Raw genomic sequence first — 114,603 nt, forward strand, 5'->3', positions numbered from 1 at the left:
ATTTCCGCGCGAGGATTACGAGCGCCTTATCGACGCGCAGGAACGGGCCGACCCCGCCGCAGTGGAAGAAGCTTCGCGTGCGCTCGAAGCGAGGATTCGCGCGGAGGCACGCGCCATCGCCGAAAAATACGTGTCGCCGCCGCACACCACCGATTTCGCGCTGCTCTATCTGCCCACCGAGGGTCTCTACGCCGAAGTGCTGCGTCGGCCGGGTTTGTCGGATCTGCTGCAACGCGATTACCGCGTGACGATTGCAGGCCCCACTACGCTGACCGCGTTGCTCAACAGTTTGCAGATGGGTTTTCGCACGCTTGCCATCGAGCGGCGCTCGAGTGAGGTGTGGCAGGTGCTCGGCGCGGTCAAGACGGAGTTCGGCAAGTTCGGCGACGTGCTGGCAAAGACCAAAGCGCAACTCGAAACAGTCACGCGCTCCATCGAGGCGGCCGAGACGCGCACCCGCGCGATGAATCGCAAGCTGCGCGATGTCGAGGCGCTGCCCGGCGAGGAGGCGAATGGTCTGATAGGCGGTGCGTTGCCGGGCGTCGACCCCGACGAACAATAAGGTGGTAAGGCTGGCGCCGCGCGTGAGCGTCAGCAGTCCGCGCCTGCCGTGTCCGCGGGCGCGGCGGCAGTGGCGCGGAGCGGCGCAGGCATCAGGCTTCTTCCGGTGCGTCGGTCAGCTGGATTTCAATGCCGCCGAATCGCGACGCAACCCAGTTGTATGCGTGGCATGCGATCCACAGCAGGATGAAGCCAAGAATCGCATTCAACAGCAGCGCACTGAACACGGTGCTCAGTTCGACGGAACCGTAGCGCACGAACGCGACGAGCACGCCGAGCAGCACGATCGGCACAGAGAACGTCAGATAGACGAGGATAAGCGCTTTGGCCGTCTGTCCCGGTGCAATGAACGAGATCTGTTTTTTCATGTAAGTCAAACCCGCATGTCGTAGTGGTAATGGGTAAAGCTGAATGTGACCGTGGATGAAAGCGCCGCGAGGCAGAAGCGTCAGATCAAGCCGTGGAACAGCATGATACTTACGCGTTCGCCCTCGCCAATGTCGCCTTCTTCATGGCCGAGCACGATAAAACAATTGGCCTCGCTCATCGAACTCAATACGCCGGAGCTTTGCGAGCCTGTCGGCGTGACTTGCCACTGGCCGTTCGCGGCCTGGCAGGCCATGCCGCGCTGGAACTCAGTGCGCCCGGCGCGTTTGCCGATTGGCTGCAAGCTCACCGCGTGAATCAGCGGCAGCGGCTGCGGCGCGGCGCCCGACATGAGCAGCAGCACTTCGCGCACGATCTGATAGAACGTCACCATCACGGCAACCGGATTGCCCGGCAGACCGAAGAATAACGCAGGTAGTCCAAGACCCGGCCGCTCGCCCGACCATATGCGGCCAAACGCGAGGGGGCGGCCCGGGCGCATGGCGAGACTCCAGAACGCGACGTCGCCGAATGTCTGCAACAGCTGCCTTGTGAAATCCGCCTCGCCGACTGAGACGCCGCCGGAGGTCAGCACCACGTCGGCACTCTCCGCGGCGCTGCGCAGCGCGGCTTCGAGGGCTGCGGGCTCGTCACGGATCACGCCGAGATCCAGCGCTTCCACATTCAGGCGCCGCAACATGGCAAAGAGCGTGTAGCGGTTGCTGTCGTAGACCGCGCCCGCGTCGAGCGGCTCGCCCAAGGAGCGCAGTTCGTCGCCGGTGGAAAAGAATGCGACGCGCAAGCGCCGTCGAACATTGATTTCGCCGATGCCGAGCGAAGCCAGCAGGCCAAGGTCGGATGCGCGGATCACACGGCCCGCATGCAATGCAACGTGACCGCGAGCGAGATCCTCGCCCGCAAGCCGCCGGTTCGCGCCGGCTTGCACCGCGTCGGCTGCAAACCTGATTGAAGAGGAGTCGGCACTGCGCTCGACCAGTTCCTGCGGCACCACTGTGTCGCAGCCTTCCGGAATGCATGCGCCTGTCATGACACGCACGCATTGCGCTGCTCCGACGGGGCCAGCAAACGGATGTCCCGCTAAAGCTTTGCCGACGATGGTCAGCTCGGCGAACGGCGCGCCGCCCGGCAATGCGGCGCCGTTGAACGCATAGCCGTCCATTGCGGAATTGTCGTGCGACGGCACGTCGATCGGCGAAACGATGTCTGCGGCCAGCACGCGGTCGAGTGCGTCGCGCAACGCCACGCGTTCGACGGCCGTAACCGGCTTCGCCCACTGGCGAGTAATCGCCTGAGCAGCCGAAACAGGTAGCGCATGAGGATCGTACTGCGCGACGCAGCGGGAAAATTCGTTATGCGTGGTCATGAAGAGCTGGACGTCGCGGCTGGCGGCCAGGATGGCGCTTGCCGTGCGGCGGAGCGGGATTCAGCCGGGGCCCCGATGACGCTCGAGGTCGGCGAGTTCTTGTAGCGAATTGATATTGTAAAACGCGCGCTCGTCGGTAAAGGCGACTTCCACGGTCTTGTGGCGCGCGTACCACGCGCGAACCTTGCGCTCGCCGGCGGCTAGAAAGGCGGCGAGGTCGTCGGCGAGACCGGTGCGCAGCAGCGCGAAAACCGGATGGAGCGATACATTGCCGTCGGCCTCAATGGTTGTGACGGTGGCGATGTCGGCCGCGTTTGCAGCAAGCGCCTGAGCAAGGCGGGCGGCGAGGTCGCCGGGGAGCCAGGGCGTGTCACACGGCGCGCTCAGCAGATATTCGTTGCGAGTGGCGCGCAGACCGGCCAGCAAACCGGCCAACGGTCCCGGAAATTCGGGTAGCGTGTCGGCGACAATCTCTGCGCCGAACGGCCCACCCAGTGCCGCGTAAATGTCCGGGTGGCGATTGGCGCTGATCAGCAGCGCGCCCGTCTGCGGCGCAAGGCGCTTCAGCACATGGGTGGCGAGCGGTTCGCCGTGCAATGTTTGCAAACCCTTGTCGGCGCCGCCCATGCGTGTACCGCGGCCGCCCGCGAGCAGCAGGCCCGTGATCTGTTCGCGCGTCGGCGCTGCGGCTTGCTCCATGCCAGCGATCAGCCGCCTATGTACGACATTTCGACGCGCCGCGCGTCCAGCTCGCGTGAGTCGGCCGCATGGCTGCCGCGCAATTGCGAATAGCGGTCGCTGCGGCCTTGCCAGATTTCGGCGACGGCGGTTGCGATTTCGGCGTCGCTTGCCCCGTTGCGCAGCAACGCGCGCAGATCGTGGCCCGCCGATGCGAACAGGCACAGGTACAACTTGCCCTCGGTCGAAAGGCGCGCACGGGTGCAACTCGCACAAAAAGCGCGGGTCACGCTCGAAATGACGCCGATTTCGCCGCTGCCGTCGGCATAAGCCCAGCGCTGCGCTGTTTCGGCTGCACTGTGCGCTTCGAGCGGCGCAAGCGGGAAATGCTCGGCGATGCGCGCGATGACGTCCGCGGACGGCAGCACTTCGGTCATGTTCCAACCGTTGGACGTGCCCACGTCCATGTATTCGATGAAGCGCAGCACGGCGTCCGAGCCTTTGAAATGGCGTGCCATCGGCACGATTTCGCTGTCGTTCGTGCCGCGCTTGACCACCATGTTGACCTTCACTGGCGCGAGGCCTACGGCATGCGCGGCGGCGATTCCGTCGAGAACGTCGGCCACCGCGAAGTCGGCGTCGTTCATGCGGCGAAACAGCATGTCGTCGAGCGCGTCTAGGCTGACGGTTACCCGGGTGAGGCCTGCGTCCTTGAGGCTGCGCGCCTTGCGGGCGAGCAGCGAGCCGTTCGTGGTGAGCGTCAGATCGAGCGGGCGGCCGGCCGGCGTAGTGAGCTGCGCAAGGCGCTCGATCAGAAATTCGAGGTTCTTGCGCAATAGCGGCTCGCCACCCGTCAGGCGAATTTTTTCGACACCATGTGCGACGAAGAGCCGCGCAAGCCGCTCGATTTCCTCGAAGCTCAACAACGCGCTGTGCGGCAGGAATGCGTAGTCCTTGTCGAACACGGCGCGCGGCATGCAGTAGACGCAGCGGAAATTGCAACGGTCCGTCACCGAGATGCGCAGGTCTCGCAACGGACGCGCGAGCGTATCGTGCAGCGCGCCGCTAGGCGTCTGCACTGGGCCGGCAATGACCGGCGCCGCGCTGAGGTCGGCAACAGGGATGATGCGTCGGGACATGAGTTGCTTGCGTTGTGCCAAACGGGGAAGGCGAGTTCTTCATTCTATCGGAAATGCCTTAAACGGCTGGGCGATGCCGACCCCTGTCGGGGTTTACGGGGAGGGCAGGGAGTTCGCGAGGGGGATGCGTTTCGCGTGCGCAAAAACAAAAAGCCCGCCGGTGAGGGCGGGCTCTTCGAAGCGAGGTCGCAAGCTTACTGCGGGTGCTTGTCCGTTTCCACTTGCTGCATCGGCGCAGTGTCGAGCGGCGGCAACGGCTTGCGCTCACGCACCACGCGCGGCGGTTTCACCGTTTGCGCGGCGGCTTCTTGTGCTGCGCGCAGCTTGTCGGCGTCTGTATTGACCCAGACGAGACCGGCTTGCTCCAGCACCGGCTTCAGAGCTTCAGCCGAGACGCCACCGTTGAACGATGCGCGCGACGCTGACGGCGCTTGCGATGCCTGCGCGGCTTCGGCGGCTTCGACGGCTTTGGCGGCTTGCTGCGGCGCGACGGCGACAGGCGCCGGCTCGACCGCTGCCGATTCCACAGCCGGCGCGACTGCTGCGACGACTGGTTTCGGCTCGACGATCTCCGGTTGCGGTGCGGGCTCCGCAACCGGCGCTACGATTACTTCCGCAGGAGCGGCGGCAACAGGTTCGACGGGAGCCTGCGCGACTTGCGCTTCGGCTGCCGGCGCAACGGCCGCTGCCTCTTCACGAACGACCGGTTCCACCAGCGACACCGTCTCCGACGCAGCCGGTGCAGCCTGCGCCGGTTCGACCGGCACCGTGGCTTGTGCAACCGGCGTTTGCGCGACCGGTTCAACGGCAGTCGGAGCAGCCGGCAGTTCGGCGACCGGCACGACCGTTTCCGTCTTCGCTGCCTTTTCGGCGGCGAGAGCCGGTGTTTCGGTTGCAGCGTGGAGTTCCGTGACGACAGCCGTCTCGGTTGCAACCGCGGCAACCACGACTTCCACCGGCGCCACTTCCTTCGCTTCCCGGACTTCGTTCACTTCCGGCTTCGATTCCACCGGCTGATGCGCGGTGCGCACCGGTGCATCGTCGCTGACGTTGACGTTGTCGCCTTCCGCTTCCGCGACGTCCGCAGCCAGGTTGCCGTTCACGTCTTCCTCACGCTCACGACGACCACCGCGACGGCCGCGACGGCGACGACGACGCTCTTCGCCCTCACGCGCCACTGCTTCCTGATCGACCGGCGCAGCGTTGTCAGTAACGGCGGGCTGGTTTTGCGCCAGAGCCAGTTCTTCCGCGGTTTGGGCCTCGGCCTGGGTCAACGCATCGGCGGTTTCTGTCTGCGGCTTGCGGCGCTCGCCACGCTCACCGCGTTCGCCACGTTCGCGGCGCTCGCCGCGTTCCTGGCGCTCGCCACGCGGTGCGCCTTCCACCGTTTCAGCCCGCTCGCCGCCGCGATTGTCGCGCTCGCGGCTTTCACGGCCTTCGCGCGGTTCGCGTGCTTCGCGCGGTTCGCGGCCTTCACGCGCTTCCCGGTTGCCGCGCGGTTCGCGTGCCTCGCGCGGCTCACGGCCTTCGCGTGCTTCGCGCACCTCGCGGCCTTCGCGCGGCTCGCGTTCCTCGCGACGCTGCGAAGGCTGCTGGCCCTGACGGCCGCCGTTCGTAGCTTCGCCACGGGGCGCCGCATCGCGGCCACCCGCGCCGCTACGGCGATTGCGGTTGCGGTCGCCGCCGCGTTCGCCGGTGCGCTCACCGCGCTCCGAACGCTCGCCACGTTGTTGCGGACGCGCTTGCTTTTCGGTAGCCGCAGGCGCAACGGGCGCCGGCGCCGCCGGCTGCATGCCGAACAGATTTTTCAGCCAGCCGATGAAGCCGCCGCTCGCCTGCGTGACCGCGACCGGAGCCGGCGCTGCGACCGGGCGAACCGGCGCGCTCGGCGCCGGCTTCTCGGGCGTGATGCCCTTGACCGCCGCTTCCTGCTTCGGTTTCACTTCTTCGGTGCGCTTGCTGTAGCCGGTTTCCGACTCCAGCTCGCGAGCCGCTTCTTCGGCCATCTTCCACGAAGCGCGCGGTTCGTCGAGGCGAGCATCGTCATGACGCAGGCGTTCGAGCTTGTAATGCGGCGTATCCAGGTGCTTGTTCGGCACCAACACGACGTTCACCTTGAAGCGCGATTCGATCTTGTTGATCTCCGAACGCTTTTCGTTCAGCAGGAAGGCGGTCACCTCGACCGGCACCTGGCAATGGATCGCCGCGGTGTTTTCCTTCATTGCTTCTTCCTGAATGATCCGCAGCACTTGCAGCGCGGACGATTCGGTATCGCGGATGTGGCCCGTGCCGTTGCAACGCGGGCAGGTCACGTGGCTGCCTTCCGACAGAGCCGGACGCAGACGCTGACGCGACAGTTCCATCAGGCCGAAGCGCGAAATTTTGCCCATCTGCACGCGCGCACGGTCGTGCTTGAGCGCGTCCTTCAGGCGTTGCTCGACTTCGCGCTGGCTCTTGGCCGACTCCATGTCGATGAAGTCGATCACGATCAGGCCGCCCAGGTCGCGCAGGCGCAACTGGCGCGCGACTTCGTCGGCGGCTTCGAGGTTGGTGCGCGCGGCCGTTTCCTCGATATCGGCGCCCTTGGTGGCGCGGGCCGAGTTCACGTCGATTGCGACCAGCGCTTCGGTGTGGTCGATCACGATGGCGCCGCCCGAGGGCAGCGGCACAGTGCGCGAGTACGCCGTTTCAATCTGATGTTCGATCTGGAAGCGCGAGAAAAGCGGCACATCGTCGTGATAGCGCTTGACCTTGCTGACGTTGTCCGGCATCACGATGTCCATGAAGGCGCGCGCCTGGTCATGAATTTCGGTGGTGTCGATCAGAATTTCGCCGATGTCCGGCTGGAAATAGTCGCGAATCGCGCGGATTACCAGGCTCGATTCGAGATAAATCAGCATCGGCTGGCCGGCCGAACCGCTTTGAGACGCGGCTTCGATCGCGCGCCACAGCTGCATCAGGTAGTTCAGGTCCCACTGCAACTCTTCGGCGCTGCGGCCAATACCAGCGGTGCGCGCGATGATGCTCATGCCTTCCGGCAATTGCAGCTGCGCCATGGTTTCGCGCAGTTCCTGACGGTCGTCGCCTTCGATCCGGCGCGACACGCCGCCGCCGCGCGGGTTGTTCGGCATCAGGACCAGATAGCGTCCGGCGAGCGAAATGAACGTGGTGAGGGCGGCGCCCTTGTTGCCGCGCTCTTCCTTTTCGACCTGGACGATCAGTTCCTGACCTTCCTTGAGCGCGTCCTGAATGCGCGCGGAGCGCATGTCGACGCCGTCGCGGAAATACTGGCGGGCGACTTCCTTGAACGGCAGAAAGCCGTGGCGGTCTTCGCCGTAGTTGACGAAACAGGCTTCGAGCGACGGCTCGATGCGGGTAATGATGCCCTTGTAAATATTGCCTTTGCGCTGTTCGCGCCCGGCGGTTTCGATGTCGATGTCGATGAGTTTTTGCCCATCGACGATGGCAACGCGCAGTTCTTCCTGCTGCGTCGCATTGAACAACATGCGTTTCATGGAACGGCTCCAGAGCGGCTCGGCCGGCGCGCGTCGCCTTCGCGGTTGTCAGTCGCGAGCGCGAAGCGGGCAGCGGCATGCCGCGCCTTATTGTGTTTTCACAAGCACGCTGGAGCAGGAAAAATGGCGGGAGAATTGCCTGAGAGGGCCCGGCTCCATAAAGAAGGAGCGCGGTGCCGCAGGGCACATGCGAACACGGCTTCAAATAACGACCCGACACGCCGCGGGTTCTGCCGGCAGACCTTCATGAGCCTTTCGTCCCCTCTCGCCGGTGCGCCAACTGGGCGCGTGACCGGAGGGTCGAAGGCTGCGGTCATGCCGCAACGGGAAGTTCGCGCAAGCGGCGCGTCTTTTCCTGCTGGGGGTGTCTCGCCTCATTTTGACGTCGCCAAGTCTTGTACTTTCTACAAGACGCCATGGGCGCACGCCGTATTTTCGCAACTCGCAGCTTCGTACAGCAGGGCGTAAGACGCCCGATACCGAAGCTGGAAGTTAAATTCTTTTTTACCAAAATTCCGTTACCGTCGAAGCCGACCTTGACCGAACGCGCCTGTGGGCGCCGTCCCTGCCGGGTACTGACCTCGTGCGTGCAACTTGTTGCATCTCATTTTCAGGGTGAGCAACCAGACCCCGGCGCAAGTAAAATAACGATTTACGCTTGCACCTGCGCAATCCGCCCGAATTCCGGACACTGCGCCGGCCGCCGCAGACTGCTGGGCAAATTATATTCAGAATGAAAGAGTTAGGCAAAATATCCCAGAAATCGGTAACAAGCGCGGTCGCGAGCGATCAGGTCTCAGTGATCGAGATCGACGACAGCGCGGCCGGACAGCGCATCGACAACTTTCTGTTGCGGGTCTGTAAAGGCGTCCCCAAGAGCCACATTTATCGCATCCTGCGTAGCGGGGAAGTGCGTGTGAACAAGGGCCGGATCGACGCGCAGTACCGGCTCGAACTCGGCGATCTCGTGCGCGTGCCGCCCATCCGCGTCGCGCAGCCTAACCAGGCGGCCGCCCACGCGCCGGTGCCCAGCGCGGAGTTCCGGACCATTTTCGAAGACGAACACCTGCTCGTCATCGACAAACCGGCGGGTGTCGCGGTGCACGGCGGCAGCGGCGTCGCGTTCGGAGTGATTGAGCAGATGCGCGAGGCGCGGCCGCAGGCGAAATTTCTCGAGCTGGTGCATCGGCTGGATCGCGAAACCTCCGGCATCCTCATGCTCGCCAAGAAGCGTTCGGCGCTCGTGAATCTTCACGACCAGATCCGCGAGAACAGGATGGATAAGCGCTACTATGCGTGCGTCCACGGCGAATGGGCGAGCGACTGGGGGCGCCGCCGCGCCGTCAAGGAGCCGCTGCACAAATACCTGACCGCGGACGGCGAGCGGCGCGTGCGCGTGCAGGCCGACGGTCTGGCGTCGCACACGGTCTTCAATCTGATCGACCGCTGGCCCGACTATGCGTTGCTCGAAGCGGAGCTGAAGACGGGCCGCACGCATCAGATCCGCGTTCATCTGCAGCATCTGGAACTGCCGATTGTCGGCGATGCCAAATACGGCGACTTCGCGCTGAACAAGGCGCTCGCTCGCGCGAATGCTAGACCCGGGCTCAAGCGCATGTTCCTGCACGCTTACCGGCTGAAGCTTACGCACCCGGCAACCGGCGCGCCGCTGCAACTGGAGGCGCCGTTGCCGGCCGAATGCCGGAATTTCATCGCGCAACTGAACGAATTACGAAATGGGTCACACCCGGAGACGGCACCGCATGGCTAGAGAGCAATTTGACCTGATCGTCTTCGACTGGGACGGAACGCTGATGGATTCGACCGCGCACATCACGCGCAGCATCCAGGCGGCGTGCCGTGATCTCGGTCTGCCGGTTCCAGCGGACGAAGCCGCGAGCTATGTCATCGGCCTCGGCTTGCGCGACGCGCTGCAAATCGCGGCGCCCACGCTCGATCCGAGCGACTATCCGCGGCTCGCCGAGCGCTACCGGTTTCACTATCTGGTGAAAGATCAGACCACCGAGTTATTCGTCGGCGTGCGCGAAATGCTGCAGGAGTTGCGCGATCAGGGTTATCTGCTGGCGGTGGCCACGGGCAAAAGCCGCGTTGGACTTAACCGCGCCCTCGATCAGGTGCGGCTGACCAGCCTGTTCGACGGCACCCGCTGCGCGGACGAGACATTTTCCAAGCCGCATCCGGCCATGTTGCACGAATTGACGCGCGAACTGGGACAGGACCCGGTGCGCACGGTGATGGTCGGTGATACGACACATGACCTGCAGATGGCGATCAACGCGGGAGTCGCCGGTGTCGGTGTTACCTACGGCGCGCATCCGGCCGGGTCGTTGAGCGCGCTGTCGCCGAAATACGTTGCGTCCAGTGTCAGTGCGCTGTCGAGCTGGTTGAGGGAAAACGCATGAGCACCGGCGTAAGCGCGGGCGGGGGCGAGGCTACCGTGCAGGCGGTGCGGGTGTGCGCATCGGGGGAACTCGTGGACGGCGGCACGGGCGTGCGGCGTGCTGCCAGAATCGGGGCCGACGAAGTCGTGGTGTTTTTCGTTCGCTACGAAGGCCGTGTCCACGGCTATCTCAACCGTTGCGCTCACGTTCCGATGGAGCTGGATTGGGCAGAGGGCCAGTTCTTCGAATCGTCCGGTTTATACTTGATGTGCGCCACACATGGGGCAATTTACGCGCCGGATACCGGCAAATGCGTAGGTGGTCCGTGCCGCGGCGCGAGGCTGCGGGCCCTGCAGGTAGACGAGCGCGATACACCCGAGGGCCGCGCTGTGTTCTGGCTTCCAGACGGAGAGTTGCAACCCGCCGCGTCCTGATCCGCGTTTTGATCTGTCTTCCTCAAAAATTCCACTGCACGCATGTCCGACAATTTGACGCCTGAAACGAAAGAACCGGCCATGAGCGGCCGCAGCCGCGTTTCCGCCGATGAGCCCGGCTGGGAACGCGCGGCGCTCGAGCGCATAGCGCTCGCTGCGATCAACGAACAACGCGCCGCGCGCCGCTGGAAAATCTTCTTCCGTCTGCTGTTCCTTGTCTTGCTGGGGCTGGTGATCTGGGTGGTGTTCATATTTTCGGGCGACAAGCTGGCGGCTACGGGCCGCCATACAGCGTTGATCGCACTTGATGGCGAGATCTCTGCCGATACGAACGCTAACGCCGAAGATGTCGGTGCGGCGCTCGAAAGTGCGTTCGGCGACGCGGGCACTGCGGGGGTGATTCTCCGCTGCAACAGCCCGGGCGGGAGCCCTGTGCAAGCAGGCATCATCTACGACGAAATCCGTCGATTGCGTGCAAAACATCCGTCAATTCCGCTGTATGTCGTCGTGGGTGACATGTGTGCGTCGGGCGGTTATTACGCGGCCGCTGCCGGCGACAAGATTTATGTGGACAAGGCGAGCATCGTGGGCTCCATTGGCGTGCTGATGGATGGCTTCGGTTTCACGGGTCTCATGGACAAGCTTGGGATCCAGCGCAGACTGCATACATCTGGCGAGAATAAAGGCTTTTACGACCCGTTCTCGCCTGAAACGCCGAAGATGGACCAGCATGCGCAAGAAATGCTCGACCAGATTCACGGGCAATTCATCGACGCAGTTCGACAAGGTCGCGGCAAGCGCCTGCACGAGACGCCCGACATGTTCTCCGGGCTCTTCTGGACCGGTCAGAAGAGCGTCGAACTGGGCCTCGCCGACGGTTTTGGCGATGCCAACTATGTGGCGCGCGAGATTATCAAGGCGCCGGACATCGTCGACTACACGGTGAAGGAAAGCATCACCGACCGCGTCGCGCGCAAATTCGGCGCGGCCGTCGGCAACGGCGCCGTGCACGCGATGGCGCTGGGCGGGAAGCTTAATTTGCGCTGATCGGAGCGAAGGCCGCCTATAACGGAAGCCCCGCACGGTCGTTCGGACCGGGCGGGGCTTTTTTGCGCGGAAATGGCTGGGAGTCCGTCTCGTTCAAGCCGCCAGTATCAGAAAAATCGCCGGCCGTTTATGCAGATCGAGTGCCGGTTTCTTCTTCCAGTCGGCCACCGTGTGGCTACGGATGGTTTCGGTATGCAGCGTCAGATCCACGGCGACACAAACAAGTGTCGACGGTGCGCAGGTTGCCAGCAGGGTGTCCAGCAGTGCGCGGTTGCGATACGGCGTCTCAATGAAGATCTGCGTCTGCTTGCCTTTGCGCGACGTCAGTTCGAGATCGCGCAGACGCTTGGCCCGTTCGGCCGCGTCGACGGGCAAATAGCCGTGGAAGGCAAAACTCTGGCCGTTGAGCCCGGACGCCATCAGCGCGAGCAGGATCGAGCTCGGCCCTACGAACGGGACGACCTTGACTCCGCGTTCGTGCGCCCGGCGCACCAGCAGCGCGCCCGGATCGGCTACCGCGGGGCAACCCGCTTCCGATACGAGGCCGGCGTCCGTGCCGGCCAGAACCGGCGCAAGGAGTTTGTCGATCTCGCCGGCCGGCGTGTTGACGTTCAGTTCGCGGATCTCGATTTCCTGGATGGGCTTCTCGGTGCCGACTTTCTTGAGAAATGCTCGCGTGGTCTTAGCGTTCTCGCCGATGTAGTACCGCAGCGCCGCCGCGCGAGCCCGCACCGGGGCGGGCAGGACGGCGTCGAGCGCGTCGGCGTCGCCTTCGCCCAAGGTGTTCGGAATCAGATAAAGCGTGCCGCTCATTGCGCCCCCAATAGCGGATAGCCCGCCGTCAGCAGCATGTCCGAGAGCGCTATCAGCGGCAGGCCGACGAGCGCAGTGGGATCGTCGGAATGGATAGCTTCGAGCAGCGCAATGCCGAGCCCTTCGGACTTGGCGCTGCCGGCGACGTCGTACGGCGTTTCGGCGAGGAGATAGGCTTCGAGCGCTGCATCGGGCAGTTCGCGGAATCGCACGCGGGTGATCACGTCGACGCTCTGAGCAGTTCGGGAGCGGCTGTCGAACAGACACAGTGCGCTATGAAACAACACCTCGCGGCCGCGCATCGCCTGCAATTGTGCGAGCGCCTTGTCGTGGGTGCCCGACTTGCCGATTTGCAGGCCGTCGTAAGTGGCGACCTGGTCGGAGCCGATTACGAGGACGGCTTCGTCGGCGGGAAGCCCGCTGGCCACCGCGCGAGCCTTCGCTTCGGCGAGCCGCAGAGCGGTGGCGTCGGGCGATTCGTCGGCGTGCGCGGATTCGTCGATCGCGGGCACCGCAACGTCGAATGGAATGCGAAGGCGTCCAAGCAACTCACGGCGATAGGGAGAACTCGACGCCAGAATCAGGCGTGGCGGGCTTTTTGGGGAGTCTGGCATGGTCGATCAACGGCTGAAAGGGCGGGACGTACGAGGTTGTGCGCAGATCGCGCTGGTACGAGCTTAAGTGTTTGACTCGAAAAGACAAAGCGGATATGATTTTGGGCTTTTCATCGGTATGCTTGCGTCAGGCGGGGCTCGGTGAGGGCCGAAAGTGTGGCTGCAGGCGGTTGCTGCGGTCGTGCAGTTTAGCGGCAACACAATCGTGCATCGCCCAAGTTTCGCGGGCCTTCTCGCGGACTGATTTACCCAGTGACTTACGGGTGTTTTACGGGTGTTTTAACCGGCGAAATCATTGCCGACGCAGGAGCGCACATGACTCAACATCCTGGCAAACCTGCAGGTCTGCCTGACCCGCATGAACTCGATCTGTTTGAATTTGCGCGGAGTGGACGGCAGGCCGCGGGTGTCGTGCGCGTCTCGCAACTGCCGCGCATGTTAAACGAAGTCCCGGCAGAAGCGCCAGAGCGCGACACCGCGTTCACGTGGCAAGCCGAAGGGGCGACGCAGCCGGAATTGCAGGACGACGGCACCGAGGGTCCTCAACCTTACTTGAGGTTGGCGATCCACGGCGCTGCATGGCTCGAATGTCAGCGGTGCATGACACCGTATTCGCAGGCGTTCAACGTCGACGCAACTTATCGGATCGTCAACACTGAGGCGGAAGCCGAAGAGTTTCCGCTCGACGAGGATGAAGTCGAAGTGATTGTGGGCTCACGCCAGTTCGATCTCATCGACTTGATCGAAGAAGAGTTGCTGCTTTCCTTGCCGCTCGTGCCCAAGCATGAGGTTTGTCCCGAGGTGCACGAGAGTCTCGTCTCGGGTGTGGCCGGTGCCGAAGGCGAGGGCGACGAAGCCCCGTTGGACGAAGCAGGTGAGGGCGGTGAGCCCGAGCGGCCGAATCCGTTCGCGGCGCTCGAAAGTCTCAAGCGCGGTGAGCCGGGCGACAAGAAGCATTGAACAGTTGCATAGGAGCGCGATGCGGGCGCATTGGCCATTCGGCCAATGGCGGACACCGGGTCGGGCTGTGTTAGAATTCGGAAAATTTTTAGGAGTTAGTCATGGCAGTTCAACAAAACAAGAAGTCGCCGTCGAAGCGCGGCATGCACCGTTCGCACGATTTCCTGACGGCAGCGCCGCTGGCCGTCGAGCCGAGCACGGGCGAAGTGCATCTGCGTCACCACGTTAGCCCGAACGGCTACTATCGCGGCAAGAAAGTCGTCAAGACGAAGAACGACTAATCGTTTCACTGCGTTACGCCAACCGGCGTTCCGCGTGGCGATCAGCTCGCTTGACATTTTCCCGGCTCGGCAAAAAGGCGGCATTCGTTTGCCGCTTTTTTGTGTCGATCGCAGTTGCAGCTTCAGCGCTTACTGCGATCTCATGCAGAGCGCCTGAAATTCGCCGCACTCCATGACAGTAAAGCTCACGATAGATTGCATGGGAGGCGACCACGGCCCGTCCGTGACCGTTCCCGCTGCCGTCAACTTCGTTCGTTCGCATCCCGACGCGCAATTGCTGCTCGTCGGCATTGAAAGTGCGATTCGTGCGCAGCTGAAGAAGTTGAAGGCTCAGGACCTGCCGGCGCTGACGGTCGTCTCCGCTACCGAGATCGTCGCGATGGACGACCCGGTCGAAGTCGCGCTGCGCAAGAAAAAAGATTCATCCATGCGCGTTGCGCTGAATCGCGTCAAGGAAGGCGAGGCGCAAGCCTGCGTTTCCGCCGGCAACACCGGCGCACTGATGGCGGTTTCGCGTTATGTGCTGAAAACGCTGTCGGGTATCGAGCGCCCGGCAATTGCGTCCGCCTTGCCGAACCCCAACGGCTACACCATGATGCTCGACCTGGGCGCCAACGTCGACTGCGAGCCGCAGCATTTGCTGCAATTCGCGGAGATGGGGCACGCGCTCGTGTCGGCGCTGGAAGGCCGCGAGCGGCCCACCATTGGGCTCCTGAACATCGGCGAAGAAGTCATCAAGGGCAATGACACGATTAAACGCGCCGGGGAGTTGCTGCGTGCGAGTACGCTCAATTTCCACGGCAACGTGGAAGGCAACGACATCTTCAAGGGCACGGTCGACGTGATCGTGTGCGATGGTTTCGTGGGCAACGTGGCGCTGAAGACCTCTGAAGGTCTCGCGCAAATGCTGTCGAACATCATCAAGGAAGAGTTCGGGCGTTCGTGGCTCACCAAAGTGATGGCCGTGCTCGCGTTGCCCGTGTTGATGCGCTTCAAGAAGCGTGTCGATCATCGGCAATATAATGGTGCAGCGCTGCTCGGCCTGCGCGGACTGGTGATCAAGAGCCACGGCTCAGCGGATGCCTACGCGTTTGAGTGGGCTATCAAACGCGGGTATGATGCCGTCAAAAACGGCGTGCTGGAGCGCCTTGCGCAAGCGATGGAAGAGAACGCGGGTTCTCTTGAACAGGCAGCGCGCGACGCAAGCGGTGCGGGTCACGCAAGCCCCATCGCAGGCCAGCCGGCCGAGCCCTACGCTGCGCAATCCTCGAAGGCATAATGGCTCAATCGACAATTTATTCCCGCGTCCTCGGCACCGGCAGCTATCTGCCGCCCGCGCGCGTCACCAATCAGGACCTCGCCGAGCGTCTGGCGAAGCAAGGCGTCGAAACGAGCGACGAGTGGATCGTAGCCCGCACGGGCATCCATGCACGTCACTTCGCGGATCCCGATGTCACGACCAGCGACCTAGCGAAGTTCGCGTCGCTGCGTGCGATCGAAGCGGCGGACATCGACCCGCAATCCATTGATCTGATCATTGTTGCCACTTCCACGCCTGACTTCGTGTTCCCGAGCACGGCGTGCCTGTTGCAAAACAAGCTCGGTATCAAGAATCACGGCGCGGCTTTCGACGTGCAGGCCGTCTGCTCCGGCTTTGCTTACGCGGTGGCTATGGCGGACAGTCTGATTCGCGGCGGCCAGCATCGCACGGCACTCGTGATCGGCGCGGAGACCTTTTCGCGCATTCTCGATTTCAATGACCGCACCACGTGCGTGCTGTTTGGCGACGGCGCCGGCGCGGTGATCCTGCAGGCGTCGGAAGAGCCGGGCGTACTTGCGAGCGCATTGCACGCAGACGGCAGTCACTCGAACATCCTGTGCACGCCGGGCAACGTGAACGGCGGCGTGATCGCCGGCAGCGCGTTCCTGCATATGGACGGGCAGGCGGTGTTCAAGCTGGCTGTCAACGTGCTGGAGAAGGTCGCGGTCGAGGCACTCGAAAAAGCGAATCTTTCCGCTGACCAGATCGACTGGCTGATTCCGCATCAGGCCAACATTCGCATCATGCAGAGCACTTGCCGCAAGCTCGGCTTGCCGCAGGAACGCATGGTCGTCACGGTGGGCGAGCACGGCAATACGTCGGCTGCGTCCATTCCGCTCGCACTCGACGTCGCGGTCCGCGACGGTCGCATCAAGCGCGGCCAGAACGTGCTGATCGAAGGCGTCGGCGGCGGCTTTACGTGGGGCGCGTCGGTCATTCGCTACTAAGCAGACCGACTTCAGGCAGGGCATTCACGCGCCCTTGCGCCGCGTGCTTTCCGGCCGCGCGCACCTCACATCTGACTAAATCGATTTTGAGGACGATATGAAATTTGCGTTCGTTTTTCCCGGACAGGGTTCGCAATCGGTCGGCATGCTCAACGCGTTCGCCGACCATGTGGTTGTGCGCGAGACAGTTCAGGAAGCGTCCGACGCGCTCAATCAGGACCTCGGCAAGCTGATCGCCGAAGGTCCGGCCGAAGATCTGAATCTCACTACGAACACACAGCCGGTCATGCTGACCGCGGCCTACGCGATCTATCGCGCGTGGCAGCAGGCGGGCGGCCCCGCGCCGGCAATCGTCGCGGGTCATAGTCTCGGCGAATACACGGCGCTGGTCGCGGCTGGCGCGATCGCGTTTCGCGATGCCGTGCCGCTCGTGCGTTTCCGCGCCCAGGCGATGCAAACGGCGGTGCCCGTCGGCGAAGGCGGCATGGCGGCGATTCTCGGTCTTGACGACGACACCGTGCGCGCTGTTTGCGCCGAAGCGGCGGCCACGGGCGTCGTCGAAGCGGTCAATTTCAACGCGCCTGCTCAGGTCGTGATCGCAGGCCACAAGGCAGCGGTCGAAAAGGCCTGTGAAGTGGCGAAGGCCAAGGGCGCGAAGCGCGCGTTGCCGCTGCCGGTATCGGCGCCGTTCCATTCGTCGCTGCTGAAGCCGGCGTCGGATCAATTGCGCGAGTACCTGGCGAGCGTGAACGTCCAGGTGCCGTCGATTCCGGTGATCAATAATGTCGACGTCGCCATCGTGAACGAGCCGGCGCAGATCAAAGACGCACTGGTGCGTCAGGCGGCTGGCGCGGTGCGCTGGGTTGAAAGCGTGCAAGCCATGGCGGCTCAAGGCGTTACGCACGTCGTCGAATGCGGGCCGGGCAAGGTCCTTGCGGGCCTCACGAAGCGTATCGACGGCAATCTGGTCGGCGCGTCCGTGTTCGATCCCGCTTCTCTCGAAGAAACGCTCAAGCTCGTAACGGCAGGCTGAGCGCTGCATCGCAAAGACAGCAACAGGCATCAGCAATCAATCAGCCCTCCGAAGGGCATTCGGACCGACAGATGGAAAAGAATCTCGACAAGCAGATCGCAATCGTAACGGGCGCCTCGCGCGGCATTGGCCGCGCCATCGCCATGGAGCTCGCGCGCCAGGGCGCAACGGTGATCGGCACGGCGACCAGCGAAAGCGGCGCGGCGGCGATCAGCGAAGCGTTCAACGCGGCCGGCGTGAGCGGGCGCGGCTCGGTGCTGGATGTAAACGACGCTGCTGCTGCCGAAGCGCTGATCGAAAGCACGGTGAAGGAATTCGGCGCGCTGCATGTGCTCGTGAACAATGCCGGCATCACGCAGGACCAACTGGCCATGCGTATGAAGGACGACGACTGGGACGCAGTGATCGACACCAATTTGAAGTCGGTGTTCCGTCTGTCGCGCGCGGTGCTGCGTCCCATGATGAAGGCGAAGGGCGGCCGTATCATCAACATCACGTCGGTGGTCGGTTCGGCGGGCAACCCTGGGCAGATCAACTACGCCGCGGCGAAAGCAGGCGTGGCCGGCATGACTCGCGCGCTTGCACGCGAGATCGGCAGCCGTGGCATTACCGTGAATTGCGTGGCGCCCGGTTTCATCGATACGGACATGACGCGCACGTTGCCAGAAGAGCAGCAAACGGCGCTGAAAACGCAGATTCCGCTGGGCCGTCTCGGCAGCCCGGAAGATATCGCACACGCTGTTGCATTCCTCGCGTCGCCGCAAGCAGGTTACATCACCGGCACGACGATGCATGTGAACGGCGGAATGTACATGTCGTAACCAAATTCGGTTACTATCCGCGCCTTGATGCGTTTGCAAACGCGTAAGGCGCATGCCTTGACAGCAACCTGATGCGCCGCTTTTTTGCCGGGTCAAACCTGATAAAATGCGCGCACCTGTATTTTTGAACTTCTTTCCCTTGGAGGGGTAATGGACAATATCGAACAGCGCGTCAAGAAGATCGTCGCAGAACAACTGGGCGTGGCCGAAGCGGAAATCAAGAACGAAGCTTCGTTCGTGAACGACCTCGGCGCCGACTCGCTGGACACGGTTGAACTCGTGATGGCCCTCGAAGACGAATTCGGCATGGAAATTCCGGATGAAGAAGCCGAGAAGATCACCACCGTTCAGCAAGCGATCGACTACGCTCGCGCGAACGTCAAGGCCTAAGGTCATTCGCGCCTGCGTTTATGCGTTAGCGGCGTATGACGCCCTGCCGTGTCGGTTGCCGACGCCAGCGGGGTTGCCATTTTTTGCTGCGAGGTGTGCCGTGCAGGAGCCAGCGATGTTGACAGCGCATTCTTCAGCGCGATTGCCGACTTAACAGCCACAGGGTACACGGGTCAGGTTCCTGTGGCCGCTGTGGTTTTTGTTTTTGTCATCTATGAAAAAGGGGTTACCGTGAGCCGCCGTCGTGTTGTTGTTACAGGCCTGGGGCTGATTTCGCCTGTTGGCAATAATGTTGCCGACGGCTGGGCCAATCTGGTCGCCGGCAAGTCGGGTATTGCCAATATTACGAAGTTCGACGCGTCGAACTTCTCGACTCGTTTCGCCGGCGAGGTGAAGGGCTTCAATATCGAGGACTACATCCCCGGTAAGGAAGCGCGCCACATGGACACGTTCATCCATTACGGCGTGGCCGCCGGCATCCAGGCGATGCAGGACAGCGGCCTGGAAGTCACCGACGAGAATTCGGAGCGTATCGGCGTCGTGGTCGGTTCGGGCATCGGCGGTCTGCCGATGATCGAGGTCACGCAAACCGAACTGCTCAATCGCGGCCCGCGCCGCATTTCTCCGTTCTTCGTGCCGGCGTCGATCATCAACATGATCTCCGGGCACCTGTCGATCAAGTTCGGCATCAAGGGTCCGAATCTCGCCATCGTCACCGCATGTACAACGGGTTTGCACTGTATCGGCGAGGCTTCGCGCCTGATCGAATACGGCGACGCAGACGTGATGATCGCCGGCGGTGCGGAATCGACGGTGTCGCCGCTCGGCATCGGCGGCTTTGCGGCGGCGCGCGCGCTGTCGCAACGCAATGACGACCCGGCGACGGCAAGCCGTCCGTGGGACAAGGATCGCGACGGTTTTGTGCTCGGCGAAGGCGCCGGCGTGATGGTGCTCGAAGAGTACGAGCATGCGAAGGCTCGCGGCGCGAAGATTTACGCCGAAGTCGGCGGCTATGGGATGAGCGGCGACGCCTATCACATGACCGCACCGCTCGAAGACGGCGACGGCGCGCGCCGCTGCATGCTTGCGGCCATGAAGAACGCGGGCATCAACGCCGATCAGGTCAACTACCTGAACGCGCACGGCACGTCCACGCCGCTCGGCGATCTGGCTGAGACAACCGGCATCAAGCGGGCGTTCGGCGACCATGCCAAAGACATCGTCGTGAATTCGACCAAGTCGATGACGGGTCACCTGCTCGGCGGCGCCGGCGGTCTCGAGTCGGTGTTCACCGTGCTGGCTGTTCACCATCAGGTGTCTCCGCCCACGATCAACATCTTCAACCAGGACCCCGAGTGCGATCTGGACTACTGTGCCAACACCGCACGGGAGATGAAGATCGACGTCGCGCTGAAGAACTCGTTCGGGTTCGGCGGCACGAACGGTACGCTCGTCTTCAAGCGCGCCTGATCCCTCGCAACGGGTGACGCGCCAGCCAACGGCGCCGGCTTTGCCGGCGCTTTTCCGTGATACGGCCATCTCCGAAGGAACGTCACAGCAAATCGTGCTGCGGCGTTCCTTCGCGATGCGCGTTGCGTTGGCTGCTTTCGTGGCGACGGCGTCGTGTGCGGTTTATAGCTGCATGGCGTCGTGGCTCACTGCATGGCAGGCGGTCCCGTTGACGCTTGCCGTGTTTGCGCTCCTCACGCTTTGCGCGGTGAGGCACGATCGGGCGCAGCCGGTGGCGCTGAGAATTGGGCGCGAGGGCATTTCTGTGTGGGGCCGGGCCGGAAAACTGCTCGTACACGGTCGAATCGCCGGCTGCGCGCACTGGAGCGACCGTTTGCTGGTGCTCGCAGTGACCCCGGACGAAGGCCGCCGCCAAACGCTTCTTGTCCCCGCCGACACTGTGTCGCCAGCCGTTTTCCGCGAATTGGCGGTGCGCGGGCGGCGCCGCGCCGGCGCGTGACTGTAACGACTGTAACCGCTGTTACCGGGCGCCATGACCTCCGTAACGTGCCTCGTCGACGGGAACGCTACAATGGTGCCCCCGTCATGCGCCCTATAGTTAACGGATTTATCAGGTGAGCGAAAAAGAAATTGATCAGGTGCTGGTCGAGCGCGTCCAGAAGGGCGACAAGGCCGCCTTCGAGCTTCTGGTCTCCAAATACCACCGCAAAATTCTCCGGCTGATCTCGCGCCTCGTGCGCGACCCCGCCGAAGTGGAAGACGTTGCGCAAGACGCTTTCATCAAGGCGTATCGGGCGTTGCCGCAATTTCGCGGGGAATCGGCTTTTTATACGTGGTTGTACCGGATTGCGGTCAACACGGCAAAGAACTACCTTGCGACCCAAGGCCGGCGTGCGCCGACTTCGACCGAAGCAGATGCTGAAGAAGCTGAAACTTTCTCGGACGCCGACCAACTAAGGGATATCAACACGCCTGAGTCGATGTTGATGAGCAAGCAGATCGCTGAGACGGTCAATGCTGCAATGGCGGTTTTACCGGAAGAGCTGCGTACCGCCATTACTCTTCGTGAAATTGAAGGTTTGAGTTACGAGGAAATCGCTGAGATGATGGGCTGCCCAATCGGCACCGTCAGATCGCGAATTTTCCGCGCTCGCGAAGCCATTGCGGCAAAATTGCGTCCGTTGCTTGACACACCTGAAGGCAAGCGCTGGTAAGTCACTAGCACGCTGAACGGGGCGCGGGTGCAATATCTGATTAGTGGTGTCACTACGGGGTCTTTGTAAGATGGGGAGCATCATGGGGTCAGTCTCGATGCAATCGCAAGCCAGCTCGCGCGGCGAGCGTCTGTCCGCTTTTGTCGACGGTGAGCTGTTCGGCGAAGAGCATCTGAATCTGGACAAGTTTCTGTCCGAGCTGGACGGCGAAGATCGCGCCGCGTGGTCCAGCTATCACCTGATCGGCGACGCGTTACGTTCCGACGATCTTGTGGTCGGTTCCGCGGCGAGCAGCGCATTCCTTAGCGGATTCGCCGCGCGCCTGGAAAGCGAGCCGCATTTGCTCGCGCCCGCAGCCATACCCGTCACGCGCCGTCTGCTGGCGCTGCGTCGCCGGGTGGTGCCGGCCTTCGCGGTGGCTGCCGCGGCAGCCACGCTAACGTGGATCGTCGTGCCGCAACTGCAGGGCGTACCCGGCGGGCCAGGCGCGACGCAGGTCGCCTCGGTTTCCTCGCACGGCGACGCGGTGCAGAAGGTTGCAATGGCGTCGGTGCCGGGCGCTAATGTCATGCCGGTCGCGCAAGACGCGAATATCATTCGCGACGCGGGTCTCGACCAGTATCTCGAAGCTCATCAGCAGTTCGCGCAGCAACCCGTCATGCCGGGCTCAATGCCGCTGATTCGCGCTGCTGCAGTCTCTACGCAAGGCCAATAGTTTGATGCAGACTCCGCGGTTGAATATAACGACTATCTGGGGGCGGCTGCCGGCATTTCTGTTCTGCGCAGCCGTGTTGTTGTCCGCTACACCGCGGGTTTTTGCACAAACCGACGATCCGCTCGTCGCCCGCCGCACCGCTGCCGATCTGCTGGATCGCATCCATCAGGCCGCGCAGCAACAGAACTACGAAGGCGCGTTCGTCTATCAGCGGGGCAATTTCGTCCAGACCTCGCGGATCGCGCACTATGCGACCAAGGCAGACGGCGAATTCGAGCAGCTGGAAAGCCTCGACGGCAAGCCGCGCAAAATGCTTCGTCATAACGACGAGCTTTATACGTTTGTGCCGGAACGGCATTTGTGCGTTGTCGAAAAGCGCCAGAACAAAGACTCGTTCCCCGCGCTGCTTGCCGTAAGCGGCGAGCAGGTGCTGTCGGTGTACGAGCCGAAACTACTCGGCGACGACCGCGTTGCCGGCATCGAAAGTCAGGTAATCGAGCTCGATCCGAAAGACGCCTACCGCTTTGCTTACAAACTGTGGGCCGACAAGAAAACCGGCCTGCTGCTGCGCGCACAAACGCTCGATCCGAACGGTCAGGTGCTCGAGCAACTGTCGTTCTCGCAGATTCGCATCGGAGTGCCCGTCGACAAGGCGGGCATTGTCAACGGTATTCGCAATACCGCTGGCTGGACAGTGGTGCATCCGCCGATCGAGCCGGTAGATATGGCCGCGCAAGGCTGGCAGTTCGGAGTGACGGTGCCGGGCTTTCGCAAGATCCGTGAACTGCGCCGTCCAATGGCGGCACGCGAAGCAGGCCAGCCGACCATTCCCGTGGATCAGGCCGTATTCTCCGACGGTCTCGCCGCGATCTCCGTGTTCATCGAGCCGGTCGAAAACAACACGCGCAAGGAAGGCGCGGGCAGTAGCGGCGCTACGCACGTACTAGTCAAGCGCCGCGGTGACTTCTGGATTACCCTGCTCGGAGAAGTGCCCCAGACCACGTTGCAGCAATTCGCGTCTGCCATAGAATACAAGGCTCCGAAGTAATCCTCCGAATCCTGAATCCCTCGGCTTCCTACGATATGACGACTTTCTCGGTGCGCAAATTCCTCGCGGCCGCGGTGGTGGCGGCATGTTTGCCGTTCGCACCGCATACGGCGTCAGCGGCCTCCGCAGCCAATCTGCCCGACTTCACCGACCTCGTCGACAAAGTCGGTCCGGCGGTCGTCAACATTCGCACGACCACGCGCGTGACGAACAGTGGCACACGCGGCGGCTTGCCGCCCGGCATGGACGACGGCGACATGTCGGAGTTCTTCCGGCGCTTTTTTGGCATTCCCATGCCGCAGTCGCCACAATCGCCCGGCGTGCCGCGCGGCGGCGACAATGGTGGCAATGGCGGAAGCGGCGGGAGTCAGGACACGCCGGACAGCAACGATCCCGAACAGAACAGCGGCGTCGGCTCGGGCTTCATCCTGTCGGCGGACGGCTACGTGATGACCAACGCGCACGTCATCGACGACGCGGACACCATTTACGTCACGCTCACGGACAAGCGCGAATTCAAGGCGAAGCTCATCGGCGTGGACGATCGCACGGACGTCGCGGTCGTGAAGATCAGCGCGGCGAATCTGCCGACCATCACCATCGGCGACTCGAACAAGGTTCGCGTGGGCGAGTGGGTGGTCGCAATCGGCTCGCCGTTCGGACTGGAAAACACGGTGACGGCCGGCATCGTCAGCGCTAAAGGGCGTGACACGGGCGACTATCTGCCGTTCATCCAGACCGACGTAGCCGTCAATCCAGGCAATTCGGGTGGACCGCTCATCAACATGCAGGGCGAAGTAATCGGCATCAACTCGCAGATCTACAGCCGCACCGGCGGCTTCATGGGTATTTCGTTCGCGATTCCGATCGACGAAGCAATGCGCGTGGCCGATCAGTTGAAGGCTTCGGGCAAGGTGGTACGCGGCCGGATCGCGGTGGCGATCGGCGAAGTGACCAAAGACGTCGCTGATTCGCTCGGCCTGCCGAAGTCGCAGGGCGCGCTCGTCAGCAGCGTCGAGCCGGGCGGTCCGGCGGACAAGGCAGGCGTGCAGCCAGGCGACATCATCCTGAAGTTCAACGGCCATTCGGTCGATACCGCGACCGACTTGCCGCGCATGGTCGGCGATACCAAGCCGGGCACGAAGGCGACCATTACAGTCTGGCGCAAGGGCCAAACGCGCGAGCTGCCGGTCACGATCGCCGAGATGCAGCCGGACAAGACCGCAAAGGCCGATCAGCGCAAGCCACAGGCGCCGAAGCAACGCGCCACGAACGCGCTCGGCCTGGCCGTCAGCGACATCCCGGCCGATCAACTGAAGGCGCTGAAACTGCGCAACGGTGTGCAGATCGACGCCGCGGACGGTCAGGCGGCACGCGTCGGCCTGCAAAAGGGCGACATCGTCCTGCGTGTGGGCGACACGGACATCACGAGCGCGAAGCAGTTCGACGAACTGACCTCGCATCTGGACTCGCAGAAGATGGTCGCGCTGCTGGTGCGTCGCGGCGAGAACACGCAGTTCGTGCCGATTCGCCCGCGCAGCGCGCAGAAATGACAACGGCGGCGCGGCTCACGCTCTATGCGCGCGTGTGGTGCCACTTGTGCGACGACATGCGCGCCGCGCTCGAGCCATTGCTGGCCGAGTTCGGCGCGCAAGTAGAAGTCGTTGACGTCGACAGCGATCCCTCGCTCGAAGCCCGCTACAACGAGCTGGTGCCCGTCCTGTTGTGCGACGGAATCGAGCTTTGTCACTACCATCTCGACGAATCGCGGGTGCGTGGCGCGTTAGCTGCCCGCACCGCCGCGGCTTCCTGAGCCGGTCGGCTTGCTGGAAATCGGCGCGAGTGCTTGTTGGCGCGAGTCGAAAGCGGGGTCAAAGATCGAGCCCTAAGGTCGAGCCTAAAGCTCTAGTCAAACGCGGAGTCAACCCGCGAGTCAAACGCGGAGTCAAACGGCGAGTCAGTGTCGGCTCAAACCCCGCGTCCCGGTCTTTCACGGGCCGTCTCAGGATCCAGGCCCTGCAAGATGCGCCGGGAGCCGGCCTTTTCGGCTAAAATAGATAAGTTTTTCACCTACTTACAAGGCGTGCTCCGCTATTGTCCGAGCGCGCCTTTTTTGCTTGATCGGTACTGAATGGATCATATTCGTAACTTTTCGATCATTGCGCACATCGACCATGGCAAGTCGACGCTTGCCGATCGCATCATCCAGATTTGCGGTGGCTTGTCCGACCGCGAGATGGAAGCCCAGGTGCTCGACTCGATGGATCTCGAGCGCGAGCGCGGCATCACTATCAAGGCACAGACTGCGGCCCTGACCTATCGCGCCCGCGACGGCCAGGTCTACAACCTTAACATGATCGACACGCCGGGCCACGTCGACTTCTCGTATGAAGTCAGCCGCTCGCTGTCCGCGTGCGAAGGCGCGCTGCTGGTTGTCGACGCAAGCCAGGGCGTGGAGGCGCAAACAGTCGCCAACTGCTATACGGCAATCGAACTCGGCGTCGACGTTATTCCGGTACTCAACAAGATCGATTTGCCCGCCGCGAACCCCGAGAACGCGATCGCCGAGATCGAAGACGTGATCGGTATCGACGCAACCGACGCCACGCATTGCAGCGCCAAGACGGGTCAAGGCGTGGAAGACGTGCTCGAAGCGTTGATCGCGAAAGTGCCGCCGCCGAAGGGCGATCCTGAAGCGCCGCTGCAGGCGCTCATCATCGACTCGTGGTTCGACAACTACGTCGGCGTCGTGATGCTCGTGCGTATCGTCAACGGCACGCTGCGTCCGAAGGACAAAATCCGCATGATGGCGACCGGCGCGCAGTATCCGGTCGAACACATCGGCGTGTTCACGCCGAAGTCGAAGAATCTGGAATCGTTGTCGGCCGGGCAGGTGGGTTTCATCATCGCCGGCATCAAGGAATTGGCCGCGGCGAAGGTGGGCGACACCGTCACGCTGGTGAACCGTCCGGCTGCCGAGCCATTGCCGGGCTTCAAGGAAGTGAAGCCGCAAGTGTTTGCCGGCCTCTATCCGGTTGAAGCAAACCAGTACGATGCGCTGCGCGACTCGCTTGAAAAGCTCAAGCTGAACGACGCGTCGCTGCAATACGAGCCCGAAGTTTCGCAGGCGCTCGGTTTCGGTTTCCGTTGCGGCTTCCTCGGTCTGCTGCATATGGAGATCGTGCAGGAACGTCTCGAACGCGAGTTCGACATGGACCTGATCACCACGGCGCCGACCGTCGTGTACGAAGTCCTGCAACGCGATGGCACAACCATCATGGTCGAAAATCCGGCCAAGATGCCGGAACCTTCGAAGATCGAAGAAGTGCGCGAGCCGATCGTCACCGTGAACCTATACATGCCGCAAGATTACGTCGGCTCGGTGATCACGCTGTGTACGCAAAAGCGCGGCAACCAGATCAACATGCAGTATCACGGCCGTCAGGTGCAGTTGACCTATGAGATCCCGATGGGCGAGGTCGTGCTCGATTTCTTCGATCGTCTGAAATCGATCTCGCGCGGTTACGCGTCGATGGATTACGAGTTCAAGGAATATCGCGCGTCCGACGTCGTGAAGGTCGACATGCTGATCAACGGCGACAAGGTGGACGCGCTGTCGGTCATCGTGCACCGTTCGCAGAGCCAATATCGCGGCCGCGAAGTAGCGGCGAAAATGCGCGAACTGATTCCGCGCCAGATGTACGACGTTGCGATTCAGGCCACGATTGGCTCGAATATCATCGCGCGCGAAAACATTAAAGCATTGCGTAAGAACGTGCTGGCAAAATGCTACGGCGGCGATATTTCACGTAAGAAAAAGCTGCTGGAAAAGCAGAAGGCAGGCAAGAAGCGAATGAAGCAAGTGGGGTCCGTCGAGATTCCGCAAGAGGCTTTCCTCGCCATCCTGCGTGTCGAAGACAAATAAGACGAACAACGGAACCCTATGAATTTTGCGCTAATTCTTTTTGTGCTCGTCGTTTTGACGGGCGTCGCATGGGTCGCAGACAAACTGGTGTTCATGCCGCAACGGCGGCGCGCGGCGGAAGCCGCGGTCGCCGAGTTCGACCGTCAGCAAGCACGCATCGGCGAGCGTTTCGCCGACGAAAACGCCGCGCAAACGCGCGCGCGTCTGCGTGACGACAAGCTGCGTCAACCGTGGTGGCTCGAGTATTCCGCGAGCTTTTTTCCGGTGATTCTGGTGGTTTTCGTGGTGCGCTCGTTTGTCGTCGAGCCGTTCAAGATTCCGTCCGGCTCAATGGTGCCAACGCTGCTGGTGGGCGACTTCATCCTCGTCAATAAATTCGATTACGGTATCCGTCTGCCGATCGTCAATACGAAAATCACAAAGGGCCGGCCGCTCGAGCGCGGCGACGTGGTGGTGTTCCGCTATCCGAAAGACGAGTCGGTCGACTACATCAAACGCGTGATCGGCTTGCCGGGCGACACGATTGCGTATCAGGACAAGCAACTGACCATCAACGGCAAGCCGGTGCCTGAAACGCCGCTGCCCGATTATCTCGACGAAGAGCGTCTTGGCTATGCGAAACAGTTCGAGGAAAATCTGGACGGCCGCAAGAACGCAATCTTGAACAATCCCGCGGTGCCGCCGTTTATCGTCGGCGCAGAAGATTATCCGTATCGCGACAACTGCACGTACAACGCGCGCGGCGTGATTTGCAAAGTGCCGCCGGGCAACTACTTCATGATGGGCGACAATCGCGATAACAGTGCGGACAGCCGTTACTGGGGTTTTGCGCCAGACAAGAATATCGTCGGCCGCGCGTTTTTCATCTGGATGAACTTCAGCAATCTCAAGCGCATCGGCTCATTCCAGTAAGTTTTGCGCCCACTGCATGACACGCTGCGAACGTGATCGCTTATCGAAGATCAGCGATCACGTGAACGACCCTGTGGGCGGCAGCGCGTTATCGCCACATTAAGAAACTCCGCTAACGTCGCTTCACCACGCTTTTTCCGTCGGGCCGGCCGCGTTTTCGCCCGGCCCGGCGCCCGCGTTATACTCTGCCCATGCCCTCATCTCCGTTGGAAAGCCGTCTGCGCTACGAATTTCGCAATGCGGAATTGCTGCGCCAGGCTTTAACACACCGCAGTCACAGTTCCACGCACAACGAACGGCTCGAATTTCTAGGCGATTCCGTTCTGAATTGCGCGGTGGCTGCGCTTTTGTTCCAACGTTTCGGAAAGCTGGACGAAGGCGACCTGTCTCGAGTCCGCGCCAATCTGGTCAAACAGCAATCGCTTTACGAAATCGCTCAGGCCCTGAATATCTCCGAAGGACTGCGGCTCGGCGAAGGCGAACTGCGCAGCGGCGGCTTCCGTAGACCGTCAATCCTTGCTGACACGCTTGAAGCGGTGCTGGGTGCAGTGTTTCTCGACGGCGGCTTCGAAGCCGCCCAGACGGTCATCAAGCGCCTGTACGTGCCAATCCTCGATCACATTGACCCGCGCACGCTCGGCAAAGATGCCAAGACGCTTTTGCAGGAATATCTGCAAGGTCACAAGATCGCGTTGCCCACTTACACCGTCGTGGCCACGCATGGTGCGGCGCACAATCAGCAATTCGAAGTCGAATGTACGGTACCGAAGCTGGACGTGAAGGTCTCTGGCTCTGGGGCCAGTCGGCGGGCGGCTGAGCAGGCCGCAGCCAAAAAAGCGCTCGATGAGGTTCTCGCCGCCGCGCCGGCAGTGGTCGGCAAGTCGAAGCGCTCAAAAGGCGCCCGCGCAGCTAAAAACGCCGAGCTCGAGATAGTCCCCGGCGTGACTGGCGTCCAAACCGCGCTCGACCTGCGCAGTCCGGATCGCAAGAACGAGCGCGGCGCGGCTAGAGGCGAACCGCGGCTAACGTCCGCGACAGAGCCCGCAGCGGAACGCAGCCCGTTGGCGGTCGCGGTTGCGGCTGCGCCGTTGGCGGTGATTCGCGCGGCGCACGTCGAGTACAGCGCACCGGAAAGAGTCGAACGCGCCGATAAGGGCGAGAGGCTGGAGAAAGCCGACAGGGCGGAAAAGTTCGAGAAACCGGACAAAGCCGCGGCACAGCCCGGCGACAAATCCGCGGAAAAATTGGCGGGGGACAAGCTGGCGGACAAGCTGGACGCGAAGTCGGCCGAAGCCAAGGCGGCCGAACCGAAAGCCGCCGAGCCGAAAGCAGCCGAACCTAAAGCCGTCGAGGCAAAACCCGTCAACTCCGGCCCCGCCGAGCCCAAGCCCGCTGAACCGAAGGCAGAGTCCGCCGCCCTCCGCGGCGTGGACAAACCGCACCGCACTCGCGAACCGGCGCCCGACGCGGTATCGCCCGCGACGAGCACTGCGGCCCCCACCGAAAACGAACCCGGCGTAGCCGACGCGGTACAAACGCGCGTCGCCGACGCGGGCCATTGATTGCCCCGGCGCGCCACCCGAGCGCGTCTATCCGAACCTGCCGTAGCCCAATATGAACGCTCCCACTCCCACTGGTTTCCGCTGCGGCATGGTCGCGATCGTCGGCCGCCCGAACGTCGGCAAATCCACGCTGATGAACGCGCTGGTCGGCCAGAAAGTCAGCATCACGTCGCGCAAGGCGCAGACTACGCGCCATCGCATCACCGGCATTCATACGCTCGAAGACGTCCAATACATTTTCGTCGACACGCCCGGTTTTCAGACCAAGCACAGCGGCGCGCTGAACCGTTCGCTGAACCGCGCGGTGACCTCCACGCTGACTTCCGTCGATACGATTCTGTTCGTAATCGAAGCCGGCCGTTTCGGCCCGGACGACCAGAAGGTGCTCGACCTGATTCCGCCTTCTGTGCCCACGCTGCTGATCGCAAACAAGCTTGATCGTGTGTCGGACAAAGACTCGCTATTTCCGTTCATGCAGCAGGTCAGCGCGCTGCGCCAGTTCAGCGAGATCGTGCCGCTGTCGGCCAAGAATCCGGACGACATCAAGCGTCTGATGGCCACCGTCAAGCCGTATCTACCGGAAGGCGCACCGATCTACGGCGAAGACGATCTCACCGATCGCAGCGAGCGCTTTCTCGCGGCCGAGATTCTGCGCGAGAAAGTTTTCCGCTGGACCGGCGACGAACTGCCGTACACGAGCACCGTGCTGATCGACAAATTCGAAACCGAAGGACGCCTGCGCCGCATCTTCGCGACGATCCTCGTCGAGCGCGACACGCACAAGGCCATGATCATCGGCCAGAAGGGTGCGAAGCTGAAGCAGATCAGCACCGAGGCGCGCCTCGACATGGAGAAGCTGTTCGACGGACCCATATATCTGGAAACCTTCATCAAGGTGAAGAGCGGTTGGGCCGACAACGAAGCGGGACTTCGTGCGTATGGGTACGAATGACGCGTGGGTCACGCTGAATTCCGACGCGGATCCGGACGACTCGGAGCCGGCCGCGCTGTCGCGCGAGCCGTCAAAGCCGGCTCGCGTTAGCCGCAAATCTTCCACTAAAAGCACGTCCGACACGGGTCCCGGTGACGCGCCGCGCAAGGCGCCGGCTCGCAGGCCCTCGCGCAGTTCCGCTTCGGCTTCCGAATACCGGATCGCCGAGCAGCCCGCCTTCGTTCTGCATAGCTATCCGTATCGCGAGACGAGTCTGATCATCGACGTGCTGTCGCGCGATCACGGTCGCCTCGCGCTCGTCGCCAAGGGCGCGAAGCGTCCGCACTCCGCGTTGCGCGGCGTGTTGCAGACGTTTCAGCCGCTCGCGTTGTCGTGGTCCGGCAGGGGCGAGGTGCGCACGCTGACCGGTGCAGAATGGGTTGGCGGCATGTTGCCTCTCACGGGCGACGCGCTGCTGTGCGGCTTCTACGTGAATGAACTCCTCGTGAAGTTCTGCGCGCGCGAAGATCCGCATCCGCAACTGTTCCATCACTATGTCGTCACCATGACGCGTCTCGCGCACGACGAGCCGCCGGTCCAGGTGCTGCGTTCGTTCGAGCGCGTTCTGCTGCGCGAAACCGGTTATGCGATGGCGCTCGATCGCACGGTCGCGCGCAAAGCGGTAGAGGCTGGCAGCCGTTACGTGTTCGATCCCGAGCGCGGCGTGCGCGAAGCGTCCGACGATCTGCCCGCGCAGTGGCCGGTGATCGCGGGTCAAACCTTGCTCGATATGGAAAAGGACGATTACCATCGGGCGCAGACCGTGGCGCAAAGCAAAACGCTGATGCGCTTTCTGCTCAACACTTACCTTGGCGGCACGCCGCTCGCGACGCGCCAGATCCTGATCGACTTGCAGAACTTATGAGCTTCTTTCTAACGTCGCCGAATGTGATTGATCTCGGCGTGAACATCGATCACGTCGCCACGCTGCGCAACGCGCGCGGCACCTCTTACCCCGACCCGATCCGCGCCGCGTTGATGGCCGAGGAGGCAGGCGCCGACGCCATCACGTTGCATTTGCGTGAAGATCGCCGCCATATCGTCGACGCCGACGTGCGCGCGCTGCGTCCGCTGCTCAAGACGCGGATGAACCTCGAATGCGCGGTCACGCAGGAGATGCTCGACATCGCCTGCGAAGTAAAGCCGCATGACGTTTGCCTCGTGCCGGAAAAGCGCCAGGAATTGACCACCGAAGGCGGTCTGGACGTCGCCGGTCAGTTCGAGGCCGTGCGCGCCGCGTGCCGGCAACTGGCCGACGCGAACTCGCGCGTGTCGCTCTTCATCGATCCGGACGAGACGCAGATCCGTGCAGCACACGAAGCCGGCGCGCCGGTAATCGAACTGCACACCGGACGTTATGCCGAGGCGCATGATCCAGCCGAACAACAGCGCGAATATGAGCGCGTGGTTCGCGCGGTCGACTTTGGCGCGACGCTCGGTATCAAGGTGAACGCCGGCCACGGCTTGCACTACACGAACGTCCAGCAGATCGCGGCGATCGACGGCATCGTCGAGCTGAATATCGGTCACGCGATCGTCGCGCATGCGATTTTCGCGGGCTGGGACAACGCGGTGCGCGAGATGAAGGCGATCATGGTCGCCGCGCGTCTCGGCGCACGTGCGTAACGGACCGGCCCCCATATGGCGATCTACGGAATCGGTACAGACATCGTTCAGGTGAGTCGCGTCGCGGCGGTCATGACGCGCACCAAAGGCCGCTTTGCCGAGAAGGTGCTCGGTCCCGACGAGCTGCGTGTCTATCACGCACGCAACGCTCGTTCGGCCGCGCGCGGGCTCGCGTTCCTCGCCACGAGATTCTCGGCGAAGGAGGCCTTTTCGAAGGCGATCGGTCTCGGCATGCACTGGCCCATGACATGGCGCGCGCTACAAACGCTCAACAAGCCGAGCGGCGAGCCCATGGTGGTCGCCTCCGGCGAGTTGGCCGAATGGCTCGAGGCGCGCGGCATCACGGCGCGCGTCACGATCACCGACGAGCGCGATTACGCGGTGTCGTTCGTGATTGCCGAAAGTGCGCAAGCAGAAGAGGCGAACGGCTCCAACCTGTGAGCTGCGGCTAGATAGAAATAATCGTGAATGCGGCCCGCGCGGTCGCGTCTCTCCTTGCTCCACGCAATCTTCAAGCGGAATTCAATGAAAACCAATCCCGGACCGGTGATGCTCGACGTCGTCGGCAAAACGCTGAACGACGACGACAAGCGTCGCCTCGCCCATCCGATGACCGGCGGCGTGATTCTGTTCGCGCGCCACTACGAGAGCCGGGCGCAACTGATTGCGCTGACCGACTCGATCCGCGCGATTCGAGAGGACCTGCTGATCGCGGTCGACCACGAAGGCGGACGCGTGCAGCGCTTCCGGACCGACGGCTTCACGGTGCTTCCGGCAATGGGCAAGCTCGGCGCGCTATGGGACAGCGACGTTCTGCATGCCACCAAGGTCACGACCGCGGTCGGCTATATCCTCGCTTCCGAGTTGCGCGCCTGCGACATCGACATGAGCTTTACGCCGGTGCTCGATCTGAACTACGGCCAGTCGCAGGTAATCGGCGATCGCGCGTTTCATAGCGATCCGCGCGTCGTGACGATGCTCGCGAAAAGCCTCAACCACGGTCTCGCGCTCGCCGGCATGAGCAATTGCGGCAAACACTTTCCGGGGCATGGTTTTGCGCACGCGGATTCGCACGTGGCGATGCCCGTCGACGAACGCTCGCTTGACGAGATTCTGCGCGAGGACGTCGCGCCGTATGACTGGCTTGGGCTGTCGCTCGGCTCGGTGATTCCCGCGCACGTGGTCTATCCGCGAGTCGACTCGAAGCCGGCGGGCTTTTCGCGCGTCTGGCTGCAGGAAATTCTGCGCGGCAAACTGCGCTTCGAGGGCGCCATTTTTAGCGACGACCTGTCGATGGAAGCCGCGCGCCAGGGCGGCACGCTCACCGAAGGCGCGACTGCGGCGCTGCAGGCCGGTTGCGACATGGTGCTGATCTGCAATCAGCCAGAACAGGCCGAAAAGGTGCTGGACGAACTGCGCTTCACGCCATCGAAGGAATCGCGGCAGCGGGTGAAGCGCATGCGCCCGCGCGACAAGGCGCTCAAGTGGAGCAAGCTGGTGGCGGAGCCGCGATATCTGCAAGCGCAGGCTTTGCTGCGCAGCGTGTTCGCCTGAGCGGCGCGCGTAGACAGTAGATAAAGCAACGGCGCCTCGCTTCAGGCGCCGTTGTTCATTGGTCATGCGCACGCGCGCACGTGCGCCTCCCCGGTCCGCTTTGCGAGCGCTTCGACGCGCAAAGCGGAAGAGGGAGCTTAGTTCAGCCGCATCCGTTGCAGCTTGTTGTACAGCGTCTTCGGGCTGATTCCCAGCAGCGACGCCGCCCGATGGCGTGTACCGCCTACCGCGTCGAGCGTCGCGCGAATCAGCATTTCTTCGACATCGGCGAGCGGGGTGCCGACCGTGACCTGAACGCGGCTGCCATTCAGATCGCGACCGTTGACCGAGCCGGCTTCGTCGGCGCGCAACGACTCGAGCACATCGCCCGACGCGTGGTACGCGCGCCGCACCCGGTCCTGCAACTCGCGCACGTTGCCGGGCCATTCGTACGTCAGACACTCGCGCAGGAAGTTGGGCCCGAGCTGCTTGGCGACATCGGACGCGCCGCGCGCGGCGGCGTCGTGATTCAGTTCGTCGACAATCGCCTGCGCGATCAGCGCCGGGTCTTCGCCGCGCTCGCGCAACGGCGGCAGCGTCACCGCTGCGGCTTCGAGACGCAGCGCGAGGTCTTCATGCAGACTGCCGTCCGCGACCGCAGCGCGCGGCGCCTTGCGCGTCGACGCGATCAACCGGAAGTCGGTCACCACCTGACTCGTGCCGCCGACCCGCATGAAGGTCTGCGAATCGAGCGCGCGCAGCAGTGCTTCCTGCTGCGCGCGGGGCAACTCGGCGATTTCGTCGATGAAAAGTGTCCCGCCGCTCGCCTGCTCGAAGAGGCCCGGCTCGCGCTGATCGGCGCCGCCGAACGCGCCGCGTTCGTGGCCGAACAGCACGCTATCCAGCGATTGCAGCTGCGTTGTGGCGGCCGCGCTCCGGCAATCGAGCGTGACGAACGGGCCTTTGCGGCGCCGGCTCATGTCGTGCATCGTCCGCGCCGCCACCTGCTTGCCGGTGCCGGCTTCGCCTGAAATCAGCACGGCTGCTTCGGTCGGCGCGATATGTTCAATCGTGTCGTAGACGTGCTGCATTGCGCCGCTGCGGCCGAGCACCGAGCCGAAGCGCCCAAGCTGACGCAACGATGCGCGCAGCGTCTGCACTTCTTCAGTCAACTCGTACGGACGCGGAATTCGCGCAAGCAGACTGCGCAGGCGCGGAATGTTGACCGGCTTCAGCAGATAGTCCCAGATGCCATGCCGCAAGCCCTCGATCGCGCTTTCCACGGTCGCGTTGCCGGTCATGACGATGACGGGCAGCGCGCCGCCTGGCGGTTGCGCGGGCAGATGCTGCAACAGATCGAGCCCGCTGCCGTCGGGGAGATTCAGGTCGACCAGAACGACGTCGGGGATGAAACGCGTCAGCGCGGCTCGCGCTTCGGCGATGGTCGTCGCGGTGTCGACTGAAAAGCCGTCCGCGGCAAGAATCGCGGATAGGCCCGACAGGCTATTGGGGTCGTCTTCAACAATCAGAGCGTGTGGCATGGCGAGCGCAACTTTTTAAATGGATGAAATAGCCGCTTCGCTGCGCCGGAACCGCGGCGCGGCGAAGCGGGCACGATGGCTGGCCGGTACTGTCGGTCGGATGCGTCGCCTCGCAAGTCAGCATCAGCCGGGTGGTGCAAAAGCGGCCCGGGTCGGCATGACCGCGGTACCCGGCATTCATGACACCGGGCGAAGCGGGCGGCGAGTCGACTCACGTAGTTCTGGTCCTTTGCTGTATCTGATCGGGCGATTCGCCGCGCGCTGGTTAGCGTTGCGGCCCGCCTGGTTCTGATCACCGGCATCCCTGCGGCCGCGATGCAACGCTGCAAGAGCGCCGGCACTTACTTCGCTTCTGCTGTCAGAGATCCCGATTGCTGTCGAAGAAGCGGCGTACTTCGCGCTCCGCGTCCTCGCGGCTTTTGCCATAGCGTTCCTGAATCAGGCCCGCGAGCCGGTCGGCGCGACCTTCGGCCTTGGTTAGTTCGTCGTCGGTCAGTTCGCCCCACGCAGCCTTCGCTTTACCAACCAGTTGCTTCCACTTGCCTTCAGCGATGTCGTTATTCATCTCGCATCTCCGAGTCGAAAGATATTGGGTATGGGGTGTCTAGCAGGACCTATGCCAACGCTGTTTGATCCGGCATATCAAGGGCTTACCTTTGGCGCAGACGGCAACATCGGGTAACGCGTCCGGAAATTTGGACAAAATTGCCGGTAAAGTTTTCCTCAACGATACTCGGCGGCACAAAAAAGAAAAAGCGCCCAATTGGGCGCTTTTCATTTTTTGCCAGCGCGCGTTGCGTCGCGCTGGCGGAACGGCTTGGCAGCGCTTATGCGCGGCTACGGTACTCGTGCGTACGCGTGTCGATTTCGATCTTGTCGCCGATGTTGCAGAAGAGCGGCACTTGCAGTTCGAAACCGGTGTTCAGCTTGGCATTCTTCAGCACCTTGCCCGACGACGTGTCGCCCTTGACAGCCGGTTCCGTGTAGATGATTTCGCGGACCAGCGTGGTCGGCAGTTCGACGGAGATGGCTTTCTCGTTGTAGAACACGACTTCGCAAGTCATGCCGTCTTCGAGGTAGTTCATCGCGTCGCCCATCATTTCGGCTTCGACTTCATACTGGTTGTAGTCGGCGTCCATGAACACGTACATCGGGTCGGCGAAGTACGAGTACGTCACTTCCTTGCGCTCGAGCACGACGACGTCGAACTTGTCGTCTGCCTTGTACACGCTTTCCATGCCTGCGCCGGTCAGCAGGTTCTTGAACTTCATCTTGACGACGGCGGAGTTGCGGCCCGATTTGTTGTATTCGGCCTTTTGCACGACCATTGCGTCTGCGCCGATCATCACGACGTTGCCGGTGCGGAGTTCCTGTGCGGTCTTCATAAAACTGTCCTGTACGAAATAAGTAGCTTCAACTTGTGCTCAACGGCATACGGCGCAAGCGGCTTCGACGTTTCCTGCGCTTTGCGCCGCGCCGCGATGAAACGGCCAGGCGATAAGCGATGCATGAAGCGTGGTTGGCTTGCTGCGAGGGTTCCAGTGGCGTAGCCGATGCGACGCGTTCCGCAATTCCCGCAAAATCCGTTACCTGCTTTTTACCCGATGCGGGCGTGTACACGAGTGGCGCCGGTCGGCAGCGTGTGTCCTGACGTGCATTTTTCTCCACCTCTGCACCATTCGCCGTGCGGCTCGCGTACAGCATCGCATTTGCATCTTTCGATGCCGGGGAAACGGGCTGGAAGGCGGAGATAAAAGCCAACTAAAACCAGGATTTTTTGCTGCGATCGGGCCGCGCTTGCGTCGTCGGCCGTTGGATAACCGCTTATTTTAACTGACTTTTTGTGAACAAGGCCAGATTTCCAGCGAGGTCTCCGACTTCCGCGAGTTCGCCGGCCCATTCGACCGCTCGCCGCTGCAGCGCCGGGTAGTGGTCGCGCATCGCCGCCCAGTCCGGCTCGCCGGCGCCATTCCAGGCGTGCCAGAAGCGCGCGAGCGCGGCGCGGGCGTCGACGGGAAGCGTGCGGCCGTAGTGCTCAAGCGCGGCGTCGAGCTTCGGCAGATGGGCGTCGTCGGCTTGCGGGTAGATGTGCCAGACGAAGGGCCTGGCGGCCCACTGCGCGCGAACGAACGAATCCTCGCCGCGCACGAAGTTGATGTCGCTTGCCCAGAGCAGCGCGTCGTAGCCGGATTGTTCGGTGAACGCGAGGCCGTGAGCGCTCAATCCGCCGCGCTCGGCATGGGTGCCGGCGGCGAACGCCGGCAGTCCGAAAAAGCGCGCAACCGCGCCGGAGATGCGGCCCTCCGGCACAAGCAGCACGACAGGTTCGGCACCATCGCGCCATTGCTTGAGCATGCTGTCGACTGCCGGGTTCTCATAGGCGAACAGTGAAACGACGGTCGCGCCAACAGGCGGCGTGCGTCCCACGGCTTGCCGCCACCACGCTTCTCGTGCAGCAAGCGACGCTTCGAACGCCGCCCGTGCGGCATCCAGATTCCGCTCTTTCAGCACGCCGCCCGTGCCCGGTCCGAGACCCGGAAAGAAGAACGTTTTGACGAGCGGATAGCGCGGATGCGGCGACGGCCGCAGGTGAAAGTCCGCCACCCAGTCCTCGGCGCTCAGATATTCGAGGTTGATCCACACAGGCGCGCGCTCGCGCTGCGCCATCGCAGCCACGTAGATGGGCGGCAGTTCGCAGGCGAACGCCTCGATCACCACGTCGGCCACTTCGAGCGTGTCGCCCGCATGCGCCGGCGCGTGCCAGTGTTCGACGACGATCCCGCCGATAGTCTGCCGCGCACGGTCGAGCGCGAGCGACGGACACAGTTTCTGGAACGCGTGCAGATCGTCGACGAAGACGCGCACTTGCCACCCGTGCTCGCTCGCAAGCTGACGCGCAAGACGCCAGCACACCCCGATGTCGCCGAAATTGTCGATCACCGCGCAGAAAATATCGCACGCGATCGCTGCGGACGGTTCGCCAGGCGGCGCGGCGGTTTGGTCGGCGGTTGCGTCGGCCGTTGGGGCAGCGGTTGGGTTGGAGGGCGGCGCGGTGGAGGGCATCGACGTAGCTCGGGCGGACGCGGAATGTTCTAAACTGGCGATTCTAAAGCACCCGTTCGATCTCCTCGCGCTGGACTTCTCGAGCGCGAAACCGATGGGGCCACACCTGGCCAGACGGGGCGACCGCCCGCGAGACAGTTCCACAAGCCGATCCTGCATGACCGAACCCGAAGCAAACATCGCTTTCGAGCCGAAAACAGTGCTCGCCCAGTTGCCGCATCTGCCCGGCGTCTATCGCTATTACGACACGCACGGCGCGGTGTTGTATGTCGGCAAGGCACGCGACCTCAAGAAGCGCGTGTCCAGCTATTTCACGAAGACGCAACTGTCGCCGCGCATCGCGATGATGGTGACGCGCATTGCGCGCATCGAGACGACTGTCACGCGCTCCGAGGCAGAAGCGCTGTTGCTGGAAAACAATCTGATCAAGGCGCTCGCGCCGCGCTACAACATTCTGTTTCGGGACGACAAGTCGTATCCGTATCTGAAGCTGACCGGCCACAAGTTTCCGCGGATGGCGTATTACCGCGGCTCGGTGGATCGCAAGAACCAGTACTTCGGTCCGTTTCCGAGCGCGTGGGCGGTGCGCGAGAGCATTCAGGTCCTGCAGCGCGTATTCCAGTTGCGTACCTGCGAAGACTCCGTTTTCAACAACCGCACGCGGCCGTGCCTGCTGCATCAGATCGGCCGTTGCACGGCGCCGTGCGTCGGGAACATCGGCGAAGAGGATTACGCACGCGACGTCGCGAATGCGTCGCGCTTTCTGCTCGGCCGCCAGGGCGAAGTGATGAAGGAACTCGAGCAGAAGATGCATGCGTTCGCGAGCGAGCTGAAGTTCGAGCAGGCTGCGGCCGTGCGCAATCAGATGAGTTCGCTGTCGACGGTGCTGCATCAGCAGGCCATTGAAGTCGGCAGCGATAGCGATGTCGATATTCTCGCGGTGGTCGCGCTGGGCGGCCGCGTCTGTGTGAATCTGGCGATGGTGCGCGGCGGCCGGCATCTCGGCGACAAGGCGTATTTCCCCGCGCATGTGGAAAGCGCGTTGACGGCGGAAGAGGGTGGTCTGGAAGAGGAAAGCGGCGACGACGTGTTGGTCGACGTCGCGTCGGATGCAGGCTCGGTCTCTGCGGAAGACGCGCTCAGCGATATGAGCGGTGAAACGCGATCGTCCGACACCGCGGATGCGCTTGCAATCGCACAAGAACTGCCGCCGGAAGATGACGACGACGTCGCGGACGACGCAAGCGACGCAGGCGCGCTCGATACCAACCCCGATTCTGATTCCGAACCGGCGAAGCCGCGCAAGGGCAGCGCGTCGGGCAGCATCGAATCGGAAGTGCTCGAGGCGTTCATCGCGCAGCATTATCTCGGCAATCGCGTACCGCCCGTGCTGGTGGTCAGCCATGCACCGGCCACGCGAGAACTCGTCGACGTGCTGATCGAGCAGGCCGGCCACAAGGTCACCGTGCTGCGTCAGCCTCAAGGGCAACGGCGCGCCTGGCTCGCGATGGCCGAGCAGAACGCACGGCTCGCGCTCGCACGACTGTTGTCGGAGCAAGGCTCGCAACAGGCGCGCACCCGCGCGCTTACCGACACGCTCGGCATGGAGTGCGACGACCTCGCGCATGTGCGCATCGAATGTTTCGACATCAGCCACACAATGGGCGAGGCGACGCAGGCGTCGTGCGTCGTGTATCACCATCACAAGATGCAGTCGTCTGAATATCGCCGCTACAACATTACGGGCATCACGCCCGGCGACGACTACGCGGCGATGCGCCAGGTGCTCACGCGTCGCTACGAGAAAATGGTCGCGCAGGCCGCCGCGAATGCCGCCGACCTGGCCGCCGATCTGCAAAGCGATGCGGCGGTCGACCCGTCGCTCACGCCCGAGGCCGCTGAACCGGTCGCGTCGGGTGCCATCTTGCCCTCCATCGTGTTGATCGACGGCGGCAAGGGCCAGGTCGAAATCGCGCGGCAGGTGTTCACCGAACTTGGGCTGGACACGGGCATGCTGGTCGGCGTCGCGAAAGGTGAGGGGCGCAAGGTCGGGCTCGAAACGCTGATTTTCGCCGACGGCCGCACGCCGCTCGAACTCGGCAAGGAAAGCGCCGCGCTGATGCTGGTCGCGCAGATCCGCGACGAGGCGCACCGTTTTGCGATCACCGGCATGCGCGCAAAACGCGGCAAGACGCGTCAGACGTCGCGGCTCGAGGAACTCGAGGGCGTGGGGGCGAAACGGCGTCAGCGGCTGCTGGCGCGCTTTGGCGGGCTGCGCGGCGTGGTCGCGGCGAGTGTCGAGGATCTCGCGAGCGTCGAAGGGATTTCCCAGGCGCTCGCCGAGCAGATCTACCGGCAATTGCACTGAACCGCGGTGCGTGGCTCACGTCGCGCATAGCTGGACGCGCCGGCAAACCCCGTGCCGCAGCAGCTTGCATGACGAGCCCGATGCGCTCGCCGACATCCGCGCCTGGCCTCGCTTCATGTGCCGGCCTCGCGCGAGGTGAGTCGCGCAAGCGGCGCGCGCCTCGCTGTCGGCGCCGCTTTGCTTGTGGCAGGCACTCCGACACGGCACAATTGCATCTCTCCCGTCAGACGCTGCGCCTGCCCATGCCGTTCAATTTCCCGATTTTCCTGACCTGGCTGCGGATCGTTCTGATCCCGCTGGTCGTCGGCGTGTTTTATTTGCCCGACATGATGATGAGCCCCGCGCACCGTAATCTCGCGGCGGCGACGATCTTCGTGCTGGCTGCGCTGACCGACTGGTTCGACGGCTATCTTGCCCGCAAGTGGAATCAGACGTCGGCGTTCGGCGCGTTTCTCGATCCGGTCGCGGACAAACTGATGGTGACCGCCGCCTTGCTCGTGCTCGTGCAACTCGCGCGAATCGACTCCGCTATTGCTCTCGTGATCGTCGGACGCGAGATTGCGATCTCGGCGCTGCGCGAATGGATGGCGCAGATCGGCGCGTCGAAGAGCGTGGCCGTGAATTCGCTCGGTAAATTCAAGACCGTTTGCCAGATGGTGGCGATTCCCATGCTGCTGTTCAACGGTCCGCTGTCGTTCGCCGGCGGCGTGACGATCGACACACGAACCTGGGGCCTGTGGCTCATCTATCTCGCGGCATTCCTGACCATCTGGTCCATGCTGTATTACATGAAGCTCGCATGGCCGCAAATTCGCGAGCGCGGCGGGGCTGTCTGAGCGCCGTGCGCGCCTGCATTGCGGCGATACGTGAGAACGTCATGAGTGAAATCTGTTCAGTTAAAGAGATTGGCAAAAGGGGTTGACACGTTTCGGTCGTTTCTCCATAATCTCGTTTCTCCGATGCACGCAGTTCGAAACGTCGGTTGCAGTAGAAGGAAGAAGGGCGTAGTAGGCCTTTCTAAGCAGCACGAAAGCAGTAATACGCGGGAGTAGCTCAGTTGGTAGAGCGCAACCTTGCCAAGGTTGAGGTCGCGAGTTCGAGCCTCGTCTCCCGCTCCAGATTTTTGAAGCAGCGCGTTGTTCAGTAAGGTAGTTTGGTGAAGTGCAAGGCGTTGCGAAGCAGTGCAATGCGGGAGTAGCTCAGTTGGTAGAGCGCAACCTTGCCAAGGTTGAGGTCGCGAGTTCGAGCCTCGTCTCCCGCTCCACACATCAGGGGAAGCAACGCTTCCCTTTTTGTTTGGTGGACTGACGGTTGTCCACGAGACAAATCAGCGAATCTGCAGCTAGATTCCCATCCGCTTGCGGCGCGATAGCAAAGCGGTTATGCAGCGGCCTGCAAAGCCGTTTAGGCCGGTTCGACTCCGGCTCGCGCCTCCAGTAGTTGAAGTACAGAAAAGCCCCGCCATGTCGGGGCTTTTCTTTTTTCGCGTCCGCAATCCAGTGTGGACGCGTCACCCACGACGCGCCCCGCTGCGCATGCGGCGCGCGGGCAATAATGGCGCACAATGCGTGTTTGTTCCTTGCCACCCAACGTGCATGTACCTACACATCACCGGCACCAATGTGCGCCTCCTTGGCTCCATGCATCTCTTTCCCGTATCGAGCCGCAGAACGCCGTCGTGGATCGAGCAGGCATATGACTGGGCCGAGACGCTGGTCTTCGAATCCGACCCGCCTACAATTCTGCCTTTCCTCAAAGCCGATCCGCAGTGTGGTGCGCAAAGCCTCGCGCCTCTCCTTTCCGTCGACGCCTGGACTCGTCTGCAAGCGGCGTGGCCCGCTGAGGGGCCGCTCGCGCCGCTCGCCGATCTGCGTCCGTGGGCTGCGCTGATCATTGCGCCGACGTTGTTCCAGCAGCTCGTCGGAGGCGTCGAGCCGCGCATGCTGCGGTGGGCGACAGGCGAGGGCAAAGCATATGAGTATCTGGAGACAGCGCACGAAGTCGCTCGCGCGCTCGAATCGATTCCGCTCGATACAGTCGCCGCCGCGCTCGCAGCGCTCATGGCCGACATCGGCGAGCCGCAACGCACGCTCGAGCGCATGCATGCAGCGTGGCTCGACGGAGATCTGTCAGCCGTGCATCGCATCGCCGTCGAGTCGCCGATGTTCAATCTGCCCGACATCCGTCGCGCGATCCTGGACGCGCGCAATCACATGTGGGCCGCGCGCATAAGCGAGTTGCTCGCGCGGCCTGAACGAACTCTGGTCGTGGTCGGCGCACTTCATCTGTGCGGACCGGGCAACCTCGTTGAATGCCTCGCGCGATCCGTCGAGCCGGTGTTTGCCGGCGAGTAGGAGTGGAGCTATGGGGAACCTACCCGCACGCGTAAAGCTGATTGGTCCGATGCCGCGACGCGCGGCATAATCGTGCATTCGCCGTCGTCGGTGACGGCGCGCCTCTTTCTAAAAGCCTGTTATGACCGAACCACAGCACACCGCTGCCGCGAGGCTTGCGCAACTCCAATGGCGCTGGAAGGCGTTCGACGAGCTCACGAGCGCCGAGGTCTACGCCATGCTCGCCGCGCGTAGCGCTGTCTTCGTGATCGAGCAGAACTGCCTGTATGGCGACATCGACGGTCTCGATCTCGAAGCCTGGCATCTGCTTGCATTTGGCGCGACGGGAGATGCAATCACGGGCACAGCGCGACCGCCGCTGGCCGGCTATTTACGCGTGCTTCTACCCGACGCCGACGACGGCGATATTCGCATCGGCCGCGTACTGACTACCGCGGAATTCCGCGGCATCGGTCTCGGCAATGCGATGCTTGACCGGGCAGTCGCGAATATCCGCAAGCAGTGGCCAGGCACGCCGATCCGCTTGCACGCGCAGGCGCATCTGCAACGCTTCTACGGCGCGTTTGGTTTTGCGCCAGTGTCCGAGATTCACGAAGAGGACGGCATTCCGCACGTGTGGATGCGTTCGACCTGAGCGTGCGAGGGCGTGTCTGAAGGGTATAGCCGGTGATCAGCCAAAGGCCAGCGAGACGTTAGCTGGAAATCAGCGACGCATCAGCGGCGAATGCCGACGGTCGACGAAGCCGTATTCGCAACATCAGCTTTCGTAGGGCTCGCCGCCATCGCGCGCCGTTCGCCGCGCACGCGTCCGCGCGCGGAGAGGCGCATCCAGTGACGCAACGCCACGAGCGCGCCGATCACGCTCATCATCGAACCTGGGATCCACAGAAGCAGGCCGCCGATCTGTTGATCGCGCATCGGGCTCAGCCAGGTGAACGCGCGCCCGCAGATCGAATAGATCGGATACAGCTCACGCGGCGAAAAAAAGATGAACGCCCCGAGGATGATCTGCGGCGGAATCGCGGCGATCACCACCAGCACGCGCTTGCCTGGCGACAAGCGCGCGGGTGGCGCGGGACGCGGATCGAGCACGAGCCACCAGAACAGCAGGCCGTCGACCACCATGCTCCAGTTCATCACGCGATAAAGCCGCCAGTCGAGCATCGCAACAAAATGGACCGGCGACATCAGCCAGAAGTAAATCAGGCCAACGAACAATGTCACCGCGACGACCGGATGCATGACGACGTCGAGCAGCTTGCGCACGAACGGCAGGGCGAGCGCGGGCCGCACGAAGCGCTGGCGCCAACGGAACGGGATGCCCGCACGCAATGCCGCGCCCGGATATGACAGCGCGATGAAGAAAGGTCCGAGATGATGCAGCACGAGGTGCTGCGCGCGATGCATGAAAAACTCGTGCTCGAAGAAATAATCGAGCCGCGTGTGCAACGCGACGTATAACGCCGCCAGCCCGAACCAGAAGGAAACGCGCCGCGCCGCCGACACCTTTGCCTTGCGAGCGCCACGCACGAACAGAATTGCGGGCAGCAGCAGGGCGATGACGACCGTCGGTGAGAATTCCCAAGGATCGAGCCAGTAGAGCAGGTTCATTGCCGCGGATTGCCGTGAATTGCCATGCTTACTTCGTCTGCGCGGGCGACTTCACCGCGAACGGTGTGTCGAGCGTTGCGCCGTCCGAAAACTTCAGCGTCAGATGTACCGTGTCGCCCGGCGCGATCTTGTGCTTCGCGTCTTCGAGCATCACGTGATAGCCGCCCGGTGCGATTGCAACTTGCCCGTGCGCAGGCACCGTCAGCTTGTCGACCATCACCATCTTCTGCGACGAACCATTCGAGACTGTCTGATGCAGCATCGCGTCGCCGTAGTCGGGGCTCGAAATATCGACGAGGTCCACGGGCTTGTCGCCTGAGTTCACGAGCGTCACGTAACCGGCCGCGGGCAGGTTGTTGGGCAGCCAGCGTACCCATGCATTCTTCGCGGTAATCGGCTGCGCGCCGGCGGCGTGGGCAGTCACGGCGAAAGCAAACGAAAGGGCAAGGGCGCCAGCCACGGCGGAGAGCGTACGGGTTCTGGACATTGGGATCTGTGTCATGGCTTGAGGTCAGGAGCGTTGATCGACGATGCGCCGCAGGTCCTGCGCGATCGCATCTGGCGTGTCGTGGTCGGTGGCGAGCAGGCGCGCGCGGCCTTGCGCGTCGAACACGTAGACGGCGGAACTATGGGTGACTTCGTAATTGCCGTTGGGGTCGCGCTTTTCCATCTGATACGCAACCCGGTAGCGCTTTGCGAGCGATTCGATCTGCCAGTCGGTGCCGGTCAGTCCCTCGGCATGCTTCGGATCGAACGCACCGACGTAATCGTGCAAGGCCTTCGGCGTGTCGCGCGCCGGATCGACGGTGATGAACAGGATGCGCACCTTCTGCGCATCGGGGCCGAGCTGCTCCAGCACCTGCATCAGCCGCCCCATGGTTTCGGGGCAGACGTCCGGGCAATGCGTGTAGCCGAAATAGACGAGCGAGGCGCGCCCCTTGAACGAATCGCCGCTGACGGGACGCCCGTCGTCGCCAGTCAGCGTGAAATCGAGGTCGGGCAAATGTCCGGTCACATTCGTCAAATGCCACGGCTCCACGCGATTCGTGCAGCCGGCAAGCGCGATCGTGGCAAAGAGCGCGCCGGCCGCGATCGTCGACCGGAACCGGCGCGCGCGGCTCTCGCGAGGCGACGACCCCGGGTCCGCTTGCAAGCGTTGCAGTGAGATGATCGGGAACAAAGCAGGTATCAATGACTCGATTGAAGAGGGGGGCATTGCGCCGCTCTCGCGTGCGCGCGCCCCGACTGCCGGCGAGCTGTTCGCGATAGTGGACAAAAATGGTCGTAACGCCAAAGTCTCGTTTGGCTGCGACTGTATCGCAAAATGACGGAAGGCGTCGCTCACGGCCCACGGGCGCACGGTTTAAGAGGCAATATGACGCACATGACTGAAAGGTGGTTGAAGCCGATCGTTTCCGATTTGAACGCAATCCCGGTGAGCGGGGCGCGACCTCGCTGCTGTGCTGTTCTATCCGGCTTGCGGCCCGGCTCTCTTTCTCGAAAAATTGATGGATGCGCGGTAAGATGCGCACACTTTTCCGGCTGCGAATGGCCGAAAGGCAAAACTACCCGATGCAAGCACTTCCGGCTTTCCTGTCTCCTGGCGAGACCGCGTTTTTCTTCGATTTCGACGGCACGCTCGTCGAACTCGCGCCCACGCCGGACGGCGTGCAGGTGCAACCTCGCGTCATCGAGCTACTCGCCGAGCTGCGACGCTTGACCAACGGAGCGGTCGCCGTGGTGTCCGGGCGCGGCATCGACAGCATCGACGCTTTTCTCGGCATGCCCGATTTGCCGATTGCCGGTCTGCATGGCGCCGAGCGGCGCGACGCGAACGGCGACACGCAACGCATCGGCTTCCACGACGAACGCCTTCTGCGCATGGAGCAGGTTTTGGCCGAGGTGGTCAACGCCAACCCCGGCATGCTGCTCGAGATCAAGGGCGCTGCGCTCGCGTTGCACTACCGCAATGCGCCCGATCGCGAGCCGGTGGCGCGCGAGGCGACCGGGCGGCTGGTCGCCGATTATCCGAACTCGTACGTGTTGCAGCCGGGCAAGATGGTCTATGAAATCAAACCAAAGGATGTCGATAAAGGCCGCGCCATGCGCGCGTTCCTCGACGAGCCGCCGTTCGTCGGACGCAAGCCGGTTTTTGCCGGCGACGACCTGACCGACGAAAAGGGCTTCGCCGTCGTGAACGAGCGCGACGGACTGTCGATCAAGGTCGGCGCGGGCGAGACGACAGCGCAAGCGCGCGTCGAGTCCGTGACCGCGCTGCTCGACTGGCTCGAGACAGTCGTTGCGGCGGCGCGTGCGGGATGACCGCCGCGATGTCCGGCGCACGACGTTCACAACGCACACAAGATAGTGCGACAACAAGGCATTACATCGGGGACAGCGTTTCATGAGCCGACTGATTATCGTTTCGAACCGGGTTGCGCCGATCTCGGAGGGCGGTCCGGCGGCGGGCGGTCTGGCGGTCGGTGTGTACGACGCGCTCAAGGAAACCGGCGGCATGTGGTTCGGCTGGAGCGGCGACGTGCTGAGCTCCGGCCAGCCGCAGATCAAGGTCGAAGAGCGCGGCCCCGTGACTTTCGCGACCATAGCGCTGATGCGCCGCGATTACGACCAGTACTATCGCGGCTTCTCGAACGCGACGCTATGGCCGGCTTTTCACTACCGCGCCGACCTGCTGCAGTACGACCGGCATGACTTCGAGGGTTATTGCCGCGTGAACGCGTGGCTCGCGCAGCAACTCGTGCCGCTGCTACGTGAAGACGATGTGATCTGGGTTCACGACTATCACCTGATTCCGTTCGCCGAGGCGCTGCGCGCGGCGGGCGTGAAGAATCGCATCGGTTTTTTCCTGCACATTCCGTTTCCCGCTTCGCAGGTGCTGCTGGCTGTGCCGCCGCATCGCGAACTGGTACAAGCGTTGTGTTCGTTCGATCTGCTCGGTTTCCAGACGGCTCCTGATCTGCGCGCCTTCTGCGACTACATCGTCAACGAGGCGAACGGCACAGTCGACGCCTCGCCCGCCGGGCCGCTCGCAGTTCATGCGTTTGGCCGCACATTGCGTGCAGCGGCTTACCCAATCGGCGTCTATCCGGACGAGATCGCTGAACTCGCCAAGGCGGGTGAGCGCGGCAAGCCGGTGCGCACGATGAAAGCAACGCTGCATTCGCGCAAGCTGATCATGAGCGTGGACCGTCTCGATTATTCGAAGGGACTGGTCGAGCGTTTTCGCGCGTTCGAGCGTCTGCTGGAACACGCCACGGCGCAACGCAACAAGGTGTCGTTCCTGCAGATCGCGCCGCCGACCCGCGCCGACATGCATGCCTATCAGGACATCCGTCTGCAACTGGAAGGGGAGTCGGGCCGCATCAACGGGCGCTTCGCGGAACTGGACTGGACGCCGATTCTGTACATCCACAAGCAATACGAACGCTCGGTGCTCGCTGCGCTCTTTCGCACCGCGCATGTCGGCTATGTCACGCCGCTGCGCGACGGCATGAACCTTGTCGCCAAAGAATACGTGTCGGCGCAGGACCCGGAGAATCCGGGCGTGCTTGTGTTATCGCGTTTCGCGGGCGCGGCGCAGGAGCTGGACGGCGCGCTGATCGTCAACCCGGTGGATATCGACGGCATGGCCGATGCGCTCGCCAGAGCGCTCGACATGCCGCTCGCGGAGCGCCAGGCGCGTCATCGGGACATGATGGCGCAATTGCGGGAGAACAATGTTTCGGTCTGGCGCGACAACTTCCTGCACGATCTGCAGAGCGCCGGTGGTGCAGCCCGCACCAGGAGCGGGCGGGCGCGTGCCTCTTCGGGGAAGAAGACCGCGCGCGAGGTTCTCGCTAGCTAGCAGCTACGGTGAGCCGGGTTTGAATTGGCGTAGATGTTCGCCTTGACATCGTCACAAGCGGGAAAACGAAAAAAAGCCGCTCGATAAAGCGGCTTTTTTCTTTGACCGAACGCGCTCCTGTCTAGCGCGCGCGGCTCAGATCACGTGCTGTTCGTCGACTTTCTTGCCGCCCACATGCAGGGTAGCGCCCTTGCCGTATTGCTTCGAGAGCAGGTCGCGATACAGCCCGGGGCGCAGGCGCAACTCTTCGGGACTGCCGTCGTCGATCACCTTGCCCGCGCTCATCACGATGATGCGGTCGAAGTTGTTCAACGTCGACAGACGGTGCGCAATGGCGATCACCGTGCGGCCTACCATCAGCCGGTCCAGCGCCTTCTGGATCGCTTCTTCCGATGCGCTGTCGAGCGCCGACGTGGCTTCGTCGAGCAGCAGGATCGGCGCGTTCTTCAGGATCGCGCGTGCAATGGCGATCCGCTGACGTTGTCCGCCTGACAGCTTCACGCCGCGGTCGCCGACGATCGTGTCGAAGCCTTCCGGCATGGCCTCGATGAAGTCGGTGCAGCGGGCCTCGCGCGCCGCGGCCAGCACTTCTTCGCGGCTCGCTTCGGGGCGCCCATACGCAATGTTCTCGTACACCGTGCGATGGAACAGCGAAATGTCTTGCGGCACAAGCGCGATCGCATGGCGGAGGCTGTCCTGCGTGATCGTGTCGATGTCCTGACCGTCGATCTTGATCGAACCGCCTTGCGTTTCGTAGAAACGCTGCAGCAAGGCGAGCACGGTCGACTTGCCCGCGCCCGACTTGCCGATCAGACCGACCCGTTGGCCCGGCTCGATATGCAGGTCGAAATGATCGAGGATCGGCCGGCGGCGCGGATACGCGAACGTCACGTTTTCGAAATCGACCCGGCCGCCCTGCGGCACGAGCTCGGTCGCGCCGTCGCGGTCGGGCATGCCATGCGGCTCCAGCAAGGTGCGCACGGCTTCCGCGAGACGGGCCACGTGCTGCGTCACATCTACCAGCGCGACTGCGAGATCGCGCGTGCCGTGCAGAATAGTGAAGCCGAGCGAGCTGACAAGCACGATGTCGCCCGAGGTCGCTTTACCTTGATCCCACAGCACGAGCGCCCAGCCGAGCAGGCCCGCCGACAGCAGCGCGGTGATCACCGCGTGCAGCAGACGCAGCTTTTCCAGGTAGAGCAGGCTTTGCTGACGCGCGTCCATCTCGGCCTTGACCGTCGCGCCGAAGCGCTGCTGTTCGCGAAACGTCATGCCGAAGGCGCGCACGAGACCCATGTTGCTGATGACGTCGACGAGTTCGCCGTCAACCGAGGCCGCCCTGGTCGCGAAATGGTGGTGGCGCGCGGAGCCGCGGCCGGCAAGCTTGTACAGTACGACCGACAGAATGGCCGAGCACAGCATCAGGCCGCCGGCCATCAGCGGGTTCACCGCGATGATCATGAAGATCGCGCCGAGCACGGCGATGCACGGCGGCAGCACGTTCCAGGCGGTGGTGTTTTCGGCGGTGTAGACCGCGTTCGACGTCGCGGTGATCCGGCTTGCCAGCATGCCGGGCTGCTTCTCGGAGTAGTAGGTCGGCGAATGCCCGCTCAGATACTGGAAGAGGTCGCGCCGCAAGTCGCCGGTCACGGCGACGAACGTGTGGGCGGCGACCCAGCCGCCGACGCGCCAGAGCAGGTTGTCGGCCGCGATCAGCCCGACCAGGATCGCAAAAGCGCCCCACAGCGGCCCCGGATGATGCCGGCCGGCGCCGAGCACATCGATAAGATGTTTGATCGCGTATTGCGAAGCGAGCGCACAGCCCACGGCCGCTATCACGCTGCACAGCACGGTCGCATGAGCGAGCGGGTGGCGGCGGATAAAGCGGAAAAGGAACGCAAGGGGCCGGTGCGCATAGCTCGCGAGCTTGGCGTTCTGGGCGTTGCGCTGGGCGCTGGTCAAATGTTCCAATTGATCGTGAGGTTCGTGTGGTTCGGGGGTGTGCATGCAAAGCGTGGGCCACGCGAAAAAGATCCGCGGCGAAGCCAATGCTTCGCATTGTAAACATGCAAAAGCGATTGCGCCCTGTGTAACCGGGCTTTTGGCGCGATAGATGTCGCGATGGACGTTCGCAACCTACCTCTTGCTCGACTCACTGCGGCGGCAGTGGTTCACGCGGGTCGCGGAATGTTTTGGAGATATAATTACAAACTGCATTCAGTCGGGACCTGCATTCTCTTCAACGGGTACCGGCAAGGTTAATGCGAGAACTTACAAGATCCCCGGGCAAGCCAGGGGCAAGCCGCAGGCGCCGGTCAGTCGTTACTGTAGAACTGTCTTGCAAAACAAGGGCTTGCAAAGTGTATCCCCCTTGTAACAACGTAAAGACTTTGAAATGTTGTGGTGCAGCGTGAAGCGCGGCACCGATAATGCGTTCGTTCTGTGTCCCACGGTATTTTTCTGACAGATTGTCAACGTCCGTGTTGTTTGTGCGTTTACCGCGAAGGCACGGACGGCGACCACCGTTCGGGCTCTCTAACCTGAAGCGATCTATCGCACGATTTCTCGAAAGAATTAGGTCCGCGCCGGCATGTCCAGCCGGCCGCCCTGGCGAGCAAGCGAGTCGCTTTTACCAAACGCAGTATTTTTGCCAGTTTTTTACGAGGAGTTCTTCATTATGCGAATCGCACAAATCGCTCCGTTGCACGAGGCGGTTCCTCCCAAGCTGTACGGCGGTACGGAACGTGTGGTGTCCTATCTGACCGAAGCACTGGTCGAGCAGGGCCACGACGTCACGCTCTTTGCGAGCGGCGATTCGCAAACCTCGGCAAAGCTCGAAGCCTTCTGGCCGCAGGCGCTGCGCCTCGACCCCACCATCCGCGACGTGATGGCGCCGCACATGCTGCTGCTCGAAGAAGTGCGCCGCCGCGCGGACGAATTCGACGTGCTGCATTTTCACATCGACTATTACCCGTTTTCGCTGTTCGCGCGCCAGCCGGTGCCGTTCGTGACCACGCTGCACGGCCGTCTCGATCTGCCGGAACTGCAGCCGATCTTCAACACGTTCAAAGACGTGCCGGTCGTGTCGATCTCGGACAACCAGCGCATTCCGCTGCCGCAGGCGCACTGGCTGCAGACCGTTTATCACGGCCTGCCGGAAAACCTGCTCACGCCGATCAAGGACGTGAAGCCCAGCTATCTCGCGTTCCTCGGCCGCATCTCGCCGGAAAAGCGTCTGGACCGTGCGATCCGCATCGCCGAACAGGTCGGCATGCCGATCAAGGTCGCGGCCAAGCTCGACAAGGCTGACCGCGCTTACTACGACGAAGTGATCAAGCCGCTCATGGCGCTGCCGCACGTCGAATACATCGGCGAGATCAGCGAAGCGGAAAAGACCGAGTTCCTCGGCAACGCGCACGCGCTGCTTTTCCCGATCGACTGGCCGGAGCCCTTCGGTCTGGTGATGATCGAGGCAATGGCTTGCGGTACGCCGGTGATCGCGTTCAATCGCGGTTCAGTGCCGGAAGTGATCGAAAACGGCGTGTCGGGCTTTGTCGTCGAAGACGAAATCAGCGCGGTCGCGGCGGTCAAGCGTCTGCATACGCTGCCGCGCGAAACGGTGCGCAAGGCGTTCGAAGCGCGCTTCTCGTCGAAGGTGATGGCGCAGAACTACGTCGCCACGTACGAAGAGCTGCTGCGTCGGAAGCACCGTACCGTGCTGCGTGAAGTCAACGCGAACTGATTGAGCCGGACCGGATAGTCCCGGTCCAGACTACAGGCTTGCTGAGCGGAGCGTCTTTGGGCGCCTCGCCAGAGATCCTGGCAACGCCCCGCGCGCAAGCCGCTCGCGGGGCGTTGTTGCATGCGCGCCGCGTTTTTCGTGTTCCGCGATGCAAAGTGAGTGTTTCAGGCACGCCGCGACGAGCCCGGCTTCGTAATATCCCTATAATGGCCGTGCCGCGAAACTGGCTGCGGCGCCGCCGACGACAGGAGGATGCCTTGGCGAGAACGAAAGAGACGCGTGCGAATGCCGCGCCCGGCGCCGGAACGATTTTCGCGTTACGCGCCATCGGTCTCGTGCTTCTCGCCCGCTGGCTGTTTTCCATGTCGGAGATGGACCTGACCGCGTCGCTGTCGGCCATGGCGTCCTCGCCGTGGGCGTGCATCAACCTCGTCTTCCTGTTCCTGCTGATTTTTCTTCCTGGCGCACGCGCGGTCGCAGAGCGTCCTTTTCATCCGCTGCCGCAATGGCTGCGGCAAGCGCTGCGACTCTTCGCATTCCTGGGGTTTCTGTTCGCGGTATGGTCGGTCAGCGCCTTCGCGGTCAGCGCCGGCTGGCGCCGTGCCGCGCAAGCCGTGGCGGCCACCAACGGCTGGCTGTTGGCGGCGCCCGCGCTGTATGCGGCCGTTCTCTGGATTTGCCGCCCGCGCGCACTGTGGCGGACCAACATTGCTGCGCGCCGCTTTGCGATCGGCCGCTATGCCGTCTCGCTCGATCCGCTCACGCGCACGGTCAGCGTGTGGGCTGAGCGTCGCAAGGTGGGGCAGTACGACGCCCGCGAACTCTCCGTGCGCTGGGCGGACGTCGCAGGCACGCGCTCTGCGACGCCGCCCACGCCGGTCATCGCGCTCCACGCCGTCGGCGATACTGGCGCTGGCGCTACGTCGTCAGGCTCGAGCGGCGCTCCGTCGCTTGCGCGGGCTGCGTTCGGCCGACGTCCGAAAATCGAGTTGCTGTGGGATTCGCCCGCGGCGGCCGGTCACAACCGGCAAACCGTATTTCGCGCCGCCTTGACGACCGAAGGCGATCGCGTCGCCGCCCGAGCTCTCGACAGCACGTTGCGGCAAGTCTGAGTCAGAGGTTTTGTGCAGTCGGTCACATGCCGTGACGGTTGCGCGCGTTGTAAAGTAAGCCGTGGTCGATAATGAAATAACGATGCTGCCCGTACTGACGGCGGGCGAGTGAAACAACGATCGAAGTGCCGTGTCATTTGCAGGAGTCGCTATGCTGGTTCGCTGGTTGCTTGCCGCTCTTCATCTGCTTGCTTATGGCTTCGCACTTGCGTCGATTCTGCGGCGCACGTGGGCGCTGCGCCGTGCCGCCGTACCAGCGGCGCTCCGCTCGGTGTTCCGGGCCGATACACGCTGGGGCCTTTCCGCACTCGTGTTGATCGTCACCGGCTTGATGCGCGTTTTCGGCACCTATGAGAAGGGCGCCGATTACTATCTCCACGAGCCGCTCTTCCACGTCAAGATGACGCTGCTCGTGATAATCATCGTGCTGGAAGTTCCGTCGATGCTCGCATTGATGCGTTGGCGCGCATCGATACGAAAAGGCGCGGCGCCGGAGCTGCAAAACGCGCGTCGCTATGCGCATTTGAGTGTGATTCAGACCGTCTTGCTCGTATTGATGGTCTTCGCGGCAACCGGCATGGCGCGCGGCATCGGTTTGCCTTCGGGCGCGGTGTGACGACAGCGGCGCGCCAGCGGAAAGTGCCTTATACAAAGGCATACTCCGCATCACGCGCCCCGTCTTTGCCTCTTCAGTCGCCGACCAGCAGGCTCGAATCGTCCACCACGTGGTTGCGCGCGCGGGGCCGTTCGTGCGATGCCGGCGCTTCATTCAAGCCCTTGATCAGCTCCAGCGCCTGACGTTCGAACAGACGCCTGTAGAGTCCCTTCTCGAGGCGGATCAGCGTCTCGTGACTGCCTTCTTCGATTACCTTGCCCTTGTCGAGCACGAGCAAGCGGTCTAGCGCGCGCACAGTCGAAAGGCGGTGCGCCACGACGAGCGTCGTGCGGCCTAGCATCAGCCGCTCCATCGCCTGCTGGATCAACACTTCGCTTTCGCTGTCGAGGCTCGAAGTGGCTTCGTCCAGAATCAGGATGGGTGCGTCCGCCAAAAAGGCCCGCGCGATCGCAACGCGTTGACGTTCGCCTCCCGAGAGCTTGATGCCGCGCTCGCCGACCAACGTGTCGTAAGCGTTGGGCAGCGCGCTAATGAAGTCGTGCGCGTTCGCGAGCCGCGCGGCGTGTTCGATCTCGACGCGGCTCGCGCCCGGACGCGCATACGCGATGTTCTCCGCGAGCGAACGGTGAAACAGCACCGGCTCCTGTTGCACGATAGCAATCTGACTACGCAACGACGCCTGCTTCACTTGCGCGATGTCCTGACCGTCGATCGTGATGCGTCCTTCCGACACGTCGTAAAGACGCTGGATCAGCTTGATGAAGGTCGTCTTTCCGGAACCCGAATGGCCGACCAGCCCGACGCGTTCTCCGGGCGCAATGCGCACGGAGAAGTCGCGATAAAGCGGTGTGGCGTTCGCGCCATAATGAAACGTCACATGCTCGAAGCGGATCTCGCCTTTGCCGATGGCGATTGGACCGGCGCCCGGACGATCTTCGATGCCGAGCGGCTGCCGCTCCAGCGAGACGAGTTCCTCCATGTCGTTGACCGAGCGCTGCAAGTTGCGGATGTGCATGCCGACTTCGCGCAGATAGCCTTGCAGCATGAAGAACATCGTCAACGCGAACGTGATGTCGCCGACGCTCGCCTCACCGCGCAACCACAGTACCAGTGCGGCGCCGAGAATCGCGGTCTGAATTGCCACCAGCATCGCGCCTTGTACTCCACCGTTGATCGTGCCGCGAATCCACGTGCGGCGCGTGCGGTTGCGCCACTTGCCGATCACGCGCGCAAGCAACAACTCCTCGCGCTCCTCGGCGCCGAAAGCCTTGACCACTCCGTTGCAGCTGACCGCGTCCGCGAGTGCGCCGCCCATGCGCGTGTCCCACGCGTTGGCGAGGCGCGCGGCCGGCGCCACGAAGCCGAGCGACAGCGCGACAGTCACCGCGATATAGAGCACCGAGCCGATGCCGACCACCGCGCCCATCATCGGCCAACGCCAGCCGAGCAGCAGCGTCGCGCCCACCAGCATGACGAGCGACGGGAACAGCGCGATCAGCAGCGTGTCGTTGAGCAAGTCGAGCGCCCACATGCCACGCGTGATCTTGCGCACCGTGGAGCCGGCAAAGCTGTTGGCATGCCAGTCGGTCGAGAAGCGTTGCACGCGATGGAACGCGTTGGCGGCGATCTCGCTCATCATCTCCAACGTCAGCTTGATGATGTTGAAGTACATGGCTTGCCGAAGCAGAGTCGCGCCCAGTCCCAGCGCGGCCAGCACGCAAAAGGCGGTGATGGCTGCATGCCACGCGCTCGCACGCGCGGCCGGGCCGGACGCAATGGCGTCGACGAGGTGGCCGGCGAACATTGGCGTGAGCACGTCCGCCACGGCGGAGAGCATGACAAGCGCTGAGATGACGACGGTGCGCCACGGCTGTTGCACCCAGTGCTGGAAGGTGAAGCCGAGGACATCCTTGAAAGCTTGCCCGCGAAAGTCGAGTTTTTTTCTGGTCATTTGCGACAACCCGTTCGCGCACGGCGCACCGGGGTTCCAGTCAAAAGCGAGATGGGGAGACAGTCGAAGCGCGCCGCGTGACGGCAATGAAACTGCTGGCAATAAGCCTGCGGAGTTGGCTGCGAACTATCTGGGATTGCGCGGAGTGCCTTTTCAGGCCGACTCGCGCGGTCGACGAGTCAACGCCGTGGGACCATGTCAGGGATGGCCATATGCACTGCGAACATGTGACGCCTCCCTGTAGTCAATGAGGTGGAGAAAGTAGACGGGGCGAGTGCCCGAGAACCGACTATATCAGCACTGTTTTGCCGCCGCAATCGACGAGGTTTCGTTGTTGACTCGCACGGACACCGCGATACCGACGACGAATATCGACACGCAATCAACAAAACAGAACGACAAGGGCAAAACGGAAAAGGGCTTACGCATTGCTGCGTAAGCCCTTTTTTCTTCGGTGATCGACACACCAAAATTCTGGTGGGTAGTACTGGGATCGAACCAGTGACCCCTGCCGTGTGAAGGCAGTGCTCTACCGCTGAGCTAACCACCCGAAGAGATCGAAATTATGCCGGGGATTTGCGAGCTCGTCCAGCACTTTTTAAGCGGCTTGCTCATCCGACATGGGCACGGGTTCAAGGCGCCACACGCTCGTGCCTTTGATCGCCTTGTCGAGGCCATCCAGAACCGCCTGGTGGGCGGCGAGTTCTTCGTCGCTCGCGGCAATCACGACGAGGTCCAGCGAGTCGATGGCCACGCGCGGCGCATGCGCTTCGCCGCTGCCGTGCGATTCGCCCAGCATGTCGATGACAAGGCTTTCCTGGCCGCGCGTCATCGCCAGATAGACCTCGGCGAGCAGTTCCGAGTCGAGCAGGGCGCCGTGCAGCGTACGGTGCGCATTGCTGATGCCGAAGCGGTCGCACAAAGCGTCGAGTGAATTGCGCTTGCCGGGGAACATCTGCTTCGCGCGCGCGAGCGTGTCGATGATCTCGCCGCAATAGGTGCTGACGGGCGGCAGGCCGAGCAACGCGAATTCGGCGTCCAGGAACCCGATGTCGAACGGCGCGTTGTGAATGATCAGGTCCGCGTCCTGAATGAAGTCTCGAAACTGGTCGGCGATCTCGGCGAACTTCGGCTTGTCGCTGAGGAACTCGGTGGTCAGTCCGTGGACCGCCAATGCGCCGGGATCGCTGTCGCGCTCAGGGTTGATATAGAAGTGCAGATTGTTGCCGGTGAGGCGCCGGTTCACCAGTTCGACGCAACCTAGTTCGAGGATGCGGTCGCCGGTCCGGGCATTCAGGCCGGTCGTTTCAGTATCGAGGATAAGTTGACGCATGTTGGGTTAGCTTTGCCTCAGAAATTGCAGCGGAAAAACAAGCGGGAAAACACAGGCGCGCAGGCGGGCGGCCAACGGTCACAGTTCCGCGAGCGACGCGACGCCACGATTTGCTAGCTGATCCGCGCGTTCGTTTTCGGGGTGCCCGTTATGCCCGCGCACCCAGCGCCATTCGATCTCATGTTGCGCGACGAGCGCGTCGAGCCGCTTCCACAAATCGGCGTTTTTCACCGGTTGCTTTGCGGCGGTGACCCAGCCTTTCTTTTTCCAGCCGTGAATCCACTCGCTGATGCCTTTCTGCACGTACTGCGAGTCCGTGTGCACGACGGCTTTGCACGGACGCTTCAGCGCTTCAAGCGCGGATATCACGCCCATCAGCTCCATGCGATTGTTGGTGGTATTCGCTTCGCCGCCGAACAACTCTTTTTCCTGATCGCCGAAGCGCAGCAGCGCGCCCCAGCCGCCGGGGCCGGGATTGCCCTTGCAGGCGCCGTCGGTATATATGTCGATGATGTTTGTTGTCATTGAGTATGGTTGCGTGTGTTCGGTGTGGCGGCGGGCGCGAGGCCCGCGGCGAGGACGGGCTTTTTCACCTTGAGCGGCCCGACGAGGCGCATGCCGCGCACGCGCTTGATCGCCTTGATCATGTAGGTCGCGCCGAAGATCGGCCACCAGCGGTCGCCGGCGGCTTCCATGAAACCGTAGCGGGAGAGCCACTGGTCGCTGTCGAGCGGCGGACGATAGCAGCCGAAGCGCCCGCGTTCAAGGTCGAATCCGAGCAGCTTGATCCAGTCTTTCAGACGCGTGAACGCGATCAGATCGACAGCGGCGGGCACGAACGGCCGGCCCGTCATCTTGCCGACCGATTGCCGCGCGCCCCACAATGAAAGCGAGTTGAAGCCGAGAATGATCAGCTGGCCTTCCGGCATCAGCACGCGCTCGGCCTCGCGCAGCAGGCGGTGCGGGTCGCTCGTGAATTCGAGCGTGTGCGGCATCACGATCAGATCGACGCTCTGGGCTTCGAACGGCAAATCCAGCAGGTCGCACCATACCGCGCTGCGTCCGGCGGGCGAGTGCAGCGGCGCCGGCGCGGGGCCACCGCGCGCGGGGCCGTTACCAGGGCCGCTTCTCAAGTCATTGCCGGCAAGTGCCTGAGCGCGCGGGTAACCGTAGGGCGCACTTGCGCCGCTCGCGGCATCGAGCACGAGCCCGCGGCAGGGCATGCGGTTTTCGCGCAACGCGTCGAGCTGCGGCAGGCCGAGCTGCAGCGCGTGGTAGCCGAAAACGTCCGACACCACGCGGTCGAGTTGCGTCTGTTCCCACTCCAGCACGTAGCGGCCGGGCGGCGAATCCGTCCAGGCGGGCCAGTCTATAATCGCTCGGTCAGTCATATCAAAGAATGCGTCGCCTATGAATGCGCTCGAGTACGTACCGGTCCCGGCGTTTGAAGACAATTACATCTGGGTCGTTTCCGACGGACACCATGCGGTAGTCGTCGATCCGGGCGAAGCCGCTCCCGTTCGCGCCTATCTGGCCAGGCGCGGGTGGCGGCTGAGCGCTATTTTACTCACGCACCATCATCAAGACCATGTCGGTGGAGTAGCCGATCTGCTGATTGGCCAGGCCGTTCCCGTCTACGGGCCCGCCGGTGAAGCGATCGGGCATCTCACACACCGTCTGAAACATGGCGATCGCGTGACGATCGCGGCTCCCGCGCTCGATTTGAGCGTACTCGAGGTGCCGGGCCATACGAGTGGCCACATCGCCTATTTTCAGGCGGCGGACCCGGGCGGCACGCCGCATGTGTTCTGCGGCGACACGCTGTTCGCCTGCGGATGCGGGCGGCTCTTCGAAGGCACCCCGAGCCAGATGCTCGCGTCGCTCGACTCGCTTGCTGCGTTGCCCGGCGCGACCGAGGTCCACTGCGCGCACGAGTACACGCTGTCCAACATCCGCTTCGCGCTCGCCTGTGATCCGAACAACGGCGAACTGCTCGCCTGGCGCGACAAGGCGAGCGACTTGCGGGCTCGCAACGTGCCCACGCTGCCGACCACGATCGCTCACGAGCGCGCCGTGAATCCGTTCCTGCGCGCCGACAACCCTGCCATTCAGGCGGCCTTGCAGGAGCAATTGCATGCCGACGTGCCGGACCGGCTGGCGTCGTTCACACTGATGCGCGAGTGGAAGAACCGCTTCCGGTGACCGGGTTCGTCCTGGGGTCTTCCTCAAGCGAAGAATCGGAAGAATTCGCCAAGCCCTAGATTTGCTTGATAATTTGGTCAATTTCCGATTGACGTAGACGTTACGGTTTCGTACTATCGGCTGCAAATTCCAGCCCTTGTGGAAGCCGAGACGTTCATGCGATTTATCTTTAGTGCGTTGCTGGTCCTGACGCTCGCCGCCTGCGCGAGCCAGGGACCAACGACGATCAGCGCCACCACCGCAACAAATCCCGCCAGCCAGCAAGCCGTAGCCGACGCACTTCGCAAGACAGCCACCGCCAAGGAAACCATCAACGTCGACAAGGGCTCAGTCACGCAGTTGACGAGCGCCGACGCCGATTTGTGGGGCCGCATTCGCCGTGGTTTCCAGATGCCCGATCTGCAAACAGACCTGGTCGACATGCAGGTCAACTGGTACGCGCAGCGTCCGGACTACGTGCAGCGCATGACTGAGCGCTCGCAGAAATACCTGTACCACATCGTCGAAGAGCTCGAGGCGCGCCATATGCCGACCGAGCTCGCGTTGCTGCCATTCATCGAATCGGCGTACAGCCCGCAGGCGTTGTCGGTGGCGAAAGCGGCCGGCATGTGGCAATTCATGCCGGGTACCGGCCGTACCTACAACCTCAAGCAGAATATGTGGCAGGACGAGCGCCGCGACGTGCTGGCGTCGACCAGTGCCGCGCTCGACTATCTGTCACGCCTGCACGACATGTTCGGCGACTGGCAACTGGCACTTGCTGCGTACAACTGGGGTGAGGGCAATGTGCAGCGCGCAATTGCGCGCAACGAAGCGGCGGGCTTGCCGACAGACTATCTGAGCCTGCGCATGCCCAACGAAACGCGCAACTACGTGCCGAAGTTGCAGGCGGTCAAGAACATCGTGACGAACCCGCAAATGTACGGGCTCGCGTTGCCGTCGATTCCGAATCACCCGTATTTCGTGACCGTTACCACTTCGCACGATATCGACGTGGACACGGCCGCCAAACTGGCTAACCTCTCGCTCGACGAATTCCGTTCGTTGAACCCGTCGTTCAGAAAGCCGGTGATCCTTGGCGCGACGCAGCCGCAAATCCTGCTGCCGTTTGACAACGCGAGCGCGTTCGAGCGCAATCTGAAAACGTACTCCGGTTCGCTGTCGTCGTGGACCACGTACACGGTCACCGAGCGTTCGGCGCCGGCGGCAATCGCGCAAAAGATTGGTGTCGATGCCGACACGCTGATGGAAGTGAACAAGATTCCGGTCGGCATGCGTCTGAAGCCGGGTTCCACAATCGTCGTGCCGCGCGCTTCGGATGACGACGAGGACATCAGTGCGGACGTCGCCGAAAGCGCTGTGCTGGCTATGGAGCCGGACGTTCCCGACACCCGCAAGATGCTGATCCGCGTGCGCCGCAATCAGTCCATGGCGGCTATCGCATTGCGTTATGGCGTGTCCGTCGGCCAGTTGAAGTCGTGGAATCGCACACATCGCGATAACGTGTCGCGCGGCCAGGTCATCGTGCTGCATGTGCCGGTCGGCAGGGCTGTCCCGAGTGAACCGGGTCCTGAGCGCATCGCGACCGACGTCCAGGGTGGCGGGGTCCAGAAGATTGGCACGCGCGTGGGCGGTTCGAAAGGCGAATCGCACAACGACACAAAGAAGGGGCGTGGCCACTCGGCTGTGGTGAAGGTGTCAGAGCCGGTCGCCAAGGCCGGCAAATCGAAAGCATCTGCCGCTCCTGCTGCTGGCAAGGTGACCAAAGTGTCGGCTTCCACGTCGGGCAAGGCAAAGAAGAGCAAATAAGCACCACAACGGCTATTGAGTCCCCTTGCGTTTGGGGCTCGCGCAACCGTCCCGCCGCAATCGCACATCCCGTTTTTTCGACGCCGTCATCCTGTGGTGACGGCGTTTTCCATTTGCGGGGTCGTCGGCGAACACCGCCGAATTCCGATATCGTTCGTCATCTAGCCTGCGGCCAACCAAATATAAGAGCGTATGTCGTCGACCCAGTTGCGCGTCTTTCTGCTGTTTTCTGCTGGTTATTTCGTGTCCTATGTGTTCCGGGGCGTCAATCTAGGTTTTGCGCCGTTTATCACTCGCGATCTCGGATTGTCCGCGGCCGATCTCGGCGTGCTGACCAGTCTGTACTTCCTGGGCTTCGCGGGCGCGCAGATCCCGGCCGGCGTGTTGCTCGACCATTTCGGCCCCCGGCGCGTGACGGCTGTCACCTTGCTGTTTGCCGCTGCGGGAATCTGGGTGTTCGGCGCGGCCCACAGCCTCGGGATGATGATGGCGGGGCGGCTGCTCATCGGCGTCGGCGTATCGGTGTGCCTCGGCGCTGCATTCAAGGCGTTGGCGCAGCATTTCGCGTCGGCGCGCCTGCCGCTGATGAACGGGCTCGTCATGGCGCTCGGCGGCTTCGGCGGAGTCATGGTCGGCTCGCCGCTCACATGGGTGCTCACCTTTAGCAGCTGGCGCTCGGTTTGCGTCGGGCTCGGTCTGTTGACGGTCGCCGTGGCTCTCGCGCAGTGGATGCTTGCTCCTGAAACGAATGAAACCCGTCATCAGGCGAGTATCGGCGCGCAGTTTCAGGGCACGCTGCATATCCTGCGGAGCGCGGCGTTCTGGAAAATCGCGTCGTTTTCGGTCGTCACGCAGGGCGTTTTCTATGCGATGCAATCGTTATGGGTCGGCGGATGGCTGCGCGACGTCCAGGGCTTCGAGCCGCGGGAAGCTGCCGCGCTGGTGTCAATTCTCGGTTTCGCGATGATGGCCGGTTGCGTCGGCTTTGGCGCAGCGGCCCGCAGTCTCGAGCGGCGCGGCGTATCGCTGTATGCGGTTTGCGGTATCGGCATGGCGCTGTATGTGCTGACCCAGTTGCTGATCGTGTTCAATGCGCCGCTTCCGGCGAGCTTGCTGTGGGCGGCGTACGGCATCTTCGGCGGTACGGGCATTCTCACGTATGCGGTAATGGCGCGCAGCTTTCCAGCGCAGATGATCGGCCGCGTGAACACCACACTGACATTGATCATTTTTCTGTTGATCTTCGGTTTTCAGATCGGCGTGGGCGCCGTCCTGTCGCATTGGCCGGCGAGAGGCGGCCATTATCCGGCGGCCGCTCATCTCGCGGCGTGGGGGATTCTCATCGCGTTTCAGGTGCTGAGCGCAGTCTGGTACGTACTCCCGGGACGGAAGCCGGTGCACGCCGCCGCCCACGCTCAACAGGATGCGTGAGCCTTCCTGCAGCGATTTGCCGGGAGCCGCGAGGCGGACGCACTATGGCTCGCACCATCCTGAATCCGGCAACGTAAAACTTGCCGGCTTGCCGCGCGGGCCGCGCCCCGTGCGGCTTTGACTCGTTTTTCGTGCGTCCCCGAGGGATCGGCGCGCCATCTCGGATTTGGAGAGAAGGGCAGTCTCACGCTATAATCCCGAGGTTTGAGCTTATCAACCCGCACCCTAGCGCCTACCTCTTCCATACCGTTCATCCGCCGCGCGCCACTGGCGTAGCAAGCAGCCCGCATCAAGCCGTTCCGTCCACAAAATGGACACATCGGACACCTCGCGCGCGCCTTGCAACGTCAACGGCAGTACGCGAGCGAGTCTGCGCGCGCATCGCATGATGCCGTCCGCTGCGGCTCGCAAACCGGATAGGCAGGTCGGCAACAGGGTGTTCCCCCAAGGAGTCTCCCGTGTTGCCGTCATTTTCTCCCGCTCTGCTCGCGCTCGCCGACGGCACGGTCTTTCGTGGTTATTCGATCGGCGCCCCCGGGCATACCATCGGCGAAGTGGTGTTCAACACCGCTATCACCGGCTATCAGGAAATTCTGACTGACCCGAGCTACGCGCGCCAGATCGTGACCCTCACGTACCCGCATATCGGTAACGTCGGCGTGAACGCCGAAGACGTCGAAGCGACGAAAGTCCATGCCGCCGGGCTGATCATTCGCGACCTGCCGGTTCTCGCGTCGAACTTCCGCATGGAGCGCACGCTCACGCAATATCTGCAGGACGAAGGTGTGGTCGCAATCGCCGGCCTCGACACCCGCAAGCTGACCCGCGTCCTGCGTGACAAAGGCGCGCAAAACGGCGCGATCCTCGCCGGTTCGGACGACGAAGCCCGCGCTATCGAACTCGCACGCTCTTTCCCCGGCCTCGCGGGCATGGACCTCGCGAAGGTCGTGTCGACGAAAGAAACTTACGAATGGACGCAGACCGAATGGCGTCTGGAAAGCGGCTACGGCAAGCTGAATGCGCCGACGTATCGCGTCGTCGCGTTCGACTACGGCGTCAAGTACAACATCCTGCGCATGCTCGCTGAGCGTGGCTGTCACGTTACCGTGCTGCCGGCAGAAGCCTCCGCCGCAGACGCGCTCGCGCTCAATCCGGACGGCATCTTCCTGTCGAACGGCCCGGGCGATCCTGAGCCGTGCGACTACGCCATCGCGGCCACGAAGGAACTGATCGAGCGTGGCATTCCTACGTTCGGCATCTGCCTCGGCCATCAGATCATGGGCCTCGCGCTCGGCGCCAAAACCGTGAAGATGAAAACCGGCCACCACGGCGCCAACCATCCGGTGAAAGATCTGGAAGACGGCCGCGTGATCATTACGTCGCAAAACCACGGCTTCGCAGTCGACGCCGACACGCTGCCCGCCAACGCGCGCGTCACGCACGTGTCGCTCTTCGACGGCACGCTGCAAGGCTTCGCTTTGAGCGACAAGCCGGCGTTCTGCTTCCAGGGCCATCCGGAAGCGTCGCCGGGCCCGCACGACATCGCCTATCTGTTCGACCGCTTCACCGCCTTGATGGACGCGAAGAAGGCCGGCAAGACCGCGGCGGCATAACGGGCACGGCCAGAAGCAGCGAGAGGCAAAGCGCGCGCAACGCCCACGCGGCGCGCGCTGACGGAAAGAATTCAGGAATACATTAGCGAGAGCGTTATGCCCAAGCGGACAGACATCAAGAGCATTCTCATTATCGGCGCGGGTCCGATCATCATCGGCCAGGCGTGCGAGTTCGATTACTCGGGCGCGCAGGCATGCAAGGCGCTGCGTGAGGAAGGCTACAAGGTCATCCTCGTCAACAGCAATCCGGCGACGATCATGACCGACCCGAACACGGCCGACGTGACCTACATCGAGCCGATCACGTGGGAAGTGGTCGAGCGCATCATCGCAAAGGAGCGCCCGGACGCGATCCTGCCGACGATGGGCGGCCAGACCGCGCTGAACTGCGCGCTCGATCTGCACGCGCACGGTGTGCTGGACAAGTACAAGGTCGAGTTGATCGGCGCGTCGCCCGAAGCCATCGACAAGGCGGAAGACCGCCAGAAGTTCAAAGACGCGATGACCAAGATCGGCCTCGGTTCGGCCAAATCGGGCACCGCGCATTCCATGGAAGAAGCGCTGCAGGTCCAGGCACGCATTGCAGTGGAAACCGGCAGCGGCGGTTATCCGGTCGTGATCCGTCCTTCGTTCACCCTTGGCGGCTCGGGCGGCGGCATCGCGTACAACCGCGAAGAGTTCGAGGAAATCTGCAAGCGCGGTCTCGACCTGTCGCCCACGCGCGAGTTGCTGATCGAAGAATCGCTGCTCGGCTGGAAAGAATATGAGATGGAAGTGGTCCGCGACAAGCAGGACAACTGCATCATCGTTTGCTCGATTGAAAACCTGGACCCGATGGGCATCCACACCGGCGACTCGATAACCGTCGCGCCGGCTCAAACGCTCACGGACAAGGAATATCAGGTTCTGCGTAACGCGTCGCTCGCGGTGCTGCGCGAGATCGGCGTGGATACCGGCGGTTCGAACGTGCAGTTCTCGATCAACCCGAAAGACGGCCGGATGATCGTGATCGAAATGAATCCGCGCGTGTCGCGTTCGTCGGCGCTGGCGTCGAAGGCAACCGGCTTCCCGATTGCCAAGGTCGCGGCCAAGCTCGCAGTCGGCTACACGCTCGACGAACTGAAGAATGAAATCACCGGCGGCCAGACGCCCGCATCGTTCGAACCGACGATCGACTACGTCGTCACCAAGATTCCGCGTTTCGCGTTCGAGAAATTCCGCGAAGCCGATTCGCGTCTGACCACGCAAATGAAGTCGGTCGGCGAAGTCATGGCGATTGGCCGCACTTTCCAGGAGTCGTTCCAGAAAGCGCTGCGCGGTCTTGAAGTTGGCGTCGACGGTCTGGACGAAAAGACCGATAACCGCGACGAGATCATCCGCGAAATCGGCGAAGCCGGTCCGGACCGTATCTGGTACGTCGGCGACGCGTTCCGAATCGGCATGACGGCGCGGGAAATCTTCGAAGAGACGTCGATCGACCCGTGGTTCCTCGCGCAGATCGAACAGATCGTTCTGAAGGAAAAGGCGCTGGCCGGCCGTACGCTCGCGAGCCTCTCGAAGGAAGAACTGAAGTATCTGAAGCAAAGCGGTTTCTCCGACCGGCGTCTCGCGAAGCTAGTCGGCGCGAAGCCCGCGGAAGTGCGCGCTCGCCGGATTCAGCTGAACGTGCGCCCGGTGTACAAGCGCGTCGATACGTGCGCGGCCGAGTTCGCTACGAAAACCGCCTACATGTATTCGACCTACGAGGAAGAGTGCGAGGCGAATCCGACGAACAACAAGAAGATCATGGTCCTGGGCGGCGGCCCGAACCGGATCGGCCAGGGCATCGAGTTCGACTACTGCTGCGTGCACGCCGCGCTCGCCATGCGCGAAGACGGCTACGAAACGATCATGGTCAACTGCAACCCTGAAACCGTTTCAACCGACTACGACACGTCCGATCGTCTGTACTTCGAATCGCTGACGCTCGAAGACGTGCTCGAAATCGTCGACAAGGAAAAGCCGGTCGGCGTGATCGTGCAATACGGCGGCCAGACGCCGCTGAAGCTCGCGCTCGATCTCGAAGCGAACGGTGTGCCGATCATCGGCACGTCGCCCGACATGATCGACGCGGCCGAAGACCGCGAGCGTTTCCAGAAGCTGCTGCAAGACCTCGGCCTGCGCCAGCCGCCGAACCGTACCGCCCGCGCCGAAGACGAAGCGCTCAAGCTCGCCGACGAAATCGGCTACCCGCTGGTGGTGCGTCCGTCGTACGTGCTGGGCGGCCGCGCAATGGAAATCGTCCACGAGCCGCGCGACCTCGAGCGCTACATGCGCGAGGCCGTGAAGGTGTCAAACGACTCGCCGGTGCTGCTCGACCGCTTCCTGAACGACGCAATCGAATGCGACGTGGATTGCATTTCCGACGGCGAAGCGGTGTTCATCGGCGGCGTGATGGAGCATATCGAACAGGCGGGCGTGCATTCGGGCGACTCGGCTTGCTCGCTGCCGCCGTACTCGCTGTCGGGCGAAACCGTTGCTGAGCTCAAGCGCCAAACCGGCGCAATGGCGAAGGCGCTGAACGTGGTCGGCCTGATGAACGTGCAGTTCGCGATTCAGCAAGTGCCGCAGGCCGACGGCTCGAAGCAGGACATCATTTACGTGCTGGAAGTGAATCCGCGCGCTTCGCGCACGGTACCGTACGTGTCGAAGGCGACCAGCCTGCCGCTCGCGAAAATCGCAGCGCGCGCGATGGTCGGTCAAAAGCTCGCGGAGCAAGGCGTGACGAAGGAAATCGATCCGCCTTACTTCAGCGTGAAGGAAGCGGTGTTCCCGTTCGTCAAGTTCCCGGCTGTCGACCCCGTGCTCGGACCGGAAATGCGTTCGACCGGCGAAGTGATGGGCGTCGGCCAAACGTTCGGCGAGGCGCTCTTCAAGTCGCAGCTGGCGGCGGGCTCGCGTCTGCCCGAGTCGGGCACGGTGCTGTTGACCGTGATGGACGCCGACAAGCCGAAGGCCGTCGAAGTTGCGCGCATGCTGCACGAACTCGGTTATCCGATCGTCGCGACCAAGGGCACGGCTGCTGCGATCGAAGCGGCCGGCGTGCCGGTCAAGGTCGTGAACAAGGTGAAGGATGGCCGCCCGCACATCGTCGACATGATCAAGAACGGTGAAATTGCGCTGGTCTTCACGACCGTCGACGAGACGCGCGCCGCGATCGCCGATTCGCGCTCTATCCGCATGAGCGCGCAGGCGAACAAGGTCACGTACTACACGACCATGTCGGGCGCGCGCGCGGCCGTCGAAGGCTTGCGCTACCTGAAGGACCTGGAAGTCTATGATTTACAAGGCTTGCACGCTCGCCTAAACTAAGGCCTCGAATACCTGTCCAAGATGTAAGTGCCGCGGTTAAGCGGCGTTCCGCAGGTGCTGTGATCCGGGTTTTCCCCGGGTCCCCGGCTCCTACGGAATGCACTTAACCGCGGTGTTTTTTTAAGGCCGCTTTTTGTTCCAAAGCGCCCCCGCATCTGTCGCTTTGGCGTCAGATGCCGCGCGGGGCTCAGCGAATTTGAAGCGGCCCGGCGTTTTCACGAGAGTTGTTTATGAGCACTATTCCATTGACTAAGCGCGGCGCAGACATGTTGCGCGACGAATTGCAGCGCCTGAAATCGGTTGAACGTCCCGCCGTGATCAACTCGATCTCGGAAGCGCGCGCGCAGGGCGACCTGTCGGAAAACGCAGAATACGACGCAGCGAAGGAAAAGCAGGGCTTTATCGAGGGCCGCATCGCAGAGATCGAATCGAAGCTGGCCGGCGCGCAGGTGATCGATCCGTCCAAGGTGGACGCGGACGGCCGCGTGGTGTTCGGCGCAACGGTCGAACTCGAAGATCTGGGCTCGGGCGCGTCGGTCAAATATCAGATCGTTGGCGACGACGAAGCGGATATCGACCACGGCCTCATCTCCATCAGCTCGCCGATTGCGCGCGCGCTGATCGGCAAGTCGGAAGGCGACGTGGCGTCGGTGCAGGCGCCCGGCGGCGTGCGCGAGTACGAAATCATCGCGGTTAGCTACGTTTGAGGGCGGCTACGGTGTCCATGATGCCGCATCGAATTTTCCGTCTGCTGACGGTCGTTTGGGTCGGCAGCCTGTTGACTATCGGCTATGCCGTCGCGCCTGTGCTGTTCACTTCGCTCGACCGGACAACGGCGGGTGCGGTGGCCGCACAACTGTTTCGCATCGAAGGACTGCTCGGCGCCGTGTGCGGCATTCTGCTGCTCGGTCTCGCGAACGTGGTGATCCGGCGCGGCGGCAACGCGTATCGCCGGTTGCGCTGGCTTGTCGCGGGAATGCTGGTGTGCGTGCTGGTGGGTTATTTCGCGCTGCAGCCGTTCATGAATGCCATGCGTATCGCCGCGCTCGAGGCGGGTACCGATGTCGGGCATTCCGCATATGCGGCGCGCTTCGGCATGCTGCACGGTGTTTCGAGTCTGTTCTATCTGATTGAAAGCCTGCTCGGCGTGGTTCTCGTCTGGAAGCTGCCGGTGGGCGCGGGAGCCGGCTCGGTGCAGCAGGGCGCTCCCGATGTTTCCGGGAAAGTGGCTGGCTAAAAGCCCCGACGGGCGGCTGTTGCTGGTGGTGCTCGCTTGCGCCGCCAGCACGCCATGCGAAGCGAGGGCGGCCAAACCGTGAAGTTGAGGCTGGTCGCACGCAAGAGGTGCGGATCTCGCCGCACCTGTTCATACGCTTGCTTATTTCGATTGATGCGCACGCTTGGCGCTGGTTTGCCGCTTTTTCGCGCGTTTGATGTTGCCGCCTTGCGTGACGCGTTCGTTTCCGCGCACCAGCACGGCTTTCGCCTTCGGTTTGCGCATGGGCACTTCGCTAGGCTTCACGACTTTGACCACGCGTGGTGCGCGGCCCTTACCAGGCTTGGCTTCGACAGCGGCTTCGCGGGCGCTCGGCAATGCGCCGCGCTTGCCCTTTACTGCGGGCTGCGCCGCGGCCTCCGGCTTCCAGATAACCAGCAGCTTGCCGATATGCTGGATCGGCGCGGCGTTCAGCGTGTCGCAAATCTGTTCGTAAATGGCGATGCGTTCTTCGCGTTCGTCGCCGAACACACGAATCTTGATCAGCTGATGAGCGGCGAGGTGAACCTTGATCTCGGCGAGCACGGCGTCGGTCAGACCTTCGGCGCCGACGAGCACGACCGGTTTGAGCGCATGTGCCTGGGAGCGCAACTCGGCGCGTTGGTCGGAAGAGACTTTGAGGGCGGGCATGTGAAGTGGGAGACTCGACTAAAATGGCAGCGCCTGCGTGGCCTATCCCGTCTTTCGATTGATTCGGTTTGGCGCAATCGGGATGCGAATGGGACAGTAGGGCAGGCGGCGCGTCAGAACAACAGAATCGCGGATAACCGCCGGTTTTTGGCGGTCGCCGCGCGAATTAACCGCGTATTATCCGCTAAAGCGTGACATGACGCAGCAAGAGTTCAACGTTTAATGGCAAAAAACAAGTTCAACACGGCGTGGTTGCATGACCACATCAACGATCCTTACGTAAAAATGGCGCAGCGGGAAGGTTATCGCGCCCGCGCTGCTTACAAGCTGAAGGAAATCGACGAGCAGGACAAGCTGATCCGCCCGGGTCAGGTCATCGTCGATCTGGGCTCCACGCCGGGCAGCTGGAGCCAGTACGCGCGCAACAAACTCGCCAAAGGGTCCCGGCGCGACGCCGAGCGTGAAGGTGGGATCGACGGCACGATCATCGCGCTCGACTTGCTGCCGATGGAGCCGGTCGCCGACGTCCACTTCATTCAGGGCGACTTTCGCGAAGACTCGGTGCTGGCCCAGTTGGAAGAATTAGTGGGAGAACGTCAGGTTGACCTTGTAATTTCGGATATGGCGCCCAACCTGTCGGGAGTGGCCTTGGCGGATGCCGCGCGAATCGAGCATTTGTGCGATCTCGCGCTGGAATTCTCGCAGAATCACCTAAAACCGGATGGAGCCCTTTTAGTCAAATGCTTTCACGGCAGTGGTTACAGCCAGATTGTCGAAAAGTTCAAGCGCCAGTTCAAGGTGGTGGCTGCCCGCAAGCCGAAGGCTTCGCGGGACAAGTCGTCCGAAACGTTTATTTTGGGTAAGCAATTGAAACGGCCCGCGTAGCGCGGCCCACGTAGGGTGTGAGATTGGTTCAGCGTCTGTCTATAAATGCGCTGATGACGGTGGAAATTTCCGCCGTTACAGCCCGCTACGCTATTTCTGTGGTAGCGAAACCTTATGGCAGGGGTCTGCGGACTGGATTAGAATGCTTTCGTGGTGCCGCAAGGCAAATGTAGGCGCCCGTCTAAGTGAAGGAGTGGTGCTTTGAACAACAATATGTTTTCGAAAGCAGCAGTGTGGCTGGTTATCGCACTGGTGCTATTTACGGTGTTCAAGCAGTTCGACAAGCCCCGTGTCCAGGAAGGCGTTTCCTATTCGCAGTTCATGGACGACGCGAAGAACGGCAAAGTCAAGAACGTCATTGTCCAGGGGCGGAACCTCACGGTCACTCCAGCAGACGGCCAGAAGTACCAGATCGTGTCGCCCGGCGACATCTGGATGGTCGGCGATCTGATGAAGTATGGCGTTCAGGTAAGCGGCAAGGCTGACGACGAACCCAATGCGCTGGTTTCCGCGCTGTATTACCTCGGGCCGACGATTCTGATCATCGGTTTCTGGTTCTACATGATGCGACAGATGCAGGGGGGCGGGAAAGGCGGCGCCTTCTCGTTCGGTAAGTCGCGCGCGCGGCTGATCGACGAAAACAACAACGCGATCAATTTCACCGACGTCGCCGGTTGCGACGAAGCGAAGGAAGAAGTCTCCGAGCTGGTCGATTTCCTGCGCGACCCGCAGAAGTTCCAGAAGCTGGGTGGCCGCATTCCGCGCGGCGTGTTGCTGGTGGGCCCGCCGGGAACCGGTAAGACGTTGCTCGCGCGCGCCATTGCCGGCGAAGCGAAAGTGCCGTTCTTCAGCATTTCGGGTTCGGACTTCGTCGAAATGTTCGTCGGTGTCGGAGCGGCGCGTGTGCGCGACATGTTCGAGCAGGCGAAGAAGCATGCACCGTGCATCGTGTTCATCGACGAAATCGACGCGGTCGGCCGTCATCGCGGTGCCGGCATGGGCGGCGGTAACGACGAGCGCGAACAGACGCTGAATCAGATGCTGGTCGAGATGGACGGCTTCGAGGCGAATTCGGGTGTGATCGTGATCGCCGCAACGAACCGTTCGGACGTGCTCGACAAGGCTCTGTTGCGTCCGGGCCGTTTCGACCGCCAGGTCTATGTCGGTCTGCCGGACATTCGTGGTCGCGAACACATCATGAAGGTCCACCTGCGCAAGGTGCCGATTTCGAACGACGTCGACGCAGCGGTCATCGCGCGTGGCACGCCGGGCTTCTCGGGCGCCGATCTGGCGAACCTCGTGAACGAAGCGGCCTTGTTCGCGGCGCGCCGCGGCAAGCGCATCGTCGAAATGACGGACTTCGAAGACGCGAAAGACAAGATCTTCATGGGTCCGGAGCGCAAGTCGGCCGTGATCCGCGAAGAATCGAAGCGCGCCACCGCGTATCACGAGTCGGGTCACGCCGTCATTGCGAAGCTGTTGCCGAAGGCCGATCCGGTGCACAAGGTCACGATCATTCCGCGTGGCCGTGCGTTGGGCGTCACGTGGCAGTTGCCCGAGCATGACAACGAAACGTACTCCAAAGACTACCTGCTGGATCGTCTCGCGATCCTGTTCGGTGGCCGCGTCGCGGAAGAGTTGTTCCTCAACCTTATCAGCACCGGCGCGTCGGACGACTTCAACAAGGCCACGCAAACCGCGCGCGCCATGGTGGCTCGCTTCGGCATGACGGACGCGTTGGGACCGATGGTCTACGTAGACGACGAAAACGACGCAACGCCGTTTGGCCGTGGTTTCACGCGTACCATTTCGGAAGCAACGCAGCAAAAGGTCGACGCCGAAATCCGGCGTGTGCTGGACGAGCAATACAACCTCGCGAAGCGCCTGCTGGACGAAAACCGCGACAAGGTCGAAGCAATGACCGCCGCGCTGATGGAGTGGGAAACGATCGACGCCGATCAGATCAACGACATCATGGCAGGCCGTCCGCCGCGCTCGCCGAAGAGCTCGCCGCCGTCGGCAAGCGACGCCTCGTCGGGCGGCAGCCCCGGCACCGAAGTCAAGCCGGGCAGCGCGACCGCGCCGGCCTGATCGGCTATAAGTAGAAAGTGCGGGCCGGTGTGTTTCACACCGGCCCGCTTTGCATTTATCTGTCATAAGTGATGTAACGCTACGTGGCCACAGTCGCTTTTCCTTTTGCTCATATCCCGGAGCCGTTGCAATGCGGTCGGTTCAAGCTGAGCTTTGAACGCCCGTTGGTCATGGGAATCCTCAACGTCACACCGGATTCTTTTTCCGATGGCGGCCAATTTGCGACGCGCGGCGATGCGTTGCGCCAGGCCGAACGCATGCTGCTCGAAGGCGCGGACATCATCGATATAGGCGGCGAATCGACGCGCCCTGGCGCGCCGCCTGTCCCGCTCGACGAAGAGCTCGAGCGTGTAATCCCGCTCGTCGAACAACTGCGCGGCGCCAACGTGCCGCTTTCCGTCGACACCTATAAGCCCGAAGTAATGCGGCAGGCGCTCGCCGCGGGCGCCGACCTGATCAACGACATTTGGGGCTTTCGCATGCCCGGCGCCGTCGATGCGGTCCGCGAAAGCGACTGCGGTCTGTGCGTCATGCATATGCTCGGCGAGCCGCAGAGCATGCAACTGGGCGAACCGGCTTACGGCGACGTCGTGAGCGAAGTCCGGCAGTTTCTGGAAGAACGGGTGGGCGCGCTCAGACAGGCGGGCATCGCACGCGATCGCATCAGCGTTGACCCCGGTTTTGGGTTTGGCAAGGCTGTGGTCGAGCACAATTACGCGCTGCTCGCGTGTCTGCCGGATACGGCGCCGCGCGCCGACCCGCCGTATCCGATTCTCGCGGGCATGTCGCGAAAATCGATGATCGGCGCGGTCACCGGACGGGCCGCGCCGGAGCGCGTCGCGGGCAGCATCGCTGCAGCCGTTTGCGCTGCGGAGCGCGGCGCCGCGATTCTCCGCGTGCACGACGTCGCACCAACAGTAGACGCATTGAAAGTCTGGGTAGCCCTGCGCAACGCGGCGAATCACGCCGGCCCGCGCGGTTGAACCCACAGCCAAGGAGGAACATAAAAGATGGCACGTCGTTATTTCGGCACGGACGGAATTCGGGGAAAGGTCGGTGAAGGGCCCATCACGCCGGAATTTGTATTGCGGCTCGGCTATGCGGCCGGCAAGGTGCTGGTCGGTGCAGACCGTTGGGCACGCACGGGCACGCGGCCAACCGTGCTGATCGGTAAGGACACGCGGGTGTCGGGCTATATGCTCGAGGCTGCGCTCGAAGCGGGTTTTTCCGCAGCGGGCGTCGACGTGATGCTGGCCGGACCAATGCCCACGCCGGGCATCGCCTATCTGACGCGCGCGTTGCGGCTCGCGGCGGGCGTGGTGATCAGCGCGTCGCACAATCCGTATTACGACAACGGCATCAAATTTTTCTCCGCCGACGGCAACAAGTTGCCCGACGAGGTGGAATCGCAGATCGAAGAGCACCTGGAGCTGCCGCTCGCCTGCGCGGCGTCCGAGCAGCTCGGCAAGGCGCGGCGTCTCGACGACGCCGCCGGCCGCTACATCGAATTCTGCAAAAGCACCTTTCCTGCCGCGTTCGATTTGCGGGGACTCAAGCTGGTGGTCGATTGCGCGCATGGCGCCGCGTATGACGTCGCGCCGCACGTCTTTCACGAGCTCGGCGCGGAGATCATTCCGATCGGAGTCGCGCCGAACGGCTTCAACATCAACGACGGCGTCGGTGCGACCGCACCGGATGCACTCGTGCGGGCGGTGCGGGCGAACCATGCTGACCTGGGCATTGCTCTAGATGGAGACGCTGACCGTCTGCAGGTCGTCGACGCGGCAGGGCGCCTGTATAACGGTGACGAACTGCTGTACGTGCTGGTGAAGGATCGTATCGCGACCGACGGCAAGGTCGAAGGCGCGGTCGGCACCTTGATGACCAATATGGCCGTCGAAGTCGCGTTGCAGGCGGCCGGCGTCAAGTTCGTGCGCGCCGCGGTCGGCGACCGCTACGTGCTCGAACAGTTGCGGGAGCACGGCTGGCAGCTCGGCGCGGAGGGTTCGGGCCACATTCTGTCGCTCGACCGCCATTCCACTGGCGACGGCATCGTGTCGGCGCTGCTCGTGCTTGCCGCCATGAAGCGCAGCGACAAGACGCTCGCCGAACTGCTCGACGGCGTCACGCTGTTCCCGCAAAAGCTGATCAATGTGCGGATGAAACCGGACGCCGACTGGAAGAGCAGCGACGGGATCCGGCGCGCCATCGCCAACGCTGAAGACGCGCTCAATGGCCGCGGACGCGTGCTGATTCGCGCGTCGGGCACCGAGCCGGTGCTGCGGGTGATGGTGGAGGCGGAACATGTCGACGATGCGCTTCGCCACGCCGAATCGATTGCGGCTGCGGTGAAGCAGGCGACGGCTTAAGCGGGCATCTGAATGTGCGGGCGGGGCAGACCAGCGAGGGGCCCCGCCTTCGATGCTCGAGTTCGATTGCGGCGAGCGAATTTCCACTCGCGTACCATTCGAATTGGGGCGCGGCGTTTTTCCGCTGACGATCCCGCGTCGGCAGCGACGGACGACCGCATAACCCACTCATACCACAACCCAGTCTGACTAGCCGCCCGACCAGCTTGGCCGGACGCGGCGCCCACGCAGCTAACCACCCCTTCCTACCCCACGCCGCGCGCCCACACGCCAGCGCCCGCAGCGCCCCCAGCGCCCCCAGCGCGCCCACGCAAACCCTCACCCCCCATTTTTTTTTCGCCTAATCTGTACAGGCACCGGCAACGACGCCGCCCAACCGGCGATTTAGCCGCCACGACGCCTTTCACCTAGTAATCGCACTGTCACGTACGTTTCACGATACGTCACGTTACTGTCACAAAGAGACCCTAAGCTTCGCGGTGTTCGTCTTACTCGCTCACACCGCTCACACCTTGGAGGTTTCGATGAAATTGATGCAAACCGTGTTCGCTGGCGTCGCTGGCGCGCTCTTCGCGATCGCAGCGCAAGCCGCAGACATCACCGGCGCGGGCAGCACCTTCGCAGCACCGATCTACACGAAGTGGGCCGACGCCTATCAGAAGTCCGGCGGCGGCAAGGTTAACTATCAGGGCATCGGTTCGTCGGGCGGCGTGAAGCAGATCGTCGCGAAGACCGTCGATTTCGCGGGCTCGGACGCTCCGCTGAAGGACGACGAACTCGCCAAGAACGGCCTGTTCCAGTTTCCGACGGTGGTCGGCGGCGTGGTGCCGGTTGTCAACGTGCCGGGCGTGAAGCCGGCTGAGCTCGTTCTGTCGGGCGAAGTGCTCGGCGACATCTATCTGGGCAAGATCAAGAAGTGGAACGATCCGGCGATCGTTGCACTGAACCCGAAGGCGAAGCTGCCGGACACGGACATTGCCGTGGTTCGCCGCGCCGACGGTTCGGGCACGAGCTTCATCTGGACGAACTACCTGTCGAAGGTCAACACGGAATGGAAGTCGAAGGTCGGTGAAGGTTCGACGGTCAACTGGCCGACGGGTACGGGCGGCAAGGGCAACGACGGCGTCGCCGCTTTCGTGCAACGTCTGCCGGGCGCAATCGGCTACGTTGAATGGGCGTACGCGAAGCAGAACCACATGACCTACGTCGCGTTGAAGAATTCGACGGGCACAGTGGTCGAGCCGAAGACGGAAACGTTCAAGGCAGCGGCAGCAGGCGCGGACTGGTCGAAGTCGTTCTACCAGATCCTGACGAACGAGCCGGGCAAGAACGCATGGCCGATCGTCGGCGCGACGTTCGTGCTGTTGCACACGACGCAGGAAAAGGCACCGCAAGGCGCCGAGACGCTGAAGTTCTTCGACTGGGCATTCAAGAACGGCACGCAAGCCGCGAACGATCTCGACTACATCTCGCTGCCGGAATCGGTCGTGTCGGAAATCCGCACGCAGTGGAAGTCGAAGGTCAAGGACGCAGCAGGCAAACCGCTCGCCGAGTAAGTGTTGCCTCAGAAGAGGTAGCAGGCAACAGCTGTAGGTAACACATTGGCCGTCCTCGTGTGAGGACGGCCAATGGCATTGACCGGCACGCCCCGGCGACGTACCGGCACCAGGCAATATTAATTAGTTGGTACACACGCACTACCGGCCGCGCGACATACGTCGCACGGCAACTGGAAAAGGTCCATCAGGCTCTTATGTCCGATATCCAACTCGCGTCAGGCGCTCCCAGGGCGACGCCGCCCGGCAGCGCGTCGCAGCAGAAAGCGCCCAGCCGCGCCGGCGACGTGATCTTCGGCGGCCTCGCGCGCCTCGCTGCGATCGTCACGCTGTTGCTGCTCGGCGGCATCATCGTTTCGCTGATCGTCGCTTCCATGCCGTCGATCAGGCAATTCGGCCTCGGCTTCCTGTGGAGCGCGCAATGGGATCCGCCGAGCAAGCAGTTCGGCGCACTCGTGCCGATCTACGGCACGATCGCCACGTCGATCATTGCACTCATCATCGCGGTGCCCGTCAGCTTCGGCATCGCGCTTTTTCTGACGGAGTTGTCGCCCGCATGGCTGCGCCGTCCGCTCGGCATCGCGATCGAACTGCTCGCCGCGATTCCGTCGATCGTCTACGGCATGTGGGGTCTGCTCGTGTTCGCGCCGATCTTCGCGACGTGGTTCGAGAAGCCGCTCGGCGCGGTGCTCGGCGGCATTCCGGTGATCGGCGCGCTGTTCCAGGGCGCGCCCATCGGCATCGGCATTCTGTGCGCGGGTGTGATTCTCGCGATCATGATCATTCCGTACATCGCTTCGGTGATGCGCGACGTGTTCGAAGTCACGCCGGTCCTGCTGAAGGAATCGGCTTACGGTATCGGCTGCACGACGTGGGAAGTGATGTGGAAGATCGTGCTGCCCTTCACGAAGAGCGGTGTGATCGGCGGCGTCATGCTCGGCCTCGGCCGCGCGCTCGGCGAGACGATGGCCGTGACCTTCGTGATCGGCAATACGAATCTGCTCGATAACGTGTCGCTCTTTTCGCCGGGCAACAGCATCACGTCGGCGCTCGCCAACGAATTCGCCGAAGCGGATCCGGGCTTGCATACGTCGGCACTGATGGAACTCGGCCTCATTCTGTTCGTGATTACATTCATCGTGCTGGCCATTTCGAAGATCATGCTGCTTCGCCTCGAGAAAGGGGAGGGCGCCAAATGAACCAGTCCACCTTGAACATGCCGGGCTCGAACGACGCAGCGGCGCTCGAAAAAATGCGCGTGCGTCTGCAGGGACGCCGCCGCATGAAGAACGCGATGGCGCTGACGTTGTCGCTCGCCGCGATGGCCTTCGGTCTGTTGTGGCTTATCTGGATTCTGTACACGACGCTGCGCCTCGGTATCGGCGGTTTGTCGATCGAACTGTTCACGCAGTCCACGCCGCCGCCGAACACCGACGGCGGCGGTCTCGCCAACGCGATCGTCGGCAGCTTGATGCTGGTTGCGCTTGCAACGTTCGTCGGCACGCCGATCGGCATTCTTGCAGGCGTGTATCTCGCCGAATACGGGCAGAAGGGCTTGCTCGCGAGCGTCACGCGGTTCATCAACGACATTCTGTTGTCGGCGCCGTCGATCGTCGTCGGTCTGTTCGTCTACGCGCTCGTCGTCGCGAAGATGGGACACTTCAGCGGCTGGGCCGGCGTATTCGCGCTCGCGTTGCTGCAGATTCCGATTGTGATCCGCACCACGGAAAACATGCTCAGACTCGTGCCGAACGCTCTGCGTGAAGCGGCGTTCGCACTCGGCACACCGAAGTGGAAGATGGTGTTGTCCATTACGCTGAAGGCGTCCATCGCGGGCATCGTCACCGGTGTGCTGCTCGCCGTCGCGCGTATTGCAGGCGAAACCGCGCCGCTGCTTTTCACCGCGTTGTCGAACCAGTTCTTCTCGGCCGACATGAGCCAGCCGGTCGCGAACCTGCCGGTCACGATCTACAAGTTTGCGATGAGCCCGTTCGCGCAGTGGCAATCGCTCGCGTGGGCCGGCGTCTTCCTGATCACGCTCGCGGTGCTGGGACTGAACATCCTCGCGCGCGCGATCTTCACGAACAAGTAAGGGCGGAGTGTAATCCGATGAACATGGCAGAAACTCAACTCAATCCGATCTCGCGTCCCACTGCGCCCGCCGGTTTCGATCCCGCACAAGGCGGCCAGGAGCCTTCGTCGTCGCGTCCGAAGATCGAGGTCAACGGCCTGAACTTCTTCTACGGCAAGTATCACGCGCTGAAGAACATCAACCTGCGAATTCCCGAAGGCAAGGTGACTGCGTTCATCGGCCCGTCGGGTTGCGGCAAGTCGACGTTGCTGCGTACGTTCAACAAGATGTACGCGCTCTATCCGGAGCAACGCGCCGAAGGAGAGATCCTGATGGACGGCGAAAACCTGCTGACCTCGAAGCGCGATATCTCGCTGCTGCGCGCGCGCATCGGCATGGTGTTCCAGAAGCCGACGCCGTTTCCCATGTCGATCTACGACAACATCGCCTTCGGCGTGAAGATGTTCGAAACGCTGCCGCGTTCGGAAATGGACGACCGCGTCGAATGGGCGCTCACGAAGGCCGCGTTGTGGAACGAAGTGAAGGACAAACTCGGCCAGAGCGGCTACGGTTTGTCGGGCGGCCAGCAGCAGCGTTTGTGCATTGCGCGCGGCATCGCGATCCGTCCGGAAGTGTTGTTGCTCGACGAACCGTGCTCGGCGCTGGACCCGATTTCGACGGGCCGTATCGAAGAGCTGATCGCCGAATTGAAGAGCGATTACACGGTGGTGATCGTCACGCACAACATGCAACAGGCGGCCCGCTGTTCGGACTACACTGCCTATATGTACCTTGGCGAACTGATCGAATTCGGCGACACCGAAAAGATCTTCATCAAGCCGGTGCGCAAGGAAACCGAAGACTACATCACGGGCCGCTTCGGCTAATCCGCCGGGCAAAAACAACGGAGTACGACATGTCCGATAAACATCTGTCCAGCCAGTTCGACGCCGATCTGAACCTGGTTTCCTCGAAGGTGCTCGAAATGGGCGGCCTCGTCGAATCGCAGATCGTCAAAGCGATGCAGGCGCTCAACGAGTTCGATCTCGACGTCGCCGAAGAAGTGATTGCGGCGGAAGACCGCCTGAACACGATGGAAGTGGAGATCGACGAGGAATGCAGCAACATCATCGCGCGCCGTCAGCCGGCCGCGCGTGATCTGCGCTTGCTGATCGCAATCTCGAAGACCATCACGAATCTGGAGCGCGCCGGTGACGAGGCCGAGAAAATCGCCAAACGCACCAAGCGTCTGATGGAAGACGGCGCATCGCGCACCATCAATATCGCCGAGATCAAATTGTCCGGCGAAATGGCGGTGTCGATTCTGCGCCGCGCGCTCGACGCGTTCGCGCGTCTCGACACGGTCGCCGCCGCGCAGATCGTGCGCGACGATAAAGCGATCGACGAAGAATTCCGCGCGTTCGTGCGTAAGCTGATTTCGTACATGACCGAAGATCCGCGCTCCATTTCGGTGGGCCTCGATTTTCTGTTCATCGCGAAAGCCATCGAGCGGATCGGCGACCATGCGAAGAACATCGCCGAGTTCATTATTTACATCGTGAAGGGTACGGACGTGCGGCACAAGTCGCGCGACGCGCTCGAACGCGAAGCACTCAGTTAATCCAGAGATAAGGACCAGAGGTGCCGATGCCCAGCAGCATTCTCGTCATTGAAGATGAGCCCGCGATTTCCGAACTGATTTCGGTCAATCTTCAACACGCCGGACACTGCCCGATTCGCGCGTATAACGCCGAGCAGGCGCAGAACCTGATCAGCGACGTATTGCCCGACCTCGTCCTGCTCGACTGGATGCTGCCTGGCAAGTCGGGTATTGCGTTCGCACGCGACCTGCGCAACAACGAACGTACGAAGCACATTCCGATCATCATGCTGACCGCGCGCGGCGATGAACAGGACAAGGTGCTCGGCCTCGAAATCGGCGCCGACGACTACGTCACGAAGCCGTTTTCCCCGAAAGAATTGATGGCGCGCATCAAGGCGGTGCTGCGCCGCCGCGCGCCGCAGTTGACCGAAGACGTGGTCGCGATCAACGGGTTGAAGCTCGACCCGGCAACGCATCGTGTCGCGGCGCACGCCGAAGGCAGCGAGATCAAACTCGATCTTGGTCCGACCGAATTCCGTTTGCTGCATTTCTTCATGACGCATCCTGAGCGCGTGCACAGCCGCACCCAATTGCTCGACCAGGTGTGGGGCGACCACGTGTTCGTCGAAGAGCGCACGGTGGACGTGCACATCAAGCGTCTGCGGGCGGCGCTCAAGCCGGCCGGCTGCGATGCTATGATCGAGACGGTCCGCGGCAGCGGCTACCGTCTGGCCAAAAGCGCTTGATCAATGGGTAGCGGCGCGCACGCCGCTCTCTTCGAACGTTTAGACCATGAACATCATCTGGGCGCGCTCAATCGTTTCGATCGTGCTGCTCGCCATACTATGCGTGGTGGTCAGCGCATTGGTGAATGTGAAGGCGGCATTGATCGTCGCGGTCGTCATGCTGCTTCTGCAGAGCTTCTTCGGCACCTTTCATAAAGAGCGCTTGTGGCGTTTGCTCGACGCGCCGGTGTACGGCGAGGTGCCGAGCGCACCTGGCATCTGGGGCGAAATCTATTACCGTTTGCACAAGCTCGCGAAGCGCTGGCATGCCCAGGTGCGTCAGGTCGAGCAGCAGCATTCACGTTTCATTCAGGCAATTCAAGCCTCGCCGAACGGCGTCGCGATGCTCGACGACCACGATCAGATAGAGTGGTGCAACGCCATTTCCGAAGTGCATTTCGGGCTCGACGCGAAGCGCGATTTGCGTCAGCACATCACGCATCTGGTGCGTCAGCCGGACTTCGTGCGTTACCTGAACTCGCACCGCTACGAAGAAATGCTGATCATGCGCGGCATGGGCGAAAAGCGGCACAACGTGCTCTCCGTGCAGGTGTTCCCTTATGGCGAGGACCGCAAGCTCGTACTGTCGCAAGACATCACCGAACTGGAGCGCACCGACGCGATGCGGCGCGACTTCGTCGCGAATGTGTCGCATGAACTGAAGACGCCGCTCACTGTGCTCTCCGGTTTTCTCGAGACGATGCGCGAGTTGCCGTTGGCCGAAACCGAACGCGCGCGTTATCTGGAACTGATGGAGCAGCAGGCGTCTCGCATGCGTCATATCGTGAACGATCTGCTCGTACTCGCCAAACTCGAAGGCGACAACAAGCCGCCGAGCGATCAGATGATCGACATGCGCGCGGTACTGCGGCATTTGCGCGACGACGCGCAAAGCCTGTCGAGCGATCACCATAAGATTATGTTCGACGCCGACGAAGGGTTGACGGTAACGGGCGTCGAAACGGAGATTCTGAGCGCGTTCGGCAATCTGGTGACCAACGCCATTCGCTATACACCCGACGGCGGCGCGATCAAAGTCAGCTGGAAGGCGCAAGGCGGCACTGCCGTGTTCTCCGTGACGGATAGCGGCCTGGGTATTCCGGCCGCCGACATTCCGCGGCTGACCGAGCGCTTTTATCGGGTCGACCGCAGTCGTTCGCGCGACACGGGCGGAACCGGTCTTGGACTCGCGATCGTCAAGCATGTGCTGCAACGGCACGATGCGCAACTCGACGTGAAAAGCGAGGAAGGGCGCGGCAGCACCTTCACCGTGAGATTCCCGTCGTATCGTACGGCGCGGCGGCAACCGGCGCATGCGTGACAAGCACTGCTGCAAAGAAAAGACCGCTAGAAAGCGGGCTTTTTCATATACGCAACAGCCTTGACCCGCTCAACGCAGAGCGAGCCGGCGCTTACGGACAGAACTTCGTCAACAGACTCATTTGCGCATTGCGCGAGGATTTGCCGGGACGCCGCCGACGATAATGCCCATCGCTTTGCATCAGCCAGGCGGACTGATTGTCACCGAGAAACGCCGACAGGCCCTCTGCAATCACACGCCGCTTGAGCCGCCGATTGTTGATGGGGAACGCGACTTCCACGCGGCGGAAGAAGTTGCGATCCATCCAGTCCGCGCTCGACAGATACACCTGCTCGCGGCCGTCGTCGTAGAAATAGTAGATGCGATGATGTTCGAGAAAGCGCCCGACAATCGAGCGCACTGTGATGTTTTCCGACAGGCCCGGCACGCCCGGCTGCAATGAACACACACCGCGCACGATCAAGTCGATCTTCACGCCCGCCTGCGATGCTTCGTACAACTCCGCTATCACCGTGGGTTCGAGCAACGCGTTCATCTTCGCGACGATGCGCGCTTTCTTGCCCGCGCGCGCATGCTCCGCTTCGGCGCGGATCGCCTCGACCAGTTTCGGATGCAGCGTGAACGGCGATTGCCATAACTCGTGCAGCTTCAGTTCGCCGCCAATCCCGGTCAGTTGCTGAAAAACATGGTGCACGTCTTCGCAAATTTTCTGATCAGCGGTCATCAGGCCGAAGTCGGTGTACAGGCGTGCAGTGCGCGGATGATAGTTGCCGGTGCCGAGGTGCACATAGCGCTTGAGCGTCATCTTGCCGCCCACCGTTGCGCGCCGCACGATCAGCATCATCTTTGCATGGCACTTGTGACCCACCACGCCGTACACCACATGCGCACCGACAGCTTCGAGCTGCGAGGCCCAGTTGATGTTCGTCTCTTCGTCGAAGCGCGCGAGCAGTTCGACCACCACCGTCACTTCCTTGCCGTTGCGCGCGGCTTGCATGAGCGCGTCCATCAGCGGCGAGTCGGTGCCGGTGCGATAAATGGTCTGCTTGATCGCAACGACGTTTGGATCTTTCGCAGCCTGCAACAGCAGTTCGAGAACCGGCTGAAAACTTTCGTACGGGTGATGCAGCAGCACGTCGCCCTGATCGATCACGTCGAACATGCTCGCTGCGTTGGCGATGGTGGAAGGGATCGCGGGAATGTGAGGCACGAACTTCAGATCGGGCCGATCGACCATCTCCGGCAATTGCATCAGACGCACGAGATTGACGGGGCCGTCCGCGTAATAGCAATCCTTGTTCGACAGGCCGCTTTCGTCGAGCAGGCGCCGCACGACATGCGCGGGTGTCTCCGCGGATACTTCGAGCCGCACCGCGTTGCCCAGATGCCGGGCTGGAAGTTCGCCCTGTAGCGCGACGCGCAGATTCGTGATTTCGTCTTCGTCGACGAACAGTTCGCTGTTGCGCGTAATGCGAAACTGATTGCAGCTGCGCACGACGAGGTTCGGAAACAGCTCGCCGACGAAGCGCTGCAATAGCGAACTCAACAGCACGAAACCATGCGGATAGCCCGACAGTTCCTGCGGCATCCTCACGAGGCGCGGCAACGCGCGTGGCGCTTGCACGATGCCCATCATCGCCTGACGGCCGAAGGCGTCCTTGCCCTCCAGCTCGACGACGAAGTTCAGGCTCTTGTTCAGCACGCGCGGAAAGGGATGCGCCGGATCGAGGCCGATCGGCGTGAGCACGGGCAGGAGTTCGTCGAAGAAGTAGTTGCGCGCCCATTCGGTCTGCGCTTCGCTCCAGGCTTCGGTGCCGTGAAAGTAGATGCCTTCTGCTTCGAGCGCGGTCAGCACGGTGTCGTGCAGCATCGTGTACTGTCGATGCACGAGCTTTTGCGCACGCTCGACCACGAGGTCGTAGACATGCTGCAGCGACATGCCGTCGGGCGATAGCGCGCCGGGGTTGTCGCGCATCTGCTCCTGCAGTCCGGCCATGCGGACTTCGAAGAATTCGTCGAGATTGCTACTGGTGATGCAGATGAAGCGCAGGCGTTCGAGCAAAGGGACGGCGGGGTCGGCGGCCTGAGCCAACACACGCTCGTTGAAACCCAGAATGCCCAGCTCGCGATTCAGTAAGGGGTAGCGGATGGACATCGGCAGCGAGAATGGAATGTCAGATATGGAGGCACAAAGACGCTCGGAAATTCTCACAGTATGATGACGTTGTTATGACATTCTCAATGTTTTAAATTCTACGCTGTATTCCTCGCCTGTCGTCAATATGACGCAGTCCGTATGGGACCATGGGGCAGCCCCATCTCCGCGAGGTGACATCGTGAGTTCCGGTACGCTTAGAATGGCGTCTTTGAACAGCGCGGCCGGTCGCAAGGCGCAAGGAATCTCGCGTGGAGGTCCCGCCTTGCTCACATCCACCGCTGCCGCGCTCGCGCGCATGGAGTCCGCATACCCGATGGTCAATACCCCACAACTCCTTGCTGCCGTCGACCTTGGTTCGAACAGCTTCCGGCTGATCGTCGGCCGGGTCGAGGAAACCGACGCGGGCAGCCAGATTTATCAGGTCGATGCGTTGCGTGAGCCGGTGCGGCTCGCCGCCGGTCTGTCGCGCGACAAGATGCTCGATCGCGCGTCGCAGGTCCGCGGTTGGGATGCGCTCAAGCGCTTTGGCGAGCGGCTGCGCGACTTTCATCCCGACCACGTTCGCGCGGTCGCGACCAACACATTGCGCATTGCGAAGAATGCCGGCGAATTTCTCGGCGAAGCACAAGCGGCGCTAGGCTTTCCAATCGAGGTGATTGCCGGCCGCGAGGAAGCGCGGCTCATTTACGCCGGGGCAGCACACTCCGTGCCTGCGAGTCCGGGTAAGAGGCTCGTTGTCGACATCGGCGGCGGCTCGACGGAGTTCATCATCGGCTCGCATTACACGCCGATCAAGATGGAAAGCCTGTATATCGGCTGCGTGAGTCATAGCCGGGCGTTTTTCCCGTCAGGCAACGTCGACGAATACACGATGCGTCAGGCCGAGCTTGCTGCGGGCCGGGAAATCCAGATCATTTCGGCTGAATACAAGAAGACTGGCTGGGAGCAGGCAATCGGTTCGTCCGGCACCGCGCGTGCCCTTGCGGAACTCGTCGAGGCCAACGGGTTTAACGATGCTGGCATCACGCACGGCATTTCGCGCGGAGGCCTGGAGCGTTTGAAGCGTGCGTTGATCAAGGCAGAGAACGTCAATCGTCTGAAGCTGGTTGCGTTGAAAGGCGACCGGATTCCGGTGCTGGCGGGCGGCCTCTCGATCATGATCGCGGTGTTCGACGAACTGGGCGTCGATTATGTCGATACGACCGACGGCGCATTGAGACTCGGCGTGCTCTACGATCTGCTCGGTCGTTCGCAGCACGAAGACATGCGCACGGTCACAGTGGAAGGCTTCATGCGCCGCTATGGCGTGGATCGTCCACAGGCGGGACGCATCGGCGAACTTGCAGTGCGCTTTTACGATCAGTTCGTGGAGCCCGACGAAGAACGCCGCGCAGAAAACCGCATGTTTCTAGGCTGGGCGGCGGCGTTGCATGAAATCGGCTTGTCCATTTCGCACAGCGCGTATCACAAGCATTCGGCTTATATCGCGAGCAACGCAGACATGCCGGGCTTTTCGCGCACCGACCAGGCGCGGCTTGCGGCGCTGGTGCTCGGTCATGCAGGCAAGCTCGGCAAGCTGTCGCAAACGCGCGAAGTGGAGTGGCCGCTGCTGTTCTGCTTGCGCCTCGCGGCACTGTTATGTCGCCGGCGTGCGGATGTCGGTCTGCCTGGCATCACGGTCGCGCAGGCCAACGGCGGTTATGAGGTGCGTTTGCCTAACGAGTGGGTCGCCAATAATCCGCTTACTGACTACAGCCTGATCCAGGAAGCCGCGGAGTGGGAAAAAGTTGGCATTCCGTATCGAGTGGTCTATACGGACGAGTGACGTGTCGACGTTTCGTTCTGTCAGCACGTCGACAGAGCATGCGGCACATGAAGAAAGGGCCGGTTCTTACCGGGCTTTTCCGTTTCTGCTTGCACGATCGCTCAGGCGTTGTCAGCGCGGTAATGCATCGCCGAGGAAGTGGCGCGCATAGCGTGCGTTGATGTCCGACAGACGGAACAGCGTCAGGAAATCGGCCGTATTGAAGTCGGGGTCCCATGCGGGCGCGCCGCAAATTTTCGCACCTAAGCGCAGATATCCTTTGACGAGCGGCGGCGGCGCCACATCCGCGCCGGTCTGCAATTCGTCGACGGGCAGCGGCGTATGCGGAAATGCGCGATACTCCGGCGCGGTCAGCGCGCTATCGCGCAGCGAGCAATAGAGATTCGCTGCATAGTGGCCGCCGTCGACCATCGCAACGCTCGCGCAGCCGAGCATCGTCTCGTAGCCGTTGTGCTTCATATAAGCCGCGAGTCCAGCCCACAGCGACATGATGACCGAGCCGCTGCGATAGTCGGCGTGCACGCACGAGCGGCCGACTTCGACCATCTTCGCGCGCAAGTGAGTGAGACGCGAGACATCGAACTCGCTTTCCGCGTACAGACGCCCGATGCGCGCCGCCTGATGCGGCGGCAACGCGCGATATGTGCCGACCACCTTCAGGGTGTCGAGGTCGCGCACCAGCAAGTGATCACAGTAGGAATCGAACGGATCGACGTCGAGGCCTGCAGGGCCGCTCAGGCGAGCGCCCATTTCGTCGGCGAACACGCGGTAACGCAGACGCTGCGCCTCGCGAAGCTCTTCGTCGGTGCGAGCCCACGTGACTCGCAGCCGGTGCTGGGCGGTGACCGTCTCTTCGGCGCGGGGCAGGCGACGCGACTCGAAGATCGAAGCGAGGGGCAGGGTAGGCGTCGGCAGTTCTCGCATTGGGGCGTCCTGGTCGAAAAAAGGATGAGTCTTTTTTCGCCAATGTAGTAACGCCCGGTGACGCTCGCATGGCAAAGCCATGACGATTGGATGACTGTATGAAAGCTGCGTGTGCCGCTTCTCCCGCGCTTGGTGTGCCATGTACGCGCCGCGCCGGGTTTTGCGGACGTTCGCCGCGCGCAGTTCGCCGATCGGATTAGACGAGTTCGGGCGTCATCGCTGCGTGCAGGACCGCCTGGTCGTCGCCGTGGCGCTCGCGGCTGGCGATCCACCATAGGCCCGCTTTCTTGAGCGGCCAGCTTGCGTCGCTGTTTGCAAGCAGCTTTGCGGCGACGTGCCCGAGCGTCGGCTGATGACCCACGATCACTACCGTTTCGGCAATGCCTTTCGGCCAGCCGGATGCATTGAGCACGTCATATGCGCTTGCATTCGGCGCGAGTTCGCGCACGACACGGTATTGGTCGCTCAACGTCTCCGCGGTCTGGATGGTGCGCACGGCGGGGCTGGCGAGGATCACGGCGTCGTCGGGCAGACGCGTGCGCAGCCACTTGGCGACGTTTTGCGCCTGCTTGCGGCCGCGGGTGGTGAGCGCGCGGGCGAGATCCGTGGCGGCGTAGTCCTCGGCTTCGGCGTGACGCCAGAGAATCAGGTTCATGCGTGGCTCCTCGAGTCTGGGTGCGGTGGGAGGCGTTGCAGTGCTTTGTGCTTCCCGCTGCACGGTTGCAATGCTTGGGCGCGGACTTATAGTCGAGCGGGCGGGCGCTTTGTCCATATTCCTGACGGCTGGCTGAAGTGCGCTTCGCATTGCAATTGTTTAGCAGATCGCGAGCCTGGCCTCGGGCTCATCCCCGGATCATTGCATGCAAAAAGCAAAAACCCGCGAAGCCGGAGGCGACGCGGGTTTTTGATGATGCCGTTCATGCTTTTTCGTGGTCGGAGCGAAAGGATTCGAACCTTCGACCCTCTGATCCCAAATCAGATGCGCTACCAGGCTGCGCTACGCTCCGACGAATCCGAGATTCTACGTGGCTTTAGGTGCCAGAGTCAATCGCGAATTGCGTCGAAGCGAAAAGAGCCACGTCATATGCGTCCCATGAGAAGCAAAACGATGACGATGATCAGCACGACGCCGAGCAGGCCGGTCGGGCGATAGCCCCAGCCGCTGCTGTACGGCCAGGTCGGTAGCGCACCGATCAGCAGCAGGATAAGCACGATGAGGAGGATGGTTCCAATTGTCATTTGAGTTCTCCCTGTCCGGCCCCGATGGATGCTGGGCCGCATGATTTCGTTGATCCGGCGCAGGTTGCCTGCCGCGATTAGCGACGTGCAGCGTGCGCGCTCATTGCAGCCAGGGAAGCAGCAATGCGCGTGCCTAGGGGTGGGTGATGCCTGTTGCCTGTGCGGAGCGTTAGCGAGAGGCCGTGCCTCTCAGGCCGGACGCATTAGAGGTGTAAGAAACGCAGTCGTTGCGGTTGGAGGGGGAGGAGACGTGGTGAGGCGCAGGAGGGCGCGCATAGACGACGCAGGACCGGTGGAGGCGATACAGGACCAGACGAGCCGGGCGGACGGGACAGGACCAGGCGTGACGCGATCGGGCGTGACAGGATCAGCCGTGACAGCGCTAGGCGCCGCACGGCAGCCGGGACACGACCAGGCTCCGCGCTTCGAACGACACAACAGCACCCGGCCCGCAACCGCGGGACAACCTGCAATGAATCAGGGACAACAGCCTTCAGTGCCGGCGGCGCTTCCAGTGCGGCATGTGCATGTGCTGATGAGTCAGCCAGTGATGCAGCATGCCTTCGCCGTGTTCCCGTCGATAGGTCTTCGATTCAAAAATCGAAAGTGCGAGCAGCACGGCGAGGCCTATCCCGAGTCCGACCAGACCGGCGACCGATTCAGCGTCCATGGCAGTCTCCTTTGGCGTTCTGCTGTGACTTTATATTAGGTCACGCATCGCGAAATCGCAGACTGACTGCGCGCGCCGCGTCATGGAGCGAGCGTTGCGGGTAGACTTCCGCGCTCCGTTGCTCCTTCTTGCATTCCTTTTTCGTTAAAGAGACTACCGCCTATGTTCCGTGTTTCGATGATCGCGTTGTTGCTGACCGCCAGTGTCGCGGGCTGTGCGAATGGACCGTCCGGCCACCACGCGGTCCCGCCGCAGGATCCCGCCGATTATCACGGCGTGCCCACCGACACCCGCCCGCCCGCGATGGTCCCCCCACCGGCCGCACGTTGAGCGCGTGAGCGGAAAACCGACGCGCCACGCCGCTACGCCCCCACGCTGCCGACTACTTTCGACAGATGACGCGCAAGCGTCAGCCCGCGCGCGGCCATGAAGACCAGCATCGCGGCCCACAGACCATGATTGCCGTACAGCATGAGCAGCGGCCACGAGGCGCCGACGAAGATCGCGAACGACAAGACCATCGACGTCATCAATTCTCGCGTGCGCGTCGCGCCGATAAACACACCGTCGAGTACATAGCCGCCCACAGATACCACCGGCGAGAGCGCCGCCCAGGGCAGATAGCGCTCGGCCGTGGCACGCACGGCCGCCTGATCGGTCAGGCGCTCGACGATCCACGAGCCCGTGCCCGCGTACACGAGCGCGAAACCAAGCGCGCCGAGCGCCGACCATAGCGCCGTAACCTTGATGGCCTGGACGAACGCGTGCCGGTCGCGCGCGCCGATTGCCGCGCCGACCAGCGCCTCCGCGGCGTGTGCGAAGCCGTCGAGCCCGTAAGCCATGAAGGTCTGGAAGTTCAGCAGCAGCGCGTTCGCGGCGAGCGTCGCGTCGCCCTGTTTCGCTCCGAGGTGCGCAAACCAGCCGAACGACAGCAGCAGGCACAGCGTGCGCAAAAAGATGTCGCGATTGAGCACGATCAGGCGTCGCAGCGCCGCGGCGTCGAAGAGCGCCCGGCGGTCGAGGGCAGGCAGGCCGCGCGGCCTACCGTGCCACAGCAGCGCCGCGCCTAGCACGAAGCCGAGCGCGTCGGCGGTGGAAGTGGCCGCGCCGATTCCCGCGACGCCCCAATCGAACGCATACACATACAGGAACACAGCGACGATGTTCACGCCGTTGATAAACACTTGCGACAGCAGCGCCAGACGCACGCGCTGCGTGCCGAGCAGCCAGCCGAGCACCACGTAGTTGCCGAGCGCGAGCGGCGCGGCCCAGATGCGCGCGTGGCAGTAGAGGCGTGCGTTGCGCTGCACGGCGTCGCTTCCGCCGATGGCGCGCAAGGCGTAATCGATCAGCGGTACTTGCAGCGCGAGTACCGCGGCGCCGATCGCGGCCGCGAGCAAAAGTGCCCGCACGACGTTATCGCGCAATGCCGCGTGGTCGCCGGCGCCGTGCGCTTGCGCGACGAGGCCGGTCGTGCCCATGCGCAAAAAGCCGAAGCCCCAGAACACGAAGTTGAAGAAGAGTCCGCCGAGCGCGACGCCGCCGAGATACGACGCTCCGTCCAGATGACCGGCGACGGCGGTATCGACGGCGCCGAGAATCGGCTGCGTCAGATTGGCGAGAACGATCGGAAATGCAAGCGCGAGCACGCGGCGGTGCCAGCGCACCGGCAGCGCGGGCTCCGTATGCTCGGTGTGCTCGGCCGCAGACGCCGCTTTGCTCAATGGCGTTCCTGCACGCAAATCCACGGAGAAACGACGACGGCCCACAGGTCGGGATCGCGGGCGGCGATGTCCGCGGCGGTTTCCGATTGCACGCGCTCGACAAGCCCCGCCGACAGCCATTGCGTGATCTGCGCGGTGTCGTCGCTGGCAATGGCTTCGGCCACGCTCACGAGATCCAGGTCGCTCGCGACGCGTAACAGCATGCCCCGCGCGAAGAAGCGTTCCAGTTCCAGCCAGCCGATTTTCGCTGTTTCGGCGAGGAGCTTGGCGTACAGGGGGCTATGGGCGGCGTCGTTGGAAGTCATCGTAAGCGGTTTCTGGCGGGGGTCGATACTATAAACCATCGGCCAGGCAGCCGGCGCGGCACGCATTCCGGTACGCTTGGGCCCTTCGCAATTCGTCCGATTCTGAACCTTCATGTCACTCGATTCAACCGCGCCGGCTCCGGGCGCGCCAGCTTATGAAGTGGCCGGCGCCACGCTCACTCGCGCCGACGTCGAGCGCCTGATCGCGGCGAGCGCGATCGCCAGCAAGCCCGCAAGCGGCGCGCCGCTCGTCTTCAAGGATTGCGATTTCGAAGGCGCGGATCTGTCGCGGCTCGACTTGCGCGGCGCGCAGTTCCACCGCTGCACGCTTGCCGAGACTTCTTTTTTCGGCGCAACGCTCGCGCAGACACGCTGGGTTCGTTGCCGCGCGCGGCAGGCCGATTTTGCATCGGCGGATCTCGTGGATGCGGCATTCCAGTCGAGCGACCTGAACAACACGACCTGGCGGCGCGCCAAGCTCGCGTCCGCGTCGTTTCGCGGCTGCAAGCTGACCGGTGCGAACTTCGAGGCGTGCACGGCGCTGGGCCTGAGTTTCGTCGAAACCTTGCTGGTCGGCGCGCATTTGCGCGGCCTGTCGTTTCGCAAAGCCACGCTGCATCAGCTCGATTTCTCCGACGCCGACCTTGCGGGCGTCGATTTCCGTGAGGCGATTTTCGACGGCGGCAGTTTGAAAGACGCACACCTGAAGGGCGCGCGGTTCGACGGCGCCGATCTGCGCGAGGCTGACTTGAGCGGCGTGCGGCTCGTGGACGCGGCACTCTTCAAAGGCGCGACCATTTCGCATCTGCAGGCTGCGGTGCTCATCACCGAGCTGGGATTGCGAGTCATGTAACGCCGCCGTGCAAGCCGGCCGGATTATGACTTTCGGCTGACTTGTACGGCGCCGCACGAATGACTAACATCTGATTTATTCAACGCGCGAGAACATCGATTTTAAGCCGCTTATTTGTCGGCGGATTTGAAGCCGTTTTATGGTTTCGCCATTCGCGGATTCTCGCGCAGGGTAATAGGGCGTGCGCGAAGTGCGGAGAATTCGATTATTTAATTGAATTGGTGCGGTGGCGCACCAAGCGTTTTGGACGTCAGCGGCGTGCGAATAAGGAGAGTTGTTGGCGCTGAAAACAACGGCTCATTTTCCTCAGCCTTGTTGCGGGGGAATGCGCCGGAACCTTGCTGCTAAAGGGTCTGCGGGCGTATTAACAGACTTCAATCGCGAGACTAATAAGCTTCCGACTGCCAGGCCGGTGTGATTTCTCCGGCGGTTATTGCCTATGTTTTCGGTTCACATAATGCGAAATCCGTGCGTCGCATCACATTACCTTCGAAATTAATATATTGCGCTTGTAAAATCGGGTTGTTAAATTCCGTTCTGGCGCATGGTGAACCGGTCCTTTGCCGATATGCGCCGAACCCCCGTTAGCCCGGCCTCGCGCCGGGCTTTTTTTTGGGGCGGCTTTTTAATTGCCGTCACTGCGATTACACACGCCGCGCGGATCATGAAACCTTACCTTTCCTTTCCTCGGTTATGAGCTGGGTAATCATATTCGTTGCCGCGTGGCCAATTGCATTCGGCGTACTGCTTGCCTTCGCCGCGCGCATCGAACCGCGGTCGGGGCGTTGGGTGCGCGGCCGGCTGCACTTCCGGCGATCGGGCAGCGCGGTGGGGTCCGCCTTACTGTTTGCAGCGAACCACCATCGAACGGTTTTTCACGTTCGCGCCAAAAATTCCGCCGACGGTGCCACCTGAGGTGGCGCCGTTATCGACATCTTTCGACACGACGTCGTAGCCATAATTGCCGCAGACTTCGCCGGCGCGTTTGTAGCATTCGGCCCAGCTCGTGCTGGCGTCGCTGCCGCTGCAGTTGATCGCAAAGCCGGTCTCGCCGCTCGGCAGATAAGTCATGGTCGTGGTGGTCGAGCAGCCGCCGAGGCTGCCCAGGGTCAGCAGGCCCAGACCGATCGCTGCGGCCGTCGCCACGGACGCAAATGCGCTCTTCATTGCAGATTCCCTTACAGATGACATGAAAGACGTGGCACGAAGCCACGCGTGTCGGATTGAGCGTTTATAGCACGCGGGGTTCCCCAGCCAGCCCATGCAACGCGGTGCATCGGGATGCGCGGACTCGGGCTTCGCGGACCAAGCGGCGCGCCGACTGCAAGCTGCCGCCGCGTCTAACGCGGGGGCAGCGCACGCGACGGGTCGATCGAACGGCCCTGATAACGCAGCTCGAAGTGCAGCATGACGCGATTGGTATCCGTGTCGCCCATCTCGGCAATCTTCTGGCCTTGCGCGACACTCTCGCCTTCCTTCACGAACAGCACGCGATTGTGCGCGTAGGCGGTCAGATACTCGGCGTTGTGCTTGAGAATCAGCAGATTGCCGTAGCCGCGCAGCCCGTTGCCTGCATAGACGACCGTGCCCGCCGCCGCCGCGACCACAGGCGTGCCCGCTGGAGCGGAAATGTCGATGCCCTTCGAATTGCCGCCGTCAAAGCCGCGAATGACATTGCCGCTCGTCGGCCACACGAGCGAGATCGATGAGGCAGGCGGCGAGGAGGGCGCGTTGTCGGACGGCGCGGGACGCGGCGCGGCCGTAGTACTCGCGTTCCCATTGCCGCTGCTGCGCACGGCGCCGTTCGTCGATGCCGCGCCGTTGGGCGGATCGACACGCAGTACTTGCCCGACCTCGATGCTGTCCGGGTTCGTCAGGTTGTTCCAGCGCACGATGCTTTGCACCGACTGATGGTGACTACGCGCGATCTTCGACAGTGTGTCGCCCCGTTCGACGCGATAAAAGCCCGGCCCCACCGGCGTCGACCCGCACGCGGCGATGAACGCCACCAACGACACGCACGCGAGTCGTTTGATGATTCTTGTTGTTTCAGACATTGGACCTCGCAAAGCGCTGCCGCGCGCCGATCCCGATCACGTGGCAGGTAGATACAAAGCGTCCGATTCTAACGGTTTTGCGTTGCAGCATCGAAAAAACGGGCATTGCGCGCCGTCCGCACCGCGCGCAATGGAGCCGTGCGCATTGTCGGTTCGCGTCTGCATGCGCCGCAATCAGTCCAGTTTGCCGACGCTGATGCGCAGCGCCGCGATTTCGGTTTTGCCCGGATCGAGCCAGCGCAGGCCCATGCCGTTATGGATCGCGTCGGGCAGACCGAGCCACGGTTCGACGCAATAGAAGTCCGACTCCGCCGCTTCGGTCCATGTCGTGACCGCGTACCAGGGTACGGAGTTCGGCCGCTGCAGGTCGATGGTGATGACGCGGCCGAGACCCGGTGCGATCAGCCGAACAGGCTGTTCCGGAGCGCCCATGAGGCAGTGAAAGCGGTCGTGAATGCGCGCTTCGTCGAGCGTGTAGCGCGCTTCGCCCAGCTCGGCCGCGCTGATCGAGCCGTCTGCTTGCTGGAAGCGCCGTTCGGTGCGCGGCAGTTCGAGCGACGTTTCGGCACGCTGCGTGTGCGGCAGCGTGAAGTAGAAGTGATGGCCGGCGTAATAAGGCAACGGTGCATCGCCGGTGTTGGTGGTGGTCAGGGTGACTTCAAGCGTGTGCGCGTCGATCAGCGTGTAGGCCGCCTCGAAGCGGAAGCCGAACGGATAACCGCCGCGCGTTGCCTCGCTATCGGTCAGCACGAGGCGCAGGCCTGCACCGTGCACGTCGGCGTGGGCGTCGAACGGAAGGTCGCGTGCGAAGCCGTGCATGGGCAACTCACGGACCGTGCCTTGCGCGTCTCGCCAGTATCCGATCTTGCCGTCCACGCGATGGCGTCCGAGAAACGGAAACAGTAGCGGGTTGCCGCCGCGGATGCGCGCGGGCTGACTCCAGTCGGCGTGTTCGGGCCAATGGATCACCTCTTCGCCGTCGATGCTCCACGAAAGCAGACGGCCGCCGGCTTGCGGCGCGAAGCGGAGCACGGAGGCGTCCTGAGCAATCTCGAGAATGTCCTGCTGCGGTGAAAGAGGCATGGTCGATGGTGTGATGAGTAAGTGTTAGACGCGCCGGACGCGACAGCCGGTACCGGCCGAAGCGACGATTTTGCTCTGCTTTACGCTACGGGGAAACCCTTCTCGGGAAATTGCGGGTGTCGCAAGCAGGCGATCGTTGTTGATAATCCGTCTCACTGCCCGGTGATATCTACCGCCGGGCGAGATCGCTCAGGAGGCGTTATGGATCTCGCAATGGCAATGGGTGTCGCTCTCTTCGGCATGTTCACCGCAAGCACGGCGTATTTCTTTTACAAGCTCGAGCGCTGATCTCTACGCTCCGCCTGAAGCTGCGTGCGACACGCCGCGTCGCGCATGCGAGCGGCTTGCGGATTGGCTTGCGGTTCGTAAGGTTGCCGCCTCCTCGAACGCGCTGATCCCGCGCTTCGCCGTTAGACGATTGAAAGGGCTGCTGTCCCTCAGCGGCCCTTTTCGTTTGCGTTGCGCGTAGCAAGCCTTTCATGTTGTGACGCAGCGCGTCAATATCTCCCCGAATGTGGCCCAAACGCTTGGCGCTGACTTGCCAGCCAGGCATAATCGGTGCGCTTTTGAACGCGCCGGGTATTTCGTTTTGCGGCGCGCTGTCCCCGACATCTTCCTTACAAGGACTGCCGCGTGAATCTGTCGTTTCTTATCTTCCTGAGCGTGCTGCAAGGCGTGACCGAACTATTCCCGGTCAGCAGCCTCGGGCATACGCTGCTCGTGCCGGCATTGTTCGGCATGCATATCGATAAACACGCGCCGCAGTTGCTGCCGTTTCTCGTCGCCTTGCACCTCGGTACGGCCTTCGCGCTGCTGTGGTATTTCCGCGCGCGCTGGTGCGCGCTCGTGCGCGGCTTCTTCGCGTCTTTCGGCGGCCGTCGCAACGACGATGCTCACATGATGTGGGCGCTCATCATCGGCACGATTCCGGCCGGGCTCGTCGGCCTGCTGCTCGAAAAGCGGCTCGAGCGGATTTTTCACGACCTGCGCATCGTGGCGATTGCGCTGATCGTCAACGGCGTGCTGTTGTGGGTGGGCGACCGCCTGCAGCGCTCGCGCGCGCATCAGGCGCCGGAGAAAATGGGTTTTGGCCAGGCGTTCCTTGTCGGGCTCGCGCAGGTCGGCGCGCTGATTCCCGGCTTCTCGCGCAGCGGCCTCACGATGATCGCCGGCAATGCAGCTGGCCTCACGGCGGAGAAAGCCGCGGAGTTCTCGTTCCTGCTCGGCACGCCGATCATTTTCGCGGCCGGCTTGCTCGAGGTGCCGAAGCTTTTCCATGCGCCGGGCCAACTCGCGGACGCGCTGCTCGGCGGCGTGCTGACCGCCATCGCCGCGTATCTGAGCGTGCGTTTCCTGATGCGCTATTTCGAAGGCCGCGGACGTCTTGCTTCGTTCGGCGTGTACTGCGTGATCGCGGGCATCGTGTTCCTCGGCTGGTTTGCACTGCATCCGCAGCCGGTCTGATAATGTTCGATGTGCCCGCCGCGTTCTGGCGGGCATGAGGCGATCGGTTATAATCCGGGCCGACCTTTGCGGCGGTAGCTCAATTGGATAGAGCACAGGTCTTCTAAACCTGAGGTTGTGAGTTCGATCCTCGCCCGCCGCGCCATTGTCTGCATGTCATGAATCCCATCTACCGAATTCGGTGATGGGATTTTTTCATTGCCTTGCGTTTATGCTCGCCCTTAGGACAGCGCTTGCACGTCGATTGAATCGACGCGGTCCGGATAGAACGCGAGATGTTGGGCTATCTCTTTCACGGCCGCATACGGCGACTCGTAGGTCCACACTGCATTGACCGCACGCTCCCCACCCGGCGTGATGCTGTAGTACGCACAATCGCCTTTATACGGACAGTAGGTCGTGTGGTCGGTGCGCGTGAGCAGGTTCATGTCGGCGTCGTTGCGCGGAATGTAGTACACCGCCGGATAGGACGCTTCGCGCAACACGAGCGCCTTTTGCGTGTCGGCGATCACGCGGCCCGCCACCGTGACGACGACGCGAGCCCGGGCGGGTTCGACGCTAATCGGATGATCGGCGCCGGGGACCTTGATGGTTCTTTCAGTCATGCTGTCGAACTCCTGATGATCGGGCGAAATGACGTCGACGCAAACCGTCGAGCGCTCTAGCGCAGCATACGCTCGTCGAGTGCGATGCGCCGTGCCGACGCTCACCGCTCGTCAGGCCCGGGCCACGGCTCGGGTCTATGCGTCTCGCCAATAAAAATGGGCAGCCGAAGCTGCCCGTCGAAAGCCGCGCCGCAAGGCCGGCTGTTGCTTACCAGTGCTGGTGCGCTGACGCGCTTACTGCCTGACGTTCAGCGCGGCGGTCAGATCGCCCATCGGCTTGCCGCCGTTGGCGACGAGCGCCGCGTCGCGCGCCGCGATGCCCGGCAGCGTCGGCAGCGAGAAGCGGTGCGTGATGAAGCGCAGGATCGAAGTCGTGTCGTATTGCGTGTGATCGACGAAACCCTTCTTCGCGAACGGCGAGATGACGAGCGCCGGAATACGCGTGCCCGGACCCCAGCGGTCGGCCTTCGGCGGCGCGACATGATCCCAGAAGCCGCCGTTTTCGTCGTAAGTGACGACTACCAGCATGTTGTTCCACTGCGGGCTCTTCTGCAGATGCGAAATCACGTCCGCGATATGCTGGTCGCCCGACGCGACGTCCGTATAGCCCGGGTGCTCGTTCAGGTTGCCTTGCGGCTTGTAGAACGTCACTTGCGGCAGCGTGCCGCTGTCGATCGCCTTGATGAACTCCGAGCCGCCGAGACCGCCGTCGAGCAGATGCTGGGAGCGGTTTGCCGTGCCCGGCGCGAGATCGGCGAAGTAATTGAACGGCTGATGATGCGGCTGGAAATTAGGCGCCGTCAGATTCGCGCCGTAAATCACGTTCGACGTGCCGTTCTGCGCGGCGCTCAACGCCGCGCCCCACGCGCCGCCGTACCACGCCCACGACACCTTCGCATTGTTCAGCAGATCGCCGATGTGTTGCTGCGTCTGTGCCGGCAACGTGGTGGCCGCGCCCGGATCGGCGAGATTCGCGTCGCCGCCCGAGGCCGTCTTGTTCCCGCTCGGTTGATACGGCGGCTGCATCGTGTTGATCGCGTAGAAGTCAGGCGTGAGGTTGCCGGACAGCACGAACTTGGGCGGCCCATTGAGCGACGAAGCCGGCGAATTGGACGCAACCTTGAGCCTCGCGCCGTCGCTTTCGACGGCCGAAATCGAGCTGGCCGCCGGACTCTTGTCCGCGTTCGGATACGTCGGCGTGCAGGCGCACACGAGCCACTGGTGATTGAGAAACGAGCCGCCGAATGCGCCCATGAAGAAGTTGTCGGCCAGCGTGTACTGCTGCGCGATTTTCCACAGCGGCAGCTTGTCCGCATTGAGCGTGTAGTGGCCCATGACGAGGCCACCCGAGTCGGCCCATGCGGCGAACTTGTCGTTCTTGCCGCCGTCGATCTGCATCTGGTTCTCGTAGAAGCGGTGATACAGATCGCGCGTCGTCGCGGTGATCGGCGTGTTGAAACCATTGGGGTCGTCGATCGCGAACGGGCTGTTCGGCAAATTGGCCGTCATGGCCTGCGTGACGACCGGCGTCACGCCGGTTTGCGTGAGGCCGTTCCAGACCTGCGGCAGCGTCGCGAGCGTCGAGCCGTCGCGATCCAACTGCTTCGCGCTCGCCGCGCTCACGTTCTGCAAACCGTTGGCGCCGGGGAAGTTGCCGTACAGGTTGTCGAAGCTGCGGTTTTCCGCGTAGATCACCACAACGGTCTTGATCGACGTGATGTCCGGTTGCGTGATCTCGTTGCCGCCGCATGCATACAGGCTTAATGCTGCAGCGATCGCCAACGGCGCCGCGCAGATCAGTTTCTTGTTCATCTTGGTAAGTTCTCTCTCTCGCGTTTGGGGACGGGCCGCGTGCGTTTGATAGCTCGGTGACCGCCCGCGAAAGTGTGGCTATGCAATTTGACAGAAAGATGTATTCATTACGAATTGCTTCGGCGCGGGAGTTTCTGTGGGCCGGATGTCATCTGAACGTCATATCGATGAAATACGCTCGCGGACTTCATATCGCACATTCACATCATTCACATGCGGCTCGGTCTGACGGGGATCCGGAAAACAGTAGCGCCTGACGCGGCGCTGTCGCGCGCGAGGCCGGCGGTCAACCGCGGATTTCGCGCGATAGCGTTTGCGTTCGCGGGCATGGCGGTGAGCATGAGTCTCGCTGGCTGCGATGCCGGCGCGCCGGCCGTTGCCGCCGATGCGGGCGCCAGTGCGGCGCGTGCTTCGGTGGATTCCGCTGCGGCCGTCGTGCGGGTTGCTGCGCATGAGGTGACGCATGAGGTGACGCAACAAGCGGCGCACCAGGCGACGCCGGGCGGCGGTCAATCGCGCCCACAAGTCTACGAATCCGTCCGGCAGATGACCGCGCTCGGCAAGCAATTGTTCTTCGACCCGTCGCTATCCGGCTCGGGCAAGCTCGCGTGTGCGTCGTGCCACAGTCCTGACCACGCGTTCTCGCCGGCCAACTCGTTGTCCGTGCAACTGGGCGGCGGCGACATGCACCGCACCGGCATGCGCGCGGCGCCGACGCTCAAGTATCTGCAATCGGTGCCGGCGTTCGCCGAGCACTATCACGAGTCCGACGACGAAGGCGATGAAAGCGTCGATGCCGGTCCGACCGGCGGCCTCACGTGGGACGGCCGCGTGGATCGCGGCAGCGACCAGGCGCGCATTCCGTTGTTGTCGTCGTTCGAAATGGGCAGCTCGCCGGCGACGGTCACCGCCGCGGTCAAGGCTGCGCCGTATGCAGGCGCCTTCCGCGCCGCGTTCGGCGAACATATTTTCGATAGCGACGACGCGACTTTCAACGCCGTGCTGCAAGCGCTCGAAACCTTCGAGCAGACGCCCGAAGTTTTCTACCCGTACACCAGCAAATACGACGCTTATCTGGCGGGAAAGACGCAGCTCACAAAAGCCGAGCTGCACGGTTTGCAACTTTTCAACGACGAAAAGAAGGGCAACTGCGCGAGCTGCCACATCAGCCAGCGGACGCTGGACGGCGCGCCGCCGCAGTTCAGCGACTTCGGTCTGATTGCGATCGGCGTGCCGCGCAATCGCGCGTTGCCCGTGAACCGCGATCCGCGCTTCCACGATCTTGGCGCATGCGGCCCTGAGCGCACCGACCTGAAGGGACGCGCGGAGTTCTGCGGCATCTTCCGCACGCCGACGCTGCGCAACGTCGCGTTGAAAAAGAGCTTCTTCCACAACGGTATCTATCATTCGCTCGAACAGGTACTGCGCTTTTATGCCGAGCGCGACACGAACCCGGAGAAGTTCTATCCGGTGTCGAAAGGCAAGGTGCAGAAGTTCGACGATCTGCCGCAGCGTTACTGGGCGAATCTGAATACGGAGCCGCCGTTCGACCGCAAGCCGGGCGACAAACCCGCGCTGAACGACGCGGAGATCAAGGACGTGGTGGCGTTTCTGAATACGCTCACCGACGGTTATAAGACGGGGAACTGACGAAGCGGCGTCGCGAGCAGCGAGTGAGTGACGCGGATGCGCGGCGGGCCCGAGTTGATCTCGCGGCCCCAGGCGCTTCAGATAGCTGCGCCGGCGACGATGAAGAAACAGGCGGTGAGCAGCAGTGCAAAAGAGATGAGCACGCATGCGATGCCGGCGCGCGTCACCAGGTTCGGCCAGCGGGGACGGCGCAGTCCGTCGATCCGGATAATGGGCCGCGCGAGACCGGGATCGCGTCGAATAGCGACCGGCACAAGCGCCACGCAAAGCAGCGCGAGTGCGACGGCGAAGGTTTCCAGTGCAACGGAGAGTTCCATGATTGGCCGGTTGAAGGGATCAGTGCGAAAGCGCAATGCGGCCAATCTTAAGAAAGCGTGCCGTCCGGCGCTATGGGAGCCATCCTAAAAATAAGAGCTGCTGCCGGTCGCGAGCTGCAGTCGCATCGCGCATTGTTTCGGCGGGTGTTTGTCGCGCGTGTCGAGCGCAACGGGGCGCCGCGGCGCAGCCCGCCAAGGCTGCTGCGAACGGACATGCTATGCTTTTGGGGTCCAGATCAAGAGCGGCCATCAGTGCGCTCGAGACCGCCCGAAACCGCAGTTGAACTTTTCCGAGGAGAACCCTTCATGTCGATGCGAACCCGTGCACTCCGTCAACTGGCTGCTGCCGGTCTACTGCTTGGCGCGGCGATCGGCGCGCAAGCGGCGAATCTCGGTTTCCTCAACGACACGCCGATCAGCTACATGAAAGAGCGTGACATCGAGTCCATCAAGCAGGCGGTCTTCGCCGCACTCGACGAAAAGCACGACGGCGAAAGCATCAACTGGGTCAATGAAGGCACGCGCAACAGCGTGAAGATCGACGCGACGATCACGATCGCGAGCACGTCGAAGGAAGGCGAGCGCACCTGTCGCGACCTCGGTGTCGTGCTCAATGCAAAGGGGCAGTCCATGAACCTGCGCCCGCAGTTCTGCAAGCAGGGCAGCGGCAAGTGGCAGTTGCAGAAGAAGCACTAAGCATGCATGCAGTCGTGAAGACGCCCGCGGGTGGTTCGCCAGCCCGGGCGGATGCCGTGAGTCGGACCCAATCGGTGCGGCGATGAGCCCGCGCATAGTCTCGTGCGGAATCGTGCTGCTCGATCCCGAAGGCCGCGTGCTGCTTGCGCACGCCACCGAGACATCGCACTGGGACATTCCGAAAGGTCATGGCGAGGAAGGCGAGGCGCCGCACGTTACCGCGCTGCGCGAGATGGTCGAGGAGACAGGAGTCGCAATCGAGCCGGAGCGTCTGAAGGACCTGGGCCTCTTCGTGTACCGGCGCGACAAGGACCTGCATCTGTTCGCGGCGCGCGCCACCGCCGATGAACTCGACCTCAGCTCCTACGCATGCACGTCGCTGTTTCCGCGCCGCTCGGACGGCAAGCTGATACCCGAGATGGACGCCTATCGCTGGACCGCGCCCGACGAAGTGGAAAAGTACGCGAGCCGCAGCCTCGCGCGGCTCTTTCAGACCACGCTTTCGCTCACGGAATTGCACCGGTCGTTATAGCGGCGACGGAGCGCCGGACGCGTTCTAACCGTGCGTTGCGGGCGTCCGCTTCGTGGGTCGGTCGCCGCGCCGGCGTTGCCGCGAAGCGCGTATCTCACCGGGCTTGCCGAATAGCGCCCGTACCGCGCCTGCTCCTGCCGGTGTTCCTGTCGACGAGGCATGACGCGAGACGGCACACAACGAAAAAGGCGTGCATCCGATGAAGCGGATGCACGCCCTGGTCGATCACTGGTGTGCGGCGAACGCCCTCTGAAGCGGTGACGCGTGCCGTTTTAGCCGTTGTCTTGGCCGCTTACGCGGGCTTGCCCCAACTGTCGCGCAAGCTCACGATCCGGTTGAACACGGGCTTGCCCGGCTGCGAATCCACGCGATCCGCGACAAAGTAGCCGTGACGCTCGAACTGATAGCGCTGTTCGGGCAACGTGCCGTGCGCGCCAGGTTCGAGGTAGGCGTTGACCACGCGCTTCGAGTCGGGATTCAGCGCTTCGAGAAAATCGCGGCCGCCTGCGTCCGGTTGCGGTTCCTTGAAGAGACGGTCGTAAATTCGCACTTCGGCCGGGCACGCGGCTGCCGCGCTGACCCAGTGAATGTTGCCCTTGACCTTGTAGTTGTTCGCGCCTTCGGTGCCCGACCGGCTATCCGGAAAGTAGTTGCAATGCACCGCGACGATGTTGCCGTTCTCGTCCTTCTCGGCACCCGTGCATTCGATCACGTAGCCGTAGCGCAGGCGCACCTTGTTGCCCGCGAACAGACGGAAATAGCCCTTCGGAGGCGTTTCGGTGAAGTCGTCGCGCTCGATCCACAACTCGCGCGAAATCGGAAACTCGCGCATGCCCTGTTCCGGATGATGCGGATGCACCGGCGCGCTACACGGCTCGGTGAGGCCCTCAGGGAAGTTGTCGATGATCAGTTTCACCGGGTCGAGCACGGCGGCAATGCGCGGCGCTTTCTCGTCGAGATCGTCGCGCAGCGCGCCTTCGAACACGCTCATGTCGATCCACGAATCGACCTTCGTCACGCCGATACGCTCGCAGAACAACTGGATCGACTCAGGCGTGAAGCCGCGCCGGCGCAGGCCGACGATGGTCGGCATGCGCGGATCGTCCCAACCGTCCACATGGCCTTCGTTCACGAGTTGCAGCAGCTTGCGCTTGCTGGTGATCGCGTACGTCAGATTCAGGCGCGAGAATTCGATTTGCTGCGGCAGCGGGCGCGTGAAAATACCCGCGTCGGCGAGCTCGTTCAGAATCCAGTCGTAGAGCGGACGGTGGTCTTCGAATTCAAGCGTGCATAGCGAATGCGTGATGTTTTCCAGTGCGTCCGAAATGCAATGCGTGTAGTCGTACATCGGATACACGCACCACGTGTCGCCCGTGCGGTAGTGATGCGCGAAGCGGATCCGGTAGAGCACCGGATCGCGCATGTTGAAGTTCGGCGACGACATGTCGATCTTCGCGCGCAGCACGTGCTCGCCTTCCTTGAACTCGCCCGCCTTCATGCGGCGGAACAGGTTCAGGTTTTCCTCTACCGAACGCTCGCGGAAGGGCGACGGCGTGCCGACCTCTGTGGCCGAGCCGCGGTTCGCGCGCATTTCCTCGGCCGACTGGCTGTCGACGTACGCCTTGCCGCGCTGAATGAGCAGCTCGGCGAATTCGTACAGCTTGTCGTAGTAGTCGCTCGCGTAGTACAGGTGCTCCTTGCCGTCTTTCTGCCACTCGAAGCCGAGCCAGCGCACGGCGTCGATGATCGAGTCGACGTATTCGACACTTTCCTTCTCCGGATTGGTGTCGTCAAAGCGCAGATGGCATACGCCGCCATAGCTGCGCGCCACGCCGAAATTCAGGCAGATACTCTTGGCGTGGCCAATGTGCAGATAGCCGTTCGGCTCGGGCGGAAAGCGCGTTTCCACGCGCTGGCCCCACTTGCCGGTGCGGTTGTCGTCGTCAATGATGTTGCGGATGAAATTGGATGCCGCTGGCGCGTCGTTGCGTTCGGTATTCATGCGAGATGGTGAAAGTCTGTCGGGGGCGCGCAATACGCCCACTTATCCGACAATTCTACCTGACGAGGCACGATGCGGCAGACGAGTGCGGTGTGCAGCCTACGCTCGGGCGGCTTTAATGGCGCGCCGCGCCGTGAGTGATGTCGAGACTCGTGTCAAGACTCGTGCGGCATTTCGGGCGCGGTTCGACGCAAAGACCGGCTGTAACAGGAGGTAAATCGTTTTGGTCCCGCGCAGCGCAGCGACTTAGCATGCCGGGCGGCGCAAGTCTGCGCGGGCGCAGGAACCGCGCTTTGCCCGTCAGGCCGTCGCCGCGCGCCGCCTCGCCAGCCGCCGATCTTTCAACGGACAGTGCCACTTGCGACGTGACGGCGCATGCGCCCGGCGCTGCGCTCACGCAAGCCGCCCGTTCCGTCTCGCCTTGCACGGACCTTTTCTGTTCGTGCAACATGGCGCCCTTAGTTGCCGGAGTTTCTCGGATGCCAATCTTGACGCACGATGCGCCTCGCGCGCCCTTTGCCTTTACTTCGTTCGCGCGAATGGTCACGGCTTCAACGCTATCGGCTACGTTCGCTGCGTGCATCGTCGCGCCCGCCCCGGCGCTCGCCAGGACGCCGCAGCCTAAAGCCGTGTTCGATGCATCCGCCGTGGCGGCGCCGGATCGCTACAGCGCCGACGCCGCGCAGCAGATCATCGCCGCCGGCGGCAACGCGGTGGATGCCGCCGTGGCCATGGCCTTCACGCTGGCCGTGACGCGCCCGGATGCGGGGAACCTCGGCGGCGGCGGGTTCATGACGCTGTTCGTCGACGGCAAGCCGTATTTTCTCGACTACCGCGAGCGCGCGCCGCAACAGGCGACGCGCGACATGTATCTCGACGACAAAGGCAACGTCGTGCCGGGCATGAGTTCCATCGGCCATCGCGCGGTGGCTGTGCCGGGCAGCGTCGACGGTATGTGGCAGGCCCAGCAGCGTTTTGGAAAGCTGAAGTGGAAGCAGGTCCTCGCGCCCGCTATCCGCTACGCCACTGAAGGTTTTCAGGTCGATCCCCGGCTCCAGCAGCAGCGTGACGCGACGGCGAAGAATTTCGCCGGCAAGACGAACTTCGACGCTTATTTCTCGAGCATGAAAGCAGGTGCCTCGTACCGGCAGCCGGAGCTGGCGCAAACCCTCACGCGCATTGCGAGCGACGGCGGCCGTGAGTTCTACGAAGGGCGCACCGCCGATCTGCTCGCGCAGCAGATGTACGGGCATGGTTTCGTCACGAAGGGTGACCTGCTGCAATACAAGGCCGTGTGGCGTCAGCCGCTCACTGCAAACTGGGACGGCTATCAGGTGCTGACCGCGCCGCCGCCGAGTTCGGGCGGCGTGGGGCTGATCCAGATGCTGAAAATGAAGGCCGGTCTGAAACAGGCTTTCGACGGGCTCGAACTGAACTCCGCGCCCTACATCCATCTGGTCGCGCAAATCGAAGACCGCGTGTTCGCCGACCGCCAGCAGTACCTGGGCGACCCGGATTCGTACAAGCTGCCTGTCGATAAACTGCTCGACGACGCCTACCTCAGCCAACGCGCATCCGAAATCAGTGCGGACGAAGTGCCCGGCGCGACGCCGGTCAAAGCCGGCTTGGGCGATGCGGCACCTGAAAAAGCGCAGACCACGCACTTCTCGGTCGTGGACAAGTGGGGCAACGCGGTGTCGAACACCACGACGCTCGACGGCGAGTTCGGCTCGGGCGTGGTGGTCGACGGCGCGGGTTTCCTGCTCAACGACGCGATGGACGACTTCGTGACGAAGGCCGGCGCTGCGGGCCAGTCGGGCGCGGCCGGCGCGACGGGTGCCGAACTCAACACGGTGTTGGCGGGCCGCCGCCCGCTTTCGTCGATGACGCCGACCATTCTGCTGAAGGACAACAAGGTGTCGCTCGTGATCGGCACGCCCGGAGGGTCGCGCATTCTCACGTCGATCTTCCAGGTCATGACCGATCTCTACGACTTCAACATGCCGCCCGGCGACGCGCTCGCCGCGATGCGGTTTCACCATCAGTCACTGCCGCCCAAGACGATTTACTTCGAGCCGTATCGTCCCATTACGGGCGAACTCGCCGCCCAGTTGCAGGAGCTGGGCTACGTGCTGGACGGGCAGTCGTTCAACGGCGACGTGCAGATGATCCGCATCGACGGGACGACGCCCGAACCTGCGGCCGATCCGCGCGGCATCGGAGTAGGACGTGTGATACGTTGAGCGCTCGACGGGTTGCAGCTGGCCACCGCTGATACCAATCGCCTGCGATTGCACGCTAAAACAAAAGCCACGGGGAACACAATGAACGCACCAGAAGCGAACGCACGAAAGCCGAACGTACTCGTATTGCCGGGTTACCAGAACTCCGGCGCGGGGCATTGGCAGACTCGCTGGGAGGCCCTCGATCCAGCATTCACACGGGTGCGGATGCCTGACTGGGATCATCCCGTGCGTGATGCCTGGTGCCGCGCGCTCGACTCAGCGGTGGCTGCCGCCGATGGACCGATCGTCTTCGCGGCCCACAGCCTGGGTTGCCTGACCGCCGCGATCTGGGCCTCGCAGTACGCGAGCGCCGCGCAACTCGGCAAGGTTGCGGGGGCGTTGCTGGTCGCCGTTCCCGATCCCGCTGGAGCGAACTTTCCGCGGGACGCCAGCGGATTCGCGCCCGTGCCGATTGAGCGCTTGCCGTTCGCAAGCATCGTGGTTGCGAGTAGCGACGATCCTTACGGCGGCGTGCCGTTCTCGCAAGCCTGCGCAAACGCGTGGGGCAGCCGCTGGATCGACGTGGGTCCGCGCGGACATATCAATTCCGACAGCGGGCTCGGCGATTGGGACGAGGCGCGCGGCTGGCTGGCTTCGCTGCGCGCGTCGGTTTGAGCGCGTGACGAGAGGTAGCGAAGGCGGCAGCGGGCGTTCTTCAAATCACGGATTGCCCGCGTAACGCCGCGATCCGTTCGTCGCCGTAACCGAGCACGTCGCGCAGAACGCTTTCTGTATGCTCTCCGAGCGTTGGCGGATGCGTGAGCGCCTGTGGCGGCGTGCCCGTCATATTGATCGGATTGCGCACCAGCTTGACGGTGCCGCCCGAGGGATGCGGCAGATCGACCTGCATGCCGCGCGCCACCACCTGCTCGTTTTCGAATACTTCGGCGAGATCGTTGATCGGCCCGCACGGCACGCCCGCCGCCTCGAGCGCCGCGATCCAGTCCTGCTTGCCCTTCAGACGGACCATCTCCGCGAGGATCGGCACGAGTACATCGCGGTGCCGCACGCGTGCGGGATTGGTCGCGAAACGCTCGTCTTCGGCGAGTTCGGGGCGTTGGCCCACCTCGACGAACTTGCGGAACTGGCCGTCGTTGCCGACTGCAACGATGATCCAGCCGTCGCTCGTCTGGAACGTCTGGTACGGCACGATGTTCGGATGCGCGTTACCCCAGCGGACCGGCGGCTGACCGCTCGCGAGGTAGTTCGAATTCATGTTGGCTAGCATGGCGACCTGCACGTCGAGCAACGCCATGTCGATATATTGGCCTTCCCCGGTGCGGTCGCGGTGCGTGAGAGCCGTGAGCACGGCGATGGTCGAATACATGCCGGTCATAAGATCGGCAATCGCCACGCCGGCCTTTTGCGGACCGCCGCCCGGCTGGCCGTCGCGCTCGCCGGTGATACTCATGAATCCGCCGATCCCTTGCACGATGAAGTCGTAGCCCGCGCGCTGCGCATATGGTCCGGTCTGCCCGAATCCCGTCACCGAGCAGTAGATCAGATCCGGCTTCACTTCTTTCAGCGACGCGTAATCGAGGCCGTATTTCTTAAGCTGCCCGACCTTGTAGTTCTCCAGCACCACGTCGCTTTGCGCGGCCAGTTCGCGAATGATCCGCTGACCTTCCGGCGACGCGATGTCGATGGTCACCGAGCGCTTGTTGCGGTTCGCGGCGAGATAGTAAGCCGCCTCGCGCGTGTCCGCCCCTTCGGGCGTCTTGAGGTACGGAGGGCCCCAGTGGCGCGTGTCGTCACCCACGTCGGGGCGTTCGATCTTGATCACGTCTGCGCCGAAATCGGCAAGCGTCTGCGCGCACCAGGGGCCGGCGAGCACGCGGGTGAGATCCAGCACGCGGATATGACTGAGAGCGCCCATGTTTGTCGATGTCTCCAATGTAAGCGGCCGGCGCGCAAGGCGCCGTGGATGTGGGCAATCTTAAGCGATTAGCGCGAGCCGGCGCAGTCGGCCAAACGTCATAAGACGAATGACGCGCAATTCTCGCAAGCGGGGCACGAGCTGCGCGAGGACCCATGCGCGGCTCAGACGCACCCCGTGTCTCGCACTGCCCGGCGCGACCTGGCCGAACGGCTAACGACGCGGCCGCGCGCCGCGCGAGGCCGCCGATCCCGTATAATCAGTCGTTTAAGAAACAAACAGTTGGCGCATCTCCGATGCCGCCGGTAAAAGTCTGGAAACAGTCAGGACCGTCCCCCGCACGCTATGAAAGCCGCCGAAATCCGCGAGAAATTCCTCAAGTTCTTCGAATCGAAGGGCCATACGATCGTTCGCTCGTCGAGCCTTGTGCCCGGCAACGACCCGACGCTGCTCTTCACCAATTCGGGAATGGTGCAGTTCAAAGATGTGTTCCTCGGCGCGGAATCGCGTCCGTATTCGCGCGCCACTACCGCGCAGCGCAGCGTGCGCGCGGGCGGCAAGCATAACGATCTGGAAAACGTCGGCTATACCGCGCGCCACCATACGTTCTTCGAAATGCTGGGCAACTTCTCGTTCGGCGACTATTTCAAGCGCGACGCGATCCACTACGCGTGGGAATTGCTGACGGGCGTGTACCAGTTGCCGAAAGACAAGCTGTGGGTCACCGTCTATCACGAAGACGACGAAGCGCACGACATCTGGGCGAAAGAAGTGGGCGTGCCGGTCGAGCGCATCATCCGCATCGGCGACAACAAGGGCGCGCGTTACGCGTCGGACAACTTCTGGCAAATGGCAGACACCGGCCCGTGCGGCCCGTGCTCGGAAATTTTCTACGACCACGGCCCGGACGTGTGGGGCGGCCCGCCGGGATCGCCGGAAGAAGACGGCGACCGCTATATCGAGATCTGGAATCTCGTGTTCATGCAGTTCAATCGCGACGCGCAAGGCAACATGACGCCGTTGCCCAAGCAGTGCGTCGACACAGGCATGGGTCTGGAGCGTATCGCCGCAGTGTTGCAGCACGTGCACAGCAACTATGAGATCGACCTGTTCCAGGCGCTCATCCAGGCTGCCGCGCGCGAAACCGGCGTGGACGATCTGACGAACAACTCGCTGAAGGTGATCGCCGATCATATTCGCGCGTGCTCGTTCCTGATCGTCGACGGCGTGATTCCCGGCAATGAAGGTCGCGGCTACGTGCTGCGCCGTATCGTGCGTCGCGCTATCCGTCATGGCTACAAGCTCGGCAAGAAGGGCGCGTTCTTCCATCGCATGGTGGCCGATCTCGTCGCGCAAATGGGCGGCGCGTATCCGGAACTGAAGGACGCACAACAGCGCGTGACCGACGTGCTGCGTCAGGAAGAAGAACGCTTTTTCGAGACCATCGGGCACGGCATGTCGATTCTCGAAAACGCACTGGCCGACCTCGAAAAGAAGGGCGGCAAGACACTCGACGGCGAACTCGCGTTCAAGTTGCACGATACGTACGGCTTCCCGCTCGACCTGACCGCCGACGTGTGTCGCGAGCGCGGAGTGACTGTAGACGAACCGGCGTTCGACGAAGCCATGGCGCGTCAGCGCGAACAGGCTCGCGCAGCGGGCAAGTTCAAGATGGCGCAAGGGCTCGAATATTCGGGCGCGAAGACCACGTTCCACGGCTACGAAGAATTACTCTTCGACGACGCGAAGGTGACCGCGCTTTATGTGGATGGTGCTTCGGTGCAGGCCGTCACGCATGGTCAGCAGGCCGTTGTCGTGCTGGACCATACGCCGTTCTACGCAGAGTCGGGCGGCCAGGTTGGCGATCAGGGCTTGCTCGCCAACGCGAGCGTGCGCTTTGCGGTTGCCGACACACTGAAAGTGCAGGCCGACGTGGTCGGTCATCACGGCACGCTCGAACAGGGCACGCTGAAGGTGGGCGACGTCGTCAAGGCTGAAATCGACGCGGTGCGCCGCGCACGCACGGCTCGCAACCACTCGGCCACGCACCTTATGCATAAGGCGTTGCGCGAAGTGCTCGGCTCGCACGTGCAGCAGAAGGGCTCGCTCGTCGATCCGGACAAGACGCGTTTCGACTTCGCGCACAACGCGCCAATGACCGACGAGCAGATCCGCCGCGTCGAAGAAATCGTCAACGCCGAAGTGCTGGCGAACGCGCCGGGCATCGTGCGCGTCATGCCGTTCGACGAAGCGGTGAAGGGCGGCGCGATGGCGTTGTTCGGCGAGAAATACGGCGACGAAGTGCGCGTGCTCGACCTAGGCTTTTCCCGCGAGTTGTGCGGTGGCACGCACGTGAAGCGCACCGGCGACATCGGTCTCTTCAAGATCGTGATGGAAGGCGGTGTGGCGGCGGGGATTCGTCGCGTGGAAGCAATCACGGGCGACAACGCCGTGCGCTTCGTGCAGGATCTCGACGCGCGCATCAACGCCGCGGCGGCCGTGCTGAAAGCTCAACCGTCCGAACTGACGCAGCGCATCACGCAAGTGCAGGATCAGGTGAAGCAGCTTGAGAAGGAACTGAGCGCGCTCAAGTCGAAGATGGCGTCGAGCCAGGGCGACGAACTCGCCGGTCAAGCGATCGAAGTGGCCGGTGTGCAGGTTCTGGCCGCCACGCTCGAGGGTGCGGACGTGAAGACGCTGCGCGAAACGGTGGACAAGCTCAAGGACAAGCTGAAGAGCGCGGCGATCGTGCTGGCTTCCGTCGAAGGCGGCAAGGTCAGCCTGATCGCCGGCGTCACGGCGGACGCGAGCAAGAAGGTCAAGGCGGGCGAGCTCGTCAACTTTGTCGCCCAGCAGGTTGGCGGCAAGGGCGGCGGCCGGCCGGATATGGCGCAGGCTGGCGGGACCGAGCCGGCAAATCTGCCCGCAGCGCTTGCAGGTGTGAAAGGGTGGGTCGAAGCGCAGCTTTGATCGGGTTTCGATCAGGCCGTCATGGGCCGGACCGAGCCGAAACTCTTTGAAGAGATCTGAGGCGGGTCATGCGGTGCGCCGGATTGATGGCGTGGCGCGTGGCCCGATTTTTTTGCCGCGCCGCTCTTTCGGTTAGGGCTTCTGGCTTACGCTTCAGCTTAAGAGTGATACACGTCGGCGTGACGTCTATCGGCCAATTCCAGGCAGCCGCGATACATTCAGCCTTGCAGCGAAGAATCAAGCGATGCCAGCGCTCACGCCTGGGCGAACGCTTGCACCCGCACCCGCCTCTGCCAAATCCCCCGCGCTCTCCTGGGCGACAAGAGTCTGCTTCAGCGCATTGAGGGCCGACGAAAAGTGCCCACGTCGCCAGACGAGCAATGTCTCGATCACACCGATGTCCGGCAAGTCATGCACCGCGATGTTGCTCGCGTCGGCTTGCAGTCCCAGCACCGACCGGGGCGCGACCGCAACCCCAGCGCCCGCGGCCACGCAAGCCACGATCGCATGATACGAACCGAGTTCCAGCACCCGCGCCGGCCTCACGCCGTGCTCCAGATACCATTTCTCGATGTAAGCCCGGTAGGCGCAGCCGCGCTCGAATGCAACCAGCGTCGATAGCGCGATGTCGCGCACTCCGCGAATCGGCCGATGGCCGCGCGGCGTCAGCATCACCAGTTCCTTCCTGAACACCGGCACGGTCTCGAACAAGTCGCCAAGCGCCGCGGGGTCCAGCGGTGTTGCCACGAGAGCGGCGTCCACTTCGAATTCGCGCACCCGCTCGATCAGCTTGCCCGTCGTACCGGTTTCGAGCTCGAGGGCGACGTCGGGCCATTGCTGGTGATAGCGGGCGAGCAACCCTGGAAGACGTGTTGCCGCGACGCTTTCCATCGTGCCTAGACGCAGTCGCCCGCTCGGACGGTCGGCGCGCACCGCGTGACGCGCTTCGTCGGCAAGAGCGAGCAGCCGTTCGGCGTACGGCAGCAGCGTCTCGCCTGCGGGCGTCAGCACGAGGCGCCGCCCATCGCGGATAAAGAGGTCCGCTCCGAGTTGCTCCTCGAGCTGTTTGATGCGCGTGGTGACATTCGATTGCACGCGATTGAGCTTCGCGGCGGCACGCGTCACGCCGTTTTCGCGCACGACCGCCCGAAAAATCGTCAAGGCTGCCAAGTCCACGATTCTCTCCTCGCGATGGATGGTATCCAAATTATTCATTTTTCATGATGGAATCGTCAAACTAATATGGATGACAGCCTGGGCGCGGGCGCCGCCCGTATGCCGGTTCGGTGATGGGACGGACCGCGCCGCAGCTTATGTGACTTCCCGCGAGGCTTCCCGCGTGTCGCGCGCTTTTCTTGAATGGCCATCCATGAACAATCCTGCTTCCCAAGCCCAATTCATGTCGGCAGAACCACGTGCCGCCCGGCGCGCGGCGCTCGCCTGTATGGTGACGCTGGCCGTCGCGCTCGGAGTCGGGCGGTTTGCGTTCACGCCGTTATTGCCGCTGATGCTGCACGGCGGCGGCGCGTTCGGTCAGCCGCCGATCGACATCCAGCAGGGCGGCTGGCTGGCGTCGTTCAATTACGCGGGCTACTTCGTCGGCGCGTTGACGTGCGCGGCGTTGCGCGTCGAGCCTGCCCGGATGGTGCGCTCGGGGCTGGTGTTGACCGTTCTGTTGACACTGGCAATGGGCGTCACGAGTCAGTTCTGGGTGTGGGCGGCAGTGCGCTTCATCGCCGGGGCGGTAAGCGCCTGGACTTTTGTGTTCGCGTCGCAATGGGGCCTGCGACGGCTTGCCGAGCTCGGTCAGCCTGCATGGAGCGGCGTGATTTACACGGGGCCGGGCGTGGGCATCGTCGGGACCGGGTTGCTTGTCAGCGCGGCGGGCGGTTATGGCGCGACGGTGGGCTGGATCGGCTTTGGCTTGATCTCGGCGGTTCTGACGGTGGCGGTGTGGTCCGCATTCGGCGCGCCGGCCGGTTCCGGTTCCGGTGGCGGGAGTGCGCATCGCCGCTCTGCGCCTTTAGTCGAAACGAGGGCGGTGGGAGAGAGGCCCGCGGGCGAATCGTTCACGGGAGCGGTGGCGGGCGCCGCTCAAAGCACCGGCCAACAAAGCACGTCGAGCTTTGGTCCGGCGACGCGGGGCTCAACGGCGCCAGAGGGTGTGGCTGCCGCGAACTCCGGCGTAACCACAGCAAAGAGTTTTGCCACCGCGACGCCTGACGCAATCGCAGCAAACGGCTCCACCGCTGCGACGTCTGACGCCATCGCCGCAAACGGCTCCACCGCTGCGACGTCTGACACCATTGCCACAAACGGCTCCACCACTGCGACCGACGACGCAATCGCCGCAAACAGTCCTGCCAATGCAACGCCCAACGCCGCCGCCCGAAGCGGCTATGGCAACGCAACCCGAAGCACCGTGCGCGACGAGCGCAGCACCCATCCCGCGGACGCCTTGTGGCTCGTCGTCCTTTACGGTGTGCCCGGCTTCGGCTACATCATCACCGCGACGTTTCTGCCGGTTATCGCGCGTCATGCGCTTCCCGGCTCGCCGTGGCCCGACCTGTTCTGGCCGATGTTCGGCGCCGCGTTGATCGTCGGTGCATTGCTGGCCGCGCGGCTGCCGCTGCACCTGGACAATCGCGTGCTGCTGGCGGGCAGTTACGTGCTGCAAGCGTGCGGCATCGCGCTCGGCATTGTCTGGCCGACGGCGGGCGGCTTCTCGCTCGGAAGCATTCTGATTGGCGTGCCCTTTACCGCAATTACCTTGTTCGCGATGCGTGAGGCACGGCGTCTGCGCGGCGACGACGCGGCTGGCCTCATGGGCTATGCCACTGCTGCTTACGGCTTGGGCCAGATCGTCGGACCGCTCGTCGCCGCGCCGATCGCCGCGCACACCGGCTTGTTTTCGCCGGCTTTGTGGCTGGCGGCCGGCGCGCTGCTGCTGGGGGCGGCCGGTCTCGTCGCCGTCGCGCGAATACCTCGCGGGCGAGGGCGCATGCCGGAGTGCGGCTGCGGTTGAAGCCGCGGTTAGAAAGCGGCGGGAGGGCACCCGCGGTAAGTTCGCCGACGGTCGTGCAGCCCCCGTCATAAGACAGCGCGCTGGCACGTCGTTGGGTTGTATGCTCGCGGGGTGCTGGTGCTGGTGCTGGTGCTGGCGTTGGTCAGTGAGCCGTCGTGGCCGGTGTCCATCGCCTGCAGCATGTCCAACGCTTCGGCGCGATTGGACATCCTTGCGAAGACAGCGACGGTGAGACCGTGCGTCATACGCCCGACGCCTGCCATCGAAAACCTGCTGTTGG

General features: G+C 62.7%; 101 protein-coding genes and 6 tRNA genes (1 of these 107 only partly in view). 68 read left to right on the plus strand and 39 right to left on the minus strand.

The annotated features are described in order from the left end of the window. On the plus strand, window positions 1-562 hold the 3' end of the coding sequence (rmuC, locus tag RW095_RS23700; protein ID WP_317021400.1) for a DNA recombination protein RmuC. It extends 887 nt beyond the left edge of the window; the window shows 562 of its 1,449 coding nt (coding positions 888-1,449); its start codon lies off the left edge, out of view; it ends in the stop codon at window positions 560-562. A 91-nt stretch (window positions 563-653) separates the two neighbouring features. Here rmuC and RW095_RS23705 read toward each other — a convergent pair whose 3' ends face one another. From RW095_RS23705 to RW095_RS23725, 5 genes are all read right to left on the minus strand, one after another. Beyond that, window positions 654-929, minus strand: a complete 276-nt coding sequence (locus tag RW095_RS23705) for a hypothetical protein (RefSeq protein ID WP_006053283.1) — start codon at window positions 927-929, stop codon at window positions 654-656. A gap of 80 nt (window positions 930-1,009) precedes the next feature. Next, on the minus strand, window positions 1,010-2,311 hold the full coding sequence (gene moeA / locus RW095_RS23710) for a molybdopterin molybdotransferase MoeA (RefSeq protein WP_317021401.1): 1,302 nt from the start codon (window positions 2,309-2,311) through the stop codon (window positions 1,010-1,012). Between the two features lie 60 nt (window positions 2,312-2,371). Next, window positions 2,372-3,010 carry a molybdenum cofactor guanylyltransferase MobA gene (mobA, locus tag RW095_RS23715; RefSeq protein ID WP_317021402.1) on the minus strand — a complete coding sequence of 213 codons (639 nt, stop codon included), beginning with the start codon at window positions 3,008-3,010 and terminating at the stop codon, window positions 2,372-2,374. An 8-nt stretch (window positions 3,011-3,018) separates the two neighbouring features. Continuing rightward, entirely contained in the window at window positions 3,019-4,128 is a 1,110-nt protein-coding gene (gene moaA / locus RW095_RS23720) for a GTP 3',8-cyclase MoaA (protein WP_317021403.1), read from the minus strand. Window positions 4,129-4,322: 194 nt separating this feature from the next. Then, window positions 4,323-7,643, minus strand: a complete 3,321-nt coding sequence (locus tag RW095_RS23725; protein WP_317021404.1) for an Rne/Rng family ribonuclease — start codon at window positions 7,641-7,643, stop codon at window positions 4,323-4,325. A 733-nt stretch (window positions 7,644-8,376) separates the two neighbouring features. Here RW095_RS23725 and RW095_RS23730 point away from each other — a divergent pair. Genes RW095_RS23730 through RW095_RS23745 form a run of 4 tightly spaced genes read left to right on the plus strand, consistent with a single transcriptional unit; the run spans window position 8,377 to window position 11,526 of the window. Further along, window positions 8,377-9,414 carry an RluA family pseudouridine synthase gene (locus RW095_RS23730; protein ID WP_317021405.1) on the plus strand — a complete coding sequence of 346 codons (1,038 nt, stop codon included), beginning with the start codon at window positions 8,377-8,379 and terminating at the stop codon, window positions 9,412-9,414. Next, the gene (locus tag RW095_RS23735) at window positions 9,407-10,066 is read left to right on the plus strand and encodes an HAD-IA family hydrolase (protein ID WP_128595600.1); all 660 of its coding nucleotides are present in this window, start codon (window positions 9,407-9,409) and stop codon (window positions 10,064-10,066) included. The genes RW095_RS23730 and RW095_RS23735 overlap by 8 nt, the downstream gene beginning before the upstream one ends. Beyond that, complete coding sequence (locus RW095_RS23740; protein ID WP_317021406.1) at window positions 10,063-10,479, plus strand: Rieske (2Fe-2S) protein; 417 nt, start codon at window positions 10,063-10,065, stop codon at window positions 10,477-10,479. The genes RW095_RS23735 and RW095_RS23740 overlap by 4 nt, the downstream gene beginning before the upstream one ends. A gap of 42 nt (window positions 10,480-10,521) precedes the next feature. Further along, the gene (locus tag RW095_RS23745; RefSeq protein ID WP_317021407.1) at window positions 10,522-11,526 is read left to right on the plus strand and encodes a S49 family peptidase; all 1,005 of its coding nucleotides are present in this window, start codon (window positions 10,522-10,524) and stop codon (window positions 11,524-11,526) included. Window positions 11,527-11,619: 93 nt separating this feature from the next. On the opposite strand, the gene RW095_RS23750 is transcribed toward RW095_RS23745, so the two are convergent. Further along, window positions 11,620-12,339, minus strand: a complete 720-nt coding sequence (locus RW095_RS23750; RefSeq protein WP_317021408.1) for an SAM-dependent methyltransferase — start codon at window positions 12,337-12,339, stop codon at window positions 11,620-11,622. Further along, window positions 12,336-12,953 carry a Maf-like protein gene (locus tag RW095_RS23755; protein WP_317021409.1) on the minus strand — a complete coding sequence of 206 codons (618 nt, stop codon included), beginning with the start codon at window positions 12,951-12,953 and terminating at the stop codon, window positions 12,336-12,338. Before RW095_RS23755 ends, RW095_RS23750 begins: the two co-directional genes overlap by 4 nt. A 315-nt stretch (window positions 12,954-13,268) precedes the next feature. On the opposite strand from RW095_RS23755, the gene RW095_RS23760 reads away from it, so the two are divergent. The 22 genes from RW095_RS23760 (at window position 13,269) to nagZ (ending at window position 33,723) form a co-directional block, all read left to right on the plus strand. Beyond that, window positions 13,269-13,913: a DUF177 domain-containing protein gene (locus RW095_RS23760; RefSeq protein ID WP_317021410.1), complete on the plus strand. Its 645-nt coding sequence runs from the start codon at window positions 13,269-13,271 to the stop codon at window positions 13,911-13,913. A gap of 101 nt (window positions 13,914-14,014) precedes the next feature. Then, window positions 14,015-14,194 (plus strand): 50S ribosomal protein L32, encoded by a 180-nt coding sequence (gene rpmF, locus RW095_RS23765; RefSeq protein ID WP_006051932.1) that lies wholly within the window; start codon window positions 14,015-14,017, stop codon window positions 14,192-14,194. Between the two features lie 172 nt (window positions 14,195-14,366). Next, window positions 14,367-15,473, plus strand: coding sequence for a phosphate acyltransferase PlsX (plsX, locus tag RW095_RS23770; protein WP_317021411.1), 1,107 nt, complete (start codon window positions 14,367-14,369; stop codon window positions 15,471-15,473). Continuing rightward, window positions 15,473-16,462, plus strand: a complete 990-nt coding sequence (locus tag RW095_RS23775; RefSeq protein WP_128588343.1) for a beta-ketoacyl-ACP synthase III — start codon at window positions 15,473-15,475, stop codon at window positions 16,460-16,462. The genes plsX and RW095_RS23775 overlap by 1 nt, the downstream gene beginning before the upstream one ends. A gap of 97 nt (window positions 16,463-16,559) precedes the next feature. Continuing rightward, window positions 16,560-17,495, plus strand: coding sequence for an ACP S-malonyltransferase (gene fabD, locus RW095_RS23780; RefSeq protein WP_317021412.1), 936 nt, complete (start codon window positions 16,560-16,562; stop codon window positions 17,493-17,495). A 71-nt stretch (window positions 17,496-17,566) separates the two neighbouring features. Continuing rightward, complete coding sequence (gene fabG / locus RW095_RS23785) at window positions 17,567-18,316, plus strand: 3-oxoacyl-ACP reductase FabG (protein ID WP_317021413.1); 750 nt, start codon at window positions 17,567-17,569, stop codon at window positions 18,314-18,316. Window positions 18,317-18,466: 150 nt separating this feature from the next. Then, a complete protein-coding gene (acpP, locus tag RW095_RS23790) occupies window positions 18,467-18,706 on the plus strand; it encodes an acyl carrier protein (RefSeq protein ID WP_004197638.1) in 240 nt (79 codons plus the stop codon). Window positions 18,707-18,937: 231 nt separating this feature from the next. Then, window positions 18,938-20,176, plus strand: a complete 1,239-nt coding sequence (gene fabF, locus RW095_RS23795; RefSeq protein ID WP_020069388.1) for a beta-ketoacyl-ACP synthase II — start codon at window positions 18,938-18,940, stop codon at window positions 20,174-20,176. A gap of 115 nt (window positions 20,177-20,291) precedes the next feature. Next, window positions 20,292-20,675: a protein YgfX gene (locus RW095_RS23800; protein WP_394365215.1), complete on the plus strand. Its 384-nt coding sequence runs from the start codon at window positions 20,292-20,294 to the stop codon at window positions 20,673-20,675. Window positions 20,676-20,790: 115 nt separating this feature from the next. Beyond that, a complete protein-coding gene (gene rpoE / locus RW095_RS23805; RefSeq protein ID WP_006051939.1) occupies window positions 20,791-21,390 on the plus strand; it encodes an RNA polymerase sigma factor RpoE in 600 nt (199 codons plus the stop codon). A gap of 82 nt (window positions 21,391-21,472) precedes the next feature. Beyond that, window positions 21,473-22,105, plus strand: a complete 633-nt coding sequence (locus tag RW095_RS23810; protein ID WP_317021414.1) for a sigma-E factor negative regulatory protein — start codon at window positions 21,473-21,475, stop codon at window positions 22,103-22,105. Window positions 22,106-22,109: 4 nt separating this feature from the next. After that, window positions 22,110-23,153: a MucB/RseB C-terminal domain-containing protein gene (locus tag RW095_RS23815; protein WP_317021415.1), complete on the plus strand. Its 1,044-nt coding sequence runs from the start codon at window positions 22,110-22,112 to the stop codon at window positions 23,151-23,153. A 35-nt stretch (window positions 23,154-23,188) separates the two neighbouring features. Beyond that, window positions 23,189-24,706, plus strand: a complete 1,518-nt coding sequence (locus RW095_RS23820) for a DegQ family serine endoprotease (RefSeq protein ID WP_317021416.1) — start codon at window positions 23,189-23,191, stop codon at window positions 24,704-24,706. Continuing rightward, on the plus strand, window positions 24,703-24,966 hold the full coding sequence (locus RW095_RS23825) for a glutaredoxin family protein (protein WP_317021417.1): 264 nt from the start codon (window positions 24,703-24,705) through the stop codon (window positions 24,964-24,966). Before RW095_RS23820 ends, RW095_RS23825 begins: the two co-directional genes overlap by 4 nt. Window positions 24,967-25,284: 318 nt before the next feature. Beyond that, entirely contained in the window at window positions 25,285-27,078 is a 1,794-nt protein-coding gene (lepA, locus tag RW095_RS23830) for a translation elongation factor 4 (RefSeq protein ID WP_317021418.1), read from the plus strand. 18 nt (window positions 27,079-27,096) lie between these two features. Continuing rightward, complete coding sequence (lepB, locus tag RW095_RS23835) at window positions 27,097-27,990, plus strand: signal peptidase I (protein WP_317021419.1); 894 nt, start codon at window positions 27,097-27,099, stop codon at window positions 27,988-27,990. A 191-nt stretch (window positions 27,991-28,181) separates the two neighbouring features. Further along, window positions 28,182-29,552: a ribonuclease III gene (gene rnc, locus RW095_RS23840; protein WP_317021420.1), complete on the plus strand. Its 1,371-nt coding sequence runs from the start codon at window positions 28,182-28,184 to the stop codon at window positions 29,550-29,552. Window positions 29,553-29,604: 52 nt separating this feature from the next. Further along, window positions 29,605-30,504 (plus strand): GTPase Era, encoded by a 900-nt coding sequence (gene era / locus RW095_RS23845; protein ID WP_027776490.1) that lies wholly within the window; start codon window positions 29,605-29,607, stop codon window positions 30,502-30,504. Next, the gene (gene recO, locus RW095_RS23850; protein WP_317021421.1) at window positions 30,491-31,408 is read left to right on the plus strand and encodes a DNA repair protein RecO; all 918 of its coding nucleotides are present in this window, start codon (window positions 30,491-30,493) and stop codon (window positions 31,406-31,408) included. Before era ends, recO begins: the two co-directional genes overlap by 14 nt. Then, window positions 31,405-32,169, plus strand: coding sequence for a pyridoxine 5'-phosphate synthase (gene pdxJ, locus RW095_RS23855; protein ID WP_317021422.1), 765 nt, complete (start codon window positions 31,405-31,407; stop codon window positions 32,167-32,169). The genes recO and pdxJ overlap by 4 nt, the downstream gene beginning before the upstream one ends. Window positions 32,170-32,184: 15 nt before the next feature. Beyond that, window positions 32,185-32,610: a holo-ACP synthase gene (gene acpS / locus RW095_RS23860; protein ID WP_128588913.1), complete on the plus strand. Its 426-nt coding sequence runs from the start codon at window positions 32,185-32,187 to the stop codon at window positions 32,608-32,610. Between the two features lie 84 nt (window positions 32,611-32,694). Beyond that, a complete protein-coding gene (nagZ, locus tag RW095_RS23865; RefSeq protein WP_317021423.1) occupies window positions 32,695-33,723 on the plus strand; it encodes a beta-N-acetylhexosaminidase in 1,029 nt (342 codons plus the stop codon). A 137-nt stretch (window positions 33,724-33,860) separates the two neighbouring features. Here the strand turns inward: nagZ and RW095_RS23870 are convergent, their stop codons facing one another. The 4 genes from RW095_RS23870 to earP form a co-directional block, all read right to left on the minus strand. Beyond that, a complete protein-coding gene (locus RW095_RS23870; protein ID WP_317021424.1) occupies window positions 33,861-35,243 on the minus strand; it encodes a sigma-54-dependent transcriptional regulator in 1,383 nt (460 codons plus the stop codon). A gap of 358 nt (window positions 35,244-35,601) precedes the next feature. Next, window positions 35,602-35,808, minus strand: coding sequence for a CsbD family protein (locus RW095_RS23875; RefSeq protein WP_317021425.1), 207 nt, complete (start codon window positions 35,806-35,808; stop codon window positions 35,602-35,604). 262 nt (window positions 35,809-36,070) lie between these two features. Further along, window positions 36,071-36,628 carry an elongation factor P gene (efp, locus tag RW095_RS23880; protein ID WP_020069404.1) on the minus strand — a complete coding sequence of 186 codons (558 nt, stop codon included), beginning with the start codon at window positions 36,626-36,628 and terminating at the stop codon, window positions 36,071-36,073. Window positions 36,629-37,067: 439 nt separating this feature from the next. Then, window positions 37,068-38,306, minus strand: coding sequence for an elongation factor P maturation arginine rhamnosyltransferase EarP (gene earP / locus RW095_RS23885; protein WP_317021426.1), 1,239 nt, complete (start codon window positions 38,304-38,306; stop codon window positions 37,068-37,070). A gap of 157 nt (window positions 38,307-38,463) precedes the next feature. Here earP and uvrC point away from each other — a divergent pair, with 157 nt between their 5' ends. The 7 genes from uvrC to RW095_RS23920 all read left to right on the plus strand — a co-directional run bounded on the left by uvrC (window position 38,464) and on the right by RW095_RS23920 (window position 43,662). Next, a complete protein-coding gene (gene uvrC, locus RW095_RS23890) occupies window positions 38,464-40,674 on the plus strand; it encodes an excinuclease ABC subunit UvrC (protein ID WP_317021427.1) in 2,211 nt (736 codons plus the stop codon). A gap of 242 nt (window positions 40,675-40,916) precedes the next feature. After that, window positions 40,917-41,510 carry a CDP-diacylglycerol--glycerol-3-phosphate 3-phosphatidyltransferase gene (gene pgsA, locus RW095_RS23895; RefSeq protein ID WP_317022657.1) on the plus strand — a complete coding sequence of 198 codons (594 nt, stop codon included), beginning with the start codon at window positions 40,917-40,919 and terminating at the stop codon, window positions 41,508-41,510. Between the two features lie 206 nt (window positions 41,511-41,716). Then, window positions 41,717-41,792: transfer RNA gene (locus RW095_RS23900), tRNA-Gly, on the plus strand. 70 nt (window positions 41,793-41,862) lie between these two features. Beyond that, window positions 41,863-41,938: transfer RNA gene (locus tag RW095_RS23905), tRNA-Gly, on the plus strand. Between the two features lie 98 nt (window positions 41,939-42,036). Further along, window positions 42,037-42,110, plus strand: a tRNA-Cys gene (locus tag RW095_RS23910). A gap of 159 nt (window positions 42,111-42,269) precedes the next feature. Then, the gene (locus RW095_RS23915; protein ID WP_317021428.1) at window positions 42,270-43,028 is read left to right on the plus strand and encodes a TraB/GumN family protein; all 759 of its coding nucleotides are present in this window, start codon (window positions 42,270-42,272) and stop codon (window positions 43,026-43,028) included. A 121-nt stretch (window positions 43,029-43,149) separates the two neighbouring features. Continuing rightward, window positions 43,150-43,662 (plus strand): GNAT family N-acetyltransferase, encoded by a 513-nt coding sequence (locus RW095_RS23920; protein ID WP_317021429.1) that lies wholly within the window; start codon window positions 43,150-43,152, stop codon window positions 43,660-43,662. Between the two features lie 80 nt (window positions 43,663-43,742). Here RW095_RS23920 and RW095_RS23925 read toward each other — a convergent pair whose 3' ends face one another. Genes RW095_RS23925 through RW095_RS23935 form a run of 3 tightly spaced genes read right to left on the minus strand, consistent with a single transcriptional unit; the run spans window position 43,743 to window position 45,855 of the window. Beyond that, a complete protein-coding gene (locus tag RW095_RS23925; RefSeq protein WP_317021430.1) occupies window positions 43,743-44,639 on the minus strand; it encodes a cytochrome c oxidase assembly protein in 897 nt (298 codons plus the stop codon). 28 nt (window positions 44,640-44,667) lie between these two features. After that, complete coding sequence (locus RW095_RS23930) at window positions 44,668-45,126, minus strand: copper chaperone PCu(A)C (RefSeq protein WP_128592052.1); 459 nt, start codon at window positions 45,124-45,126, stop codon at window positions 44,668-44,670. 24 nt (window positions 45,127-45,150) lie between these two features. Then, a complete protein-coding gene (locus tag RW095_RS23935) occupies window positions 45,151-45,855 on the minus strand; it encodes an SCO family protein (RefSeq protein WP_317021431.1) in 705 nt (234 codons plus the stop codon). 356 nt (window positions 45,856-46,211) lie between these two features. Here RW095_RS23935 and otsB point away from each other — a divergent pair, with 356 nt between their 5' ends. Together otsB and otsA are read left to right on the plus strand one after the other, a co-directional pair. After that, complete coding sequence (otsB, locus tag RW095_RS23940; protein ID WP_317021432.1) at window positions 46,212-46,961, plus strand: trehalose-phosphatase; 750 nt, start codon at window positions 46,212-46,214, stop codon at window positions 46,959-46,961. Window positions 46,962-47,043: 82 nt separating this feature from the next. Next, the gene (gene otsA / locus RW095_RS23945) at window positions 47,044-48,504 is read left to right on the plus strand and encodes an alpha,alpha-trehalose-phosphate synthase (UDP-forming) (RefSeq protein ID WP_317021433.1); all 1,461 of its coding nucleotides are present in this window, start codon (window positions 47,044-47,046) and stop codon (window positions 48,502-48,504) included. 135 nt (window positions 48,505-48,639) lie between these two features. On the opposite strand, the gene RW095_RS23950 is transcribed toward otsA, so the two are convergent. Next, complete coding sequence (locus RW095_RS23950) at window positions 48,640-50,511, minus strand: ABC transporter ATP-binding protein (RefSeq protein ID WP_317021434.1); 1,872 nt, start codon at window positions 50,509-50,511, stop codon at window positions 48,640-48,642. A 670-nt stretch (window positions 50,512-51,181) separates the two neighbouring features. Between RW095_RS23950 and RW095_RS23955 the strand changes: the two genes are divergently transcribed. The 3 genes from RW095_RS23955 to RW095_RS23965 all read left to right on the plus strand — a co-directional run bounded on the left by RW095_RS23955 (window position 51,182) and on the right by RW095_RS23965 (window position 53,974). Next, the gene (locus RW095_RS23955) at window positions 51,182-52,246 is read left to right on the plus strand and encodes a glycosyltransferase family 4 protein (RefSeq protein WP_020069419.1); all 1,065 of its coding nucleotides are present in this window, start codon (window positions 51,182-51,184) and stop codon (window positions 52,244-52,246) included. A gap of 257 nt (window positions 52,247-52,503) precedes the next feature. Next, the gene (locus RW095_RS23960; RefSeq protein ID WP_317021435.1) at window positions 52,504-53,358 is read left to right on the plus strand and encodes a hypothetical protein; all 855 of its coding nucleotides are present in this window, start codon (window positions 52,504-52,506) and stop codon (window positions 53,356-53,358) included. Window positions 53,359-53,509: 151 nt separating this feature from the next. Next, window positions 53,510-53,974, plus strand: coding sequence for a DUF2214 family protein (locus tag RW095_RS23965; RefSeq protein WP_128592428.1), 465 nt, complete (start codon window positions 53,510-53,512; stop codon window positions 53,972-53,974). A 73-nt stretch (window positions 53,975-54,047) separates the two neighbouring features. On the opposite strand, the gene RW095_RS23970 is transcribed toward RW095_RS23965, so the two are convergent. The 6 genes from RW095_RS23970 to RW095_RS23995 all read right to left on the minus strand — a co-directional run bounded on the left by RW095_RS23970 (window position 54,048) and on the right by RW095_RS23995 (window position 58,649). After that, window positions 54,048-55,925: an ABC transporter ATP-binding protein gene (locus RW095_RS23970; protein WP_317021436.1), complete on the minus strand. Its 1,878-nt coding sequence runs from the start codon at window positions 55,923-55,925 to the stop codon at window positions 54,048-54,050. Window positions 55,926-56,219: 294 nt separating this feature from the next. After that, on the minus strand, window positions 56,220-56,390 hold the full coding sequence (locus RW095_RS23975; RefSeq protein WP_164862609.1) for a hypothetical protein: 171 nt from the start codon (window positions 56,388-56,390) through the stop codon (window positions 56,220-56,222). 10 nt (window positions 56,391-56,400) lie between these two features. Continuing rightward, window positions 56,401-56,475, minus strand: a tRNA-Val gene (locus RW095_RS23980). A 48-nt stretch (window positions 56,476-56,523) separates the two neighbouring features. Further along, window positions 56,524-57,258: a DNA polymerase III subunit epsilon gene (gene dnaQ, locus RW095_RS23985; protein WP_317021437.1), complete on the minus strand. Its 735-nt coding sequence runs from the start codon at window positions 57,256-57,258 to the stop codon at window positions 56,524-56,526. Window positions 57,259-57,336: 78 nt separating this feature from the next. Beyond that, the gene (gene rnhA / locus RW095_RS23990) at window positions 57,337-57,783 is read right to left on the minus strand and encodes a ribonuclease HI (protein WP_317021438.1); all 447 of its coding nucleotides are present in this window, start codon (window positions 57,781-57,783) and stop codon (window positions 57,337-57,339) included. Continuing rightward, window positions 57,780-58,649, minus strand: coding sequence for a class I SAM-dependent methyltransferase (locus tag RW095_RS23995; RefSeq protein ID WP_317021439.1), 870 nt, complete (start codon window positions 58,647-58,649; stop codon window positions 57,780-57,782). The genes rnhA and RW095_RS23995 overlap by 4 nt, the downstream gene beginning before the upstream one ends. A gap of 19 nt (window positions 58,650-58,668) precedes the next feature. Here RW095_RS23995 and gloB point away from each other — a divergent pair, with 19 nt between their 5' ends. The 7 genes from gloB to RW095_RS24030 all read left to right on the plus strand — a co-directional run bounded on the left by gloB (window position 58,669) and on the right by RW095_RS24030 (window position 68,901). Continuing rightward, window positions 58,669-59,460, plus strand: coding sequence for a hydroxyacylglutathione hydrolase (gene gloB / locus RW095_RS24000; RefSeq protein WP_317021440.1), 792 nt, complete (start codon window positions 58,669-58,671; stop codon window positions 59,458-59,460). 156 nt (window positions 59,461-59,616) lie between these two features. After that, complete coding sequence (locus tag RW095_RS24005) at window positions 59,617-61,269, plus strand: transglycosylase SLT domain-containing protein (protein WP_317021441.1); 1,653 nt, start codon at window positions 59,617-59,619, stop codon at window positions 61,267-61,269. Window positions 61,270-61,461: 192 nt separating this feature from the next. Next, window positions 61,462-62,700, plus strand: a complete 1,239-nt coding sequence (locus RW095_RS24010; RefSeq protein ID WP_317021442.1) for an MFS transporter — start codon at window positions 61,462-61,464, stop codon at window positions 62,698-62,700. A gap of 458 nt (window positions 62,701-63,158) precedes the next feature. Further along, a complete protein-coding gene (gene carA / locus RW095_RS24015; protein ID WP_317021443.1) occupies window positions 63,159-64,313 on the plus strand; it encodes a glutamine-hydrolyzing carbamoyl-phosphate synthase small subunit in 1,155 nt (384 codons plus the stop codon). 96 nt (window positions 64,314-64,409) lie between these two features. Beyond that, entirely contained in the window at window positions 64,410-67,664 is a 3,255-nt protein-coding gene (gene carB, locus RW095_RS24020; protein ID WP_317021444.1) for a carbamoyl-phosphate synthase large subunit, read from the plus strand. Between the two features lie 230 nt (window positions 67,665-67,894). Then, window positions 67,895-68,371: a transcription elongation factor GreA gene (greA, locus tag RW095_RS24025; protein ID WP_027776519.1), complete on the plus strand. Its 477-nt coding sequence runs from the start codon at window positions 67,895-67,897 to the stop codon at window positions 68,369-68,371. A 20-nt stretch (window positions 68,372-68,391) separates the two neighbouring features. Then, a complete protein-coding gene (locus tag RW095_RS24030; protein WP_317022659.1) occupies window positions 68,392-68,901 on the plus strand; it encodes a DUF4149 domain-containing protein in 510 nt (169 codons plus the stop codon). 141 nt (window positions 68,902-69,042) lie between these two features. On the opposite strand, the gene RW095_RS24035 is transcribed toward RW095_RS24030, so the two are convergent. Continuing rightward, entirely contained in the window at window positions 69,043-69,570 is a 528-nt protein-coding gene (locus RW095_RS24035; RefSeq protein WP_027776521.1) for a YhbY family RNA-binding protein, read from the minus strand. A 222-nt stretch (window positions 69,571-69,792) separates the two neighbouring features. On the opposite strand from RW095_RS24035, the gene RW095_RS24040 reads away from it, so the two are divergent. From RW095_RS24040 to phoR, 11 genes are all read left to right on the plus strand, one after another. Beyond that, the gene (locus RW095_RS24040) at window positions 69,793-70,455 is read left to right on the plus strand and encodes an RlmE family RNA methyltransferase (protein WP_128586408.1); all 663 of its coding nucleotides are present in this window, start codon (window positions 69,793-69,795) and stop codon (window positions 70,453-70,455) included. Window positions 70,456-70,656: 201 nt separating this feature from the next. After that, window positions 70,657-72,546: an ATP-dependent zinc metalloprotease FtsH gene (ftsH, locus tag RW095_RS24045; protein WP_006051983.1), complete on the plus strand. Its 1,890-nt coding sequence runs from the start codon at window positions 70,657-70,659 to the stop codon at window positions 72,544-72,546. Between the two features lie 83 nt (window positions 72,547-72,629). Beyond that, window positions 72,630-73,529 (plus strand): dihydropteroate synthase, encoded by a 900-nt coding sequence (gene folP / locus RW095_RS24050; protein WP_317021445.1) that lies wholly within the window; start codon window positions 72,630-72,632, stop codon window positions 73,527-73,529. 27 nt (window positions 73,530-73,556) lie between these two features. After that, on the plus strand, window positions 73,557-74,915 hold the full coding sequence (gene glmM, locus RW095_RS24055) for a phosphoglucosamine mutase (RefSeq protein WP_317021446.1): 1,359 nt from the start codon (window positions 73,557-73,559) through the stop codon (window positions 74,913-74,915). Window positions 74,916-75,439: 524 nt separating this feature from the next. Next, the gene (pstS, locus tag RW095_RS24060; RefSeq protein WP_317021447.1) at window positions 75,440-76,471 is read left to right on the plus strand and encodes a phosphate ABC transporter substrate-binding protein PstS; all 1,032 of its coding nucleotides are present in this window, start codon (window positions 75,440-75,442) and stop codon (window positions 76,469-76,471) included. A gap of 197 nt (window positions 76,472-76,668) precedes the next feature. Next, window positions 76,669-77,670 (plus strand): phosphate ABC transporter permease PstC, encoded by a 1,002-nt coding sequence (pstC, locus tag RW095_RS24065; protein WP_128586871.1) that lies wholly within the window; start codon window positions 76,669-76,671, stop codon window positions 77,668-77,670. Then, the gene (pstA, locus tag RW095_RS24070; protein ID WP_317021448.1) at window positions 77,667-78,563 is read left to right on the plus strand and encodes a phosphate ABC transporter permease PstA; all 897 of its coding nucleotides are present in this window, start codon (window positions 77,667-77,669) and stop codon (window positions 78,561-78,563) included. Before pstC ends, pstA begins: the two co-directional genes overlap by 4 nt. A gap of 17 nt (window positions 78,564-78,580) precedes the next feature. Next, on the plus strand, window positions 78,581-79,429 hold the full coding sequence (gene pstB / locus RW095_RS24075) for a phosphate ABC transporter ATP-binding protein PstB (protein WP_317021449.1): 849 nt from the start codon (window positions 78,581-78,583) through the stop codon (window positions 79,427-79,429). A 29-nt stretch (window positions 79,430-79,458) separates the two neighbouring features. Further along, window positions 79,459-80,163: a phosphate signaling complex protein PhoU gene (gene phoU / locus RW095_RS24080; protein ID WP_128586864.1), complete on the plus strand. Its 705-nt coding sequence runs from the start codon at window positions 79,459-79,461 to the stop codon at window positions 80,161-80,163. Between the two features lie 26 nt (window positions 80,164-80,189). After that, complete coding sequence (phoB, locus tag RW095_RS24085; RefSeq protein ID WP_006051991.1) at window positions 80,190-80,891, plus strand: phosphate regulon transcriptional regulator PhoB; 702 nt, start codon at window positions 80,190-80,192, stop codon at window positions 80,889-80,891. 46 nt (window positions 80,892-80,937) lie between these two features. Next, window positions 80,938-82,251 carry a phosphate regulon sensor histidine kinase PhoR gene (gene phoR, locus RW095_RS24090; protein WP_317021450.1) on the plus strand — a complete coding sequence of 438 codons (1,314 nt, stop codon included), beginning with the start codon at window positions 80,938-80,940 and terminating at the stop codon, window positions 82,249-82,251. Between the two features lie 91 nt (window positions 82,252-82,342). Here the strand turns inward: phoR and ppk1 are convergent, their stop codons facing one another. Then, window positions 82,343-84,406 (minus strand): polyphosphate kinase 1, encoded by a 2,064-nt coding sequence (gene ppk1 / locus RW095_RS24095; RefSeq protein ID WP_317021451.1) that lies wholly within the window; start codon window positions 84,404-84,406, stop codon window positions 82,343-82,345. 202 nt (window positions 84,407-84,608) lie between these two features. Between ppk1 and ppx the strand changes: the two genes are divergently transcribed. After that, entirely contained in the window at window positions 84,609-86,234 is a 1,626-nt protein-coding gene (gene ppx, locus RW095_RS24100) for an exopolyphosphatase (RefSeq protein ID WP_317021452.1), read from the plus strand. A 111-nt stretch (window positions 86,235-86,345) separates the two neighbouring features. Here the strand turns inward: ppx and RW095_RS24105 are convergent, their stop codons facing one another. The 7 genes from RW095_RS24105 to RW095_RS24135 all read right to left on the minus strand — a co-directional run bounded on the left by RW095_RS24105 (window position 86,346) and on the right by RW095_RS24135 (window position 91,096). Further along, on the minus strand, window positions 86,346-87,158 hold the full coding sequence (locus RW095_RS24105) for a GNAT family N-acetyltransferase (RefSeq protein WP_317021453.1): 813 nt from the start codon (window positions 87,156-87,158) through the stop codon (window positions 86,346-86,348). A gap of 196 nt (window positions 87,159-87,354) precedes the next feature. Beyond that, entirely contained in the window at window positions 87,355-87,813 is a 459-nt protein-coding gene (locus RW095_RS24110; RefSeq protein WP_317021454.1) for a SixA phosphatase family protein, read from the minus strand. Window positions 87,814-88,088: 275 nt separating this feature from the next. After that, window positions 88,089-88,165 (minus strand) — tRNA-Pro (locus RW095_RS24115). 73 nt (window positions 88,166-88,238) lie between these two features. Next, the gene (locus tag RW095_RS24120; protein WP_020069447.1) at window positions 88,239-88,397 is read right to left on the minus strand and encodes a DUF3309 family protein; all 159 of its coding nucleotides are present in this window, start codon (window positions 88,395-88,397) and stop codon (window positions 88,239-88,241) included. 493 nt (window positions 88,398-88,890) lie between these two features. Next, the gene (locus tag RW095_RS24125; protein ID WP_317021455.1) at window positions 88,891-89,067 is read right to left on the minus strand and encodes a hypothetical protein; all 177 of its coding nucleotides are present in this window, start codon (window positions 89,065-89,067) and stop codon (window positions 88,891-88,893) included. A 362-nt stretch (window positions 89,068-89,429) separates the two neighbouring features. After that, window positions 89,430-90,791, minus strand: a complete 1,362-nt coding sequence (locus RW095_RS24130; protein ID WP_317021456.1) for an MATE family efflux transporter — start codon at window positions 90,789-90,791, stop codon at window positions 89,430-89,432. Further along, window positions 90,788-91,096, minus strand: coding sequence for a DUF2288 domain-containing protein (locus tag RW095_RS24135; RefSeq protein WP_317021457.1), 309 nt, complete (start codon window positions 91,094-91,096; stop codon window positions 90,788-90,790). Before RW095_RS24135 ends, RW095_RS24130 begins: the two co-directional genes overlap by 4 nt. Before the next feature lie 112 nt (window positions 91,097-91,208). On the opposite strand from RW095_RS24135, the gene RW095_RS24140 reads away from it, so the two are divergent. Continuing rightward, on the plus strand, window positions 91,209-91,949 hold the full coding sequence (locus tag RW095_RS24140; RefSeq protein ID WP_317021458.1) for a pentapeptide repeat-containing protein: 741 nt from the start codon (window positions 91,209-91,211) through the stop codon (window positions 91,947-91,949). Window positions 91,950-92,789: 840 nt separating this feature from the next. Here RW095_RS24140 and RW095_RS24145 read toward each other — a convergent pair. From RW095_RS24145 to RW095_RS24155, 3 genes are all read right to left on the minus strand, one after another. After that, window positions 92,790-93,116 carry a hypothetical protein gene (locus tag RW095_RS24145; protein WP_317021459.1) on the minus strand — a complete coding sequence of 109 codons (327 nt, stop codon included), beginning with the start codon at window positions 93,114-93,116 and terminating at the stop codon, window positions 92,790-92,792. 173 nt (window positions 93,117-93,289) lie between these two features. Further along, a complete protein-coding gene (locus tag RW095_RS24150) occupies window positions 93,290-94,006 on the minus strand; it encodes a peptidoglycan DD-metalloendopeptidase family protein (RefSeq protein ID WP_317021460.1) in 717 nt (238 codons plus the stop codon). A gap of 174 nt (window positions 94,007-94,180) precedes the next feature. After that, on the minus strand, window positions 94,181-95,089 hold the full coding sequence (locus tag RW095_RS24155) for an aldose epimerase family protein (protein WP_317021461.1): 909 nt from the start codon (window positions 95,087-95,089) through the stop codon (window positions 94,181-94,183). A 633-nt stretch (window positions 95,090-95,722) separates the two neighbouring features. Between RW095_RS24155 and RW095_RS24160 the strand changes: the two genes are divergently transcribed. Together RW095_RS24160 and RW095_RS24165 are read left to right on the plus strand one after the other, a co-directional pair. Further along, the gene (locus RW095_RS24160) at window positions 95,723-96,553 is read left to right on the plus strand and encodes an undecaprenyl-diphosphate phosphatase (RefSeq protein ID WP_317021462.1); all 831 of its coding nucleotides are present in this window, start codon (window positions 95,723-95,725) and stop codon (window positions 96,551-96,553) included. Window positions 96,554-96,621: 68 nt separating this feature from the next. Next, window positions 96,622-96,698, plus strand: a tRNA-Arg gene (locus tag RW095_RS24165). Window positions 96,699-96,774: 76 nt separating this feature from the next. Here the strand turns inward: RW095_RS24165 and RW095_RS24170 are convergent. Together RW095_RS24170 and RW095_RS24175 are read right to left on the minus strand one after the other, a co-directional pair. After that, window positions 96,775-97,158, minus strand: coding sequence for a DUF427 domain-containing protein (locus RW095_RS24170; protein WP_128595559.1), 384 nt, complete (start codon window positions 97,156-97,158; stop codon window positions 96,775-96,777). Window positions 97,159-97,392: 234 nt separating this feature from the next. Further along, window positions 97,393-98,970, minus strand: coding sequence for an acid phosphatase (locus RW095_RS24175; RefSeq protein ID WP_317021463.1), 1,578 nt, complete (start codon window positions 98,968-98,970; stop codon window positions 97,393-97,395). A gap of 213 nt (window positions 98,971-99,183) precedes the next feature. Here RW095_RS24175 and RW095_RS24180 point away from each other — a divergent pair, with 213 nt between their 5' ends. After that, complete coding sequence (locus tag RW095_RS24180) at window positions 99,184-100,620, plus strand: cytochrome-c peroxidase (RefSeq protein WP_317021464.1); 1,437 nt, start codon at window positions 99,184-99,186, stop codon at window positions 100,618-100,620. A gap of 77 nt (window positions 100,621-100,697) precedes the next feature. Here the strand turns inward: RW095_RS24180 and RW095_RS24185 are convergent, their stop codons facing one another. After that, entirely contained in the window at window positions 100,698-100,937 is a 240-nt protein-coding gene (locus RW095_RS24185; RefSeq protein ID WP_317021465.1) for a hypothetical protein, read from the minus strand. Between the two features lie 306 nt (window positions 100,938-101,243). Here RW095_RS24185 and RW095_RS24190 point away from each other — a divergent pair, with 306 nt between their 5' ends. Next, window positions 101,244-101,633: an RT0821/Lpp0805 family surface protein gene (locus RW095_RS24190; protein WP_128589665.1), complete on the plus strand. Its 390-nt coding sequence runs from the start codon at window positions 101,244-101,246 to the stop codon at window positions 101,631-101,633. 82 nt (window positions 101,634-101,715) lie between these two features. Next, on the plus strand, window positions 101,716-102,165 hold the full coding sequence (locus tag RW095_RS24195) for an NUDIX hydrolase (protein WP_317021466.1): 450 nt from the start codon (window positions 101,716-101,718) through the stop codon (window positions 102,163-102,165). A gap of 292 nt (window positions 102,166-102,457) precedes the next feature. Here the strand turns inward: RW095_RS24195 and RW095_RS24200 are convergent, their stop codons facing one another. Beyond that, a complete protein-coding gene (locus RW095_RS24200) occupies window positions 102,458-104,167 on the minus strand; it encodes a glutamine--tRNA ligase/YqeY domain fusion protein (RefSeq protein WP_317021467.1) in 1,710 nt (569 codons plus the stop codon). 479 nt (window positions 104,168-104,646) lie between these two features. Between RW095_RS24200 and ggt the strand changes: the two genes are divergently transcribed. Beyond that, window positions 104,647-106,410, plus strand: coding sequence for a gamma-glutamyltransferase (gene ggt / locus RW095_RS24205; protein WP_317021468.1), 1,764 nt, complete (start codon window positions 104,647-104,649; stop codon window positions 106,408-106,410). An 81-nt stretch (window positions 106,411-106,491) separates the two neighbouring features. Continuing rightward, a complete protein-coding gene (locus RW095_RS24210) occupies window positions 106,492-107,067 on the plus strand; it encodes an RBBP9/YdeN family alpha/beta hydrolase (RefSeq protein WP_317021469.1) in 576 nt (191 codons plus the stop codon). A gap of 40 nt (window positions 107,068-107,107) precedes the next feature. On the opposite strand, the gene RW095_RS24215 is transcribed toward RW095_RS24210, so the two are convergent. Further along, the gene (locus tag RW095_RS24215) at window positions 107,108-108,328 is read right to left on the minus strand and encodes a CaiB/BaiF CoA transferase family protein (RefSeq protein ID WP_088173528.1); all 1,221 of its coding nucleotides are present in this window, start codon (window positions 108,326-108,328) and stop codon (window positions 107,108-107,110) included. 345 nt (window positions 108,329-108,673) lie between these two features. Here RW095_RS24215 and alaS point away from each other — a divergent pair, with 345 nt between their 5' ends. Further along, on the plus strand, window positions 108,674-111,298 hold the full coding sequence (alaS, locus tag RW095_RS24220) for an alanine--tRNA ligase (RefSeq protein WP_317021470.1): 2,625 nt from the start codon (window positions 108,674-108,676) through the stop codon (window positions 111,296-111,298). A 237-nt stretch (window positions 111,299-111,535) separates the two neighbouring features. Here the strand turns inward: alaS and RW095_RS24225 are convergent, their stop codons facing one another. Beyond that, window positions 111,536-112,474 carry a LysR family transcriptional regulator gene (locus tag RW095_RS24225; protein ID WP_317021471.1) on the minus strand — a complete coding sequence of 313 codons (939 nt, stop codon included), beginning with the start codon at window positions 112,472-112,474 and terminating at the stop codon, window positions 111,536-111,538. Window positions 112,475-112,667: 193 nt separating this feature from the next. Between RW095_RS24225 and RW095_RS24230 the strand changes: the two genes are divergently transcribed. Continuing rightward, on the plus strand, window positions 112,668-114,323 hold the full coding sequence (locus RW095_RS24230; protein WP_317021472.1) for a YbfB/YjiJ family MFS transporter: 1,656 nt from the start codon (window positions 112,668-112,670) through the stop codon (window positions 114,321-114,323). Window positions 114,324-114,603: the final 280 nt, after the last annotated feature.

Source organism: Paraburkholderia kirstenboschensis (assembly GCF_032806925.1).
Lineage (GTDB): Bacteria > Pseudomonadota > Gammaproteobacteria > Burkholderiales > Burkholderiaceae > Paraburkholderia > Paraburkholderia kirstenboschensis.

Excerpts from the sequence above, each read along its gene's own strand:
- RW095_RS23735 (WP_128595600.1), top strand. The coding sequence starts at position 9,407 with ATGGCTAGAGAGCAATTTGACCTGATCGTCTTCGACTGGGACGGAACG.
- rnc (WP_317021420.1), top strand. The coding sequence starts at position 28,182 with ATGCCCTCATCTCCGTTGGAAAGCCGTCTGCGCTACGAATTTCGCAAT.
- RW095_RS24200 (WP_317021467.1), bottom strand. The coding sequence starts at position 104,167 with ATGAATACCGAACGCAACGACGCGCCAGCGGCATCCAATTTCATCCGC.
- RW095_RS24035 (WP_027776521.1), bottom strand. The coding sequence starts at position 69,570 with ATGCCCGCCCTCAAAGTCTCTTCCGACCAACGCGCCGAGTTGCGCTCC.
- RW095_RS24005 (WP_317021441.1), top strand. The coding sequence starts at position 59,617 with ATGCGATTTATCTTTAGTGCGTTGCTGGTCCTGACGCTCGCCGCCTGC.
- pdxJ (WP_317021422.1), top strand. The coding sequence starts at position 31,405 with ATGAGCTTCTTTCTAACGTCGCCGAATGTGATTGATCTCGGCGTGAAC.
- acpP (WP_004197638.1), top strand. The coding sequence starts at position 18,467 with ATGGACAATATCGAACAGCGCGTCAAGAAGATCGTCGCAGAACAACTG.
- dnaQ (WP_317021437.1), bottom strand. The coding sequence starts at position 57,258 with ATGCGTCAACTTATCCTCGATACTGAAACGACCGGCCTGAATGCCCGG.
- rnhA (WP_317021438.1), bottom strand. The coding sequence starts at position 57,783 with ATGACAACAAACATCATCGACATATATACCGACGGCGCCTGCAAGGGC.
- RW095_RS24120 (WP_020069447.1), bottom strand. The coding sequence starts at position 88,397 with ATGACAATTGGAACCATCCTCCTCATCGTGCTTATCCTGCTGCTGATC.
- RW095_RS24190 (WP_128589665.1), top strand. The coding sequence starts at position 101,244 with ATGTCGATGCGAACCCGTGCACTCCGTCAACTGGCTGCTGCCGGTCTA.
- RW095_RS23705 (WP_006053283.1), bottom strand. The coding sequence starts at position 929 with ATGAAAAAACAGATCTCGTTCATTGCACCGGGACAGACGGCCAAAGCG.
- moeA (WP_317021401.1), bottom strand. The coding sequence starts at position 2,311 with ATGACCACGCATAACGAATTTTCCCGCTGCGTCGCGCAGTACGATCCT.
- RW095_RS24180 (WP_317021464.1), top strand. The coding sequence starts at position 99,184 with ATGCGGCTCGGTCTGACGGGGATCCGGAAAACAGTAGCGCCTGACGCG.
- RW095_RS23920 (WP_317021429.1), top strand. The coding sequence starts at position 43,150 with ATGACCGAACCACAGCACACCGCTGCCGCGAGGCTTGCGCAACTCCAA.
- RW095_RS23725 (WP_317021404.1), bottom strand. The coding sequence starts at position 7,643 with ATGAAACGCATGTTGTTCAATGCGACGCAGCAGGAAGAACTGCGCGTT.
- recO (WP_317021421.1), top strand. The coding sequence starts at position 30,491 with ATGGGTACGAATGACGCGTGGGTCACGCTGAATTCCGACGCGGATCCG.
- glmM (WP_317021446.1), top strand. The coding sequence starts at position 73,557 with ATGGCACGTCGTTATTTCGGCACGGACGGAATTCGGGGAAAGGTCGGT.
- RW095_RS24145 (WP_317021459.1), bottom strand. The coding sequence starts at position 93,116 with ATGAAGAGCGCATTTGCGTCCGTGGCGACGGCCGCAGCGATCGGTCTG.
- RW095_RS23745 (WP_317021407.1), top strand. The coding sequence starts at position 10,522 with ATGTCCGACAATTTGACGCCTGAAACGAAAGAACCGGCCATGAGCGGC.
- era (WP_027776490.1), top strand. The coding sequence starts at position 29,605 with ATGAACGCTCCCACTCCCACTGGTTTCCGCTGCGGCATGGTCGCGATC.
- RW095_RS23875 (WP_317021425.1), bottom strand. The coding sequence starts at position 35,808 with ATGAATAACGACATCGCTGAAGGCAAGTGGAAGCAACTGGTTGGTAAA.
- pstC (WP_128586871.1), top strand. The coding sequence starts at position 76,669 with ATGTCCGATATCCAACTCGCGTCAGGCGCTCCCAGGGCGACGCCGCCC.
- RW095_RS23755 (WP_317021409.1), bottom strand. The coding sequence starts at position 12,953 with ATGCCAGACTCCCCAAAAAGCCCGCCACGCCTGATTCTGGCGTCGAGT.
- alaS (WP_317021470.1), top strand. The coding sequence starts at position 108,674 with ATGAAAGCCGCCGAAATCCGCGAGAAATTCCTCAAGTTCTTCGAATCG.
- plsX (WP_317021411.1), top strand. The coding sequence starts at position 14,367 with ATGACAGTAAAGCTCACGATAGATTGCATGGGAGGCGACCACGGCCCG.
- fabD (WP_317021412.1), top strand. The coding sequence starts at position 16,560 with ATGAAATTTGCGTTCGTTTTTCCCGGACAGGGTTCGCAATCGGTCGGC.
- moaA (WP_317021403.1), bottom strand. The coding sequence starts at position 4,128 with ATGTCCCGACGCATCATCCCTGTTGCCGACCTCAGCGCGGCGCCGGTC.
- RW095_RS23800 (WP_394365215.1), top strand. The coding sequence starts at position 20,292 with ATGCGCGTTGCGTTGGCTGCTTTCGTGGCGACGGCGTCGTGTGCGGTT.
- RW095_RS24170 (WP_128595559.1), bottom strand. The coding sequence starts at position 97,158 with ATGACTGAAAGAACCATCAAGGTCCCCGGCGCCGATCATCCGATTAGC.
- RW095_RS24105 (WP_317021453.1), bottom strand. The coding sequence starts at position 87,158 with ATGCGAGAACTGCCGACGCCTACCCTGCCCCTCGCTTCGATCTTCGAG.
- pstA (WP_317021448.1), top strand. The coding sequence starts at position 77,667 with ATGAACCAGTCCACCTTGAACATGCCGGGCTCGAACGACGCAGCGGCG.
- otsA (WP_317021433.1), top strand. The coding sequence starts at position 47,044 with ATGAGCCGACTGATTATCGTTTCGAACCGGGTTGCGCCGATCTCGGAG.
- greA (WP_027776519.1), top strand. The coding sequence starts at position 67,895 with ATGAGCACTATTCCATTGACTAAGCGCGGCGCAGACATGTTGCGCGAC.
- lepB (WP_317021419.1), top strand. The coding sequence starts at position 27,097 with ATGAATTTTGCGCTAATTCTTTTTGTGCTCGTCGTTTTGACGGGCGTC.
- RW095_RS23815 (WP_317021415.1), top strand. The coding sequence starts at position 22,110 with ATGCAGACTCCGCGGTTGAATATAACGACTATCTGGGGGCGGCTGCCG.
- nagZ (WP_317021423.1), top strand. The coding sequence starts at position 32,695 with ATGAAAACCAATCCCGGACCGGTGATGCTCGACGTCGTCGGCAAAACG.
- mobA (WP_317021402.1), bottom strand. The coding sequence starts at position 3,010 with ATGGAGCAAGCCGCAGCGCCGACGCGCGAACAGATCACGGGCCTGCTG.
- RW095_RS23740 (WP_317021406.1), top strand. The coding sequence starts at position 10,063 with ATGAGCACCGGCGTAAGCGCGGGCGGGGGCGAGGCTACCGTGCAGGCG.
- RW095_RS23760 (WP_317021410.1), top strand. The coding sequence starts at position 13,269 with ATGACTCAACATCCTGGCAAACCTGCAGGTCTGCCTGACCCGCATGAA.
- phoB (WP_006051991.1), top strand. The coding sequence starts at position 80,190 with ATGCCCAGCAGCATTCTCGTCATTGAAGATGAGCCCGCGATTTCCGAA.
- RW095_RS24135 (WP_317021457.1), bottom strand. The coding sequence starts at position 91,096 with ATGACTTCCAACGACGCCGCCCATAGCCCCCTGTACGCCAAGCTCCTC.
- RW095_RS23750 (WP_317021408.1), bottom strand. The coding sequence starts at position 12,339 with ATGAGCGGCACGCTTTATCTGATTCCGAACACCTTGGGCGAAGGCGAC.
- RW095_RS23870 (WP_317021424.1), bottom strand. The coding sequence starts at position 35,243 with ATGCCACACGCTCTGATTGTTGAAGACGACCCCAATAGCCTGTCGGGC.
- RW095_RS24185 (WP_317021465.1), bottom strand. The coding sequence starts at position 100,937 with ATGGAACTCTCCGTTGCACTGGAAACCTTCGCCGTCGCACTCGCGCTG.
- RW095_RS24125 (WP_317021455.1), bottom strand. The coding sequence starts at position 89,067 with ATGGACGCTGAATCGGTCGCCGGTCTGGTCGGACTCGGGATAGGCCTC.
- RW095_RS24175 (WP_317021463.1), bottom strand. The coding sequence starts at position 98,970 with ATGAACAAGAAACTGATCTGCGCGGCGCCGTTGGCGATCGCTGCAGCA.
- RW095_RS23935 (WP_317021431.1), bottom strand. The coding sequence starts at position 45,855 with ATGCCCCCCTCTTCAATCGAGTCATTGATACCTGCTTTGTTCCCGATC.
- RW095_RS23820 (WP_317021416.1), top strand. The coding sequence starts at position 23,189 with ATGACGACTTTCTCGGTGCGCAAATTCCTCGCGGCCGCGGTGGTGGCG.
- RW095_RS23825 (WP_317021417.1), top strand. The coding sequence starts at position 24,703 with ATGACAACGGCGGCGCGGCTCACGCTCTATGCGCGCGTGTGGTGCCAC.
- RW095_RS23955 (WP_020069419.1), top strand. The coding sequence starts at position 51,182 with ATGCGAATCGCACAAATCGCTCCGTTGCACGAGGCGGTTCCTCCCAAG.
- gloB (WP_317021440.1), top strand. The coding sequence starts at position 58,669 with ATGAATGCGCTCGAGTACGTACCGGTCCCGGCGTTTGAAGACAATTAC.
- RW095_RS23950 (WP_317021434.1), bottom strand. The coding sequence starts at position 50,511 with ATGCACACCCCCGAACCACACGAACCTCACGATCAATTGGAACATTTG.
- lepA (WP_317021418.1), top strand. The coding sequence starts at position 25,285 with ATGGATCATATTCGTAACTTTTCGATCATTGCGCACATCGACCATGGC.
- carB (WP_317021444.1), top strand. The coding sequence starts at position 64,410 with ATGCCCAAGCGGACAGACATCAAGAGCATTCTCATTATCGGCGCGGGT.
- RW095_RS23965 (WP_128592428.1), top strand. The coding sequence starts at position 53,510 with ATGCTGGTTCGCTGGTTGCTTGCCGCTCTTCATCTGCTTGCTTATGGC.
- phoU (WP_128586864.1), top strand. The coding sequence starts at position 79,459 with ATGTCCGATAAACATCTGTCCAGCCAGTTCGACGCCGATCTGAACCTG.
- ppk1 (WP_317021451.1), bottom strand. The coding sequence starts at position 84,406 with ATGTCCATCCGCTACCCCTTACTGAATCGCGAGCTGGGCATTCTGGGT.
- RW095_RS23995 (WP_317021439.1), bottom strand. The coding sequence starts at position 58,649 with ATGACTGACCGAGCGATTATAGACTGGCCCGCCTGGACGGATTCGCCG.
- RW095_RS24110 (WP_317021454.1), bottom strand. The coding sequence starts at position 87,813 with ATGAACCTGATTCTCTGGCGTCACGCCGAAGCCGAGGACTACGCCGCC.
- phoR (WP_317021450.1), top strand. The coding sequence starts at position 80,938 with ATGAACATCATCTGGGCGCGCTCAATCGTTTCGATCGTGCTGCTCGCC.
- RW095_RS24010 (WP_317021442.1), top strand. The coding sequence starts at position 61,462 with ATGTCGTCGACCCAGTTGCGCGTCTTTCTGCTGTTTTCTGCTGGTTAT.
- efp (WP_020069404.1), bottom strand. The coding sequence starts at position 36,628 with ATGAAGACCGCACAGGAACTCCGCACCGGCAACGTCGTGATGATCGGC.
- RW095_RS24230 (WP_317021472.1), top strand. The coding sequence starts at position 112,668 with ATGAACAATCCTGCTTCCCAAGCCCAATTCATGTCGGCAGAACCACGT.
- RW095_RS23915 (WP_317021428.1), top strand. The coding sequence starts at position 42,270 with ATGTACCTACACATCACCGGCACCAATGTGCGCCTCCTTGGCTCCATG.
- pstB (WP_317021449.1), top strand. The coding sequence starts at position 78,581 with ATGAACATGGCAGAAACTCAACTCAATCCGATCTCGCGTCCCACTGCG.
- RW095_RS23970 (WP_317021436.1), bottom strand. The coding sequence starts at position 55,925 with ATGACCAGAAAAAAACTCGACTTTCGCGGGCAAGCTTTCAAGGATGTC.
- rpmF (WP_006051932.1), top strand. The coding sequence starts at position 14,015 with ATGGCAGTTCAACAAAACAAGAAGTCGCCGTCGAAGCGCGGCATGCAC.
- RW095_RS24040 (WP_128586408.1), top strand. The coding sequence starts at position 69,793 with ATGGCAAAAAACAAGTTCAACACGGCGTGGTTGCATGACCACATCAAC.
- RW095_RS24140 (WP_317021458.1), top strand. The coding sequence starts at position 91,209 with ATGTCACTCGATTCAACCGCGCCGGCTCCGGGCGCGCCAGCTTATGAA.
- ppx (WP_317021452.1), top strand. The coding sequence starts at position 84,609 with ATGGCGTCTTTGAACAGCGCGGCCGGTCGCAAGGCGCAAGGAATCTCG.
- RW095_RS24195 (WP_317021466.1), top strand. The coding sequence starts at position 101,716 with ATGAGCCCGCGCATAGTCTCGTGCGGAATCGTGCTGCTCGATCCCGAA.
- pstS (WP_317021447.1), top strand. The coding sequence starts at position 75,440 with ATGAAATTGATGCAAACCGTGTTCGCTGGCGTCGCTGGCGCGCTCTTC.
- RW095_RS24155 (WP_317021461.1), bottom strand. The coding sequence starts at position 95,089 with ATGCCTCTTTCACCGCAGCAGGACATTCTCGAGATTGCTCAGGACGCC.
- RW095_RS24150 (WP_317021460.1), bottom strand. The coding sequence starts at position 94,006 with ATGTCTGAAACAACAAGAATCATCAAACGACTCGCGTGCGTGTCGTTG.
- RW095_RS24030 (WP_317022659.1), top strand. The coding sequence starts at position 68,392 with ATGCCGCATCGAATTTTCCGTCTGCTGACGGTCGTTTGGGTCGGCAGC.
- fabG (WP_317021413.1), top strand. The coding sequence starts at position 17,567 with ATGGAAAAGAATCTCGACAAGCAGATCGCAATCGTAACGGGCGCCTCG.
- RW095_RS23775 (WP_128588343.1), top strand. The coding sequence starts at position 15,473 with ATGGCTCAATCGACAATTTATTCCCGCGTCCTCGGCACCGGCAGCTAT.
- RW095_RS23810 (WP_317021414.1), top strand. The coding sequence starts at position 21,473 with ATGGGGTCAGTCTCGATGCAATCGCAAGCCAGCTCGCGCGGCGAGCGT.
- RW095_RS23930 (WP_128592052.1), bottom strand. The coding sequence starts at position 45,126 with ATGTCCAGAACCCGTACGCTCTCCGCCGTGGCTGGCGCCCTTGCCCTT.
- earP (WP_317021426.1), bottom strand. The coding sequence starts at position 38,306 with ATGCCCTCCACCGCGCCGCCCTCCAACCCAACCGCTGCCCCAACGGCC.
- pgsA (WP_317022657.1), top strand. The coding sequence starts at position 40,917 with ATGCCGTTCAATTTCCCGATTTTCCTGACCTGGCTGCGGATCGTTCTG.
- ggt (WP_317021468.1), top strand. The coding sequence starts at position 104,647 with ATGCCAATCTTGACGCACGATGCGCCTCGCGCGCCCTTTGCCTTTACT.
- uvrC (WP_317021427.1), top strand. The coding sequence starts at position 38,464 with ATGACCGAACCCGAAGCAAACATCGCTTTCGAGCCGAAAACAGTGCTC.
- RW095_RS23730 (WP_317021405.1), top strand. The coding sequence starts at position 8,377 with ATGAAAGAGTTAGGCAAAATATCCCAGAAATCGGTAACAAGCGCGGTC.
- RW095_RS24215 (WP_088173528.1), bottom strand. The coding sequence starts at position 108,328 with ATGGGCGCTCTCAGTCATATCCGCGTGCTGGATCTCACCCGCGTGCTC.
- RW095_RS24210 (WP_317021469.1), top strand. The coding sequence starts at position 106,492 with ATGAACGCACCAGAAGCGAACGCACGAAAGCCGAACGTACTCGTATTG.
- otsB (WP_317021432.1), top strand. The coding sequence starts at position 46,212 with ATGCAAGCACTTCCGGCTTTCCTGTCTCCTGGCGAGACCGCGTTTTTC.
- acpS (WP_128588913.1), top strand. The coding sequence starts at position 32,185 with ATGGCGATCTACGGAATCGGTACAGACATCGTTCAGGTGAGTCGCGTC.
- RW095_RS23925 (WP_317021430.1), bottom strand. The coding sequence starts at position 44,639 with ATGAACCTGCTCTACTGGCTCGATCCTTGGGAATTCTCACCGACGGTC.